The sequence below is a fragment of the Variovorax sp. Soil_C_39 genome, from assembly GCF_057656815.1.
This window is the reverse complement of the sequence record NZ_JBDGJQ010000013.1, coordinates 1-104080: the sequence shown is the minus strand read 5'-3', so window position 1 is coordinate 104080 and position 104080 is coordinate 1. Positions and strand designations below refer to the sequence as shown.

At 67.8% G+C, this 104080-nt stretch carries 108 protein-coding genes, 1 tRNA gene, 1 pseudogene and 1 riboswitch; of the genes and pseudogenes, 67 read left to right on the top strand and 43 right to left on the bottom strand.

Annotated elements, in window-relative coordinates; translation table 11 throughout:
• Positions 1–131: 131 nt before the first annotated feature.
• From AC3A6J_RS24785 to AC3A6J_RS24655, 27 genes are all read left to right on the top strand, one after another.
• Positions 132–443, top strand: a complete 312-nt coding sequence (locus AC3A6J_RS24785; RefSeq protein WP_487862660.1) for an NrdR family transcriptional regulator — start codon at positions 132–134, stop codon at positions 441–443.
• Positions 444–499: 56 nt separating this feature from the next.
• On the top strand, positions 500–736 hold the full coding sequence (locus AC3A6J_RS24780; RefSeq protein ID WP_487862659.1) for a hypothetical protein: 237 nt from the start codon (positions 500–502) through the stop codon (positions 734–736).
• Positions 736–996 (top strand): hypothetical protein, encoded by a 261-nt coding sequence (locus AC3A6J_RS24775; RefSeq protein WP_487862658.1) that lies wholly within the window; start codon positions 736–738, stop codon positions 994–996. The genes AC3A6J_RS24780 and AC3A6J_RS24775 overlap by 1 nt, the downstream gene beginning before the upstream one ends.
• Entirely contained in the window at positions 996–1313 is a 318-nt protein-coding gene (locus AC3A6J_RS24770; RefSeq protein WP_487862657.1) for a hypothetical protein, read from the top strand. The genes AC3A6J_RS24775 and AC3A6J_RS24770 overlap by 1 nt, the downstream gene beginning before the upstream one ends.
• A gap of 216 nt (positions 1314–1529) precedes the next feature.
• Positions 1530–1832 (top strand): hypothetical protein, encoded by a 303-nt coding sequence (locus AC3A6J_RS24765; protein WP_487862656.1) that lies wholly within the window; start codon positions 1530–1532, stop codon positions 1830–1832.
• Between the two features lie 4 nt (positions 1833–1836).
• A complete protein-coding gene (locus AC3A6J_RS24760; RefSeq protein WP_487862655.1) occupies positions 1837–3069 on the top strand; it encodes an ATP-dependent DNA ligase in 1233 nt (410 codons plus the stop codon).
• Positions 3070–3104: 35 nt separating this feature from the next.
• Positions 3105–3578, top strand: coding sequence for a hypothetical protein (locus AC3A6J_RS24755; RefSeq protein ID WP_487862654.1), 474 nt, complete (start codon positions 3105–3107; stop codon positions 3576–3578).
• Positions 3579–5210, top strand: a complete 1632-nt coding sequence (locus tag AC3A6J_RS24750; RefSeq protein ID WP_487862653.1) for an SNF2-related protein — start codon at positions 3579–3581, stop codon at positions 5208–5210. It abuts the gene before it with no gap.
• A gap of 173 nt (positions 5211–5383) precedes the next feature.
• Positions 5384–8257 (top strand): hypothetical protein, encoded by a 2874-nt coding sequence (locus AC3A6J_RS24745; RefSeq protein ID WP_487862652.1) that lies wholly within the window; start codon positions 5384–5386, stop codon positions 8255–8257.
• 38 nt (positions 8258–8295) lie between these two features.
• Positions 8296–9171: a hypothetical protein gene (locus AC3A6J_RS24740; protein ID WP_487862651.1), complete on the top strand. Its 876-nt coding sequence runs from the start codon at positions 8296–8298 to the stop codon at positions 9169–9171.
• A 45-nt stretch (positions 9172–9216) separates the two neighbouring features.
• Positions 9217–9960: a 3'-5' exonuclease gene (locus AC3A6J_RS24735; protein ID WP_487862650.1), complete on the top strand. Its 744-nt coding sequence runs from the start codon at positions 9217–9219 to the stop codon at positions 9958–9960.
• Complete coding sequence (locus AC3A6J_RS24730) at positions 9929–10528, top strand: nucleoside triphosphate pyrophosphohydrolase family protein (RefSeq protein WP_487862649.1); 600 nt, start codon at positions 9929–9931, stop codon at positions 10526–10528. Before AC3A6J_RS24735 ends, AC3A6J_RS24730 begins: the two co-directional genes overlap by 32 nt.
• Positions 10497–11480, top strand: a complete 984-nt coding sequence (locus AC3A6J_RS24725) for a hypothetical protein (protein ID WP_487862648.1) — start codon at positions 10497–10499, stop codon at positions 11478–11480. Before AC3A6J_RS24730 ends, AC3A6J_RS24725 begins: the two co-directional genes overlap by 32 nt.
• Positions 11481–11497: 17 nt before the next feature.
• Complete coding sequence (locus AC3A6J_RS24720) at positions 11498–11800, top strand: hypothetical protein (RefSeq protein WP_487862647.1); 303 nt, start codon at positions 11498–11500, stop codon at positions 11798–11800.
• The gene (locus AC3A6J_RS24715) at positions 11800–12051 is read left to right on the top strand and encodes a DUF7220 family protein (protein ID WP_487862646.1); all 252 of its coding nucleotides are present in this window, start codon (positions 11800–11802) and stop codon (positions 12049–12051) included. The genes AC3A6J_RS24720 and AC3A6J_RS24715 overlap by 1 nt, the downstream gene beginning before the upstream one ends.
• The gene (locus AC3A6J_RS24710; protein ID WP_487862645.1) at positions 12026–12580 is read left to right on the top strand and encodes a deoxynucleotide monophosphate kinase family protein; all 555 of its coding nucleotides are present in this window, start codon (positions 12026–12028) and stop codon (positions 12578–12580) included. The genes AC3A6J_RS24715 and AC3A6J_RS24710 overlap by 26 nt, the downstream gene beginning before the upstream one ends.
• Positions 12580–12825 carry a hypothetical protein gene (locus AC3A6J_RS24705; RefSeq protein ID WP_487862644.1) on the top strand — a complete coding sequence of 82 codons (246 nt, stop codon included), beginning with the start codon at positions 12580–12582 and terminating at the stop codon, positions 12823–12825. The genes AC3A6J_RS24710 and AC3A6J_RS24705 overlap by 1 nt, the downstream gene beginning before the upstream one ends.
• Entirely contained in the window at positions 12813–13193 is a 381-nt protein-coding gene (locus AC3A6J_RS24700) for a hypothetical protein (RefSeq protein WP_487862643.1), read from the top strand. The genes AC3A6J_RS24705 and AC3A6J_RS24700 overlap by 13 nt, the downstream gene beginning before the upstream one ends.
• The gene (locus tag AC3A6J_RS24695; protein WP_487862642.1) at positions 13169–16684 is read left to right on the top strand and encodes a DNA polymerase; all 3516 of its coding nucleotides are present in this window, start codon (positions 13169–13171) and stop codon (positions 16682–16684) included. Before AC3A6J_RS24700 ends, AC3A6J_RS24695 begins: the two co-directional genes overlap by 25 nt.
• Positions 16681–16905 (top strand): DUF7446 family protein, encoded by a 225-nt coding sequence (locus tag AC3A6J_RS24690; protein ID WP_487862641.1) that lies wholly within the window; start codon positions 16681–16683, stop codon positions 16903–16905. Before AC3A6J_RS24695 ends, AC3A6J_RS24690 begins: the two co-directional genes overlap by 4 nt.
• Positions 16902–17060 carry a hypothetical protein gene (locus AC3A6J_RS24685; RefSeq protein WP_487862640.1) on the top strand — a complete coding sequence of 53 codons (159 nt, stop codon included), beginning with the start codon at positions 16902–16904 and terminating at the stop codon, positions 17058–17060. The genes AC3A6J_RS24690 and AC3A6J_RS24685 overlap by 4 nt, the downstream gene beginning before the upstream one ends.
• A complete protein-coding gene (locus AC3A6J_RS24680) occupies positions 17053–17328 on the top strand; it encodes a hypothetical protein (protein WP_487862639.1) in 276 nt (91 codons plus the stop codon). The genes AC3A6J_RS24685 and AC3A6J_RS24680 overlap by 8 nt, the downstream gene beginning before the upstream one ends.
• Complete coding sequence (locus AC3A6J_RS24675; protein ID WP_487862638.1) at positions 17282–17776, top strand: hypothetical protein; 495 nt, start codon at positions 17282–17284, stop codon at positions 17774–17776. The genes AC3A6J_RS24680 and AC3A6J_RS24675 overlap by 47 nt, the downstream gene beginning before the upstream one ends.
• 495 nt (positions 17777–18271) lie before the next feature.
• Positions 18272–18517: a hypothetical protein gene (locus AC3A6J_RS24670; RefSeq protein ID WP_487862637.1), complete on the top strand. Its 246-nt coding sequence runs from the start codon at positions 18272–18274 to the stop codon at positions 18515–18517.
• A complete protein-coding gene (locus tag AC3A6J_RS24665) occupies positions 18495–19601 on the top strand; it encodes a metallophosphoesterase family protein (protein ID WP_487862636.1) in 1107 nt (368 codons plus the stop codon). Before AC3A6J_RS24670 ends, AC3A6J_RS24665 begins: the two co-directional genes overlap by 23 nt.
• Positions 19598–20446: an FAD-dependent thymidylate synthase gene (locus tag AC3A6J_RS24660; RefSeq protein ID WP_487862635.1), complete on the top strand. Its 849-nt coding sequence runs from the start codon at positions 19598–19600 to the stop codon at positions 20444–20446. Before AC3A6J_RS24665 ends, AC3A6J_RS24660 begins: the two co-directional genes overlap by 4 nt.
• Entirely contained in the window at positions 20439–22568 is a 2130-nt protein-coding gene (locus AC3A6J_RS24655) for an AAA family ATPase (protein ID WP_487862634.1), read from the top strand. Before AC3A6J_RS24660 ends, AC3A6J_RS24655 begins: the two co-directional genes overlap by 8 nt.
• On the opposite strand, the gene AC3A6J_RS24650 is transcribed toward AC3A6J_RS24655, so the two are convergent.
• Positions 22565–23065, bottom strand: coding sequence for a hypothetical protein (locus AC3A6J_RS24650; RefSeq protein WP_487862633.1), 501 nt, complete (start codon positions 23063–23065; stop codon positions 22565–22567). The two genes, AC3A6J_RS24655 and AC3A6J_RS24650, sit on opposite strands and share 4 nt — an antisense overlap.
• A gap of 101 nt (positions 23066–23166) precedes the next feature.
• On the opposite strand from AC3A6J_RS24650, the gene xisR reads away from it, so the two are divergent.
• Positions 23167–23370, top strand: coding sequence for an excisionase family protein (gene xisR / locus AC3A6J_RS24645; protein ID WP_487862632.1), 204 nt, complete (start codon positions 23167–23169; stop codon positions 23368–23370).
• A pseudogene (locus AC3A6J_RS24640) lies at positions 23346–24371 on the top strand (tyrosine-type recombinase/integrase); the annotation flags it as partial. The gene xisR and the pseudogene AC3A6J_RS24640, both read left to right, overlap by 25 nt.
• A gap of 185 nt (positions 24372–24556) precedes the next feature.
• On the opposite strand, the gene AC3A6J_RS24635 reads toward AC3A6J_RS24640, so the two are convergent.
• From AC3A6J_RS24635 to AC3A6J_RS24625, 3 genes are all read right to left on the bottom strand, one after another.
• Positions 24557–24633 (bottom strand) — tRNA-Val (locus tag AC3A6J_RS24635).
• A gap of 49 nt (positions 24634–24682) precedes the next feature.
• Entirely contained in the window at positions 24683–26827 is a 2145-nt protein-coding gene (locus tag AC3A6J_RS24630; protein WP_487862663.1) for a RelA/SpoT family protein, read from the bottom strand.
• A 106-nt stretch (positions 26828–26933) separates the two neighbouring features.
• The gene (locus tag AC3A6J_RS24625) at positions 26934–27890 is read right to left on the bottom strand and encodes an alpha/beta fold hydrolase (protein WP_487862631.1); all 957 of its coding nucleotides are present in this window, start codon (positions 27888–27890) and stop codon (positions 26934–26936) included.
• A 68-nt stretch (positions 27891–27958) separates the two neighbouring features.
• Here AC3A6J_RS24625 and AC3A6J_RS24620 point away from each other — a divergent pair, with 68 nt between their 5' ends.
• The gene (locus AC3A6J_RS24620; RefSeq protein WP_487862630.1) at positions 27959–28729 is read left to right on the top strand and encodes a 3-hydroxybutyrate dehydrogenase; all 771 of its coding nucleotides are present in this window, start codon (positions 27959–27961) and stop codon (positions 28727–28729) included.
• A gap of 29 nt (positions 28730–28758) precedes the next feature.
• Here AC3A6J_RS24620 and AC3A6J_RS24615 read toward each other — a convergent pair whose 3' ends face one another.
• Both AC3A6J_RS24615 and AC3A6J_RS24610 read right to left on the bottom strand, forming a co-directional pair.
• Entirely contained in the window at positions 28759–29463 is a 705-nt protein-coding gene (locus AC3A6J_RS24615) for an SIMPL domain-containing protein (protein WP_487862629.1), read from the bottom strand.
• Positions 29464–29520: 57 nt separating this feature from the next.
• On the bottom strand, positions 29521–29886 hold the full coding sequence (locus AC3A6J_RS24610) for a hypothetical protein (RefSeq protein ID WP_487862628.1): 366 nt from the start codon (positions 29884–29886) through the stop codon (positions 29521–29523).
• A 172-nt stretch (positions 29887–30058) separates the two neighbouring features.
• On the opposite strand from AC3A6J_RS24610, the gene ompR reads away from it, so the two are divergent.
• Complete coding sequence (gene ompR / locus AC3A6J_RS24605) at positions 30059–30790, top strand: osmolarity response regulator transcription factor OmpR (RefSeq protein WP_487862627.1); 732 nt, start codon at positions 30059–30061, stop codon at positions 30788–30790.
• A gap of 76 nt (positions 30791–30866) precedes the next feature.
• The gene (locus tag AC3A6J_RS24600) at positions 30867–32246 is read left to right on the top strand and encodes a sensor histidine kinase (protein ID WP_487862662.1); all 1380 of its coding nucleotides are present in this window, start codon (positions 30867–30869) and stop codon (positions 32244–32246) included.
• Positions 32247–32265: 19 nt separating this feature from the next.
• Here AC3A6J_RS24600 and ispF read toward each other — a convergent pair whose 3' ends face one another.
• Together ispF and ispD are read right to left on the bottom strand one after the other, a co-directional pair.
• A complete protein-coding gene (gene ispF, locus AC3A6J_RS24595; protein ID WP_487862626.1) occupies positions 32266–32760 on the bottom strand; it encodes a 2-C-methyl-D-erythritol 2,4-cyclodiphosphate synthase in 495 nt (164 codons plus the stop codon).
• Complete coding sequence (ispD, locus tag AC3A6J_RS24590) at positions 32757–33473, bottom strand: 2-C-methyl-D-erythritol 4-phosphate cytidylyltransferase (RefSeq protein ID WP_487862625.1); 717 nt, start codon at positions 33471–33473, stop codon at positions 32757–32759. Before ispD ends, ispF begins: the two co-directional genes overlap by 4 nt.
• A 118-nt stretch (positions 33474–33591) precedes the next feature.
• Here ispD and mfd point away from each other — a divergent pair, with 118 nt between their 5' ends.
• Genes mfd through AC3A6J_RS24575 form a run of 3 tightly spaced genes read left to right on the top strand, consistent with a single transcriptional unit; the run spans position 33592 to position 38872 of the window.
• Positions 33592–37074 (top strand): transcription-repair coupling factor, encoded by a 3483-nt coding sequence (gene mfd / locus AC3A6J_RS24585; RefSeq protein WP_487862624.1) that lies wholly within the window; start codon positions 33592–33594, stop codon positions 37072–37074.
• On the top strand, positions 37071–37781 hold the full coding sequence (gene serB, locus AC3A6J_RS24580) for a phosphoserine phosphatase SerB (RefSeq protein ID WP_487862623.1): 711 nt from the start codon (positions 37071–37073) through the stop codon (positions 37779–37781). The genes mfd and serB overlap by 4 nt, the downstream gene beginning before the upstream one ends.
• On the top strand, positions 37778–38872 hold the full coding sequence (locus AC3A6J_RS24575) for an Ldh family oxidoreductase (RefSeq protein WP_487862622.1): 1095 nt from the start codon (positions 37778–37780) through the stop codon (positions 38870–38872). The genes serB and AC3A6J_RS24575 overlap by 4 nt, the downstream gene beginning before the upstream one ends.
• Before the next feature lie 7 nt (positions 38873–38879).
• Here the strand turns inward: AC3A6J_RS24575 and AC3A6J_RS24570 are convergent, their stop codons facing one another.
• Entirely contained in the window at positions 38880–39206 is a 327-nt protein-coding gene (locus tag AC3A6J_RS24570; protein WP_487862621.1) for a DUF6172 family protein, read from the bottom strand.
• Positions 39207–39262: 56 nt separating this feature from the next.
• Here AC3A6J_RS24570 and AC3A6J_RS24565 point away from each other — a divergent pair, with 56 nt between their 5' ends.
• Positions 39263–39490: a hypothetical protein gene (locus AC3A6J_RS24565; RefSeq protein WP_487862620.1), complete on the top strand. Its 228-nt coding sequence runs from the start codon at positions 39263–39265 to the stop codon at positions 39488–39490.
• A gap of 15 nt (positions 39491–39505) precedes the next feature.
• Here the strand turns inward: AC3A6J_RS24565 and AC3A6J_RS24560 are convergent, their stop codons facing one another.
• Complete coding sequence (locus AC3A6J_RS24560) at positions 39506–40693, bottom strand: aminotransferase-like domain-containing protein (RefSeq protein ID WP_487862619.1); 1188 nt, start codon at positions 40691–40693, stop codon at positions 39506–39508.
• 138 nt (positions 40694–40831) lie between these two features.
• Between AC3A6J_RS24560 and AC3A6J_RS24555 the strand changes: the two genes are divergently transcribed.
• The 3 genes from AC3A6J_RS24555 to nth are packed head-to-tail and all read left to right on the top strand — an operon-like array spanning position 40832 to position 43084.
• Positions 40832–41086 carry a helix-turn-helix domain-containing protein gene (locus AC3A6J_RS24555; RefSeq protein WP_487862618.1) on the top strand — a complete coding sequence of 85 codons (255 nt, stop codon included), beginning with the start codon at positions 40832–40834 and terminating at the stop codon, positions 41084–41086.
• A gap of 16 nt (positions 41087–41102) precedes the next feature.
• Positions 41103–42449 (top strand): type II toxin-antitoxin system HipA family toxin, encoded by a 1347-nt coding sequence (locus AC3A6J_RS24550; RefSeq protein ID WP_487862617.1) that lies wholly within the window; start codon positions 41103–41105, stop codon positions 42447–42449.
• Entirely contained in the window at positions 42446–43084 is a 639-nt protein-coding gene (nth, locus tag AC3A6J_RS24545) for an endonuclease III (protein WP_487862616.1), read from the top strand. The genes AC3A6J_RS24550 and nth overlap by 4 nt, the downstream gene beginning before the upstream one ends.
• 22 nt (positions 43085–43106) lie before the next feature.
• On the opposite strand, the gene AC3A6J_RS24540 is transcribed toward nth, so the two are convergent.
• From AC3A6J_RS24540 to AC3A6J_RS24495, 10 genes are all read right to left on the bottom strand, one after another.
• Complete coding sequence (locus tag AC3A6J_RS24540) at positions 43107–44003, bottom strand: SDR family NAD(P)-dependent oxidoreductase (protein ID WP_487862615.1); 897 nt, start codon at positions 44001–44003, stop codon at positions 43107–43109.
• Between the two features lie 49 nt (positions 44004–44052).
• Positions 44053–44946, bottom strand: a complete 894-nt coding sequence (locus tag AC3A6J_RS24535; protein ID WP_487862614.1) for a helix-turn-helix domain-containing protein — start codon at positions 44944–44946, stop codon at positions 44053–44055.
• 38 nt (positions 44947–44984) lie between these two features.
• The gene (locus AC3A6J_RS24530; protein ID WP_487862613.1) at positions 44985–45542 is read right to left on the bottom strand and encodes a histidine phosphatase family protein; all 558 of its coding nucleotides are present in this window, start codon (positions 45540–45542) and stop codon (positions 44985–44987) included.
• Positions 45539–46327 (bottom strand): adenosylcobinamide-GDP ribazoletransferase, encoded by a 789-nt coding sequence (gene cobS, locus AC3A6J_RS24525; RefSeq protein ID WP_487862612.1) that lies wholly within the window; start codon positions 46325–46327, stop codon positions 45539–45541. Before cobS ends, AC3A6J_RS24530 begins: the two co-directional genes overlap by 4 nt.
• Before the next feature lie 6 nt (positions 46328–46333).
• The gene (gene cobT / locus AC3A6J_RS24520) at positions 46334–47380 is read right to left on the bottom strand and encodes a nicotinate-nucleotide--dimethylbenzimidazole phosphoribosyltransferase (protein WP_487862611.1); all 1047 of its coding nucleotides are present in this window, start codon (positions 47378–47380) and stop codon (positions 46334–46336) included.
• Positions 47381–47391: 11 nt separating this feature from the next.
• Positions 47392–48831 (bottom strand): cobyric acid synthase, encoded by a 1440-nt coding sequence (locus AC3A6J_RS24515; RefSeq protein ID WP_487862610.1) that lies wholly within the window; start codon positions 48829–48831, stop codon positions 47392–47394.
• A 91-nt stretch (positions 48832–48922) separates the two neighbouring features.
• A complete protein-coding gene (locus tag AC3A6J_RS24510) occupies positions 48923–50410 on the bottom strand; it encodes an efflux transporter outer membrane subunit (RefSeq protein WP_487862609.1) in 1488 nt (495 codons plus the stop codon).
• Positions 50411–50451: 41 nt separating this feature from the next.
• Positions 50452–53724, bottom strand: coding sequence for an efflux RND transporter permease subunit (locus AC3A6J_RS24505; RefSeq protein WP_487862608.1), 3273 nt, complete (start codon positions 53722–53724; stop codon positions 50452–50454).
• A gap of 40 nt (positions 53725–53764) precedes the next feature.
• Positions 53765–55015 (bottom strand): efflux RND transporter periplasmic adaptor subunit, encoded by a 1251-nt coding sequence (locus AC3A6J_RS24500; RefSeq protein WP_487862607.1) that lies wholly within the window; start codon positions 55013–55015, stop codon positions 53765–53767.
• A 151-nt stretch (positions 55016–55166) separates the two neighbouring features.
• A complete protein-coding gene (locus AC3A6J_RS24495) occupies positions 55167–56048 on the bottom strand; it encodes an alpha/beta hydrolase (protein ID WP_487862606.1) in 882 nt (293 codons plus the stop codon).
• A 182-nt stretch (positions 56049–56230) separates the two neighbouring features.
• Here AC3A6J_RS24495 and AC3A6J_RS24490 point away from each other — a divergent pair, with 182 nt between their 5' ends.
• Positions 56231–57145, top strand: a complete 915-nt coding sequence (locus AC3A6J_RS24490) for a LysR family transcriptional regulator (RefSeq protein ID WP_487862605.1) — start codon at positions 56231–56233, stop codon at positions 57143–57145.
• Positions 57146–57172: 27 nt separating this feature from the next.
• Here the strand turns inward: AC3A6J_RS24490 and AC3A6J_RS24485 are convergent, their stop codons facing one another.
• The 10 genes from AC3A6J_RS24485 to AC3A6J_RS24440 form a co-directional block, all read right to left on the bottom strand.
• Positions 57173–57907: an LrgB family protein gene (locus tag AC3A6J_RS24485; protein WP_487862604.1), complete on the bottom strand. Its 735-nt coding sequence runs from the start codon at positions 57905–57907 to the stop codon at positions 57173–57175.
• On the bottom strand, positions 57904–58257 hold the full coding sequence (locus AC3A6J_RS24480; RefSeq protein WP_487862603.1) for a CidA/LrgA family protein: 354 nt from the start codon (positions 58255–58257) through the stop codon (positions 57904–57906). The genes AC3A6J_RS24485 and AC3A6J_RS24480 overlap by 4 nt, the downstream gene beginning before the upstream one ends.
• Before the next feature lie 29 nt (positions 58258–58286).
• Positions 58287–59318: an aminotransferase class I/II-fold pyridoxal phosphate-dependent enzyme gene (locus tag AC3A6J_RS24475; protein ID WP_487862602.1), complete on the bottom strand. Its 1032-nt coding sequence runs from the start codon at positions 59316–59318 to the stop codon at positions 58287–58289.
• 3 nt (positions 59319–59321) lie between these two features.
• Positions 59322–60290: an adenosylcobinamide-phosphate synthase CbiB gene (gene cbiB / locus AC3A6J_RS24470; RefSeq protein ID WP_487862601.1), complete on the bottom strand. Its 969-nt coding sequence runs from the start codon at positions 60288–60290 to the stop codon at positions 59322–59324.
• A gap of 127 nt (positions 60291–60417) precedes the next feature.
• Positions 60418–60987, bottom strand: coding sequence for a cob(I)yrinic acid a,c-diamide adenosyltransferase (gene cobO / locus AC3A6J_RS24465; RefSeq protein WP_487862600.1), 570 nt, complete (start codon positions 60985–60987; stop codon positions 60418–60420).
• 25 nt (positions 60988–61012) lie between these two features.
• On the bottom strand, positions 61013–61789 hold the full coding sequence (locus AC3A6J_RS24460; RefSeq protein WP_487862599.1) for an ABC transporter ATP-binding protein: 777 nt from the start codon (positions 61787–61789) through the stop codon (positions 61013–61015).
• Positions 61786–62796, bottom strand: coding sequence for a FecCD family ABC transporter permease (locus AC3A6J_RS24455; RefSeq protein WP_487862661.1), 1011 nt, complete (start codon positions 62794–62796; stop codon positions 61786–61788). Before AC3A6J_RS24455 ends, AC3A6J_RS24460 begins: the two co-directional genes overlap by 4 nt.
• Before the next feature lie 15 nt (positions 62797–62811).
• A complete protein-coding gene (locus AC3A6J_RS24450) occupies positions 62812–63708 on the bottom strand; it encodes an ABC transporter substrate-binding protein (RefSeq protein WP_487862598.1) in 897 nt (298 codons plus the stop codon).
• The gene (locus AC3A6J_RS24445; RefSeq protein ID WP_487862597.1) at positions 63705–64280 is read right to left on the bottom strand and encodes a bifunctional adenosylcobinamide kinase/adenosylcobinamide-phosphate guanylyltransferase; all 576 of its coding nucleotides are present in this window, start codon (positions 64278–64280) and stop codon (positions 63705–63707) included. Before AC3A6J_RS24445 ends, AC3A6J_RS24450 begins: the two co-directional genes overlap by 4 nt.
• 47 nt (positions 64281–64327) lie before the next feature.
• Positions 64328–66274, bottom strand: a complete 1947-nt coding sequence (locus AC3A6J_RS24440) for a TonB-dependent receptor domain-containing protein (RefSeq protein WP_487862596.1) — start codon at positions 66272–66274, stop codon at positions 64328–64330.
• 100 nt (positions 66275–66374) lie between these two features.
• Positions 66375–66627: riboswitch (cobalamin riboswitch) on the bottom strand.
• A 37-nt stretch (positions 66628–66664) separates the two neighbouring features.
• Here AC3A6J_RS24440 and AC3A6J_RS24435 point away from each other — a divergent pair.
• The 5 genes from AC3A6J_RS24435 to AC3A6J_RS24415 all read left to right on the top strand — a co-directional run bounded on the left by AC3A6J_RS24435 (position 66665) and on the right by AC3A6J_RS24415 (position 69563).
• Positions 66665–66889, top strand: a complete 225-nt coding sequence (locus AC3A6J_RS24435; protein ID WP_487862595.1) for a DUF904 domain-containing protein — start codon at positions 66665–66667, stop codon at positions 66887–66889.
• Positions 66886–67224 carry a cell division protein ZapA gene (locus AC3A6J_RS24430; RefSeq protein WP_487862594.1) on the top strand — a complete coding sequence of 113 codons (339 nt, stop codon included), beginning with the start codon at positions 66886–66888 and terminating at the stop codon, positions 67222–67224. The genes AC3A6J_RS24435 and AC3A6J_RS24430 overlap by 4 nt, the downstream gene beginning before the upstream one ends.
• 285 nt (positions 67225–67509) lie before the next feature.
• Complete coding sequence (locus AC3A6J_RS24425) at positions 67510–68331, top strand: sulfite exporter TauE/SafE family protein (protein ID WP_487862593.1); 822 nt, start codon at positions 67510–67512, stop codon at positions 68329–68331.
• Positions 68332–68392: 61 nt separating this feature from the next.
• Entirely contained in the window at positions 68393–68818 is a 426-nt protein-coding gene (locus AC3A6J_RS24420; protein ID WP_487862592.1) for a universal stress protein, read from the top strand.
• A gap of 52 nt (positions 68819–68870) precedes the next feature.
• Positions 68871–69563 (top strand): P-loop NTPase family protein, encoded by a 693-nt coding sequence (locus tag AC3A6J_RS24415; protein ID WP_487862591.1) that lies wholly within the window; start codon positions 68871–68873, stop codon positions 69561–69563.
• 3 nt (positions 69564–69566) lie between these two features.
• On the opposite strand, the gene AC3A6J_RS24410 is transcribed toward AC3A6J_RS24415, so the two are convergent.
• The 6 genes from AC3A6J_RS24410 to AC3A6J_RS24385 form a co-directional block, all read right to left on the bottom strand.
• Positions 69567–70067, bottom strand: coding sequence for a disulfide bond formation protein B (locus AC3A6J_RS24410; protein ID WP_487862590.1), 501 nt, complete (start codon positions 70065–70067; stop codon positions 69567–69569).
• Positions 70064–71161, bottom strand: coding sequence for a sulfate/molybdate ABC transporter ATP-binding protein (locus AC3A6J_RS24405; protein ID WP_487862589.1), 1098 nt, complete (start codon positions 71159–71161; stop codon positions 70064–70066). Before AC3A6J_RS24405 ends, AC3A6J_RS24410 begins: the two co-directional genes overlap by 4 nt.
• Positions 71162–71181: 20 nt before the next feature.
• Positions 71182–72084, bottom strand: a complete 903-nt coding sequence (cysW, locus tag AC3A6J_RS24400) for a sulfate ABC transporter permease subunit CysW (protein ID WP_487862588.1) — start codon at positions 72082–72084, stop codon at positions 71182–71184.
• A 1-nt stretch (position 72085) separates the two neighbouring features.
• On the bottom strand, positions 72086–72973 hold the full coding sequence (gene cysT, locus AC3A6J_RS24395; RefSeq protein WP_487862587.1) for a sulfate ABC transporter permease subunit CysT: 888 nt from the start codon (positions 72971–72973) through the stop codon (positions 72086–72088).
• Positions 72974–73990, bottom strand: a complete 1017-nt coding sequence (locus AC3A6J_RS24390; RefSeq protein WP_487862586.1) for a sulfate ABC transporter substrate-binding protein — start codon at positions 73988–73990, stop codon at positions 72974–72976.
• Between the two features lie 195 nt (positions 73991–74185).
• Complete coding sequence (locus tag AC3A6J_RS24385) at positions 74186–75100, bottom strand: LysR family transcriptional regulator (RefSeq protein ID WP_487862585.1); 915 nt, start codon at positions 75098–75100, stop codon at positions 74186–74188.
• A gap of 134 nt (positions 75101–75234) precedes the next feature.
• Here AC3A6J_RS24385 and AC3A6J_RS24380 point away from each other — a divergent pair, with 134 nt between their 5' ends.
• Entirely contained in the window at positions 75235–75882 is a 648-nt protein-coding gene (locus AC3A6J_RS24380) for an FMN-dependent NADH-azoreductase (protein WP_487862584.1), read from the top strand.
• Between the two features lie 19 nt (positions 75883–75901).
• Here the strand turns inward: AC3A6J_RS24380 and AC3A6J_RS24375 are convergent, their stop codons facing one another.
• Complete coding sequence (locus AC3A6J_RS24375; protein WP_487862583.1) at positions 75902–76459, bottom strand: NADPH-dependent FMN reductase; 558 nt, start codon at positions 76457–76459, stop codon at positions 75902–75904.
• 181 nt (positions 76460–76640) lie between these two features.
• Between AC3A6J_RS24375 and panE the strand changes: the two genes are divergently transcribed.
• Entirely contained in the window at positions 76641–77576 is a 936-nt protein-coding gene (gene panE, locus AC3A6J_RS24370; protein WP_487862582.1) for a 2-dehydropantoate 2-reductase, read from the top strand.
• Positions 77577–77614: 38 nt separating this feature from the next.
• Complete coding sequence (locus AC3A6J_RS24365; RefSeq protein ID WP_487862581.1) at positions 77615–78325, top strand: Asp/Glu/hydantoin racemase; 711 nt, start codon at positions 77615–77617, stop codon at positions 78323–78325.
• Here AC3A6J_RS24365 and AC3A6J_RS24360 read toward each other — a convergent pair.
• Positions 78312–79670, bottom strand: coding sequence for an NAD(P)/FAD-dependent oxidoreductase (locus AC3A6J_RS24360; protein ID WP_487862580.1), 1359 nt, complete (start codon positions 79668–79670; stop codon positions 78312–78314). The two genes, AC3A6J_RS24365 and AC3A6J_RS24360, sit on opposite strands and share 14 nt — an antisense overlap.
• A 105-nt stretch (positions 79671–79775) precedes the next feature.
• On the opposite strand from AC3A6J_RS24360, the gene AC3A6J_RS24355 reads away from it, so the two are divergent.
• Both AC3A6J_RS24355 and AC3A6J_RS24350 read left to right on the top strand, forming a co-directional pair.
• A complete protein-coding gene (locus AC3A6J_RS24355; protein ID WP_487862579.1) occupies positions 79776–80624 on the top strand; it encodes an AraC family transcriptional regulator in 849 nt (282 codons plus the stop codon).
• A 91-nt stretch (positions 80625–80715) separates the two neighbouring features.
• On the top strand, positions 80716–81681 hold the full coding sequence (locus AC3A6J_RS24350) for an alpha/beta hydrolase family protein (protein WP_487862578.1): 966 nt from the start codon (positions 80716–80718) through the stop codon (positions 81679–81681).
• Positions 81682–81687: 6 nt separating this feature from the next.
• On the opposite strand, the gene epsC is transcribed toward AC3A6J_RS24350, so the two are convergent.
• Entirely contained in the window at positions 81688–82602 is a 915-nt protein-coding gene (gene epsC / locus AC3A6J_RS24345; protein ID WP_487862577.1) for a serine O-acetyltransferase EpsC, read from the bottom strand.
• Positions 82603–82802: 200 nt separating this feature from the next.
• On the opposite strand from epsC, the gene AC3A6J_RS24340 reads away from it, so the two are divergent.
• On the top strand, positions 82803–83759 hold the full coding sequence (locus AC3A6J_RS24340) for a 5'/3'-nucleotidase SurE (protein ID WP_487862576.1): 957 nt from the start codon (positions 82803–82805) through the stop codon (positions 83757–83759).
• Positions 83760–83769: 10 nt separating this feature from the next.
• Positions 83770–84477, top strand: coding sequence for a hypothetical protein (locus AC3A6J_RS24335; protein ID WP_487862575.1), 708 nt, complete (start codon positions 83770–83772; stop codon positions 84475–84477).
• Positions 84478–84537: 60 nt separating this feature from the next.
• Here the strand turns inward: AC3A6J_RS24335 and AC3A6J_RS24330 are convergent, their stop codons facing one another.
• Complete coding sequence (locus tag AC3A6J_RS24330) at positions 84538–85584, bottom strand: sulfate ABC transporter substrate-binding protein (protein WP_487862574.1); 1047 nt, start codon at positions 85582–85584, stop codon at positions 84538–84540.
• 157 nt (positions 85585–85741) lie between these two features.
• Here AC3A6J_RS24330 and AC3A6J_RS24325 point away from each other — a divergent pair, with 157 nt between their 5' ends.
• The 7 genes from AC3A6J_RS24325 to AC3A6J_RS24295 all read left to right on the top strand — a co-directional run bounded on the left by AC3A6J_RS24325 (position 85742) and on the right by AC3A6J_RS24295 (position 92781).
• Complete coding sequence (locus AC3A6J_RS24325) at positions 85742–86017, top strand: oxidative damage protection protein (RefSeq protein ID WP_487862573.1); 276 nt, start codon at positions 85742–85744, stop codon at positions 86015–86017.
• A gap of 7 nt (positions 86018–86024) precedes the next feature.
• Positions 86025–87893, top strand: a complete 1869-nt coding sequence (gene mnmC / locus AC3A6J_RS24320) for a bifunctional tRNA (5-methylaminomethyl-2-thiouridine)(34)-methyltransferase MnmC2/FAD-dependent 5-carboxymethylaminomethyl-2-thiouridine(34) oxidoreductase MnmC1 (protein WP_487862572.1) — start codon at positions 86025–86027, stop codon at positions 87891–87893.
• 49 nt (positions 87894–87942) lie between these two features.
• Positions 87943–88842 carry a transglutaminase family protein gene (locus AC3A6J_RS24315; RefSeq protein ID WP_487862571.1) on the top strand — a complete coding sequence of 300 codons (900 nt, stop codon included), beginning with the start codon at positions 87943–87945 and terminating at the stop codon, positions 88840–88842.
• A gap of 192 nt (positions 88843–89034) precedes the next feature.
• Entirely contained in the window at positions 89035–90537 is a 1503-nt protein-coding gene (locus AC3A6J_RS24310) for an alpha/beta hydrolase family protein (RefSeq protein ID WP_487862570.1), read from the top strand.
• A gap of 90 nt (positions 90538–90627) precedes the next feature.
• Positions 90628–91527 (top strand): LysR substrate-binding domain-containing protein, encoded by a 900-nt coding sequence (locus tag AC3A6J_RS24305; RefSeq protein WP_487862569.1) that lies wholly within the window; start codon positions 90628–90630, stop codon positions 91525–91527.
• Between the two features lie 16 nt (positions 91528–91543).
• The gene (locus tag AC3A6J_RS24300) at positions 91544–92305 is read left to right on the top strand and encodes an extensin-like domain-containing protein (protein ID WP_487862568.1); all 762 of its coding nucleotides are present in this window, start codon (positions 91544–91546) and stop codon (positions 92303–92305) included.
• Between the two features lie 104 nt (positions 92306–92409).
• The gene (locus AC3A6J_RS24295) at positions 92410–92781 is read left to right on the top strand and encodes a VOC family protein (RefSeq protein ID WP_487862567.1); all 372 of its coding nucleotides are present in this window, start codon (positions 92410–92412) and stop codon (positions 92779–92781) included.
• 21 nt (positions 92782–92802) lie between these two features.
• On the opposite strand, the gene AC3A6J_RS24290 is transcribed toward AC3A6J_RS24295, so the two are convergent.
• The 3 genes from AC3A6J_RS24290 to AC3A6J_RS24280 all read right to left on the bottom strand — a co-directional run bounded on the left by AC3A6J_RS24290 (position 92803) and on the right by AC3A6J_RS24280 (position 94436).
• Positions 92803–93195, bottom strand: a complete 393-nt coding sequence (locus AC3A6J_RS24290) for a nuclear transport factor 2 family protein (RefSeq protein ID WP_487862566.1) — start codon at positions 93193–93195, stop codon at positions 92803–92805.
• A 31-nt stretch (positions 93196–93226) separates the two neighbouring features.
• Entirely contained in the window at positions 93227–93550 is a 324-nt protein-coding gene (locus tag AC3A6J_RS24285; RefSeq protein ID WP_487862565.1) for a DUF2834 domain-containing protein, read from the bottom strand.
• A 67-nt stretch (positions 93551–93617) separates the two neighbouring features.
• Entirely contained in the window at positions 93618–94436 is an 819-nt protein-coding gene (locus AC3A6J_RS24280) for a helix-turn-helix domain-containing protein (protein WP_487862564.1), read from the bottom strand.
• 166 nt (positions 94437–94602) lie between these two features.
• Between AC3A6J_RS24280 and AC3A6J_RS24275 the strand changes: the two genes are divergently transcribed.
• The 8 genes from AC3A6J_RS24275 to AC3A6J_RS24240 all read left to right on the top strand — a co-directional run bounded on the left by AC3A6J_RS24275 (position 94603) and on the right by AC3A6J_RS24240 (position 103949).
• Complete coding sequence (locus tag AC3A6J_RS24275; protein ID WP_487862563.1) at positions 94603–95589, top strand: MurR/RpiR family transcriptional regulator; 987 nt, start codon at positions 94603–94605, stop codon at positions 95587–95589.
• Positions 95586–96548 carry an isoaspartyl peptidase/L-asparaginase family protein gene (locus tag AC3A6J_RS24270; RefSeq protein WP_487862562.1) on the top strand — a complete coding sequence of 321 codons (963 nt, stop codon included), beginning with the start codon at positions 95586–95588 and terminating at the stop codon, positions 96546–96548. Before AC3A6J_RS24275 ends, AC3A6J_RS24270 begins: the two co-directional genes overlap by 4 nt.
• A gap of 32 nt (positions 96549–96580) precedes the next feature.
• Entirely contained in the window at positions 96581–98464 is a 1884-nt protein-coding gene (locus AC3A6J_RS24265) for a dipeptide ABC transporter ATP-binding protein (RefSeq protein ID WP_487862561.1), read from the top strand.
• 70 nt (positions 98465–98534) lie between these two features.
• Positions 98535–100085, top strand: a complete 1551-nt coding sequence (gene gsiB / locus AC3A6J_RS24260) for a glutathione ABC transporter substrate-binding protein GsiB (protein ID WP_487862560.1) — start codon at positions 98535–98537, stop codon at positions 100083–100085.
• A 65-nt stretch (positions 100086–100150) separates the two neighbouring features.
• Positions 100151–101071, top strand: coding sequence for a glutathione ABC transporter permease GsiC (gsiC, locus tag AC3A6J_RS24255; protein ID WP_487862559.1), 921 nt, complete (start codon positions 100151–100153; stop codon positions 101069–101071).
• Between the two features lie 10 nt (positions 101072–101081).
• The gene (gene gsiD / locus AC3A6J_RS24250) at positions 101082–102011 is read left to right on the top strand and encodes a glutathione ABC transporter permease GsiD (RefSeq protein ID WP_487862558.1); all 930 of its coding nucleotides are present in this window, start codon (positions 101082–101084) and stop codon (positions 102009–102011) included.
• An 11-nt stretch (positions 102012–102022) separates the two neighbouring features.
• Positions 102023–103111, top strand: coding sequence for a DmpA family aminopeptidase (locus tag AC3A6J_RS24245; protein ID WP_487862557.1), 1089 nt, complete (start codon positions 102023–102025; stop codon positions 103109–103111).
• 10 nt (positions 103112–103121) lie between these two features.
• On the top strand, positions 103122–103949 hold the full coding sequence (locus AC3A6J_RS24240) for a M55 family metallopeptidase (protein WP_487862556.1): 828 nt from the start codon (positions 103122–103124) through the stop codon (positions 103947–103949).
• The last annotated feature ends 131 nt before the right edge of the window (positions 103950–104080 follow it).

Here is a 104080-nt window from a genome sequence, read left to right as displayed (position 1 = left end):
GTGAGCCGCCAGGCTCGCAAAGAGGGTGGGTCAATATTGGATGGAAATGCCGGGTCAGGATTGCATGGAACTCAACAGCGCGGCCGCACCTGGACCCTCACCTCACGCGGAGGCTTGAAGGAACTCGAGGCGTGATCTGCGAGGTTTGCGGCAGGCCAACCCGTGTGCTCGCCACCCGCGACGGGGAGCACGGGTCTGTGATGCGACGGCGCGAGTGCACGAACGAGCACCCACACCGATTCACGACGTTCGAGATCCCCGAAGCGCCTTTTCGAAACGTGGCGAAGCGGGTCGGCAGATACGCCTTAGGGCGAGAGCTGCGCCTTGCCTTGCGCCGCAGGGACGAATCGATCATCTCCGACCCTCGGCAATCGCGGGAGGTCGCCGCTGCCCACGGCATCCACCCCGCGCATGTCCGGCGGATTCGGCGGATGCAACTCTGACAGGAACCATGCCTCACCAACACGCAAGGGACGCCCTCCTCCGCGCACTCAGCGCAATGCGCTTACCCATCACCGCGCTGCAGCTCGCCGCGGTCGTAGAAACCGTTCTGGACCAGATCGAACAGGAGCTGCAGGACGCAGAGATGTTCCGTTGGATCTCCGAGAACGCGACGATCACCTGGGACACGAACTACGAGAACGCGCAGATCTGCTTCCCCCTCAAGGCCGACTTCTTTGACACGATCGAGGACGCGGTTCGTAAAGCGATGGGCGACGAGCCCGAGGATTCATGATGAACTTCAACGACACCACTTCGCACGAGCGCCAGGTGAACTGCACCGTGCCCCAGAAGGAGATGTTCCGCTTGGTGGCTGAACACGTCGCGAAGGAGGCGAACTTCGACCTCAACGCGCCGATCGGCGTTCGTGCTCGCGTTTACATCAGCGAGAGCAACCGCGGCAGCATCACGGGCTCCGTCGAGCGCAACGTGCGCGTGGAACTCACGCAGGACCTGCTGCCGACTGCTGGCCCTTCCCAGTACGAGTTCACCTGATGGGCAGCGTCGACCGTCGCCTCCGACGCGAGTTCGACTCGCACGTCGACACCATCATGGATCGCTCGTCCAAGGCTGCCGCCTATGCAGCCGACCCGCAGTGGAAGGTCCACGCCTACCACCGCTGGCTGGGTGAGCGCGACGATGTTTTCGTCGAACCCGACCCGGAGCCCGCCCTCTCTGGCTTCGAGCTCGAAGTCGAGTTGCGCGGGATCATCTCCTTCTGCGAAGACTTCCTTTGCGGCTTCGAGGACGACCGCGACCAGCAAGGCGTCGTCGAGACGCTCGAGCGAATCAGAAAACTGCCGCCGCTCTGACCGGCGCACCCCGACAACGTCAACGATACCGGCCACCTGCACAGGTCTGGCCAGCCTGACCCTGCTTGACTGAGAGACAAAGATCTCTACTGCGCGGACCTCTTGCGCAATCGGCGACCGCGGCCGAGACAAGAAGAGGTGGATGCCTTGAGCTGACATAGAGCAGCGCAGCGCGATATTGCGCTAGGGAGCACCCCCCTTACATGCGGACAAACATTGAACAACGCCAACGCACTCATCCGTGCTGAATTTCGTCAAGGCACCTGGGAGATCGTAGTCCCAGGCTCGAACCCTATCAGCGTCGACCAGATCCTCATGGACGTCGAAAGCTCGGGTGACGGATTCGCCGTCGGAACGGTACTCGCCGTCCACGGTCTTCCCCAAGACATCGTCGCCGACCTCCCGCCGCGCATGCTGCGCGCACTTGGTGTCGGCTTCCCCATCCGGATCTCCAACACGCCCCGAGGCTGCAGCCGCGTTCGCTGCGTCGCCGGCAAGAGCCGCACTGTGAGGGCCTGACACCATGTACGACTCTGACAACACCTACAGCTTCCTCGAGCGCCTCGGCGCAACCAAGAGCAAGAACGAGAAGTTGGCCATCCTGCGCGAGGCTGACGCAACGACACGCGACCTGATCCATCGCGCGATGAATCCATTCATCACCTACGGGGTCGCAAAGGTCGATGTCCCGAAACCCGGCGTGAACGCGCTTTGCGAAGGCCACATCGCGATGCTCGAGCGCCTTGCCTCGCGTGAACTGTCTGGCAACGCCGCGAAGCTCGCGATCAGCAACGCTATGGGATCACTCACTGCAGCGAGCCAGGAGGTCCTGAAGCGCATCATCACCAAGGATCTGAAGTGCGGCACCGGCACGACGCTGATCAACGAGGTCTGGCCCGGCCTCATCCCCAAGTTCGCCGTCCAGCTGAGCGAGGTCTACGAGCCCAAGCGGGTCACGCAATGGCCCGTCGGCTTCCAGCGCAAACTCGACGGCATGCGCGCCGTCGCCATCATCGACCCCGACAAAGGCGAGGTGAACATGGTGAGCCGCGAAGGTCGCCCGCTGCCCGCGCTCGAGCCCATCGCCGAGGTGCTGCGCTCCAAGCTGGAAATCTTCCGCCCCTGGCGCGAGAAGCCGATCTTCCTTGACGGCGAGGCCACGAGCGGCACGTTCAACGACACGGTGAGCCAGGTGCGGCGCAAGTCGAAGACCGCCGAGGACGCGGTGTTCAACATCTTCGACGTGTTCGGCCCGGGCGGTTCGACGATCGAGCTCTCGAGGCGACTCGAGCTGGTGGACTCCATCGTGACCGCCTACGACGATCCGCGCATCGGCCGTGTCCCGATGCAGCTCTGCTACTCCGACGAGGAGGTGCAAGCGGCCGTTAACGTGGAGTGGGATGCCGGCGAAGAAGGCGGCATGGTCAAGCGCCTCGACGCGCCCTACGAGCTCAAGCGCGGCTACAACTGGATGAAGATCAAGGGCTACGACTCGGCCGAGTTCGAGGTGCTCGGCGTGTTCGAAGGCACCGGCCAGTACGTCGGAACTGCCGGCGGGTTCATTGTGCGGCTCGAGAACGGCGGCGAGTGCCGCGTGGCGGGCATCACCGAAAAGCTGCGCGGCCTCATCTGGAACAACCCCGAGGTCATCGGCCGGCTCATCGAAGTCGGCTTCCACGAGCGCACCCCCGACGGTTCGCTCCGCCACCCCCGGTTCGTCAAGTTCCGGGATACCTTCACCGGAGAAAGGGAATAATCCTGCCCACAGCCACTGTCACGCCCCAACCCATCATGCGTTACTCGCCCCGCCCCATCGAAGACTACGGTCGCATCGCTGGCGGGAAGTTCATCGGGCCCCGAACGTCGCTCCTCCTCACGGAGGAGGTCGAGCGGTGGAACCTCGCGTTCCTCTCCTTCGACTACGACGCGCGCCCCGTGCCGCAGAACCCGCAGTTCACCTCCCTGGTGGTGAAGACTGTGGCCACGCGGCTGGACACTGGCGAGATCGACTACAACGCGAGCGGCCCCATGCTGGTCCGCAGCCTGCTCAAGCTGCCTGCACCGCAGTTCGTGAAGGTGATCGAGCTCCACTCGATCCTTGCACAGCTGCCGCTCTACAGGGCTCTTGGCGACGCATGGCTTGCGACCATCAAGGAGCGCAGCTGGCTGTGCTCAACCTCTGACGACGGCCCCGAACTCGAGGCTGACCCTCGCGCCGTCGCGGAAGCGCAGAAGCTCTTCGCCGCTCTCATGTCCCGACGATAGGTGACCGGCCCGGTCACCAACCCCTTCGAGCAGCTCACCAGGCTACTCGAAGCGGCCATCCACGGCCAGGATTTTCTTGGCCCGTCTCCACCTGCTCTCAAAGAAAACACCATGACGCCATACGAAGCGGTCAGGGAGCGATTCGTTTTTCCGTTCGAACTACGCCCCTATCAGGTCGAGGAGGTCAACCGACTCTCAGAAGGAAACATCGGAATCTTCCACTACTCCGGCGCGGCCGGAGACCAGGGCGACGGCCTGCACGCGGGTCACTACGACGAGCCTGGCACCGGCAAGACCGCGATCTCCACGCACCAGATGCTCTACCAGTTCGAGTTCCACGGCGTCGCACACTACATCGTGCTGATGCCGCCGATCTTGATCCCACAATGGGCGCGGTGGCTGCGGAGCATCACCCGCAAGGCGACTGGCAAACGCCTGACGGTGACCGAGTGGGTCGGCACGCCGGCGCAGCGCAAAAAGCTCGACACGACGAGCGAGTTCTTCCTCATGTCGTACCAGATGTTCAAGAACGACTGGGAGCGGCTGTGGGGTATCGCTGAAGGCAAGGTGGTCGGGCTCAACGCAGACGAGGGGCATGCGCTCAAGAACAACGAGTCGGCCAATCACAAGGCCTTCTACCAGTTCGTGGGCCATGAGCGACCACGCATGGTCCTGACCGGCACCCCGCTGACTAAGCCCGGCGACGCCTACGGGCTGTGCCGGTTGATCGCTCCAGGTCGGTATCGGAACCGTCGCCACTTCGAGCAGATCCACGCAGGCGATCGCGACGACTACGACAAGATCCTCACCTGGGAGAACCTCGATGTTCTCGCCGAGAGCATGCGGATCAACTCGAGCCGGATCCTTCGCCGCGAGGTTCAATCTCAGCTGCCGCCGGTCCAGTTCACGCCCATCGTCTACAAGCTCGACTCCGCCCATCAGAAGCTCTACGAGCGGCTGTCGGTGGAGAAGCTGCTGGAGTACGACGACGGGCGAGAGATCAATGCGATCAACGAGTCCGCGCTCTACGCGGCGCTGCAGCAGATCGTGGTGAACTGGGCCTACTTCGAGGACGACCCGGGCATGCGGCCGGCCATCCTCGATGTCATCGACGAGATCTTCGAAGAGATCGGCGAAGGCAAGAAGTTGGCGATCGCGGCGCACTTCGTGCGCTCGAACCAGACGCTCCTCGGTGCGCTGCAGAAGTACGGCGTCGTGGCCGTATACGGTGAGGTCTCAGCCAAGCAGAAGCAGGCGGCGATCTCACGATTCATCGACGACCCCTCGTGCCGCTGCGTCCTGCTGCAGCCCTCCTCCGCCGGATTCGGCGTGGACGGGCTGCAGCACGTGTGCAGCGACATGCTGATCGTCGAGGCGCCAACAACGGCGCCCCCGTTCTGGCAGGTGGTCGCTCGGCTTGACCGCGACGGCCAGAAGGATCCCGTCAACTGCCGGATTGCAATCGCCGACAAGACCGTCCAGGTGCGGATGTTCAAGAACCTGTTGGCCAACGATGCGCAGATCAATGCTGTGCAGCGTGGCTTCCAGGACCTGAAGGACGCCGTCCTCGGCAATGAAGAGGTGCCGCTCCAGATCGACGCGACCCAGCCGCAGGAGGCGGAGGTGGCCTAGCGGGCGGCTTTTTAGGGTACGCGGGGTGCGGGTTTGCGGAGTCAGAGATTGACCCCTAGAATCTGCAGCCTTCGGCGCGAAGACGCCGAGCAACCCCGCACAAAAATGAGCGCGGTGAGGCCTAGAGCCCTCCGCCGCTCAGCCCGATAAGAAGAAAAACAAAGTGGGCGCCAATGAGTTTTCTCTGGTATCAGAAGACAGGCGGTGAAGACGCCTGGGTGGAAGGCCTTGCCGAACACCGACAAAAGATCATCGCCGAGCTCCACCCCGCATTCGTGACGGTGCTCGACGCACACACCGCCCCCGACGCAACGTGGGGCCGTGAGGAATACTCGAAGATGAAGTACAGCGGCCCGCTGTACTTCGACTGGGATGCGGAAGACGTCAAGGAGACGATCCCCCAATTCCAGCTGTTCCTGGCCAAGTTCCAGGACGAACAGGGCGTGGACCTCAAGCAGTTGCGGCTGTACGCCACCGGCGGCCGCGGCTTCCACTGCGAGGTGCCCGAGGACGTCTTCATGCCGAAGGTGCCCCGCACCGGCGTGCAGAGCCTGCCCTACATCTACAAGGAAATGGCGCTCGAGCTGGTCGTGGACACGCTCGACCTACGCGTCTACACGGGGCGCAAGGGGCGCATGTGGCGCACCCCGAACATCGTTCGCAGCAACGGCAAATACAAGGTGCCGATCACGCTGGAAGAGGCGTTGCAGATGACGCCGGAACGCTACGACGAGATCTGCAGCGCGCCGCGCGCGGAACCCGAGCGTGCCGCCCCGACAACGGCAATGGGCCTGACGGCCCTCTACGTCAAGGCACAGCACAAGATCAACGAGGCGGTGAAGCGCCAGGCCAAGGCCGGCGTTGACACTGCGCTCCTGGCCAAGTTCAAGGGCGAGTTCCCCGCGACGATGCAGCGCATCATGGCCGGCGAAGGCATCATGCCCGGCACCGGCTTCCAGAAGCTATCGATGCAGCTGGCCATCGCCGCCAACGCGCTCGGCAAATCCGCGGACGAGCTGGTCGCGGCGGCCGAAGGCCTCTGCAAGACGCACTCGAGCGACTCGAGCCGCTACAACAGCCCGCGCAAGCGCAAGGAAGAGCTGCGGCGGATGTGGGACTACACGCACGACAACCCGTGCTACTCCTTCTCCGCCGGCGGCCTCCGCTCGCTGCTCGAGCCCGGCGCGCCCTCCGGCGATCTGGACGTCGTCGACCGTTCGCTCGAAGGCCACGTGCCGATGGACGACGAGGAGACGCTCACCGAGGAGCAGCAGGCCGAGATCGAGCTGGCCAACCGCGGCCAGATGGCCAACGTGATGATCCACCGCCAGGGCATCTTCCTTCGCGGGCCTGAGGGCCTCAAGCCGCTCAGCCACATCGCGCTGACCAAGCCAACCAGGCTGCTGTCCGCCGAGGACCGCATGCACATCGGATTCGAGTGCGACGTGCTCGCCGGCGGCGTGCGCCACTCCACCGCCTACGTCTCACTGGAGACGTTCAAGTCCCGCGCCAAGATGCACGAGACCTTCTCGAGCTACGGCGGGACCTTCATGGGAAACGACATTCAAGCAGGAGCAATCTTGACCGCACTCGACAGCGCCGCGAAGAAGGCCAATCGCGAGGTCTTCGTGGTGCACCGCGAGGGGCTGGACCTTGTCCAGAACCCGAACGTGACCGACCAGATCCAGCGTGACGTCATCTGGGCATCGCCCGACGGCGTCCTCTCTCACAACCCCGAGGTGAACTACCGCTTCCGCGCACGGCTCTCCAACGAGCCGGTGTACCGCAGCGACGTTCACGCCTGCCCGCCGATCGAGGGCACCCCCGATACGCGAGCATGGCTGCATCATCTCTTCCAGATCAACGAGCCGCTGGTCGTCGCCCAGATGGTCGGTTGGTTCGTTTCGACGCTGCACAAGCAGTTCTACCAGGAGGCAACCAACCAGTTTCCGCTCCTTCACCCCAACGGCAGCGCCGGCTCCGGCAAGACGCAGACCACCGCGCTGCTCGCCCGGCTCTGGCACCACACCACGAAACCCCTGCAGTACGGCTGCGGCGTCGCGATGACACCCTTCATGCTCAAGTCGGCATGCCAGGGCAGCGCTTCGATCCCGCTGATCCTGGACGAGTACAAGCCGGCCGAGCTCGGCCCGGTGCGCACCGACCTCCTGCTGCAGACGTTCCGGCTCTCCTACAACCAGGCGCGCGGCGCAACCGGTGGCATCTCCCGCGGCGGCGCCGCGAGCAGCTTCCGGGACGTGACCAACTTCGACTACAGCGCGCCGATCGTCTTCATGGCTGAGTCGCAGGAGACGCAGACCGCCATCGTGCAGCGCTCGCTGCCCGTCAGCTTCACCCAACGTGGAAAGGACACCCACTCCGAGCACTTCTACGCGGCTCAGGCCGGCGTCGACTACCTGCCCCGCCTTGGCGCGGCGCTGCTGCGCGCGGGAATGGTCGAGACAGTCGAGAGCCGCAAGCAGGCGCTGGCGCCACTCGTCAAGGACCTGCGCGCCTCGCTTGACCACTACGTGCACGACCGCCAGGTCTACAACTTGGCCGTCGTCCTAGCTGGTCTGAATTTCCTCGACGGCGTGCTGCAAATCATCTTCGGTGACGAGCTGCGCGCAGATCTGGATCGCCTAAAGGAGGCGGTCTACACCAACAAGCAGGAGATCGCAGCACAGGCAGTGAACGAAGCAGCAAAGGCGTTGAACGACATGTCGCTCATCAGCCGAACCGAGGCCCCCGACAGCGAGTTCGCCCTCCGCGAAGGTGTGGACTACCTGCACGGCGAAGGCTTCATCGAGATCTTGATGCGCGAGTCGTTCGTCAAGTACTTCGCATGGAACAAGAGAAAGGGGTTCAACGCCCTGTTCTCCAGTGCAGATGCATTCATCGTGGCGATGGCCAAGTTCGACGCCACGATCGACAAACTTTGCCTCAACTCTCCGCTTCGGAAGGGTGGGCAATCAAGGATCTACCGGTTCAGCCTTGAACGGCTGGCGGCAGAAGGCGTCGAGATGTTCCGCCAAGGGCGGGACTGATCGACAGACAAGTGTGTAAATCGACTAGGAAAAAAACCATGGCACTCAAGAAGCCCGCATTCGAAAACGAACCCACCAACAACGCCGCAGATGCCGCCGCTGACACCGGCGCAGACACGGCCGTGATGGAGCGCTCGACGCCTTCGAATGCGAACCCCGCAGCGGAAGCTGCCGAAACGCCGGTGGCCGCCGCCACCGAAGCGCCCGCCGCTGCCTCGACCGCTCCCGCGATCGTGAAGGCGGTCAACACCGCCGTCGGCGCGGTGAACGACGCGGCAGCCCGCGCAAAGGCCTTCCAGAAGGAGGTGGAAGCCATGAAGGACGCGAGCGACTTCTCGTTCGGCAACTACCGCGTCTTCAAGGGCAACAACGGCACGATCATCGAGTCGAACGGTGATAAGGCCGACCTCGGCCGCTGGGCTCAGGTCCGGATGATCTCCTGGGCCGAGCACTTCGAGATCTCGCCCGGCGAGCAGTCGGCCTCGACCAAGGACTTCGTCGCCTACTCCAAGGACGGCAAGGTCATCGACTCGGTCATCGGCGACGAGCTGAAGGGCTGGGCGGGCAAGCCCGTTGCCGACTACGTGAAGCACCTGCAGGACGAGGAGGACTTCTCGGGCGCGAAGTGCCGCCGCTTCGTGGACGTGGGCGGTGCGCTTCTCTCGTGCGAGAACGCCGACGAAGGCCCGATCGGCACCGTGATCCAGATCACGCTGAGCGAGTCGTCGATCCCGGCCTTCAGCCGCTACCAGCAGGAGCTGAACGACAAGGCGCGCTGCGTGGCCATGGGCATCCCGGGCTTCAAGCTGCCAGATGACCCGTTCACGCTGTTCTTCGTCCGCGAGCTTGCCTCGAAGGGCAACAACAACTGGACGAAGCTGAAGATCCTCGGCGCGCTGCCGGCGAAGATCTGATCTCGCAGTGAACTCAGGGGGCCTTCGGGCCCCCTTCACACGAGCATGAGCTTCCCCGACAACGTCCGCTTCTTCGTGGCGGACACGGAAACCACTGGCGCCGGGCCCGAGGACAAAGTCTGCGAGTTGGGATGGATCGAGATCGACGAGAACATGAACGTGCTCTCCGAGGTCCAGAGCCTGATCGACCCGCAGTACATGATCTCGCCCAGCGCGTCAGGCATTCACGGCCTGACCAACGCCGACGTCGAACAGGCGCCGACGATCGAGGAGTTCTTCAGCGTCGACGACCCGAGCTGCTACGGCCGCAAGGTCACCGACCCGATCGTCCTCATCGGTCACCGCATCTCGTTCGACTACCGCTTCCTGTCGCCCTACATCAACGTGACGCAGGAGCTGTGCACGCTGAGGTGGGCGCGCAAGCTGTACCCGCACGCCGACGACCACAAGCTGTCGACGCTGATGTTCGCCCTTGGCCTCCCGCGGCCCGAAGGCGCGCACCGGGTGATGTCCGACATCTACTCCGCCTTCCACCTCGCGAAACACCTTTGCGAGCGGACCGGCATGACCATCCGACAGCTTGCCGAAGCGAGCATCGCGCCCATGGAGGTGGCGATGATGCCGTTCGGGAAGCACAAGGGGCAGCCGATGTCCCAAGTGCCGAAATCGTATATCCGCTGGGCCATGGACAACTTCAAAGACCTGGACGCCGATTTCGTGCATACTTTTCAACTCGCTCTCAATAAAAAGAAAAATAATGAGCAATCAACTGCAGGCGCAGGAGCCTAGCTATCCCGCATTCGTCCGCAAGCTGTTCAACCGCAGCGGCGACCCCTCCAAAGACTTCGCCCACGCCGTGCTCGGCATCGCGACGGAGAACCACGAGCTTCTCAGCGCAACCGATCGCGTGAATGCGATCGAAGAAATCGGCGACGCCGAGTTCTACGCAGTGGCCCTTCAGCAGGTCATCGAGGACCGCTGGCAGCACCCGCTGGAGATGGCCGCGCTGGAGGACGTCATCCGGGAGGATGTCGAGGTCATCCTCGGCTCGACCGAGCCCTTCGCGCTGCTCCAGGACACCACGAACGAGCTTCTCGACCACGCGAAGCGCTGGGTCGGCTACGGGCGCGCACCCGAGCGGCTCGAGGCCTCCTACACGCTGGCGATGGTTGCGCAGCGCGTGGCCCGCGAGCTCAGCCTCGTGAAGCACGCCGACGCCACCCAGGCGCACATCCGATCCGTGAACATGGCCAAGCTGCTCAAGCGCTACCCCGGTGGCGACTTCGACCAGTTCCGAGCCTTGCAACGCGACCTGGGTGCCGAGCGTGCGACTCTGGAATCTGCCGTCCTGGGCTGATCCTAAGAAGGCCCTCCAGACGCTGAACCGCGCAGCCGTTGACGGCGGCGTCGCTTCAGCGGTGAAGGAGCGCGCGCGGGAGCTTGGCCGCAAGCCACTCTCTAGCGTGCTCCTGCCCGGCTTCCACCTCTTCGAGGGCCCCTGCCCCGTCGCCCCCTACAGCTGGCTGCTGCCGAAGCCCAAGGGCGACGTGCAGGATCTGCTCGGCCTATGGGAGGCGTATGTGGATCAGGACCTCGGCGCGCGCTATAGCCGGCGGTCACCGCTCGAGGCGATCCAGCGCGACCGCTTCGTCTTGGGGCCGGCAGCCTTCAAGCGCGTCTTCGGCGGACCGCGGCACCCCCGCGATTGGGCGCAGCCGGCGGCAATGATCATCGCCCTCGCGCAACACCTGGAAGGCCAGGAGAACCTGCAGTTCACCCTCTCGAACGCAGCGTTGATGCACGAGCGCACGCTGCAGCTGCGAATGCACCTGACCGGCTACATGCTCGAGGTGAGCCACCGCGGCATCTTCTCGAACATGCACCGAAAGGTGATCGCACCGCGCTACCAGGCCTCCGACGCGAAGCTGGAAGGCCTGTGCATCCGTCCGCTGCGATCGGCGCACCCGCTTGCCGTTGCGCTGATGGAGAACGAGGACACCCCGCACGCTTGTCTGCAGGCCGCCAACGTGGTGCTGCGGGCAGTCCGGCAGGGTCTGCTCGATGAGCAAGACGTGAGGCTCTCAGCTGGCGCGGCGCCGCGCGCGGCGAGAGAAGAGGCGGTCGTGGCAGCGCTACAGCTGCTGGACCGCGAAAAGAACCTGCGCCTGGTGTACGACAAAGTCGTGCCCCGCGTGGTTTCTGCAGCGGAGTTCCGAAGTCTCTTCGGGAACCCATTCAGAGGTGTCTCAGCGCCGCGGGCCGACACGGTCGACAAGTGGCGGGCCCACCTCTACTCGCTCGTTCCATAACAAGAAGAAGAACAAAAATGGACCAGACAAACGAACAAAAGGTAGCGGCCGCCAGGCAGAAGCAGGCGGCCGTTGCCGAGACCATCCGTGCCGTGCAGGGTGAGCAGTACCTCGAAATCACGTTCGCACTCGCCGGCATCCTGATGCTGGGCCGTGCGCTCGCCATCGTGGGCCACGCCGAGACCTCCAGGCTCCTTACACAGCAGGCCCTGGTCAACGCCTTCAAAGCGTTCGGGGTCGAGGAGGACGAACAGCTGACGGCGAGCCTCGGAAAGGACGCCCTCTCGCTGGCCGAAGTCAGCTACGTGCCGGCGACCTGATGCAGACCCGACGCGGCTCCCTCGTCGAGGTGGTGAGCGGGACTGCGGTCGCCTTCGCCATCTCCCTGATTCTCCAGCACTGCGTGGTCGACCCTCTGTGGGACCTGAACACGTCGTTCTTCGAGAACTTGAGCATCACGGTGCTCTTCACCGTCGTCAGCGTGGCTCGCAGCTACGTCTGGCGCCGCTTCTTCAACTGGCTCCAAAACAAAAACAACAACAGCCATGTCACTTCAAGGAATCACCGGTAAGGCCTACAGCGGCAAAGACACCTTCGGCGAGGCATTCATCCGCGCGGGTTACCGCCGGATCTCGTTCGCAGAGCCGCTCAAGGAAGCAGTCGCCATCATCGCCGGCGAGCCAACGCACCTCTATCACACAGCCGAGGGCAAGGAGGGCTTCTCCCCCGTCCTGAATTGCACGCGGCGCCACGCCCTTCAGGCGGTCGGCAAGGGTGTGCGCGATGTGCTCGACCAGGACATCTGGGTGCGACGCGCGCTGGACGCGTGGGATCGAATGGGCCGACCCAACGCCGTCATCACGGATGTTCGCTACGACAACGAAGCGGATCTGATCCGGCAGTACGGCGGCACGGTCGTGAAGATCGAACGCCCCAACAAGCAGCAGGGCCTCGAAGGCGCTGCCGCGCTGCACGAGTCCGAGCGCGGCATCAGCGAGCACCTGATCGACATCGTCATCGTGAATGACGGGACGATCGGCGAGCTCCACGCCGAGGCGCGCAAGCTCATCGATGCGGTACCAGCCGACGGAGGTCTCTGATGGCCGCCGAAGCCGACAACCTTGACAGGGCTGCGGACCTCACCCGCGCGCGGACGGACACGCAGATCGCCGCGGTGCGGAGCTTGGCCGCTCCCGAGCAGATCCAGAACTCCGACGGCACCTGGCCCGAGACCGAGTGCGTCGTGTGCGGCGTCGACCTCGGGAAGCGGGCGGAGCTCGGGAAGATCCGCTGCGTTCACTGCCAGGGCCAGATCGAAGCGAGGGGCGCGCGATGGCCAAGGTGAACCCCAACTCCAAGGCATCCAAGTTGCGGCGCGCCAAGGCCCTGCTAGAGGCCCTGCTGCGCGCCCCGAAGACCCAGGCTGGCCTGATCGCCGCCGCGCGGACCAAGGGCGTCACCCGCAACTTCGTCTACGGCTGGCTGACGAACGCCCTGCAGACGGCTGTCGTCGTGAAGCACAAGAGCACCGACCCACCGACCTTCCAGCTCGCCGCGACCGCGGCGACAGAACAACCCTCCGTCGGCGACTACCCCCCGTGGCTCGAGCCGCGGGGTCTGCCGGCATTCACCGGCAGGACCGCCTTCATCGGCGGTGCGCGCCGAACGCGAACCGCAAAGGAGACCACATGCGCTTCAACATCGACCATCTGATCATCGACGGCAACAGCTACCTGAACTCCGCCCTGCTGAAGGGCACCGACCACGACGACGGCTACAAAGTCAAGACCGAAGACGGCAAGGAGGTGCAGGTCAACGGCGCCGAGTACGGCGTCGAGAACTTCTTCGACAAGGTCACGGCCGACATCGAACACTTCGAGGTCGCACCGCGCAAGATCATTCTGGTCTGGGACGGCAAGAACGCCAAGATGCGCCGGCGCGCCGTGCTGGCTCGCTACAAGGAGGGCCGCGACAAGATCGAGGAGGTCAACGTCGAGCTGAACAAGGCCCGCGAGATCTGCACTCAGATGATGCTCGACCTGGGCGCCACCGTGATGCAGCAGAAGGGGATGGAGGCCGACGACGTCATCGGCTACCTCACCAAGACCCTCCCGGGGTGCAAGGTCGTCGCCACCAACGACGGCGACCTGAGCGTGCTGGTGGACGAGGTGACCGACACCCACGTCTGGCGCCTCGGCGAGCTCAACAAGCAGCCCTACGGGCCCTTCCCGCACCGCTACATCACGCTGTACAAGGCGCTGGTCGGGGATTCGGGCGACAAGATCCCCGGCGCGGCCGGGTTCGGCGATGCGAAGTTCGTCGACCTGGTGCGGATCTTCGGCATGGACGGCCTCGAGCTCATGCAGGACTTGATCCTGACCGGCAAGCTGGCGCGCCTGCGCGAGGACGTGGCCGACTTCGCTGCCCTGCAGAAGATGATCGACGGCGCCGACCAGGTCGCGATCTCGTGGCGCTGCGCGGAGCTGCACGTCGAGGACGTGAACACGCTCCACAGCCCCCTGGAAATCCAGGCCGGCATGGTGAAGACCTGGGCGTCGCTGCCCGACGACCGCCGAGCCACCAGCCTGCGCCGCTTCTACGGCACCAACACGCTGGTGCACGCCGCGAACTACGACGAGGTGAAGGCCAAGCTGGCCGCGCGCTTCGCCGAGTCGCCGTTCGTCGCGCTCGACATCGAGACCTCGTCGACCGAAGAGTCCGACGAGTGGGTGGCGGCAGTGGCCGACGCAATGGACAAAGACGAGAAGCTGGACGCGCTGGGCCACGAGCTCACCGGCGGATCGCTGACCTTCGGCGACAACACTCAGCACACCATCTACATGACGGTGGACCACCTGGAGACGCCTGACCACAAGAATCTCACCAAGGACCAGTTCCGCGAGGTGGTCGAGCTGATCCCGTCGGACAAGATGCACACGGTCATCCACAACCGTGCGTTCGAGTTCAACGTCCTGTACCGAACTTTCGGCGAGGCTTGGAAGGACAACGGCTGGGGCGGCTTCGTGCCCAACGCGATCGACACCCAACTCGGCAGCTCCTACGTCAACGAGAACCTGCCGCTGGGCCTGAAGGATCGCAGCGCGACCCACCTGGGCTACAAGCAGACCACGTACGAGGAAGTGACCACGATGCGCGGCAAGGTGGGCTCCCTTTCGGGTGGCGTCGTGAAGTCCGTCTACCCGGTCGAGCTTGTGCCCGCCGTCATGGCCCCGAACCCGAAGTCGACCGAGAAGAAGCCGCTGAAGGACATCATCGTCACGCCGGCGGTGACCGAGGACTGGGAGCTGCGCGAGTACAAGATGAACCAGCTGACCGCCCAGCACGTGCTGAGCTACGGCTGCGACGACACGATGTGCACGGCCGCGCTGCACACCTACTACCGGCTCGTGATGGACATCGAGGGAACCTGGGACGTGTACCTCGAGGTCGAGCAGCGCCCGCAGTACCTGACCAGCCTTGCCAACCTGCAAGGTGTCAAGATCTCGATGTCCAAGCTCAAGGAGCTCGAACGCAAGGACGATGAGCGCTACGCCGAAGGCTGGGCGACGCTTCGGAAGTTCCTGCTGGCGCGCGGCTGGGAAGGCACCATCTGCCCCGAATTCGAAGGCAGCCTCGAGCTCTCCGACGTGAAGCTGGCCGCCGGCATCATCCAGGCCGGCGAAGAGTTCACGACCAAGAAGCGCAAGCACAACGCGATGGCCGCGGACCTGCGCGAGCAGTTCCCCGACAACGACGTGGCTAGCGTGCTGGCCAACTTCGTCGAAGCGGACGATGTCCAGGGCGTGAACAAGCTGGTGCGCGAGCACTTCACCGGCGAGCCGCAGATCAACTTCGGCTCGCCGAAGCAGATGCAGAACCTGTTCTACAACGTCATGGGCATGACGCCGCGCTCGTTCAATTCGCTGACCGAAAAGCAGCGTGAGATTCCGGAGATGGCGGCAGCATTCCGCAAGCTGCGATCGATCCAGGACGGCAAGCTCACGATGGCCGAGCTCGACCCCGCCGAGCGTGCCATCCTCGTGTCGAAGGCTTCAACGGACGACGACCTGATCGAGTTCGCGCTCGCCAAGGACCCGCTGACCGACGAGGTGCGTGCTGCATTGAAGGCCTACCAGTCGGTGCGCTCGGTGATGACCCGCCGCAGCCTCTTCTACAAGACCTACAAGGCGCTCCCGCACTGGCGCACCGGCCGCATTCACAGCGCCATGAACCAGTGCCAGGCGGTGACGCGTCGCTACTCGAGCAGCGGACCCAACCTGCAGCAGCTGCCGAAGCTGGACGAGGACGGCTCGCAGTTCCGCGGGATCATCCAACCGCACAAGCCCACGGCCGTCATTGTGTCGTGCGACTTCTCCGGCCAGGAGCTTCGGCTGATGGCGCACTACTCGGGCGACGCCAACCTGACGGCCTGCTACGTCGGGGACGACCTGAAGGACGTGCACAGCTTGACGGCGGCGGCCGCTGCGATTTACCTGTGGGGCAAGCCTCTCACGTACGCCGAGTTCTTCCCGATGCTCGAGTCCTCGGACCCGCAGCAGAAGTCCGCTGCGAAGCTGCTGCGAGGCGACGCTAAGACGGTGAACTTCGGCACGCAGTACGACATGCAGGCCGCGGCACTCTCGATCAAGATGAAGGTCGAGGAGCCGGTGGCTCAACAGTTCATCGACGCGAAGGACCAGGCGTTCCCCGGCATCGAGATCTGGAAGGACTCGGTGCGCCAGGAGGTGGAGGAGCTCGGCTTCGCAACGACGCTGCTGGGTGCGCGCCGACATCTGCAGGAGGTGCTGCGCAGCGACAACCGCTGGGAGCGCGCGAAGGCTGGCCGGCAGGGCCCGAACTTCAAGATCCAGGGCTCGGGCGCCGAACAGTCGAAGCTGTCCATGGGTTCGATGTGGGACCTCGGCCTGTTCACCGGCAAGTACGACGCACAGTTCATCGCGCCGATCCACGACGAGTGCGTGGCCAGCGTGGACGCCGCCGACCCCGAGCACGCCCTTGCATTCATCAAGGAGTTCCACGGGTGCATGGCGCAGCCCTACGGCGGCATGACCATCCCGGTCGTGTCGTCGATCTCGATCGGGCCGGACTTCAAGCACCAGATCGAGTGCGGCGACTTCTTCGACGAGGCCGCGATCCGCGCAGCCTTGGCGAAGATCTTCAGCAAAGAGGAGGTGGCAGCTTGAAGCTCGAAGACATCAAGATCGGAGTGAGCCCGCTCACCGACCGGGTCTATCTCGGCACGGTGAGCAAGCGCGACCCGGGCGCGTGGTTGCAGAAGCGCGACGCTGTGAGCGACTTTTGCGCTGCCCTGTTCGCCTGGGTTCCGCCAGGTCAGGTGCGAGTCATCGACGCAAGCAGCGGGGAGCGCTACGAGATCGAGGTGAGGAAGGTGGCCGCCACATGACCGAAGTTCGCATGCCGCTTTGTGAAGACATCTGCCTCTGGGCAGACGGCACCTGGTGCTACTGGGAAGAGCTCGAACGCATGTCGCACATGAGCGACGACTACGAGATCATCGCCTGGGACTCTCATCGAGCCGAAGAGATCGTCAATGGCTGACCGCAATGTGCTGACCGCGCCGGTCAGCGTCTGCTTCGACCCAGAGACTCACCCCGCCCCGCGCGGCGTGACTCTCTGGGTCGTCGGGCCGGGTGGATCCGGCTACAAGGGGCATTGGTACGAGGGCGCCATCGCCTGGGCGTACCTACCCCAACCTCCTGAGAGCGTGAAGGCACGCCAGGACCAGCGCACAAAACAACAACAAGAAAACGAGCGCAACCGTGACCAACACCATCATTCCGAGCTTCCGGAAGAGCAAGTTCGCTGACCGGGGCAAAGAGGCCGAGAACGCGGCCAACAATTACCTCTCGCTGTGGGCAGGGGGGCATGCCAACCGCGAGTTCAACCGCCTTGTCGACTCCAAGGCCGCGGGACGGATCATCAAGGCCTCGAAGGCGGACTTCGAGTTCTTCTACAGCCCCACGAACGGGAGCTTCTCCTTCTTCGGTCTGCTCGAAGTGAAGGAGACCGAGCACGAGTACCGCCTCGCGCGATCCAAGGTCTCGCAGATGCCGAGCTTGATCAAGCGCATGAAGTGCGGCGGCACCTGCCACGTGCTCGTGCACCACAGCACCCTAAAAAAGTGGCGTTGCATCAACGCTGCCTGGTTGCGGGACAACGGCGACAAGGGCAGCTGGAACATCGGGCAGTTCCCTACCTTCGACACGGCGGGCGAGGCCCTGCGCCAGACCAACCTGCTGCTGTGGTCGCTGTGAATCGCAAGCACGCCCCCCTAAATGCAGGCGACGTGTTCTGCCGCCTCACGCTACGTGATCTCATACCGCCGTCGCAGGGCCGACATCATTCGCATTGGCTGTGTCAGTGTGAGTGCGGGACGACGACGTTAGTGACTGCGACCCGGCTCCGCACCGGCGAAACCAGATCGTGCGGCTGCCTACGGAAGGAGTTGGCGGCCAAGCGTCACACGACGCACGGGCAGTCGCTAGACCCGCTCTACAGCACTTGGCTGGGTATGCGCGGCCGGTGCAACAACCCTAAGTTTCGCTCATACAAGTGGTACGGAGCTCGCGGGATCAAGGTCGATCCTGCCTGGGATGACTTCGCAGCGTTCAAGCGTGACGTTGGCCCGCGGCCGAGCTCCCAGCACACGCTGGACCGGCGCGACAACAACGGCCCGTACGCGCCCTGGAATATCCGATGGGCAACCCCAGGGGAGCAGCGCCTGAACCAGAGACCCCGGGGAGTGCGCCATGGCTGAAAGGTACTGCCCCTATGGACAGCACTTCGTCGCCGACGAGGGCTTCCGCATCGTCGTCGACGTCCGCTCGAACACCAAGCGCGGCATGTGCCCAGCCTGCCAGGAGAAGCGTCGCCAGCCGCGCGCCGCGCTGCAGGCCCTCGCGGATCGCGATCGATCCGAGCGCGCCGCCAAGTCTCAACGCATCGCCGCGGAAGCGCGCGAAAGGAATTCCAATGCGAACCCTGATCATCAATGACCTGCACCTGGGCGTGAACCGCTCGGGCGGCACCACCCTCGCCTCTCTCACGGCGCTCCGCGAGTACGGGCACACGAAGCACCGAGACCTCCTGGGCCTGGCCAATGACGGTGACACCGTCGTCGTCAACGGAGACCTCTCGGACGTCTACGACATCCCGCTCGGACAGGCGATCGAGATCTACACCGTTGTCGGGGAGTTCCTGCGCGCGCAGCTGAACTCGCGCCTCGTCTGGGCCGTGGGCAACCACGACTTGAGCAAAGACTCGAGCAAGCTGGGCACGGTGGCCTTCCTGGGCGCCCTGCTCGAGGCGCAGTTCCCCGGCCGGTTCCAGCTCCTGGACAAGCCTGGCTTGCTCGGCAGCGACACCTACATCATCCCGCACGTGGCGAACCAGGAGATGTTCGACATGGAGCTGACGCGCATCCCGACGGGTGTCACCTCCGTGCTGCTCCACTGCAACTACGACAACGAGTTCGCTGGCGCGATGGACCACTCGCTGAACCTGTCGCGCAAGCAGGCGAAGGCGCTCAAGGACCGCGGCATCACCATGGTGTTCGGTCACGAGCACCAGCAGCGCGACCTCATGGGCGGCGCCGTGGCCATCGTGGGCAATCAGTTCCCTAGCTCGGTGAGCGACTGCCTGAACAACGAAACGAAGCGCTGCGCGGTGATCGAGGACGGCCGGCTCTCGTTCATCCAGACCTGGTCGCGCGACGACAAGGTCGGCTACTTCAAGGAGGTCGACTGGCGCGATGTCGCCAGCTTCATCCACGAGCCGAGCGGCTTCATCCGCGTGGTCGGCAACGCCAAGGGCGAAGAGGCAGCCGAGATGATCAAGGCGATCTCGACGCTGCGATCCAAGAGCGAGGCGTTCGTCATCACCAACGCAGTGCAGGTCGAGCAGGCCGAGGGCCTGGGCGAGATCGCCTCTAGCGTCGAGGACGTGCGCAGCGTGAACGTGATCGACCTGCTGCTCGAGCTGGTCACGCCCGAGCAGGCGCGCGTCATCAAGCAGCTCACCGGCCGCGAGGTTGAGCCCGAGATCGCCCAAGAAGAAGAACACGAGGACGCAACCGCATGACCGCAAAAATCATCGCTCATTCCATCTCGCCCGCCGGCAAGGAGATCGTCACCTTCCAACTCGCCTACTGGCGCGCCATCCACGGCGAACTGAAGACGCACCGCGCGTTCTCGACCAGTTCAATGTCCTCGCGCGCCGTGCCGGTTGCAAGGATGATCGCGCAGGTGCGCGACGACCCATTCATCCCGAAGCACATCGGGCGCAACACTGGCGGCATGCAGGCTCACACCCCGCTGTCCGCGGAGGAGCGAGAGAAGGCCATCAGCATCTGGCGAGGGGCCGCGCTAGAGGCAGCCGACGCCGCACAGATGCTCGATGAGATCGGCGTGGCCAAGCAGATCGCGAACCGGGTTCTTGAGCCTTTCCAGGTCATGCACACCGTGGTCACGGCAACGGAGCTGGACAACTTCTGGGCGCTGCGTCGGCACCCGGACGCCGAGCCGCACTTCCACGACCTTGCCGATGAGATGTTCGCCGCGCTGGCGAAGTCCGGCGCGGTGGAGCGCGGCGGCACCGCATGGGACGAGTCGTCGTGGCATCTGCCTTACGTCTCGGACGCTGAGCGCTCCGCCAACAGCCCTGCCACGCTGTTGCGGCTGAGCGCAGCGCGATGCGCTCGTGTCAGCTACCTCAACCACGACAGCAGCGCACCGAGCGTGGAAAAGGATCTGGCGCTTTTCGACCGACTGGCCGGCAGCGCGCCGATACATGCGTCGCCGCTGGAGCACCAGGCCCTGCGTCAGTTCCGCGCCGACTCCTCCAGTCGCAATCTCCGCGGCTGGCTCCAATTCCGCGAGGTCTTCGAAGAGGACATCGCCGTCATGAAGGCCCTCACTCATGCTTAACAAGATCATCCTCACCAACTTCCAGCGTCACCGCCACCTCGAGGTGGTGTTCAACGCCGGCATCAGCGCGCTGCGCGGCTCGAACGAGGCCGGCAAGTCGACCCTGATCCGCGCGATCTGCTATGCGCTTTTCGGCGCGAAAGCGCTCCCGATGTCGCTTTCCGAAGCCGTGACCTGGGCCGAGCCCGAAGCGTCGCTGAAGGTGCTGCTCGAGTTCGTCGTCGACTCGGTCGTCTACACGATCAAGCGCGGCAAGTCCGGCGCCGAGATCACCTACGACGGCGGCATCGTCACCGGCCAGAACGAATGCACGGCATTCGTGGCCAAGCTGCTGAAGGCGGACGCGGTCAGCGCCTCGCGACTCATGCTGGCCAACCAGAACGAGATCCGCGGCGCGCTCGAGAAGGGCGCGGCCGAGACCACGAAGCTGATCGAGCAGCTCGCGGAGTTCGACCAGCTCGACAACCTCATCGAGACGATGGAAGGCACGCTTACGCTGGGCAGCCCGAAGGTGGCGGAAGCCGCCATCGCCAACGCCGAGATCCAGCTCGACCAGGCGCGCGCCGAGGCCACCCCCGTCGACGTCGAGGCCTACGACCGGGAGATCACCGACCGGCAAGCGGAGCTTGCCGCTGCCGAGAAAGCTCTCGCAGACCTGGACAAGGAGATCCTCGACCTGCGGGCTCGTGCTAACGCGCTCCTTGACCAGGCTAAGGAGCGCGCCGCGGCGGAGGCCGCCGTCTCCGCCGCCCAGGGGCGGCTGGATCGTGCCCGCGCGAAACTGGATCAGGCCCGAGGCGTCGCAGAGCCGCCCGCCGTTGACCTGGCCGCCCTGCGCGCCCGGCTTGCAGAGCTGGCCCAGGTCGGAGTCGTGCGCGCGGCCCGCGCCGAGCTGGCCAATTTCCTGGGGGAGCCCGCTCGAGCGCAGGACGATCGCTACGAGGGGACGATGACTTCGCTGACCGAGGAGATCGCCCAGGCCCGCACGCAGGAGCAGCGCGCGAGCCGCGCCCGCGAAGACAGCCGACTGGCGGCAGAGCGCGCCGAAGGCAAGATCTCGACCGGTAGCTGCTCGACCTGCGGGCAGGACATCAGCCACCTGCCGGAAGTCGCCGCGCGCAATGCGGGGTTCACGGAGACGGCGCGCGCGGCGCGCGCCGCGGAGATCGACGCCACCCGGCAGCAAAACGAACTGCTCGTCTACCTGTACCAGCTTGAAGCGATCCTAAAGGAGTCCCGGCCGCGCGTCGACGCGATCAATCGGCTCGGCCAGTACGTCAAGTCTGCCGACGCCCTCCTGCCGCCGACTCTCGAGTGGATCGGCGGCGAGATCCCCGACGATGTCGGCGCCGAGGTGCAGCGCATCAACGCGGAGATCTCCGCGTACGAGAAAGCTCGGCGCGCTTTCGACATCGCCTCCGGCCAGGCGGATGCCGCCGTGCAGGAGGTGACCGCGCACGAGGAGGATCTCGACGCGGCCCGCACGCGGCTCGAGGCGCTGCCCGAGGTCGATCCCCTGCCGGCGCAGCGCGCTGCAACCGACGCGCAGAACCGCCGAGCTTCGGTCGCCGACGAGGTCCGCCGATCAGACCGGGCCCTGGACGGCGAGACCCGCGGAAAGCAAGCCGCGCTCGAGGCCTACCAGCGCGCCGTGAACGCCGCGGACATGGCCGAGCGCACGCTTGTGGCCCGCCGCAAGGAGTTGACCGAGCTGGCCTTCAACAACGGCCTGCTGAAGGCGGTGCGCGCGGCGCGCCCGGTCATTGCCGACAAGCTGTGGAACCTGGTGCTGGCCGCGGTCGGCAAGTACTTCTCGGAGATGCGCGGCGTGAAGTCGCGCGTCACCAAGGACTCGGACGGCTTCAAGGTGGACGGGCACACGGCCACGACGTTGTCGGGGTCGACGCTGGACATTCTGGGCCTGGCCATCCGCGTGGCACTGACGCGCACGTTCCTGCCCACGGCGCCGTTCCTCGTGCTCGACGAGCCGGCGGCGGCCATGGACGGCGAACGCACCGAGCTGATGCTCGGCTTCCTGGTGACCTGCGGCTTCCCGCAGACCTTGCTGGTGACCCACGAGGACATCAGCGAGTCAGTCGCCGACAACGTGATCACGATCTAATGACCGCTGGGCGCGCTCATTTTGGTGTGAAGCGCTTGCCAGCTGGCGAGCAGCGTGGAGCTCTTCACCCCGTAGCTGGTCGGGTGCGCCGTGACCTCAAGCGAGATCCCGGCATTCGCAACGACAGGAGCGGAGTAAGCACCCTGGCCGATGCCAAGTATCCAGACTCCGCGCGGCCGATGCGCGCGAAGGATCCCGGCAAGGCGACTTGCGGCTTGCTCGTAGTCGGCCGGCCGAGGTCGGAAATCACGGGTGGCCCCGACCCGCTGAACGAAGTTGGTGAACATCACGCCGCTCCAGAACACCTGCCTGGGTTGCTGACACGCGTTCGCAAGACGGGTGTACAGCGGGTCTTTCACCTTTCCCTCCAGATAGGCCCGAATGTATCCATCGTCCGTGACCAAGTCCTCGGGATAGTCGCCGTACCACGACTCTCCAAGAATAAAGACGCCCCTGACGTTGAATTGCGGTCCTATCCAGATCTTCTCGGAATTCATCGCAGTTCCATGCTTGGCCAGCTCGGCAGGGACTGGGATGCTAGCGCGAGATTTCACATTCACCCTACCCAAACAAGAACAAAAGTAAACGGGTTCTCACAATGGAAAACACAGTTCTATTGACACCAGCGAGATTCGTGACGGTGCGGCTGGCGGCGACCTTGACGGGTCTCACACCAAAAGCCATCGATCGCAAGCGCGAACGCGGCATCTGGCTAGAAGGCAAGCACTGGCGCAAAGTGGACGGCAACGTCCTCATCGACATGAAGGAATACGAACGATGGGTCGAGAAGGCAACGGCGTAGAGCCGCGTGGGAAATCTATCCGGGTGAATTTCACCCTGGACGGCGCCTGGGAACGCGTCACGTTGAAGATGCCGCCGACGACGGCAAACATGCGGTACGCAGAAAAGCTGGTGATTCGCGTGCGGCAGGCGATCGCCAAGGGCACCTTCACCTGGGCGGACTGGTTCCCCGACGCGCGGCAGGCGAAAAAGGCAGCCGAACCGGAGCGCAATTTCGGCCAGTGGTGCGACCTCTGGTTCGAGACCAAGGGGCAGCTGGCCACCAAGACCCTTGTCCAGTACCGCAATGCGCTGGGGGTCTGGAAGGGCCTGTTCGGCGCCGAGACGCCCATGAGGAAGCTGGACCACGCTGTGGTTGCCGCCAAGATCGGGAAGGAGCCGTGGGCGTCAGCGAAGCTCCTCAACAACTACCTCATCGTGCTGCGCGGGGTCTTCAAGCTGGCTGGCCGGACGCTGAAGACCGACAACCCCATGGACGGAATCGAAAACAGCAAGCACCAGGCGCCGAAGCCCGACCCGCTCAGCCCGGCCGAGATGGAACAGATCCTGACCTACATGAAGCGGAAGCTCGACGTGCGCGCCTGGGCCTACTTCGAGTTCGCCTTCATGACCGGCATGCGGCCCGAGGAGCTGATCGCGCTGCGCTGGGGCGACGTCGACTGGAACAGCGGCAGCATTCGGGTGGAGCGGGCCAAGACCACCGGTGAGGAGAAGCCGCTGAAGACTTACAACGCGCGCGATGTGGATCTCGTGGAGCGCGCGCTTGCGGCGCTCGAAGCGATGAAGCCGTGGACCTCCGTTGGCGCCGAGACCGAGCAGGACAAGGCGCAGGGCCGCTACATCTTCGAGAACCCGATCACCGGACGCCCCTGGCACGACGAACGCAGCCAGCGGGATACGTTCTGGCGCCCGACCCTGCGCGCCTGCGGCATCCGCTGGCGGCGGCCGTATCAGACGCGCCACACCTACGCGACGAACGCGCTGCGCGGCGAAGTGAACCCGACGTACGTGTCCCGGCAGATGGGGCACGCGAACGCCAAGATGCTGTTCACGGTCTATGCGAAGTGGATCGATGGTGCCGACCGAGGCCGCGAAAGGGCCAAGCTCGAGGCAATGTTGAAGGGAGAAGAAATCTCCCCTAAATCTCCCCGAGAGCCTGAAGACTGGTCTTCTTCAGAGGGGAAACTTGGTAGGCGCGATTGGACTCGAACCAACGACCCCCACCATGTCAAGGTGGTGCTCTAACCAGCTGAGCTACGCGCCTAAGGATGTGTCCGAGAAGCCGCTATTGTAGCAGGAGAAAACACTGTTTTTCAGCGGCGGCGTGCAGATCGCACGCCGGCCACTGCCGTCACTGCCCCGAGCACCTGTGCAAGCCGGGCCGCGTCGGTGATCTCGACGGTGAACGTCATCCATGCCGTGCCCTTGACCGATTGCGTCTGCACGCCGATCACATTCATCTTCTCGCGCGCGAACACATCGGAGATGTCGCGCAGCAGGCCCTGCCGGTCCGACGCTTCCACCGCCACGTCGACGGCATACATCGGGGACTCGCCGCCCTTCGTGGCGCCCCACTCGACGTCGATCACGCGCCCGATGTCGCGCGAGGCCATCATGCGAAAGTTGCTGCAGTCGCTGCGGTGCACGCTCACGCCGTGGCCACGCGTCACGAAGCCGCTGATGGCATCGGGGGGTGCCGGCTTGCAGCACTTTGCAAGCTGCGTCATCAGCGACGAAACACCGACCACCAGCACACCGCCCTTGCCCGACTTTTCGCTGGCGCGCGGCTTCTTGAAGTGCACGCCGTCGTCGGGGTTGGGCGCAGGCTCGGGCGGACGCAGCAGCATCTCGATGTTGCGCAGCGAGAACTCGTCCTTGCCCACCACTTCGAACAGCTGGTCCGCCGACTTGAATCCGAGCTGCGACGCGAGGTCTTCGAGCCGCGTCGCGGTCTTGCCTTCGCGCTGCAGCAGCTTCTCGACCGCCTCGCGTCCGCGCGCCACGGTCTCGTGCGTGATCTGCGCATTGAACCAGGCGCGCACCTTGGCGCGCGCTCGGTGGCTGGCGAGATAGCCCAATTCGGCATTCAGCCAGTCGCGCGAAGGGCCGCCTTCCTTGGCCGCGATGATCTCGACCGTCTGGCCGTTCGACAGCGGCGTGTTGAGCGGCACCATCGCGCCGTCCACGCGCGCACCGCGGCACCGGTGCCCGAGCGAGGTGTGCACGGTGTAGGCAAAGTCGACCGCCGTAGCGCCCTGCGGCAACTCGACGATGGCCGCATCGGGCGTGAGCACGTAGATCCGGTCGTCGAAAAGCCCCTGCCCCTGCAGCCCGCCCGAGAGATCGCGCTCCCAGGCCAGCAACTGCCGCAGCACGGCGATCTTCGCGTCGTACTCGCCGCTGGCCCACACGCCCGCATAGCCCTTGTGGCCCGCTTCCTTGTAGGCCCAGTGCGCGGCGACGCCGTGCTCGGCATGGTCGTGCATTTCCTCGGTGCGGATCTGGATCTCGATCGGCTTGCCGGGCTTGCCGTCGACGAGTTCGCGCACCACGGTGTGCAGCGACTGGTAGCCGTTGGGCTTGGGCCGCGCGATGTAGTCGTCGAACTCCTCGTCGATCGGCTCGAAATGCGAATGCACCCAGGCCAGCGCGGCGTAGCAGTCCTTGACGTCGGGCACCACCACGCGCAGCGCGAGGATGTCGAACACCTGCCCAAAGTCGAGCGACTTGCCGCGCATCTTCTTGACGATGCTGTAGATGTTCTTCGGCCGGCCCTGCACGGCGGCGCGCACACCTTCGGCCTGCAGTTCGTTTTCGAGCTGCGAGCGCAGCTGCTCGACGTGGCCCTCGCGCTCGACGCGCTTCTCGTCGAGCAGGCGCGCGATCAGCTTGTAGGTCTCGGGCTCGAGAAAGCGGAACGAGAGGTCTTCGAGCTCCCACTTGACCTGCCAGATGCCGAGGCGGTTGGCGAGCGGCGCGAACACCTGCAGCGACTCGCGCGCCACGCTCTCGGGCGCCGGCCGCTTGCTGGCCGCCGCATGCCGCAGCGTCTGCAGCCGCGACGCCAGGCGCAGCATCACCACCCGCAGGTCGCGCGAGAACGCCAGCAGCATCTTGCGCACGTTCTCGGTCTGCGCGGCACCGGCGCCTTCGCCCAGGTGCTGCCCCTGCGAAGCCGAGCGCGCCTGCTCCTGCACCCGCACCAGCTTGGTGGTCTCGACGGCCAGCGCCGCGAAGTTTTCGCCGAACACCTTGGCGATCACTTCCTGCGGGCGGTTGAGGTGCGGGCAGGCATACACCAGGTAGCTCGCTGCCTGCATGGCCTCGGAGCCGCCCATCTTCGCGACGATCGCCGCCACCGCGTCGGCATGGGAGAGCGTGTTCTCGCCGGTGTCGAGGGTTTCGTCGGCGATCAGCGGCTCGGCAAATGCGCGCGCGCGCGCCAGCATGTTCGCCATCACCGGCGTGCGGTCGGCCGTGGCGGCGGACAACGGATAGTCGACCACGGCCAGCTCGGGCGTGGTGGCCGTTTGGAGGCTCGAGGACTCTCGCTTCACCTGGGACTCACTCGAACAGAAAGGAAATAACGGCGGACACCTGCGCGGCATCGACAAAGGTGGGCGCATGGCCCACGCCCTCGAACTCGACCAGCGCCGCGCGCGGTCCGCGCTGCGTCATGGCCTGCGCCGTGGCGCGCGACAGCAGATCGGAGTCGGCGCCGCGCGTCACGAGCGTGCGTGCCTCGATGGCGTCGTAGAGGCTCCACATCACGGCGCCACCATGCGCCGCAGCCTCCGGCGTGATGGCACGCAGTGCGATGGCGATGGCCGGGTCGTAGTGAAGCACGCGGGGGCCGGCCTCGCCGTCGCCGCCCGCACCATCGAGCTTCGCCTTGCCATCGGCCGTACGCCGGGACGCCGGCACCACCATGTGCCGCGAGAGCGCCAGCCACTCTTCACGCGTGTGCGGACCGAAGCTGGTAGAGATTGCCCACATCGCATCGGCGGCGGCCTCGAGGCTGTCATAACGGCCGCCCTGCCCCACGTAGGCCGCGATGCGCTGGAGTGCGGCGGCTTCGATCGTCGGGCCGACGTCGTTCACCACGAAGCGGCGTATCGGCCGCACGAGCGGCAGCTCGCGATGGCCTGCGAGCACGAAGCCGATCAGCCCACCCATGCTGGTGCCGACGTAGTCGAGCGTCTCGACCGGCTGTTCGCGGTGCAGCTGCGCGACCAGCGCGAGCATGTCGGCCGCATACACCGGCACCTGGTAGAGCGCGGGATCGCGCAGCCAGTCGCTGCGGCCGCGGCCAGCAACGTCGGGGCAGACCACGCGCACATCGCCGCCGGCCTGCGCCACGATGGCCCGGGCCAGCACGTCGAAGTCGCGCCCCTGCCGCGTCAGGCCATGCACGCAGACCACCACGCGCGGACTGCGCGCGTCGCCCCACTGCCAATAAGCCATGCGATGGCCGCCCTGGGCGTCATCGCACGCCACGTCACGAAGCGTCGGGTCGGTCATGAAAACGAAATCGTTCTGGTGCGGATAATGGTCTCGTCGCATCCTAATTCATCCGGAGATCCATCTTTATGCTTAAAGGCAAAACCGCGCTTGTCACGGGGTCCACCAGCGGGATCGGCCTCGCCATCGCGAAGACGCTGGCCCAGCAAGGCGCCCAGATCGTGCTCAACGGCTTCGGCGATTTCCTGGCGCCGAAGGCCCAGGTCGAAGCGCTCGGCGTGCGCGCCGAATACCACGGCGCCGACATGAGCAAGCCCGCCGAGATCGAGGACATGATGAAGTTCGCCGCCTCGGCATTCGGGCGTATCGACATCCTCGTCAACAACGCCGGCATCCAGCATGTCGCGAAAGTGGAAGACTTCCCGCCCGAGCGCTGGGACGCGATCATCGCGATCAATCTCACCAGCGCGTTCCACACGACGCGGCTCGCGGTGCCTGCGATGCGTGAAGCCAATTGGGGACGCATCATCAATGTCGCGTCGGCCCATGGGCTCGTCGCCTCGGCCCAGAAGTCGGCCTACGTCGCGGCCAAGCACGGCATCGTGGGGCTCACCAAGTCGGTGGCGCTCGAGACCGCCACCACCGGCATCACCTGCAATGCCATCTGTCCCGGCTGGGTGCTGACCGCGTTGGTGCAAAAGCAGATCGACGATCGCGCGGAACGCGAAGGCATGACGGTGGAACAGGCCAAGAACGAACTGCTCGGCGAGAAGCAACCTTCGCTGCAGTTCACCACCGTCGAGCAGCTCGGCGGCCTCGCGGCGTTCCTGTGCTCGCCGGCGGCCGACCAGGTGCGCGGCGTCGCCTGGCAGATGGACGGCGGCTGGACCGCCCAATAGCGGGCGACCAACGGGCGACCGGTCGCAGGCTACTTGAGTTGCACCGAGCCCGAGACGTTCACGATCACGCTGGTCTTGCCCGCTTCGACCGGCACCGGCGCATCGGCGTAGGACTTGGCAGCGGCGGCGGCCATCATGCGCGGGCGAATCGGGCCGCTGTCGTTCGCGTTCACCGATACCTCGCGCAGCGTATAGCCACTGAAGCCAAAACCCTTGGCGAGCTCGGTCGCCTTCTGCTTGAAGTTGTCGATCGCGATCGTCTGGGCCTCGGTCTCGCTCTTGGCGCGCTGCTCCCGGCTCAGCGCGAAGCCCACATTGCCGACGTTGAGCGTCGTGATTCGGCCCGCCGTCTGCGTGATGCGCGGGAAATCGCGGCCCTCGAGCACCATTTCGGCCGTGCCCTGCCAGCCATTGATCTTGCCCTCGCGCGTGTAGCGCGGCGAGAGGCTGAAGTTGCCGGTGCGCACGTCGAGCTGGCCGGGCTGGACGTTCTTCTTCGCTTCCGCCAGCGCGGCATCGACGGCCGTCTTGAGCTGCGACTGGACCGTTGCGGCATCGGCGGCGTCTCGCGTGGTGGTGAGCGTCATGCTCAGCAGATCCTGCTGCACTTCGACGGTACCCGTGGCCGTGAGCTGCAGCACGTTCTGCGGCGGCGCGGCCAGGTTCTGTGCCGTGGCGCTTCCGGCGGCTGCGACCAGTGCAATGACGGCCACGACGGATGTGAGTTTGTTCAAGGCAAGATGCTCCCTGCGATAGGTTGTTGGATGAAGATCACCGGCGGCCGCGCCGCTTCAGCGGCGCTGGCTGCGGGGCAAGGTCAAGGCGCGGGCGGCGGACATCGGCGGTTCCGGTGCGAGCCGCTCGGCCGCCTGCGATTCGGCCGAATGCATGGGCGCCGGGGTGCCCGGCGGGATCCATTGTGCCCGCACCTGCTTGCGCAACTCCTGGAGCTCGGCCGCCGTCAGCCGCCTGCCGGCCGCGGCTTCCTCACGCCGGATCTCGTCGCGCTGCGCGGCGCGGTGGGCGGCCACTGCCTCGCGCACCTCGCTGCGACGCGAATCGCCCACCCGGAGAAACTCACCCCCGCCGGCAACGGCCCAGGCAGGACAGCAAGTACATGCAACGACGATCGGCAGCGCGGGAATAAAGGTTCTCATTGAGCAAAGATCAGCAGACAGACCGACTTTGCCACTGCTGAGCTAACGTCGGATGACTAGACAGCGAGCGTCCGCAAGTTTTGTAACTTAGTGTCAAACCATAAGTAAAACCGGCTCAACCGGTCCCCAACGCCTTCAGAATCGGCGCTGTTACAAATTCATCGTTGTAGAAATGACTCAAGTTCCCGCTCGCACCGACAAGATCGTGATCGTCGACGACGACGCCCGCATCCGTGATCTGCTCCGCCGCTACCTGACCCAGGAAGGCTTCGAAGTGATCGTGGCCGAGGACGGCAAGGCGCTCAACCGCATCCTGTTGCGCGACACGGTCGACCTGATCGTGCTTGACCTGATGATGCCCGGCGAGGACGGCCTGTCCGTCTGCCGCCGCCTGCGCGCCGCCAACGATCGCACGCCGATCATCATGCTCACCGCCAAGGGCGAAGACGTCGACCGCATCGTCGGCCTCGAGGTCGGCGCCGACGACTACCTGGGCAAGCCGTTCAACCCGCGCGAGCTGCTGGCGCGCGTGCATGCGGTGCTGCGCCGCCGTCCGCCGCTCGAGGCGCCCGGAGCCCCGTCGACCGAGAACGAGACCGTGACCTTCGGGCCCTTCACCTTCGACCTCGGCTCGCGCACGCTCAAGAAGGACGGCGAGGAACTCTCGCTGACCACCGGCGAGTTTGCGATGCTGAAGGCACTGGTGCGCCATCCGCGCCAGCCGCTGTCGCGCGAGAAGCTGGCCCAGCTCGCGCGCGGCCGCGAGTTCGAGCCCTTCGACCGCAGCCTCGACGTGCAGATCTCGCGCCTGCGCAAGCTGGTCGAGGCCGATGCCGCGGCACCGCGCTACATCCAGACCGTGTGGGGCGTGGGCTACGTGTTCGTGCCGGACGGCACCGCCTGACCAAAACGAGGTGGTGGCCATCGGCCTGCAATCGGAAAGACACGACCCAGCCCAGGAAGACGGCGCCCAGGTCACGATGCCGAGCCCGCTCGAGGGCAGCGGGCAGCGTGGGCGCCGCCGGGGGCTGAAGCTCGGCTTCAGCCTTTTCTGGCGCACCTTCTTCCTGCTCGCGCTGCTGCTGATCGGCTGCACCGTGGCCTGGCTGCAGACTTTCCGTTCCCTCGAATACGAACCGCGCGCCATCCAGACCGCGCACCAGATCGCTTCGCTCGTGAACCTCACGCGCGCGGCGCTGGTGTACTCGGACGCGATCACGCGCGTGTCGCTGATCAAGACGCTGGCCGACCAGGAAGGCGTGCGCATCCTGCCGCGCGAACCCAACGACCGCTTCCAGCCCTACACCAGCGGCGCGCTCGACCAGCGCGTGACCGAAGAGCTCATGGAGCGGCTCGGCGACGGCACCACCGTGGCGAGCCGCGTCAACGACGAGGCCGGCCTGTGGATCGGCTTCACGATCGAGAGCGATGCCTATTGGCTGCTGCTCGACCCGACGCGCTTCAGCCGCGTGGGCGGCCGCACCTGGCTGGTGTGGCTCAGCACGGCCATGGCGCTGTCGCTGGCCGGCGCGGCGCTGATCACGCGCCTGATCAACCTGCCGCTCAAGCAGCTGTCGCGCGCCACCCTGCAGGTGCGCGAGGGCGAATACGAAGCCCATCGCCTCGACGAGAGCGCGCGCACCAACGAGATCCGCGCGGTCAACATCGGCTTCAACCGCATGGCCGACCAGCTCGCCAAGATCGAGCAGGACCGCGCCATCATGCTGGCCGGCATCTCGCACGACCTGCGCACGCCGCTCGCGCGGCTGCGTCTCGAGACCGAGATGAGCGTGCAGGACGAGGACGCGCGCGACCACATGGCCGCCGACATCGCGCAGCTCGACGCGATCATCGACAAGTTCCTCGACTACGCGCGCCCCGACCACGTGGTGCCGCGACCGGTGCTGCTGCGCGACGTGGTCGACGCCTGCACCTACGCCGTGCAGGACTACGAGGAGATGAACATCCGCGTCGACGTGGCGCCCGATCTGCGCGTGCTCGGCGACGAGGTCGAGCTCACGCGGGTGATCTCCAACCTGGTGGAGAACGCGCGGCGCTACGGCAAGACGCCCTCCACCGGCGTGGCCGACGTGGTCATCCAGGCGCAGGCCAACAACGATGCGGTGCTGATCAAGGTGCGCGACCATGGGGCCGGCGTCGATCCGGTGCTGCTGACCCAACTGACCAAGCCCTTCTTCCGTGGCGATGTGGCACGCACATCGGCCGCGGGCGCCGGTCTCGGGCTGTCCATCGTGGCAAAGAACATCGAGCGCATGGGCGGCACCTTCGCGCTCACTAGCACGCCGGGCCGCGGCCTGGCGGCGCACATCCGCATGCCGCGCGCGATGCCGGACGCGTAGGCGTCGGCGGCCCCGATGCTCAGCGGGCGCGGTGCAACAGCACCACCGCGCGCGCCTCCATCGCGCGGCCCTCGCCGACGGGCCCCAGCTTCTCGGCCGTCTTGGCCTTCACGTTGACCTGGCCGGGCACGAGCCCCAGCACCTGGGCAATGCGCTGGCACATGGCGCCGATATGCGGCGCGAGCTTGGGGGCCTGCGCGATCACGGTACTGTCGACGTTGCCGATCTCCCAGCCCTCGGCCCGCACCCGGCGCGCCGCCTCGGCGAGCAGCACGGCCGAATCCGCGCCGCGGAACTGCGCGTCGGTGTCGGGAAAATGCCGCCCGATGTCGCCCAGGCCCGCCGCGCCGAGCAGCGCATCGGTGATCGCGTGCAGCAGCACGTCGGCGTCCGAATGGCCCAGGAGCCCGGTGGTGTGCGGCACCTCGATGCCGCCCAGGATCAGCTTGCGCCCGGACACGAGCTGGTGCACGTCCCAGCCCTCGCCCACGCGGATGTCGAACGGTGCCGTCATGCCACGCCCTTCTTGCGCCCGAGCAGCACCGCTTCGGCGAGCGCGAAGTCTTCCGGAAAGGTGACCTTGAAGTTCTGCGCGCTGCCCGGCACCAGCAGCGGCGCGAGCCCGAGCGCCTCGATCGCGCCGGCTTCGTCGGTCACCGCGTCGCCGGCACGCTCGAGCGCATCGAGCAGCATGCCGATGCGAAACATCTGCGGCGTCTGGGCCAGCCATTTGTCGGCCCGCGGCAGGGTCTGCGACACCCGGCTGTCGGGCGACGACACCTTCAGCGTGTCGGCCAGCCGCTGCGCCAGCAGCCCGCCCACCGCGTCGTGCTCGCAGGCGGCGATCAGCGCCTCGACCTGGCTCGACGTGACGAGGCAGCGCGCCGCGTCATGCACCAGCACCCAGTCGTGCGCGCCGGCGCCCTTCTGCCGCAACGCCACCAGGCCGTTGCGCACCGTGGCCGCGCGCGTCACGCCCCCGACCTGCAACAGGTATTCGCCTTCGGCCGGAAAGCGCGGCAGCGCTGCCTGCAGGTCGCGGTCGTCCGGCGACACGACCACCGCCAGTCCCGCGAAGCGGCCCGCGAGCGCGCGAAAGGCCGCCACGGTATGGGCCACCATCGATGCCCCCGCAATCCGCTGGTATTGCTTGGGCTCGGCGCCGCCCGCGCGGTGGCCGGTGCCGGCGCAGGGAATCAACACGAAAAATCGGGACGACGAAGACATGGGGGCGGAACGCCAGCGGGTGCCGGCAAGCGGACAAGGGGCCGCCATTCTAGAATTGGCGGCTTCACACACCCCTCGCCACCCGGCGCGGGGTGTTGTGCATTCCAGTAAGCCATCCATGGACCTCCCCCACCTCACGGCGGGCAAGCGTTTCACGCTGCCGCGTCCCCCGATGTCGGCCGATGCGCTGCTGCTCGCGCAGCTCGGCATGCGCGAGAAGGCCGCCGGTCGCGCCACCGCGATGTTCACCGCCGACGCCAACGACGCGCAGCGGCTCATCGACGAGATCGCCTTCTTCGCGCCCGATCTGCGCTGCGCGCTCTTTCCCGACTGGGAAACGCTGCCGTACGACAGCTTCTCGCCGCACCAGGACCTGATCAGCGAGCGGCTCGCCACGCTCTGGCGCATCAGCCAGAAGGAAGCCGACGTGGTGCTGGTGCCCGCCACCACCGCCCTATACCGGCTGGCGCCGCCCGCCTTTCTGGCCGGCTACACCTTCCATTTCAAGGCGCGGCAGAAGCTCGAGGAATCGAAGCTCAAGGCCCAGCTCACGCTGGCCGGCTACAGCCATGTGACACAGGTGGTGAGCCCGGGCGAGTACGCGGTGCGCGGCGGCCTGATCGACCTGTTCCCGATGGGCTCGCTGGTGCCGTTCCGCGTCGACCTGTTCGACGACGAGATCGACTCGATCCGCACCTTCGACCCCGACACCCAGCGCAGCCTCTACCCCGTGCCCGAGGTGCGCCTGCTGCCGGGCCGCGAGTTCCCGATGGACGACGATGCCCGCGCGCGCTTTCGCAGCCGCTGGCGCGAGCTGCTCGAAGGCGACCCGACCAAGAGCCGCATCTACAAGGACATGGGCAACGGCGTGGCGACCGCGGGCATCGAGTACTACCTGCCGCTCTTTTTCGACGAGACGGCCACGGTGTTCGACTACCTCGGGCCCGACGCCACCGTGGTGCTGCATGGCGAGCTCGAACCCGCGTTCCAGCATTTCTGGCAGGACACGAACGAGCGCTACCGGCTCGTGCAGGGCGACCCCGAACGCCCGGCCCTGCCGCCCGAGGCGCTGTTCCTGAGCGCCGAGCAGTTCTACCAGCGCGCCAAGCCGCATGCGCAACTCGCCATCCGCGGCGACGTGCCCACCGAGACGCCCTATGCCGAGTTCGACCGGCTCCCGCCTTTCGCGGTGGTCCGCGGCGCCGAGGATCCGCTGGTCGGGCTGAAGGCCCACATCGCGGCCACGGCGCACCGCGTGCTGGTGATCGCCGAGAGCGACGGGCGGCGCGAGAGCCTGCTCGACTTCCTGCGCGCGAGCGGCGTGAGCCCACCGGCCTTCGACACGCTGGCCGAGTTCGAGGCCTCGGGCGACGAGAAGATCGGCATCGCGACCGCCGCGGTGGCCGCCGGCTTTGCCTGGCGCGAACAGGGCATCGACTTCGTCACCGAGACCGAGCTCTTCGCCACCGCGCCGACCACGCGCCGGCGCAACAAGAAGCAGGAGCAGGTCAGCGACGTCGAGGCGCTGATCAAGGACCTGTCCGAACTCAACGTCGGCGACCCGGTGGTCCACTCGGCGCACGGCATCGGCCGCTACCGCGGGCTGATCCACATGGACCTCGGCCAGGGCGTCGATGCCCAGGGCAAGCCGCTGCTGCAGGAAATGCTGCACCTCGAATATGCCGACAAGGCCACGCTCTACGTGCCCGTGTCACAGCTGCACCTGGTGAGCCGCTATACCGGCGTCAGCGCCGACGAGGCGCCGCTGCACAAGCTGGGTTCCGGCCAGTGGGACAAGGCCAAGCGCAAGGCCGCCGAGCAGGTGCGCGACTCCGCCGCCGAGCTGCTCAACATCTACGCACGCCGTGCGGCGCGCGAGGGCCATGCGTTCCGCTTTTCGGCCGCCGACTACGAGGTGTTCTCCAACGACTTCGGCTTCCAGGAAACCGCCGACCAGAAGGCCGCCATCCACGCCGTGGTGCAGGACATGATTTCGCCCCAGCCGATGGACCGGCTGGTCTGCGGCGACGTCGGCTTCGGCAAGACCGAGGTGGCACTGCGTGCCGCCTTCATCGCGGTCACCGGCGGCAAGCAGGTTGCATTCCTGGCGCCCACCACGCTGCTGGCCGAGCAGCACTACCAGACCCTGGTCGACCGCTTCGCCAAGTGGCCGGTCAAGGTGGCCGAGATGAGCCGCTTCCGCTCGGCCAAGGAGATCACCACTGCCGCCAAGGGCCTGGCCGAAGGCACGGTCGACATCGTGGTCGGCACGCACAAGCTGCTCTCGCAGTCGGTCAAGTTCAAGAACCTGGGGCTGCTCATCATCGACGAGGAACACCGCTTCGGCGTGCGCCACAAGGAGGCCATGAAGGCGATGCGCGCCGAGGTCGACGTGCTCACGCTCACGGCCACGCCGATCCCGCGCACCCTGGGCATGGCGCTCGAAGGCCTGCGCGACCTCAGCGTGATCGCCACCGCGCCGCAGCGCCGGCTGGCCATCAAGACCTTCGTGCGCAACGAGGGCACGGGCGTGATCCGCGAGGCGGTGCTGCGCGAACTCAAGCGCGGCGGACAGGTCTATTTCCTGCACAACGAGGTCGAGACCATTCAGAACCGGCGCCAGAAGCTCGAAGAGATTCTTCCCGAAGCGCGCATCGCCGTGGCCCATGGCCAGATGCCCGAACGCGAGCTCGAGCGCGTGATGCGCGACTTCGTGGCGCAGCGCTACAACCTGCTGCTGTGCTCGACCATTATCGAAACCGGCATCGACGTGCCCACGGCCAACACCATCGTGATGAGCCGCGCCGACAAGTTCGGCCTGGCGCAGCTGCACCAGCTGCGCGGCCGCGTCGGGCGTTCGCACCATCAGGCCTATGCCTACCTGATGGTGCCCGACACCGAGGGCCTTACCAAGCAGGCGGCGCAGCGGCTCGATGCGATCCAGCAGATGGAGGAGCTGGGCTCGGGCTTCTACCTCGCGATGCACGACCTCGAGATCCGCGGCACCGGCGAGGTGCTGGGCGAGAACCAGAGCGGCAACATGATGGAGATCGGCTTCCAGCTCTACAACGAGATGCTCAGCGAAGCGGTTCGCTCGCTCAAGGCCGGCCAGGAGCCCGACCTGCTCTCGCCGCTGTCGGTCACGACCGAGATCAACCTGCACGCCCCCGCCCTGCTGCCCGACGACTACTGCGGCGACGTGCACCTGCGGCTGTCGTTCTACAAGAAGCTCGCCACCGCCAAGACGCCCGACCAGATCGACACGCTGCTCGAGGAGATCGTCGACCGCTTCGGCAAGCTGCCGCCGCAGGCGCAGACGCTGATCGACACGCACCGGCTGCGCGTGCTGGCCCGACCCTATGGCGTGGTCAAGGTCGATGCGGCGCCGGGCATCATCCACATCACGTTCAAGAAGGATCCGCCGGTCGACTCGATGGCGATCATCCAGCTGATCCAGAAGAACAAGCACATCAAGCTCGCCGGCAACGAGAAGCTGCGCATCGAGCGCGAACTGAAAGAGCCGAAGGACCGTGCGCAGATGGTGCGCGATGTGCTGCGCAGCCTCGGACAACCCCTCGTCAAGGAAACCGCCCCCGCATGAGCGCTACAGAAATTTCGCCCGGCCTCGTCCTCCAGCGCGTGAAGCCGCCGCTGGCTCTCGCCGATTTCAAGCTGATCGCCTTCGACATGGATTCGACGCTGATCAACATCGAGTGCATCGACGAGATCGCCGACGCCGTGGGCAAGAAGGCCGAGGTCGCGGCCATCACCGAGGCCACCATGCGCGGCGAGATCAAGGACTTCAAGGAGAGCTTGCGCCGGCGCGTGGCACTGCTCGAGGGCGTGCCGGTCGCGGCGCTGCAGCAGGTCTACGACGAGCGGCTCCAACTCAACCCCGGCGCGGCCGAGCTGGTCGCGGCCTGCAAGAAGGCCGGGCTCAAGGTGCTGCTGGTGTCGGGCGGTTTCACCTTTTTTGCCAACCGCGTGAAAGACCGTCTCGGCATCGACTTCGCGCGCTCGAACCTGCTCGACGAAGCCGATGGCAAGCTCACCGGCCGCGTGGTGCAGCAGAGCTGGGGCGACATCTGCGACGGCGCCGAGAAGCGCCGCACGCTGCTCGAAGTGGCATCGCTCCTGGGCATTTCGCCGCAAGAGACCATTGCCGTCGGCGACGGCGCGAACGACCTGCCGATGATGGGCGAAGCCGGGCTGTCGGTGGCGTACCGCGCAAAGCCCAAGGTCCGCGAACAGGCCATGGTGGCCATCAACGAGGGCGGCCTCGACCGCCTGCTGGAGATCCTGCAATGAGCGGCACCGCCAACCCAACCACCCCGCCCACCCCGCCCGCCCCGCTCTACCGCGCCGATGCGCTGCGCGACTACGCCAGCGCCCTGCTGCAAAAGGCCGGCCTCGCCGCGTCGATGGCCGACAGCATCGCGCGCACGCTGGTCGAAGGCGACCTGCTGGGCCACGACACACACGGCCTCGCGCTGCTGGCGGGCTATGTGAAGGAGGTCGAATCGGGCGGCATGACGCCCGACGGCGCCCCCGAGGTGTTGTCCGATCGACCCGCCGCTGTGCTCTGGGACGGCAAGCGCCTGCCCGGCCCCTGGCTCATGGACCAGGGCATGGACCTGTTGATTCCGCGCGCGCGCGAGCTCGGCACCGCCTCGCTCGTGATCCGCCGCAGCCATCACATCGCCTGCCTCGCGGTGTACATGCTGCGCGCGCTGCAGGAAGACATGCTGATGCTGCTCGCCTGCTCCGACCCCAACACCGCCAGCGTCGCGCCCTTCGGCGGCACGCAGGCGGTGTTCACGCCGAATCCGCTGGCGATGGGATTCCCGCTCTCGCAAGGTGGCGTGATGGTCGACATCTCGGCTTCGATCACCACCAACGGCATGAGCAACCGCAAGCGCGCGGCCGGCGAGACCTTCGCGGAAGACTGGCTGATCGACGCCACGGGCCGGCCGACGAACGATCCGCAGGTGCTGTTCGACCAGCCACCCGGCACGCTGCTGCCGGTCGGCGGCCTGAGCCACGGCCACAAGGGCTACGGCATGGCACTGCTGGTCGAGACGCTGACGGCCGGTCTCGCAGGCCATGGTCGCGCCGATCCGCCCGAGGGCTGGGGTGCGACAGTCCACATCACGCTGCACGATCTGCAGGCCTTCGGCGGCAAGGAAGCGTTCCTGCGCCAGATGGACCACGTGGCGGCGCAGTGCCGCGGCAATGTGCCGATTGATCCCGCGAAGCCCGTGCGGCTGCCGGGTGAAGGCGGGCTGAAGCGGCGCGAGGCGCAAGCCGAAAACGGTGTGCGGCTGCATCCGTCGATCGCGCGTTCGCTGCAGGAGGCCGAGCAGCGGCACGGGCTGCAGCTGGCACAGGCGCTGCTCTGAGCGGGTATCAGTCCTCTTCGGCCGGCGGCTCGGCCGCATCGTCCCCCGCCGCGCGCGGCTGCCGCTTCCCCGCCTTGGCCAGGATCTCGACGTAGAACTGCGTGCCGCCCTCCTTCACGATGCCGTCGATGAGCCCCGTGATGGCCGACAGATGGACGGGTTCCGCGGATTCCTGCGCCGCGCCGAACCGGCAGTCGAAGTCCCAGAAGTCCGAGCCTTCGGGCAAGTCGCGCCGGCGCTCGCGCTTGATGTACTTGCGGATCTCGTGTTTGATGGCTTCGAGGAGCCGGTCGGGGTGCTTGCCCTCGACCTGAAGCTGAAAGGTTTTTCTCATGGTCGATCCTAACCCGCTGTGTACAGTCGGCGATTCAACGGAAAGCAGGTGAAGACATGGCGCGCGCGAACGACTGGGCAAGCAAGGTGATGGCATTGGTGAACGGCGGCAACGCACCTGCGGCCATCGCGCAGATCAAGGTCGCGCCCTCGGTCAAGGACCTGAAGGCGCTGCAGACCATCATGACGCTATCGAAAATGAAAGGCCGCTATCCGAACGTGGATGCGGCCATTGCCGACAACCTCGCGCTGCTGGCCGCGCCCCGCCTCCACCGCTCGCCCTGACGGACGAGGGCCTTCCTACAGGGCCTGGCCCAGGCGCTTCACGCCCTCTTCGATCTTCGCCAAGTCGGCCGTCGCGAAGCTCAGCCGCAGCGTCGCCACGTCGGGCTTCTCGGCAAAGAACGGCGCGCCGGGCACGAAGGCCACCAGCTTCTCGATCGCGCGCTTGGCCAGTTCGTTCGCGTCGGCCAGCTTGCCGTTGGCGCCGGTAAGGCGGGCCCAGAAGAACAGGCCGCCGTTCGGCTGCGTGAAGCTCACCGCCTCGCCGAGCTCGCGTTTCAGCGCCTGGCCCATGGCCTGCGCGCGCTGGCCGTACACCTCGCGCACATGGGCCAGCGTGGCCGGCATGCGGCCGCTCTTCAGGTACTGCGCGGCCGTGGCCTGGGCGAAGGTGCTGGTGTGGGCGTCGCTGAACTGCTTGCACATCGTCGCCTTGGCCAGCAGTTCGGCCGGCGCGATCATCCAGCCCACGCGCAGGCCCGGGCTCAGCACCTTGCTGAGGCTGCCGCAGTGCGCCATCAGTTCGCGGCTGCCGGGCACGTCCTTGGCGAGCGCCATGATCGACGGCGGCGGCGCTTCGCCGAAGTAGAGGTCGCCATACGGATCGTCTTCGACCATCAGCGTCTGGTACTTCACGGCCAGTTCGAGCACCTTCTTGCGGCGTTCGAGGCTCAGCGTCGCGCCGCTCGGATTGCCGAAGGTCGGGATCAGGTAGACGAACTTCGGCTTGTGCTCGGCGATGAGTTTCTCGAGCGCATCGGTGTCCACGCCGTTGGCGTCGATCGGTGCGCTGACGAGCTGCGCGCCATAGAGGCGAAAGCACTGGATGGTGGCCAGGAAAGTCGGCCCCTCGACAATCACCTTGTCGCCGGGCGAGATCATGGTCTTGCCGAGCAGGTCGAGCGCCTGCTGGCTGCCGGTGGTGACGATCAGGCCGCTCGGATCGACCTCGACACCCTTGGTGCCCATGAACGCGGAGAGCTGCGTGCGCAGCGGTTCGTAGCCTTCGGTGGCGCCGTACTGCAGCGCGCCGCCGGGTTCCTCCGCCAGCGCCTTCTGGCTCGCCTCCTTCAGGCCCTCCACGTCGAACATCGCGCTGTCGGGAAAGCCCCCCGCAAAGCTGATGATGCCGGGCTTGCCGAGCAGCTTGAATAGTTCGCGGATGGCGGAGGTTTCGACGTTGTCGAGGCGGGAAGCGAATTGCATGGGAGGTCTCACTTTCTGGGCGCTATTGTCACCAATGCCTGGCGCAACAATCCTGCGAAGTTTTATCGCCCTTCAGCGATATATTGACAATATCGTCTGAAGCCGATAAATTGCATTTACCACCCCTAGGCGGTAAATATGCACTCCATCATCCATTCGCCCGCACAACTCTCGACGCATCTCAAGTCGCTACGGAAGTCCCGCGGATTGACGCAGGCCCAGTTGGGTGCGCTGATCGGCGTCAAGCAGACGCGGATGGCCGACATCGAAAAGAACCCTGGCGCCATCAACGTCGCGCAATTGATGCAGGTGCTGCATGCGCTCGACATGCGGCTGATCCTGGCCTCGGCCGAGGCCGCATTCCCGGGGCCCGAAGACGCCGCGGACTGGTAACCGGAGCAGCCAAGACATGGCCCGACGCGCGCTCGATATCTGGATGAACGGTGAATACGTCGGCGTCTGGTACTGGACGCGCACCGGCGTGCCGGCCCTGCAATACGACGAAGGATGGTTGCGCTCGCGGAATGTGCGCGCGCTCTCGCTGTCGCTTCCGATACCTCTCGGCGAGAAGGAAGTGCGCGGTCCCGCAGTCGAAAACTACTTCGACAACCTGCTGCCGGACAGCGATCGCATTCGCGAACGGCTGCGTCGGCGCTTCCGCGCCGCCGGCACCGGCGCGGCCGATCTTCTGGCGGCGATCGGCCGCGATTGTGTGGGCGCCGTCCAGCTGCTTCCCGAGGGGCAGGCGCCGCCCGCCTTCGACCGCATCGACAGCGAGGCGCTGTCGGAGGAAAAGATCGCCCAGGTGCTGCGCAACGTCACAAGCGATCCGTTGCCTGGCCAGGCGGAAGGCGCAGACGACGATCTGCGCATATCGATTGCCGGCGCGCAGGAAAAGACCGCGTTGCTGCGGATCGGCGCGCAATGGCACCGCCCCCATGGCGCGACACCCACGACCCATATCCTCAAGCTGCCGCTCGGCCTGGTCGGCAACATGCGGGCGAACATGAACGAGTCCGTCGAGAACGAATGGCTGTGCGCCCGGCTGATGGCGGCTTTCGGCTTCGAGGTAGCGCCCGCGACCATCGGGCGCTTCGGCGACCAAAAGGTGCTCGTCGTCGAGCGTTTCGACCGGCGCTGGATGGACGGCGGTGGATGGATCGCCCGCCTGCCCCAGGAGGACTTCTGCCAGGCCACCGGCACGCCTGCCGCCCTCAAGTACGAGAGCGATGGTGGACCTGGCGTTCGAGGCATCCTCTCCCTGCTCTCCGGCAGCAGCAACGCGCAGGTCGACAAGGCCGGTTTCGCACGCGCGCAGCTTGCCTTCTGGCTGCTGGCTGCGACCGACGGACATGCGAAGAACTATTCGATCTTTCTGCGCCGGGGCGGTGAATACCGGATGACACCGCTTTACGACATGCTGTCGATGTGGCCCATCATTGGCAACGGGCCCAATCTGGTGTCGCCTTTCAAAGCGCGCCTCGCCCTCGCCTTGCGCGGGAAGAACCCGCACTACCAGCTCTCCACCATCCAGACACGCCACTGGCGTGCGCTGGCGCTGCAGACGGGCGTCGCCGACGCGTTCGACGGCATGCTGGCACTCGTCGGCGGGGCGCCGGCCGCGTTGCAGCGTGTCGAGCGGGAACTGCCGGTGGATTTCCCCGAGCCGCTATGGCGCGCCGTCAGGACCGGCGTGCTCGCCCAATGCGAGCGTTTTGAAGCCGGCCTTGCTCAAGAGAACAACACAGCCCCATGAAAAAAGACCACATCGCCCCCTTCTTCGCCACGCTCCAGGCCGCCAACCCCACGCCGGAAACCGAGCTCGAATACGCCACGCCGTTCGAGCTGCTGGCCGCCGTGCTGCTGTCGGCCCAGGCGACCGACGTGGGCGTGAACAAGGCCACGCGCAAGCTCTTCCCGGTCGCGAACACGCCGCAGGCGATGCTGCGGCTCGGCGTCGAGGGCCTCGAGGAGTACATCAAGACCATCGGCCTCTACCGCAGCAAGGCGAAGCACCTGATCGAGACCTGCCGCATGCTGGTCGAGCACGGCGGCGAGGTGCCGCGCACGCGCGCCGAGCTAGAAGCTCTACCGGGCGTGGGCCGCAAGACCGCCAACGTGGTGCTCAACGTGGCCTTCGGCGAGGCGACGATCGCGGTCGACACGCACATCTTCCGCGTCAGCAACCGCACCGGTCTCGCGCCGGGCAAGACGCCGCTCGAAGTGGAGCTCAAGCTCGAGAAGCGCGTGCCCTTCGAGTTCCGGCTGCATGCACACCATTGGCTGATCCTGCACGGACGCTACATCTGCGTGGCGCGCAAGCCGCGCTGCTGGGAATGCGCGGTGACGCAGTATTGCGACTACAAGCCGAAGACGGCGGCCCCGCAGTAGTCCGCCTGAATCCGCGCCGGGCCTAGAGTTCAAACGCCTCGACCTGCCGCCCGTCGACATCGACAAAGCCGTATTCCCGCGCCAGGTCGGCCACGCGGTGCACGCCGCCGCTCTTTTCGATCACCTGCGCATCGCCCGCCAGCGCCGCGACCGCGCGCCCCAGGTAGCGCGGCGATTCGGTCCGCGCAAGCGCCGGGCGCTCCTGCCAGTGCGCCTCGTCGGTCTGGTGGCCGGCGAGCACGAACTCGGTGCGCATCCAGCCCGGCGACACCGCGAGCGAAGCGACGCCGTGCGGGCGCAGTTCCTCGGCCATGCCGAATGCGAGCCGGTTCATCGCGGACTTGGCAAGGTCGTAGAACAGGTTGCCGCGCAGGTACTTGCCTTGGTCCCAGAAGGTCGTGGTCACGATCAGGCCGCGCTTCTGCGCCACCATCACGGGCGCTGCGAAGCGGCTGGCGAGCAGGTGGTTGCGCACGCCGCGGTCGAACATCGAGTCCCAGTGCGAAAGCGGGTGCTCCCAGAACGGTGCCTCGAAAATGCCGTCGAAGCTCTCGTGCCCGCCCCAGGCGTTGTTAACCAGCACATCCATGCGGCCCTGCTCGCGATGCACCTGCGCGAAGAGCCTGGCCACCTCGGCTTCGTCGGCGTGGTCGCAGCGCACCGCGATGCCCTGCCCGCCCATGCGCGTGACCTCGTCGGCCGTGTCGTCGATGCTGCCCGGCAGCGCCTTGAGTTGAGACATCGCCAGAATGCCGCCATAGCTTTCGGCCGGCTGGGCCCGCGTGCTGCGGCCGGTCACGTACACGGTGGCGCCCGCGGCACCGAGTTCCACCGCAATGCCGCGCCCCGCGCCGCGGCTCGCGCCGGTCACCACCGCCACCCTGCCCGCCAGTGGCTTCTTTGTCTGTTCGTCTTGCATCGATGCTTTCCTTTGTTCGCTCGGTCAAAGCGACGAAGGTATCGCCGCCTCAAGCCGCCGTCTTGGAAGAACCCGAAACCGCGCGGCCGACGAATTCCGTCGGCGTGAGGCCGCAGAGCGCCTTGAACTCGTTGACGAGATGCGACTGGTCGTAGAAGCCGGCGTCGAGCGCCAGTTCCGCCCAGGCCGGCATGGGCAGCAGCGCAGGCTGCCGCAGCGCGCGCAGACACGCATGCAGCCGTGCCAGGCGAGCCCAGGCCCGCGGCGACAGGCCCACCTGCTGCCGGAACAGCTGTTGCAGGCGCCGTTCTCCGACACCGACCGCCGCCGCCACGTCGCGCAGCGAGCGCCGGCCGCCCGATGCCGCGATCAGCTGCGCGGCACGCATTGCGGCCGGATGCGCCGCATCCCGGCTTTCGCCCAGCCGCTCTCGCAGCACCTCGCAGAGCAGCGCGACGCGCGCAGCATCATCGGGCTGGCTGGCCATGCGCTCGCGCAATTCGGCACCTTGGCCGCGCCAGAGCAGGTCGAGGTCGACGGCCGTGCCCGCGATCTCGCTGGCCGGCACGCCGAGCAGCGCCGCGGCCGCACCGGGGCGCAGCGTGACTGACAGCCCTTCGACCCGGCCGCGCAGGCGCACCAGCGCCGGCGCGGCCGAGGCTCCCACCGCCTCGACGGGCAGGCCCGCGCCTTCGCCCGCCGAAGGCGCATCGCCGAGGTTGAAGACCAGCCGCACCGCGCCGTCGGGCAGAACGCGCTCGCGCAGTTCGCGGCCCTCGGGCACCGTCTCGCGGTAGCGCAGGATGTGCGCCACATGCAGGCCCAGCGGCGCCGGGACTGCAAAGGCCTGCAGCGAACCCGCGGGCATCGCGGCTTCGGGCCCGTGCAAGGGGTCCTCGTCGAGGCGGACATAGAGGCGCTCGGGCGCGGGCGATGGGGACATGGCGCGGTCGGTGATGTCGGCGCGGACGGGGCCGCGCCTCAACCGCATTCGATCAGCAGGCAGGCCCCGTAGTCAATCGGCGCCGACGGCCATTGCGCGGCATCGTCCACGCGCCGCACGCCCTGCTGCAGCAGCTGCACCGCGCGCATCACGCCGGCATGCGTGATCCACACCGTCTCCTCCTGCCCCGACGCGCGCCATTCGTCGAAAGCCGCGCCGACCCGCCGCATGAACCGATCGGTGCTTTCGCCATGCCCGCCAGGCAACCCTGCGGCAAAGTTGCCGGTCCAGGCCTCGAACTCGGCGCGTGCGATGGACGACCACGGCCGGCCTTCCCAGGCGCCGAAGTCCATCTCGGCCAAACGCGCATCGGCCCGCACCGCGAGCCCGGGGCGCAGCGCGGCGATCGCTTCTGCCAGTTCGGCGCAGCGCCGCAGCGGCGAGTGGTCCAGTAACACCACGCCGTCGGGCAGGCGCGCCGCCACCGCCTGCGCCACCGTCAGCGTGGCCTCGCGCGGCACGCACACATCGGTCGCGCCATAGCATTGGCCGGGGGAGGCCTCGGTCTGCGCATGCCGCACGAGCCAGAGCTTCATGCCTGCCACGCCAGCGCGAGGTAGATCGCGAGTTCGCACACCTGCTGGGTCGCGCCGAGCCCGTCGCCGGTGAAGCCCTGCAGCCGGCGCTTGAACAGCCGCGCCATCGCCAGCGCCGCGAGCGCGCAGGCCAGCGCCACGGCCAGCGTGCGCGCGGGGCCTTGCGCCCACAGCAGCAGCGCGATGGCGGGCAGCGACCAGAGCACGCCGACCAACAAGGCGCCGCCGCCGATCGCATCGGCGAGCGGCTTGGCCTTGCTCGCGCCGGCCTCACCCACGTAGGGCAGCCACCGGATCAGGAACAGCGGCGCGAGCCGCGACAGCACATGCGCTGCGGCCACGGCCACCGCGATGGCGACCAGCGAGGCGCCCGGTGCGGCCAGCGCGGCGAGCAGCGCGGCCTTGAGCCCGAGCGCGAGCACCAGCGCGATGGCACCGAAGGCACCGATGCGCGAGTCCTTCATGATCTCGAGCGCGCGCGCCCGGTCGGCCGAGCCGCCGAGCCCGTCGGCCACGTCGGCGAGGCCGTCTTCATGGAAGGCGCCGGTGAGCAGCACCGTCGCCACCATGCTCAGGAGTGCCGCCGCGAGCGCAGGCAGGCCCTGCAGCGCCAGCACGAACACGCCCGCAGCCGCGGCGCCAACGAGCCAGCCCACGCCCGGAAAATGCGCCGCGCTCGCCCGCAGCATCTGCGGGCTGAATCCGACCCACTGGGCCAGGCGCCCGGTCACGGGCACGCGCGTGAAGAACTGCAGGGCCAGTAGAAAGTGACGAACGCCGTTCACGGGTTCTCAGGCCTCTTTCTGCGACACACCGGCCGACGCGAAGCTCGCCATCTCGCGGAGGATGCGGCAAGCCGATTCGAGCAGTGGCCACGCCAGCGCCGCGCCCGAGCCTTCGCCCAGGCGCAGGCCCAGGTCGAGCAGCGGCTCGAGGCCCAGTTGCCGCAGCATCGCCGCGTGGCCCGGCTCGGCCGAGCTGTGCGCCGCCACGCAGCGCTGCGCGACATGCGGCGCGAGCGCCTGCGCCACGAGCACCGCAGCGCTCGCGATGAAACCGTCGACCACGATCACGCGCCGCTCGTGCGCGGCCTGCAGCACGGCACCCACCAGCGTCGCGATCTCGAAGCCGCCAAAAGCCGCCAATGCGTCGAGCGGCGCGACGGCCGAGGCATGCAGCGCCAGCACCTCGCGCAGCACCGAGCGCTTGCGCGCCAGGCCCGCGGCATCGAGGCCGGTGCCCGCACCGGTGCAGCCATCGATGTCGAGGTTGGCAAGCCGCGCGAGCAGCAGCGCCGCGGCCGAGCTGTTGCCGATGCCCATCTCGCCAAGCAGCAGCACGTTGCCCGGCAAGGCGTGCACCACCTCGCGTCCGTTGGCGATGGCCTCGCGGCATTGCGCGGGCGTCATCGCGGGCCCGGTCGAGGCGTCGGCCGTGCCCGCCGCAATGCGCCGCTGCACCAGGCCCGGCCGCGGCTGGAAGTCGCGCCGCACGCCGCAGTCGACGACGGTGAGCGTGAGCCCGTGCTGGCGTGCGAGCACGCTCACGGCCGCGCCGCCCGAGAGAAAGTTCTCGACCATCTGCCAGGTCACGTCACTCGGAAACGCCGAGACGCCGCGCGCAGCGAGACCGTGGTCGGCCGCGCACACGAGCATCTGCGGCGCTTCGAGCGCCGGCGCTTCGCTGCCGAGGATGAGCCCGAGCCGCAGCGCCAGGCTTTCGAGCCGGCCGAGCGCGCCGAGCGGCTTGGTCTTGTTGTCGAGCAGCGCCTGCAGCCGCGCCGCGAGCGCGGGGTCATGCAGGTCGGGAAGGGTCGGAATGATGTCGTCGGAAGTCATGCGATCGAGAGTCATGCGATGAGGCCCAGCAGCATGCCGGCCTCGAAGTGGTTGTCGATGAAGTCGGCCAGGCCGTCGAAGGTGGTGTCGAGCGTCGGCGCGGCGGCGCCGAACAGCGCCTGCAGCGCGGCGGGGTCCTCGAACAGGCCATGCAGGTACAGCCCCAGCACGTTGCCGCGCGTGTTCTGCCAGGCCAGGCCCCCGGCCATCGCCTCGCGGCCGTCGTGGGCCAGCTGCGGATGGATGGCGGTGCGGCCGTGGTGGATCTCGTAGCCCGCGATGCGCACGTTCGACAGTGCGGCCCATGGCCCAGCCAGCGCGCCGAAGGTGGCGCTGCGGTGGCGCACTGTCTTCTCGCGCTCGAACACAGTCGCGAGCGGCAGCAGGCCCAGGCCGGGCGCATTGCCGTCGATGCCGTGCGGATCGATCAGCGCCTCGCCGAGCATCTGCAGGCCGCCGCAGATGCCCAGCACCGCGCCACCGGCCGCGGCATGCGCCGCCACCGCGCGGTCGAGGCCCTGCGAACGCAGCCAGGCCAGGTCGCTGCTCGTGTGCTTGGAGCCGGGCAGCACGATCCAGTCGGCGCCGGCCACCTCCGCCGGCGTGCGCGCCCAGACCAGGCGAACGCCTGGCACGTTCTTGAGCGGCTGGAACTCGTCGAGGTTGCTGATGCGCGGACAGGCGATGACGGCGACGGTGCGGGTGACCACGCCGGTCGAGTGGCTGCTGCCGTCGAACACGCCGTCTTCCTCGGGCAGGCCGTGCTGCCACCACATCGGCAGCGTCGCGACGGTGGGAATGCCGGTCAACGCCCGCAACTGCTCGGGCGCGGGGGCGAGCAGCGCCGCATCGCCGCGGAACTTGTTGAGCACGAAGCCGCGGACCAGCGCGCGGTCGGCCTCGGGCAGCAGCGCCCAGGTGCCGTAGAGGTGCGCGAAGGCGCCGCCGCGGTCGATGTCGGTCACGAGCAGGCAGCGCGCATCGGCATGGCGCGCCACGCGCAGGTTGACGATGTCGTTGGCCATCAGGTTGATCTCGGCCGGCGAGCCGGCGCCCTCGATCACGACCACGTCGTTCTCGGCCCGCAGCGCGTCGAGCGCCTCGGCGATCTGCGGCCAGACGCGCTCGCTGCGCCCGCGCCAGGGCAAGGCCGTGAGCGCTTCGCTCACCTGGCCCAGCAGCACCACCTGGCTGTGCGTGTCGCGCTCGGGCTTGAGCAGCAGCGGGTTCATGCGCACCTCGGGCACGGCGCGCGCGGCCAGCGCCTGGAAGTACTGCGCGCTGCCGATCTCGCCGCCGTCGACCACGCGCGCGTTGTTACTCATGTTCTGCGCCTTGAACGGCGCGACCTTGAGCCCCTGGCGCGCATACCAGCGGCACAGCGCCGTCGCCAGCCAGCTCTTGCCGGCACCGCTGGTCGTGCCCAGAACCATCACGCATCGAGATCTCATGCGGCGATTGTCCGTTGCCCGCGTGCCCGCCCGGGCACCACCAAGGAAAAAGGGGCTTGCGCCCCCTTGCCTCCGTGTGTCTGCCTGCGAATCAGCGCGCCGCGGTCTGCACCGCCGCGGCAGGCGCCTTCGCCAGCGCGGGCGGCACCTCCCATCCGCCGCCGATCGCGCGGATCAGCCCGACCGCCGCCTGGTATTGCGCGGCCTTCACCTGCAGCGCCTGGCGCCGGTTGCGCAATTCGCTGCGGCGTGCGTCGAGCAGATCGAGCTGGCTCACGTAGCCATTGCGGTAGCGCGTGTCCGACAGGCTGGTCGCGCGCTGCGCCGACGTGACGGCCTGCGCCTGCACCACCGACTGCTCCTGCAGGATGCGGATCGCGGCGAGCTGGTCCTCGACCTCCTGGAAGGCCACGAGCACCTGGCTGCGGTAGTTGGCGAGTGCGCCGTCGAGTTGCGCGTTCGCGCCCTGGACGCCGGCCTCGCGGCGGCCGCCGTCGAAGATCGGCAGCGAGAGCAGCGCACCCACGCCCCACGACCGCGCCGACCACTTGAACAGGTCGCCGATCTCGGGCGATGCGTAGCCCGCCGCACCGGTCAGCGAGATGTCGGGGAACCACGCGGCCTGGGCCACGCCCACGCGCGCCTGGGCCGCAAGCACCGCCTGCTGCGCCGCCGAGACGTCCGGGCGGCGCGTCAGCACCGTGGCCGGCACGCCGGGCGGCACCGAGGGCAGCGCGGTGTTCCACTCGGCCATGCCGAGCCCGAAGCTTGAAGCCGAATCGCCGACCAGCACCGCGAGCGCATGCTCGACCTGGGCGCGCTGGCGGTCGAGCGCGAGCGCCTCCGACTCGGTCGACGACACCTCGGTCTGCACGCGCGCCACGTCGAGCTCGGCGATGTCGCCGGCCGCCTGGCGGCGCTGCGACAGGCGCAGCGTGTCGCGGTAGGCCTCGACCTGCTCGCGCACCAGCGCACGTTCGGCGTCGAGCGCGCGAAGCTGCAGGTAGGCCTGCGCCACCTCGGCCTGCACCGCGAGCCGCGTGCTCTGCAGCAGCGCCTCGCGGCTCTGCGCATCGAGCCGCGCCGCGTCGCGCGCGCCCGAGAGCCGGCCGAACAGGTCGAGCTCGTACGAGAAGGTGGCGCCGATGTTGGTCATCGTGGCCGGCCGCGTGCTGGCCATGGCCCTGTCGAGCCCTGCGCCGCGGCTGGCGCCGGCACCGAGTCCGATCTGCGGCAGCCGGTCGGCCTGGGCGCTGCGCGCGAGCGCACGGGCTTCGGCGAGCCGCGCCGCGGCGGCCTGGATGTTGTTGTTGTTCACGTCGGCCTTCTCGACCAGCGCATTGAGCACCGGATCGTTGAAGGCCAGCCACCAGGCGCCGCGCGCCGCGGCCTCGGACGGCAGGGCGTGCGTCCAGCCCGCGGGTGGCGTGGCGCCCTGCTCCTTGAACTGGGCGGTGGTCGGGACTTCGGGCACGCCCGAAGGCACGCTCGCGCAGCCGGCCAAGGCCAGCGCAGCCACCAGCGGCAGCACGGCCGCACGCAGCGGCGTGGCGAGACGGGATGAGAGCTTGAAGTTCATGATGAGCTTCCTTCTTTGTTCGTTTGTTCTGTTCTTCTTGTTCAGTCGTGCGAGGGCCGTGGCGAAGCGGGCACCGGGTGCAGCCCGCCGCCACCGCCCGCGCCGCCATGCGGCGCCGGTCCGGCAGGATGCGTCGCCGAGACGAAGTCCTCGCCATGCGGCACTTCGCCATGCAGCTTGAGCGCGCGGTTGCCCGCCAGGCGGCGCAGCAGCACATAGAACACCGGCGTCAGGAACAGGCCGAAGGCCGTCACGCCGATCATCCCGGCGAACACCGCCACGCCCATGGCCTTGCGCATCTCCGAGCCCGCGCCGGTCGACAGCACGAGGGGCAGCACACCCATCACGAAGGCCAGCGAGGTCATCAGGATCGGGCGCAGGCGCAGGCGGCTGGCTTCGATCGCAGCTTGTATGGGCGTTCTGCCGGCAAACTCGAGCTCGCGCGCGAACTCCACGATCAGGATCGCGTTCTTCGCACTCAGCCCCACCAGCACGATCAGCCCGATCTGCGTGAAGACGTTGTTGTCACCTCCCGATATCCACACGCCCGCCATCGCGGCCATGATGCCCATCGGCACGATCAAGATGATCGCGATCGGCAACGTCAGGCTCTCGTACTGCGCGGCCAGCACCAGGAACACCAGCAGGATGGCCAGCGGGAACACCAGGAAGGCGGAGTTGCCGGCCAGGATTTCCTGGTAGGTCAGCTCGGTCCACTCGAAGCTCACGCCCTTGGGCAGCGTCTCGGCCGCGATCTTGGTGATCGCGTCCTGCGCCTGGCCCGACGAATAGCCCGGGGCCGGGCCGCCGTTGATGTCCGCTGCCAGGTAGCCGTTGTAGCGCATGGCGCGTTCCGGCCCGAAGGTCGAGTTGACCTTCATCAGCGCGGACAGCGGCACCATCTCGCCCGTGGTCGAGCGCACCTTCAGCATGCCCACGTCTTCGGCGCGGGCGCGGTACGGCGCATCGGCCTGCACGCGCACGCTGTAGGTGCGGCCGAACTTGTTGAAGTCGTTCGCATACAGGCTGCCGAGGTAGATCTGCATCGTGTCGAAGATGTCCGTCACCGGCACGCCGAGTTGGCGCGCCTTGGTGCGGTCGATGTCGGCATACAGCTGCGGCACGTTGACCTGCCAGCTCGTGAACATGCCCGTGAGCTCCGGCGTGGCATAGGCCTTGGCCATGAAGGCCTTCACCGCCGCGTCCATCTGGTCGTAGCCGAGCGAGGCGCGGTCTTCGATCTGCAGCTTGAAGCCGCCCGTGGTTCCCAGGCCCGCCACCGGCGGCGGCGGGAACATCACGATGAACGCGTCCTGGATGCTGGAGAAGGCGCCGTTGAGCTGCCCGGCCACCGCACCGCCGCTCTGGTCGGCACGCTTGCGCTGGTCGAAGGGCTTCAGCGTGGCGAACACGATGCCCGAGTTCGAGCTGTTGGTGAAGCCGTTGATCGACAGGCCCGGGAAGGCGATGGCGTCTTCGACGTTCGGGTTCTTCTTCATGATCTCGCCCATGCGCTGGATCACTTCGTCGGTGCGGTCCAGCGTGGCGCCGTCGGGCAACTGGGCAAAGCCGATCAGGTACTGCTTGTCCTGCGCCGGCACGAAGCCGCTCGGCACGGCCTTGAACAGGCCGAAGGTCACCGCCACGAGCGCGAGGTAGATCACCAGCATCAGCGTCTTGCGCGAGATCACGCTCTTGACGCCGCCGCTGTAGGCTTCCGCGCCGCGGCTGAAGAGCTTGTTGAAGCCGCGGAACAGCCAGCCGAAGGCCCGGTCCATGCCGCGCGTCAGTGCGTCCTTCGGCTGGTCATGGCCGCGCAGCAGCAAGGCGGCGAGCGCGGGCGACAGCGTGAGCGAGTTGATCGCGGAAATCACCGTCGAGATCGCGATGGTCACCGCGAACTGCTTGTAGAACTGGCCCGTGAGGCCGCTGATGAAGGCCAGCGGCACGAACACGGCCACCAGCACGAGCGCGATCGCGATGATCGGGCCCGACACCTCGCGCATGGCACGGTAGGTCGCGTCGCGCGGCGAGAGTCCGGCCTCGATGTTGCGCTCGACGTTCTCCACCACCACGATGGCGTCGTCCACCACGATGCCGATCGCCAGCACCAGCCCGAACAGGCTCAGCGCATTGATCGAGAAGCCAAGGACGTGCAGCACCGCGAAGGTGCCGATCACCGACACCGGTACGGCCAGCAGCGGAATGATGGAAGCGCGCCAGGTCTGCAGGAACAGGATCACGACCAGCACCACCAGCAGGATGGCTTCGAGCAGCGTGTGGATCACCGATTCGATCGATGCGCGCACGAACTGCGTCGGGTCGTAGGCGATGCGGTATTCCAGCCCTTCGGGCATGTTCTTGTTGAGCTCGGCCATCGTCTTGCGCACGTTGGACGAGATGTCGAGCGCGTTGGAGCCCGGCGCCTGGAACACGCCCATGCCGACGGCCGGGTCGTTGTTGAGCAGCGAACGCAGCGAGTAGTCGGCGGCGCCCATCTCGAGGCGGCCGATGTCGCGCAGGCGGGTCACGGCGCCGTCGGTGCCGCTCTTGACGATGATGTCGCCGAACTCTTCCTCGCTCTGCAGGCGCCCTTGCGCATTGATCGAGAGCTGCATGTCCACGCCCGACAGGCCCGGCGATGCGCCGACCACACCGGCTGCGGCCTGCACGTTCTGGCCGCGGATCGCAGCCACCACGTCGCTCGCCGACAGGCCGCGCTGCGCGACCTTCTGCGGGTCGAGCCAGACGCGCATCGAGTAGTCGCCGCCGCCGAAGATCTGCACCTGGCCCACGCCTTCGATGCGCGCGAGCGGGTCCTTCACATTCAGCACCGCGTAGTTGCGCAGGTAGTTGATGTCGTAGCGGTCGTTCGGCGAGACGAGGTGGACCACCATCGTCAGGTCGGGCGCGCTCTTGACGGTCGTGATGCCGAGGCGGCGCACTTCTTCCGGCAGGCGCGGCTCGGCTTGCGAGACGCGGTTCTGCACCAGCTGCTGGGCCTTGTCGGGATCGGTGCCGAGGCGGAAGGTAACCGTGAGCGTCATCACGCCGTCGGTGGTGGCCTGGCTGCCCATGTAGAGCATGCCTTCGACGCCGTTGATCTGCTCTTCGAGCGGCGTGGCCACGGTTTCGGCGATCACCTTCGGGTTGGCGCCCGGGTACTGGGCACGCACCACCACCGAGGGCGGCGCGACTTCGGGGTACTCCGAGATCGGCAGCCCGCGCAGCGCGATAAGGCCGGCTATCAGTATCAATAGCGACAGCACGCCGGCAAAGATCGGCCGGTCGATGAAGAATTTAGAGAGATTCATGTTGTTTCTCCGGCGAGCGCAAAAGCGCTCCCCTCCGAGTTCAGGACTTCGCGGCTTCCGCGACGCGTTCCGCTTGCTGTTGCTTGGTGTCGGCCTTGGCGTCCATGGTCACGCTCTGCGGCACCACCAGCGCACCGGGGCGGATGTGCTGCAGGCCATTGACCACCACGCGGTCGCCGGCTTTCAGGCCGTTGCTCACGACACGCAGCCCGTTGATCGAGGCGCCGAGCGTCACTTCGCGGTAGGCCGCCTTGTTGTCGTCGCCCACGACCATCACGAACTTCTTGTTCTGGTCGGTACCGATCGCACGCTCACTCACGAGCAGCGCGGTGTCGTTGCGCGCCTGGCCCATGCGGATGCGGGCGAACTGGCCGGGGATGAGCGTGCCGTCCTTGTTGTCGAAGGCGGCGCGCACGCGCACCGTGCCGCTGCGGGCATCGACCTGGTTGTCGATCAGCTGCAGCTTGCCGGTGAAGGGCGTGCCCTCGAGGCCGGCGGTGCCCATCTGCACCGGGATCGAATCGATCTGGCCGCGTGCGCCGGCGCCGCTCGGCAGGTCCTTCAGCGCCCGCGTGATCACCTGCTCGTCGGCATCGAAGCTCGCGTAGATCGGGCTCACCGACACCAGCGTGGTCAGCACCGGGGCGCCGGGGCCCGCGGCCACCAGGTTGCCGACGGTGACTTCGAGCCGGCCGATGCGACCCGCCACCGGCGCGCGCACCTGGGTGTAGCCCAGGTTCAGCCGCGCCGACTGCAGCGAGGCCTGCGCCGCGCGCAGGTTGGCGTCGGCCTCTCGGCTGGCGTTCACGCGCTCGTCATATTCGCGCTGGGCAATGGCCTGCTCGTCCCACAGGCGCTTGGCGCGTTCCTGCTCGCTGCGGGCAAAGGCCTGGCGGGCCTGTGCCGATGCGACCTGCGCTGCGGCGCGCTCCACTTCGGAGGCATAGGGTGCGGGGTCGATGGTGATCAGCAGGTCGCCCTTCTTCACCAGCGCACCTTCGCGAAAGTGCACCGCCTGCACGGCGCCGGCCACGCGGGAACGCACGTCCACGCGCTCCACCGCTTCGAGCCGACCCGAGAACTCGTCCCAGGCATTGACCTCGCTCGACTTCACGGTCGCCACCGACACCGGCGTGCCCTGCGGCGCGGCCGCCGGCGCGGTGGCCTCGGCCTTGAAGCTGTGCATGCCCAGCACTGCGGCGGCGACTGCGAGCACAGCGGTCAGCCCTGTCACGGCGGGCCAGAGCCCCTTGCGGGCGGCGGAAGACAGACTTGGCTTGTTGTTCGACATGATGTTTCGTCCTTCTCGATGACTTTTTGGGATGCGACAGGCCATCCCGGCGCTTTTGGCACCAAGAGGCGGATTTCAGGAAAAAAGAGGCCCACGTCGCGCGCCTCGGACGAGGCGGCGGCTTCTCTGGCGGTGGGCGGCGCTCGCGCGCCTAGCTGGGCTCAGGCGCCGCGGGCGGCGGCGTGGTGGCGCTGAAGAACTCGCGGAAGTGCTGCTGCACGCTGGCCTCGCAGGCCTTGCAGCCCGAGGGCTCGGGGTCGTACAGCGCCTTGGGCCAGTCCGCGGCGCTGGGCAGCACGCTGCTCGTCACCTCGATGCCCGCTGCGCGCAGGCGGCCCGCGAAGGTCATCGCCTCGTCGCGCATCGCGTCGTCCTCGCCCACCAGCACCAGCGCAGGTGCCAGTGCCGACAGGCGCAGCGACCCGCTCGGCACGGCATACGGGTGCATCGCGTTCGAGGGGCAGCTCAGGTATTTCTCCCAGCCCTTGGCCCAGCGGCATTCGGCCGCGTCGTTCGTGGCCTGGCGCAGCGAGGCCGTGCCAGCGCAGGGGTCGAGCATCGGCGACAGCAGGATCTGCCCCGCGATCGGCGGATGCGCGCGGTCGCGGGCGATCAGCGCCACCGCGGCCGCGAGGTTGCCGCCCGCCTCTTCGCCCGCCAGGTACACCTGGGCGCCCTTGCCGCCGAGCTTGGTACGCTGCTTGTAGAGCCATTCGAGGGCGGCGTAGCCCACCTCGATGGGCTCCGGGAACGGCGATTCGGGCGCCAGCGGATAGGCCAGAGACACCACCACCGCGCCGGCACCAGCCAGCAGGCGCGCCACGTTGCGGCCGTTGTCCAGCGTGCCGCACACGAAGGTGCCGCCATGGAAATGCAGCACCAGCGGCACGGTTTCACCGCGGAGGCGCTGGCCGTAGACCCGCGCGCCCACGGGGTCGCGGCCGGGCAGCTCGATCGAGAGATCGGCTTCCACGCCATCGGCTGCTGCAAGCGCAGCGGCGTCGGCGGAGCGGGACGATGGACGGGGTGACATGGGCAGCCTCAGGGGGATTGGCGATAGGTGAAATATAAGGCGGCCGGCGTGGCGTTAAACAGGCAAGCCGCCCCTACTCTGTTTCCAAACGGCGAACAATCCGTATTGCACTGGGGATTTGCTTGCTTGTGTGAGAATCCGCCTCCCTCGGCAGGGGCCGAGTCCCAGGAACAAGTTCATCCATGGATCAAATCCAGGCAATGCGGATATTCGTCCGCGTGGTGGAAGCCGGCACCTTCACGCGCGCAGCGGATTCGCTCGCCCTGCCCAAGGGAACGGTCACCAAGCAGATTCAGGCGCTCGAATCGCGCCTGCGCGTGAAACTGCTCAACCGCACCACGCGGCGCGTGACCGTCACCCCCGACGGCGCCGCCTACTACGAGCGTGCGGCCCGGCTTTTGAACGACTTCGACGACATCGAGGCCAGCATGACCAATGCGCAGGCCAACCCCACCGGGCGATTGCGGATCGACGTCGGCACCTCTGTGGCCCGCCTGATCATCCTGCCCGAGCTCGCGAGCTTCTGCGACCGCTACCCCGAGATCCAGGTCGACCTCGGCGTGAGCGACCGCGCCGTCGACCTCATCAGCGACAACGTCGATTGCGTGATCCGCGCCGGAGAGCTCAGCGACCAGTCGCTGGTGGCGCGGCGCATCGGCACGCTGCACTTCGTGACCGTGGCCTCGCCCGCCTACGTCAAGCGCTACGGCCAGCCGCAGCATCCGAACGACATCGAAAAGCGCCACCACGTGGTGAGCTATTTCTCGGGCAGCACGCGGCGCATCTACCCGCACGAGTTCAAGAAGGGCGACGAGTACGTCGAACTCAACGGGCCGTACCGCGTGTCGGTCAACGAGAGCAACGCCCATCTCGCCGCCGTGCTCGGCGGCTTCGGCATCTCGCAGGTGATCAGCTTCCAGGCCGAACCGCTGCTGGAGAGCGGCGAGCTGGTCGAGCTCCTGCCCGACTGGCACCGCGACCCGCTGCCGATCCACGTGGTCTACCCGCCCAACCGCCACCTGAGCGCGAAAGTGCGCGCGTTCGTGGACTGGGCGGCGGAGTTGTTTGCGAAGAATCCGCGGTTGCAGCGACGCTGAGGGGACAGGGGCTGCAAGCGCCTCAGCTCAAAAGAACCCGCCCGACAGCTTGATCAACAACGGCACCAGCAATGCCGTCGCAATCCCGTTCAGCCCCAGCGCCAGCGCCGAAAACGCCCCCGCCGTCTCGTTCACCTGGATCGCACGCGCGGTGCCGATGCCGTGCGCCGCCATGCCGACCGCGAAGCCGCGCACCGCGGGCTCCTCGATGCGCAACAGGTTCAAAAGGCCGGTCGCCATGATGGCGCCCGAGATGCCCGCCACGGCCGCCGCCACGGCGGCCAGCGATGCGAGGCCGCCGATCTTTTCGGCCACGCCCATGGCGATCGGCATGGTGGCCGACTTGGGGGCGAGCGACATCAGCAGTTCGTGCGAACCGCCGAGCGCCCAGGCGATGCCGACGGCCGAGACGATCGCGGCGACCGAACCCACGATGAGCGCCACGCCGATCGGCAGCCAGAGCCGCCGCAACCGCGCAATCTGTCCGTAGAGCGGCACGGCCAGCGCGACGGTGGCGGGGCCGATGAGGAAGTGCACGAACTGAGCGCCCTCGAAATACGTGTCGTACGGCGTGCGCGTGGCGAGCAGCACCGCGACGATGACGACCACCGACACCAGCACCGGGTTGACCACTGGGTTGCGCCCGCTCTTGGCATGCAGCCACAGCGCACCGAGGTAGGCCAGGAGCGTCAGCGACAGCCACAGCAGCGGCGACTGGGCCAGGAAGGTCCAGACCTCGAACAGCTTGGCGGGCGGGTTCATTCCGCGTCCTTTCCGGTGATGCGGATCATCCAGCGCAGCGTGAGCGCGGTCACGGTCATGGTGAATGCGGCGCCGACTATGCCCGCTGCAAGGAACGGCAGCCACTCGCGTCCCACGCGCTCGAAGTGCAGCATGACGCCCGCCACCGCCGGAATGAACAACAGCATCAGGTTGCGCAGCAGATGGCCCGACGTGGCCTCGAGCGCTTCGGGCACGTGGCCGCGCACGAGCAGCCCGACGAACAGCAGCAGCATGCCGATCAGCGGACCGGGGATCGGCAGGGCCAGCCACTGCACGAGCAGTTCGCCCGCGAGCTGGCAGAGAAAGAGCGTGGTGATGGCGATCAGCATGGCATCGGTCTTCGGTTCGGTCGGTTCGGTCAGTGCGGAATGCGGATGGTCGCACGGGTCCAGGCTTCCTTCAGCGCCTGCTGGCTCGCGGGCGGCAGCACGCCGAGCCGCACCAGGCCCGGCAGCCCGAAAGACGCGCAGTCGCGCAGTTTGATGCCTTTGGCGCGCAACGCGACGGCGAACGGCGGGTAAGGCACATCGGGGCGCGCGCAGAAGAAATTGGCGTCGCTCGGCCAACACTGCCAGCCCAGCGATTCGCACACCGCGCGCTGCTGCGCCTTCCAGCTGCGCAAGGTGTGCAGGCTGCCGGCGAGCCAGGCCTGTGCGTCTTCGCCGGTCCAGCAGGCGAGCAGCGCCACGCCGTGGGCGCCGACCGGCCACGAAGGCGCGAGCCGCGCCAGGTGCCGCACCATCGCGCGCGCGGCATCACCTTCGGGCGCAATGGCGTAGGCGGCGCGCACGCCCGTCAGGCCCATGGCCTTGTTCGGCGTCCACATTTCCCAGGCGCCGTGCCGCGCCGGCGCGTCGAGCGACGGCGCGCCTTCGAGGCGCAACGGCGCATAGGCCATGTCGACCACGCAGAGGCCCGCTGCCGCGGCATGCCGTCCGAGGGTGGGCTCCGACTGGCCAAGCGGGCTCGAAGGCTCGCAGCACCAGCGCAGCGCCATGCCGTCGGGCGCCTCGGCGGCGGCGGCCGGCCGCACCTGCAGGCCCCAGGCCGATGCCGCGCGCGCGTAGTCGCCATAGCCGTGCGCGGGCAGCAGCACCTGCCGGCCGCCGATCTGCGCGAAGGCCGCGCTGATTCGGTGGATGAACTCGCTCGCGCTCGCCGCGATCACGATGCGCTCGGCCGGCACGCCATGAAAGCGCGCCAGGTCGCTGCGCAGCGCGGTGTAGGCCGGATCGGGATAGTGGCGCGCGTCGGCATCGCGCAGCGCGGACACGGCCGCGGGACACGGGCCGGCGGCATTGCCGTTGGTCGAGAAATCGTGCGCGGCCGCACCGCCTGCGTCGGGGCCGCCGTGTTGCGGAGTTTGAAAAGCAGCGGGTTCGCCTGCCATCGCCTAGACCATTGTCGGAAAAAGAAAGAGCCCCAGCGATGCGCAAGCCGCCATCGCCAGCACGGCCCGGCCACCCCACTGCGCAGCCCGGTGCGTGTCTGCCGTGTCGGCAGGCAGCCCTTCGGCATTCAGCGCATAGACGCCCGGCTTCGCAAGCCGAACGCCCAGCAGCAAGGCCATCGCCGCCATCGGCCAGCCGCTGTTGGGCGACGGCGTGCGGCGCGCCTCGCGGGCCACGCCCCGCGGCCACCGCCTCGCCACCAGCGCGAGCAACAGCATGGTGAGCCGCGCGGGCACCCATGACAGCACATCGTCGGCGCGTGCCGCCCACTTGCCGAACCAGGTCCAGTCGCGTCCCTGGCGCTCGCCGCGGTAGCCCCACATCGCATCGGCCGTGTTGGCGAAGCGATAGACCGCCGCGCCCGGCAGCCCCAGCAGCACGAACCAGAACAGCGGCGCCACGAGCGAATCGTTGAGGTTCTCGGCCAGCGATTCGATCGCGCTCTCGCGCACTTCGTGCTCGTCGAGCGTGTTGACGTCGCGGCTCACGAGCTGCGCGAGCTGCGCGCGCCCCGCCGCGAGCGACAGGCCGAGCGCCGCCTCGACCGCCAGCACTTCGCCGCGCAGCATGCACCACGCGAAAAGCGGCTTGAGCGCCACGGCGAGCACCAGCGCGGTGGCCCAGGCGGGCAGCCATCGAAAGCTGGCTTGCTGCAAAGCCATCGCCACCGTACAGACGCCGATCGCGCCCGCGAGCCAGGCGAGTGCGCCCCACGCAAAGAGCGTGGCACGAGCCGAGGTGCACGCTGCTTCAGCGCGCGGCGCGAGGCGCGCACCGATCCAACCCAGGTACCGCCCCATCCACACCACCGGATGCCAGCGCGCGGCCGGCTCGCCGAGCCAGCGGTCGATGGCGAGCGCGAGCCACAGCGCGACGACAAGGACCAACTCGGGCACAAGCGGCTCCGACATTCGTCAGCCGCTCAGAATTGTGGCGCGGCAGAACCGCGAGCACCCGCGGAACCGGCTTTGCCGGGCCGCTGGGTGCGCCCCCCAGTGGGGGGAGGCGCCGCAGGCGCTTCGGGGGGCGTCGTCATGACTAGTCTTCGATGCCGCGCTGCGCCGGAATGCCGGCCTTGAACGCATGCTTCACCATCGTCATGTCGGTCACGGTGTCGGCCAGCTCGACGATCTCCGGCGGGCAGCGCCGGCCGGTGAGCACCACGTGCACATGCGTGGGCCGTGTGCGCAGCGTGTCGAGCACGCCCTCGAGCGGCAGCCAGCCGTAGATCAGCGGATAGGTGATCTCGTCGAGCACGACCATGAAGTGCTCGCCCGAGAGGATCGCCGCCCTCGCCTTCTCCCAGCCGTCGCGCGCGAGCTGCGCCGAGCGCTCGAGGTCCTGGCTCTTCCAGCTGAAGCCGTCGCCGAGGCCTTCGATCGGGATGCCGATCTGCTCGAACATGCGGTGCTCGCCGAAGCGCGCCGAGGGCACCTTCATGAACTGGTAGATCTTCACCGCCTTGCCACGGCCGTGGGCACGCAGCGCCAGCCCGAAGGCCGCGGTGCTCTTGCCCTTGCCGTCGCCGGTGTTGACGATGACGATGCCGCGGCGCTCGCCTTCGGGCTTGTCGTAGGGCTTGTCGGTGGGAGGCGTTTCGATTTGCATGGTGCGGCTTGTGTTGGTTGGGGGGTCAGTTGGGCAGCGCGATCCACTGGTCCGCCACGCGGTGGACGCGGATGCGGTGGTCGAACACCTGTTCGAGCGCGGCGCGCGTCGCCGGGTCGCCGCTGGCGCCGTGGTGCACCACGCGGCCCTGGTCCATGACGACGAGCGCGTCAGCCGCCAGCGCCATGGGCAGTTCGTGCAGCACGCTGACGACCGTTCGGCCCTCGGCGACCAGCGCGCGCACGGCCTGCATCCAGTCGGCCTGGTGCGGCGGATCGAGGTTGGCGAGCGGCTCGTCCATCAGCAGCAGCTCGGCCTCGACAGCGAGCGCGCGCGCGAGCAGCACGCGCTGGCGCTCGCCGCCCGACAGCTGGCCGAGCGGGCGGTCGCGCCAGTCCCAGGCCTGGGTGCTGCGCAGCGCGCGCTCCACGGCCTGGCGGTCGGCGTCGCTCGGTGCGGCCAGCCAGCGTTGGTGCGGCAGGCGGCCGAGCATCGCGATGTCGTAGACCATCAGGTCGTCGGCGCTGCCCTCGCCCGCGGCACCGCTCTGGCCGAGCCAGGAGACCCGCTGCGCACGCAGGCGGTGCGGCAGCTTGGCCGCCAGTTCGCCGAAGAGCAGCACCTCGCCGCCATGCGCGAGCAGGCCCGCAAGCACCCGCAGCAGCGTCGACTTGCCGGCGCCGTTCGGGCCGACCACGCTGGTCCAGCGTGCGCGGCCGATCGCCAGGTCGATGCCATGCAGCACTTCGGCGTTGCCGAGCCGGGCGCGCACGCCGCGTGCCTCGAGCACCGGCGCGTTCACGCCATGCCTCCGCGCAGGCCGCGCCGGTGCATGAGCCACAGCAGGTAGCTGCCGCCGAGCACCGCGGTGAGCACGCCCACGGGAAGCTCCTGCGGTGCGATCAGCCAGCGCGCCAGCAGGTCGGCCGCCATCAGCAGCAGCCCGCCCATCAGCGCGGAGAGCACGATCAGCCGCGCATGCGTGGTCTTGACGACCGAGCGCACGAGGTGCGGCGAGGCCAGCCCCACGAACGCGATCAGGCCGGTCTGCGCCACGGCCGCGCCGGTGGCCAGCGCGAGCACCACCACCAGCGCGGCGCGCATGCCGCCGAGCGGAAGGCCCAGGCTGCGTGCCGTGGCTTCGCCGAGCGCGAGCCCGTCGAGCACCGGCGCGAGCGCCCAGGCCAGCAGCAGGCATGCGGCGCCGACGACCGCCATCACCGCGCACGCGCTCCAGCCGACCAGGCCGGTACTGCCGAGCACGAAGCCCTGCAGCGCCTGCAGCACGTCGGCCGAGGCAATGGTGATCAGGTCTTTGGCCGCGCCGAGCACCACGCCGACGATCACGCCGGCCAGCAGCAACCTGAGCGTCTGCTGCACGCCGCGCGCCAGCGTGAGCGTGAGCATCACGGCGCAGACCGCGCCGAGGAAGGCCGCGCCGGTGAGCCCGAGGCGCAGCGCCCATTGCGCGCTCGCGGCCGAGCCGCCGAAGAGCATCAGCGCCACCGCCACGCCGAACGACGCGCCCGACGCACTGCCGAGCAGGTAGGGATCGGCCAGCGGGTTGCGAAACAGCCCCTGCGCCACCGCGCCCGCCAGCCCGAGCAGCGCGCCAGCGAGCCAGGCGCCGAGCGTGCGCGGCAGCCGGATGTCCCAGATGATCTGCAGCGCCACCGGATCGCGCCCGGCCGCCAGCAGGCTCTCGAACCCGGTGCTGCCGATGCCGAGGCCCAGCACCGCGAACAGGCCACCGAGGCCGACCAGCACGATGCCGATCCACCGGACGCGGCGCTGGTGCCGCAGGTGCATGGCGCCCTCGCCCATTCAGCTGCCCTTCTCGGCGAGGCAACGCGCCATCAGCCGCGCGGCCTCGTCCATGCGCGGCCCCGGGCGCACGAGGATGTCGGACTGCGCGGGGTCGAAGCGGCAGATGCGGCCTTCGCGCACCGCGCGGATGCCGCTCCAGCCCGGGCGTTGCTCGAGGCCCTGGGCGCTGCGCATGCTGACCATGATCAGGTCGGGATCGGCGCGCACCACGTATTCGGGGTTGAGCTTGGGAAAGGGCCCGAGCGCGGCGGGCACGATGTTGCGCGCGCCGAGCCGCGACAGGGTTTCGCCGATGAACGAGGATTCGCCGGCCGCATAGGGCGCGTTGTTGACTTCGAAATACACGCGCAGGCCTCGCGCCGCCGCCGGCACCGATTGCGCCGCGGCCGACACGCTGGCGTCGATCGCGCGCCAGACCGCCGGCGCTTCGCGCGTGCCGAGCACCTGGTCGAGCGTGCCGAGCACGCGCTGCACGTCGGCATGGCGCTGGGGTTCGAGCACCAGCACCTTGAGGCCCAGGGCCTCGAGCCGTTGCGTCACGCGCGACGATTTCGCGAGCAGCACGGCATCGGGGCGCAGGGCGACGATCGCCTCGACGTTCGGGTCGAGCCCGCCGCCGAGTTGCGGCAGGCCACGCACCGCGGCCGGCGAGTTGGAGTAGTTGTCGACGCCAACCAGGCGCGAACATGCGCCCAGTGCGCAGACGCCTTCGGTCAACGAGGGCAGCAGCGAGACGATGCGCTGCGGCGGCTGCGGCAGGTTCACCTTCACGCCGCGCTCGTCGGTCACTTCGAGCGCCTGCGCGCACAGCGCGGCCAGGCCGAGCACGGCCGCGAGCGGGAATGCGCGCCACCGCCGCGGCCTCGGTTTCGTGTTCATCTTCTTTGTCTTCATGCAGGGGCCTTCAGTGTCAGCGGCAGGCCCGCGGCCATCAGCGTGACGCGCCCGCAGGCGGCGGCCACGTCCTGGTTGAGTCGGCCGAGCGCATCGACGAAGGCCCGGGTCTCGCCGCCGAGCGGGATCACGCCCAGGCCGATCTCGTTGCCGACCAGCACCACCGGCCCGCGCGCGTCGCGCAGCGCCGCGAGCAGCATGCCGGCATGCAGTGCGGGCGTGCGCGTGACGGGCCGCGCCTGTGCCGAGCGCAGCGGCATCAGCAGGTTGGTGAGCCAGAGCGTAAGGCAGTCGACCACCACCAGCGTGTCGGCCGTACTGTGGCTGACGATCGCACGGGCCAGCTCGACCGGCTCCTCCACCGCGGCCATGGCCGGCACGCGTGCGGCGCGGTCGGCCTGGTGGCGCGCGATGCGCACGCGCATCTCGTCGTCGTGGGCCTGCGCGGTCGCGATCAGCACGGCGTGCCGCACCGCGGGGGCCTCGGCCAGCCAGTCGATGGCGCGCTGCTCGGCGCGCCGCGACTTGCCGCTCTTCTGGCCGCCCAGGATGAATTCGTGCCGAAAGGTCATGGGCATGTCGCGGTGTGGCGTGCTTGGCGTGCTTGGCTTTGGCGCGCCTACCGCGGCGTCCACTTGAGGCCGAGGTAGGCGTTGCGCCCGCCCGTGGCATAGCCGCGCGCGAGCATGTAGTCCTTGTCGCCCGCATTGTCGATGCGTGCGACCAGACCGATGTCGCGCGTGAGCTGCGTGCTGGCCACGAGGTTCAGCACGGCGTAGCCGCGGAGCTCGCGGGTGTTGGCCGCGTCGTCGAAGCGCTTGCTCGACGCCTGTACCTCGGCGCCCAGTGTCCAGCCGCCGACGCGCCAGTCGGCGCCCAGGGTGGCGTGGCGGCGCGCGCGGCGTGCGAGCAGGTTGTCGGTGTCGAGGTCGCGCGGGTCCTGGAAGTCGGCCGAGGCGCGCAGCGTGACGTCGCCGATGCGGTGGCCGCCCGAGAGCGTCACGCCGCGGTAGCGCGCGCGCGCAGTGCTCGCATAGCAGCCGAAGTCCGAACTGCAGCCGGTTGCCGTGCCGTCGAAGACGATCAGGTTGCTGACCCGGTTCTGGTAGACCACGATGCCCGCGTGCGTGTCGCCGTCGGTGTACTGCAGGCCCAGTTCGACGTTGCGGGCCGACTCGGGCTTGAGCGCCGCGTTGCCGTACTCGCTGAAGCGCTGGTACAGCGTCGGCGCGCGGAACGCCGTGCCGGCCGACACCGTGGCGCGCAGCTTCGGCGTGATGGCATAGCCGTAGGCCGCGCTGCCGGTGGTCTTGCCGCCGAACTCGCTGTCGTTGTCGTGCCGCACGTGCAGCTGCAGCGAATGCGGGCCCTGCACGAAACCGTAGCCGAGCGACACCGCATCCTGCGAGCGGTCGCGCGAGAACAGGCCGCTGCTGGTGGTGGGCGCGTTCTCGAGCACATCCTCGCGGCGTTCGAGCGTCGCGGTCACGAGGTGCGCGCCGAAGCGGAACTCGTTCTGGAACAGGTAGCCGCGCAGCCGGGTGTCGGTGCCGTAGAACGATGGCTGCGTGCGGTAGACCGACTGCGAATCGGTCACCTGCACGCGCGTGCTGTAGATGTCGTTCCAGCGGGCCGACCACGAAAGGCCCGCGGTCTGCAGCGTGCTGCTCGACACGTCGTCTTTGAAGCGGATCGGTGGCCGGGTCCTGAAGCTGACGGGCGCGTCGTAGCCGGCGTCGCTGTCGCTGTAGAGCAGCGTGGCCTCGAGCCGCTGGCCGGGCGCCAATTCATAGCCCAGGCGCAGGTTGCCGGCACTGGTGCGGTAGCCGTCGCGGTCGGGGCTGGTGAAGCCGTCGCGCGAGGGTGTGCGCTTGTCCATCGGGAGCACGTTGAAGCCCTTGCTTTCTTCGTGCGACACGCCGAGCGAGTAGTCGAAGGCTCCCGACTTGCCGCTCACGCCTGCCTCGGCCCGGCGCAGGCCGTGGCTGCCGAAGCCGATGCCCGCGTAGGGCGCCACGCCCTCTTCGCCGCGCCGCGTGAAGAGCTGGATCACGCCGCCCACTGCGTCCGAACCGTACACCGCAGCGGCAGGCCCGCGCAGCACCTCGATGCGATCGATCTGCGCCAGCGGAATGCTTTCCCAGGCGGCGCCACCGGTCGATTGCGAATCGACGCGCACGCCGTCGATGTACACCGCCGTGAAGCGCGTCTCGGCGCCGCGGATGAACAGACTCGTGGTGTTGGCCACGCCGCCGCTGCGCGAAATCTCGATGCCGGGCAGGCGTGCGAGCACGTCGGCCACACCGGTGGCGCCGCTGCGTTCGATGGTCTCGCGGTCGACGACCGACACGTCGCCCACAAGATCGGAAAGCCGCTGCGGCGTGCGGTTGGCCGTGACCACCGTCTCGCCGAGCGAGGCGACAAGCTCCGGCTGGGCATGCGCGGCAAGAGGCAGCTGCAGCAGCGCGGTGCCGCCGAAAGTGGATACGAGTGCGAGCGGAAGGCAGGCAAGGCGAAGGCGGCGCGCAGGCGCACGGCCAATGGATACTGGAAGGCAGGAAGTCATGGATGAAACGAACGAACGTCTGATGCCCGTCGCCGGCTTCCCCGCCGGCGGTTGGGCGCAATGGCTGCTGCACGCACCCTTCGAAGATCGTCGGGTCCATGCGGCAGCCGCCTCGTTGGCCGGTATCCGGGCTGGCAGTGCGACCCCACCGCCTTCCCAGGCACCTGTTTCAGGGCGCCCAGTGGCTGGATGGATGGGGTTGACGCGCGAGGCGTCGACTGCTTGACCGTTGCGGGGGCAGCGCAGGCGGCTTCGGCCCGGTCTTCGTTTCCGAAAAAGGGCCTCCACTCCTGCTTCCCGTTGAACCGCGGCGCGTGAACCAAGCCGCAGGCACCAACAAGCGGGATTCTAGGGCAGGCTCCAGCTTGGTTAACGCTATCATCGCCAACCATGCCCGCCTCCAGCCCCATCGACCAGATCGCCGAGCGTGTGGACCGCCTGCTCGTGCGTCATGAAGAGGTGCAGCGCACCAATGCGCTGCTGCAGGAGCAGCTCGAGGCACTCACGCGCGAGCGTGACGCCCTGAAGTCGCGGCTCGCCGCGGCCCGCACGCGGCTCGACGCCCTGCTCGAGCGGCTGCCCGTCGAACCACCCCCCGAAGATTCCTCCGCATGAAGCAGATCGAAGTTCAGATCATGGGCCAGAGCTATCTGCTCGGCTGTCCCGAAGACGGCGAGGCGCAGCTGCGCGACGCCGTCGAGCGCGTCGATGCGGCCATGTGCAAGATCCGCGATGCAGGCAAGGTCAAGGCGCGCGACCGCATCGCGGTGCTGGCCTCGCTGAACCTGGCTTTCGACCTGGCCTCGCAGCAGGTCGCTGCGGCGGCCGCGCCTGCCGCCATGGACGAACCGTCCGCAGCTGTTTCGAGCGACGTCGAAACCGATGCCAAGGCCGCCCAGATCATTCAGAAACTCGATCAAGCCCTCGCGGGCGATGACCATTTACTCTGAGTGCAGGCACCCGGCGCCAGCCGGGCGTAAAATCGGCACTGTCTGCGGTGCGCGTCGGGCTTAATATTTCCTTGTTCCAATGCTCTCCGGAGCCGGGCTTGGTACATCGCTCGACGGGTGTGATCATCTCGCGTCAGATGAACCCGAAGTCTTGCTGCCCTCGCCCACCTGAACCCTGGTTCAGGATGCGGGTTCGGCGCCCACTCGCAGACACCTTTTTTTCGTTCTTGCGGCCCCTGCATTCACTGCACGGGGCCGTTGCTTTTTCTCGAGGCTCTGCTGCGCGTGAATTCCCTGCTCGACCCCATCCTGATCGCCGAACTGGCCGCACTCGGCCTTGGCACCGGTTTCCTTGCAGGCCTGCTCGGCATCGGCGGCGGGATGCTCATGGTGCCGTTCATCACGATCATCGTGGGGCACCGCGGCGTACCGGGTGATCTGGCCGTGAAGATGGCGATCGCCACCTCGATGGCCACGATCATCTTCACCTCGATCTCGAGCGTGCGCGCGCACCACAAGCGCGGCGCGGTGCGCTGGGACATCGTGCGGCGCCTCGCGCCCGGCATCATCATCGGCAGCCTGATCGGCAGCATGGGCGTGTTCGCGCTGCTCAAGGGCACGGTGCTCGCGATCGTGTTCGCGCTGTTCGTGGGCTTCTCGGCCACGCAGATGTTCCTCGACCGCAAGCCCAAGCCCACGCGCCAGATGCCCGGCACCGCAGGGCAGCTGTCGGCGGGCGGCGCGATCGGCTTCATCTCGGGCCTGGTCGGCGCGGGCGGCGGCTTCGTCAGCGTGCCGTTCATGACCTGGTGCAACATCTCGATCCACAACGCCGTGGCCACCAGCGCCGCGCTCGGCTTTCCGATCGCGGTGGCCAACGTGGCGGGCTACGTCATCAGTGGGCAATCGGTCCAGGGGCTGCCGGCCGGCTCGTTCGGCTACATCTGGCTGCCGGCGCTCGCGGTGATCGCACTGGCCAGCGTGCTCACGGCGCCGCTCGGCGCCAAGGCGGCGCACAGCCTACCGGTCAAGAAGCTCAAACGCGTGTTCGCGAGCATCCTGTACGTGCTCGCTGCCTACATGCTCTGGAAGGGGCTGACGGGCTAAAGCCCTTCCGATGCCGGGTTGATCGGTTGCGGTGCGCGGGGCCGGGCCGTATAACGGCCGGATGAAAATCCTTATCGCAGTCGACGGCAGCCCGTACACCCAGAAGGCCCTCAACTACCTGCTGGCCAACCGGTCGATGTTCGTGGACGGCCACGAGCTCGTCGTGGTCCACGTGGTCACCGGCATCTCGGGCCATGTCACGCGCCACCTCAGCAAGGAAGTGCTCGACGAGTACTACACCGAGGAGAGCACCAAGGTGCTCGATCCGGTCGTCGCCCTGCTCGCCAAGGAAGGCGTGAGCAGCTATACGGTCGACAAGCGCCACGGCCATGCTGCCGAGGAGATCCTCAAGGCCGCCACCGCGTCGAAGGCACAGCTCATCGTGCTCGGCACCCATGGCCACGGCATCCTCGGCCGCGCGCTGATGGGCTCGGTCGCCACCAAGGTGATCTCGGAAACCGACACCTCGGTGCTGCTGGTGCAGTAGCAGCAGGCTGCCCGGTTACAGTGGGGAGGCTTCCCCAACGACCGGATCAACCATGGCTTCCATCAACTTCATTGGCGGCGAGAAAGGCGGGGTCGGCAAGTCGGTCACCGCGCGCGTGCTGGCGCAGTACTTCATCGACCACAGCCGGCCCTTCACCGGCTTCGACACCGACCGCTCGCACAGCTCGTTCACGCGCTTCTACGAAGGCTTTGCCTCGCCCGTCGTGGTCGACAGCTTCGAAGGGCTCGACACCGTGGTCAACGGCTTCGAGACCAACCCGCAGCAAAGCGTGATCGTCGACCTCGCGGCGCAGACGCTTGCGCCGCTCGCGCGGTGGATCAAGGAGTCGGACCTGTTCGACGTGTTCGACGAGCTCGGCGTGGCCGTCAACTTCTGGCACGTGCTCGACGATGGCAAGGATTCGAGCGACCTGCTCGGCACGCTGATCGACACCTTCGGCAAGCGGCCCAACTACATCGTGGTGCAGAACTACGGCCGCGGCAGCGACTTCGGCATGCTGCTCGCGTCGCAGTCGCTCTCGAAAGCCACGGCCGCCGGCGCGCGCGTGATCGCACTGCCGCGCCTGCACGAGGCCAGCATGCGCAAGATCGATGCGCAGAGCACCAGCTTCTGGAAGGCGGTGAACGACCGCGAAAGCCCGCAGGCACTCGGCCTGCTGGAGCGCCAGCGCGTCAAGTCGTGGCTCGCGACCGCTTACGCAGCCTTCGACACGCTGCCTCTCTAGCAATCAGCCCCTCGGGCGGCGAAACAGCAGCACCAGCAGCAGCACCGAGAGCACCGCGAAGGCCACGAACGACCAGTTCGCGAGCGTCAGGCCGAACAGCGACCAGTCGATCTTCGAGCAGTCGCCGCCACCGCGGAAGATCATCGGCAGCGCGCGCTTGAGCGGGAAGGTCTCGATCATTCCGTACAGGTCGCGACCGCAGGAAACGACCTCGGGCGGATACCACTGCAGCCAGCTCTGCGCGGCCGCGGTGTAGGCCCCGCCGATGGCCGAGACCAGCGCCAGCGCCGTACCCGCGCGCTGCAGGCCGCGCTGGCGGAACAGCGCCGCCAGACCCGAGAAGATCGCCACCAGCATCAGCGCATAGCGCTGCACGATGCACATGGGACAGGGCTCGAGCCCCACGACATGCTGCAGGTAGAGCCCGAATGCGAGCATCAGCACGCAGGCGAGGCAGATCAGGGCAAGCGCGCGGCGCGGCGCGCCGAAATACCAAGCGATCAAGGGGAAACCCAATCTTCTTCGACGAACACCCTGGCCTTGCGCGGCGTGGCGACCACGGTGTCGCCCTCGTTCAAGCCCAGGTCGCGGAACTGTTGCGCAGGGATTTGCGCCTCGATGATGGTTCCGGAGCCCGGATTATCTGGATTCGTTTCGGTGGGCTCAAGTTCCAGCCGTGCGATCGGCCCGACCACGATGGCGCGCGACAGCGTGGCCACGATGCCGGTCGCGCCGGCGGTGTAGCGCTCCACGCTCAGGTCGTGCGGCCGCACATAGGCCATGGCTTTGGCGCCGCGCGCGCCGCTGTGTTCGGGCGAATCGAGGCGCATGCCGTCGAGCTGCACCGTGCCGGCATCGGCCCGGCCATGGAACAGGTTCACGTCGCCGAGGAAGCCGTAGACGAACGGGCTCGCGGGCTGGTCCCACACCTCCTGCGGCGAGCCGACCTGCTCGATGCGGCCCTTGTTGATGACGACCACGCGGTCGGCCACCTCGAGCGCCTCTTCCTGGTCGTGCGTGACGAAGATCGAGGTCACGTGCAGCTCGTCGTGCAGCCGACGCAGCCAGCGGCGCAGTTCCTTGCGCACCTTGGCGTCGAGCGCGCCGAAGGGCTCGTCGAGCAGCAGCACCTTGGGCTCGACCGCCAGCGCGCGCGCCAGGGCGATGCGCTGGCGCTGCCCGCCCGAGAGTTGCGACGGGTAGCGGTCGGCCAGCCAGTCGAGCTGCACCAGCTTGAGCAGGTCGGTCACCTTGGCCTTGATCTGCGCCTCGCTCGGGCGCTCGCGGCGCGGCTTCACGCGCAGGCCGAAGGCCACGTTCTCGAACACTGTCATGTGGCGGAACAGCGCGTAGTGCTGGAACACGAAGCCCACCTGCCGCTCGCGCACGTGCACGTCGGTGGTGTCCTCGCCCGCGAACAGGATGCTGCCGGTGTCGGCCGTCTCCAGCCCCGCGATGATGCGCAGCAGCGTGGTCTTGCCGCAGCCCGAGGGGCCGAGCAGTGCGACCAGTTCGCCCGAGCCCACGTCGAGGTTGACGTCGGCCAGCGCGCGGAAGTCGCCGAACTGCTTGCTGATGTTGCGGATTTCGATGCTCATGTCTTGTTGTTCCTTCTCACTCAGGCCGCCGTGGCGCCGGCAGGCCGCTCGGGCGGCAGCTCGGCGATGGCCTTCATCTCGCGCTCGTGGCGCCACTCGATCACGGTCTTGATCACGAGCGTGACCAGCGCGAGGATCGCCAGCAGCGAAGCGACGGCAAAGGCCGCGACCGACTGGTATTCGTTGTAGAGCACTTCGACGTGCAGCGGCATGGTGTTGGTCTGGCCGCGAATGTGACCCGACACCACCGACACCGCGCCGAACTCGCCCATGGCGCGCGCGTTGCACAGGATCACGCCGTACAGCAGGCCCCACTTGATGTTGGGCAGCGTCACACGCCAGAAGGTCTGCCAGCCGGTCGCGCCGAGCACGATGGCCGCCTGCTCCTCGTCGGTGCCCTGCGCCTGCATCAACGGGATGAGTTCGCGCGCGATGAAAGGAAAGGTCACGAACACGGTCGCCAGCACGATGCCGGGCACCGCGAAGATGATCTTGATGTCGTGCTCGGCCAGCCAGGGCCCGAACCAGCCCTGCGCGCCGAACACCAGCACGTAGATCAGGCCCGCGACCACCGGCGACACCGCGAAAGGCAGGTCGACCAGCGTGGTCAGGAAGGCCTTGCCGCGGAACTCGAACTTGGCGATGGCCCAGGCGGCGGCCACGCCGAACACGAGGTTCATCGGCACCGAGATGGCGGCGACGATCAGCGTCAGGCGGATCGCGCTCCAGGCGTCGGGCTCCTTCAGCGCCTCGACGTAGGCGTCGACGCCCTTGCGCAGCGCCTCGGTCGCCACCGCGGCGAGCGGCAGCACCAGGAACAGGAACATGAACGCCAGCGCGATGCCGATCAAGAGCCAGCGCACCCATGCGGATTCGGTGGTGCCGGCCTGCGTGCGGCGGATGACTTTGGAGGGTGCTCCCATGTCAGGCTCCCGCCCTGTGGCGCTGCCACGCTTGCAGGCCGTTGATGACGAGCAGCAGCAGGAACGAAATGACCAGCATCACCAGCGCGACCGCCGTGGCGCCCGCGAAGTCGTACTGCTCGAGCTTGCCGATGATGATCAGCGGCGTGATCTCCGAGATCATCGGCATGTTGCCCGCGATGAAGATCACCGAGCCGTATTCGCCGATCGCACGCGCGAAGGCCATGGCAAAGCCGGTGAGCAGCGCCGGCGCGATCGAGGGGAAGATCACCTTGGTGAAGGTCTGCAGGCGTGTGGCGCCGAGCGAGGTGGCGGCCTCTTCGAGCTCTTTCTCGGCGTCTTCGAGCACCGGCTGCACCGTGCGCACCACGAACGGCAGCCCGATGAAGATCAGTGCCACCACCACGCCGGCCGGCGTGAAGGCGAGCTTGATGCCGTGCGGCTCGAGCCATTGCCCGATCCAGCCGTTACCCGCGAGCAGCGCGGTGAGCGAAATGCCCGCCACCGCCGTCGGCAGCGCGAAAGGCAGGTCGACCAGCGCATCGACGATGCGCTTGCCCGGAAACTTGTAGCGCACCAGCACCCAGGCCACGAGCAGCCCGAACACGGCATTCACCATGGCCGCGAGCAGCGAGGCGCCGAAGGTCAGCCGGTACGAGGCCATCACGCGCGGGGCGGTCACGGCCTCCCAGAACTGCTCCCAGGTCAGCGCGAAGGTCTTGAACACCAGCGCCGACAGCGGGATCAGCACGATCAGGCAGAGATAGAAGATCGAGAAGCCGAGCGTGATGTGGAAGCCCGGCAGCACGCGCTTGCTGGCCCCTGCCCTGTTCCCACGCGAAAGCGGCGCTCCCGCGGACGGGAGCGCCGAAGAGACAGCGCCGCTCATTTACTTTCCGCCGGGGGTGTAGAGCTTGTCGAACTGGCCGCCGTCGTTGAAGTGCACCTTCTGCGCCTCGCCGAGGCTGCCGAAGAGTTCCTGCACCGTGAAGAGCTGCAGCGGCTTGAAAGTGGCGGCGTGCTTCTTGAGTACCGCCTGCGAGCGCGGGCGCAGCGCATGCTTGGCCGCGATTTCCTGCGCCTCTTCGGAATAGAGCCAGTCGAGGTAGGCCTTGGCCAGTTCGCCGGTGCCCTTCTTCTTGACCGTGCGCTCGACGATGGCAACCGGGTTCTCGGCCACGATGCTGATCGACGGATAGACGGAGTCGACCTTGCCCGTGCCGAAGTCGCGGTCGATGGAGACCACTTCCGACTCGAAGGTGATCAGCGCGTCGCCGATGTTGCGCTGCAGGAAGGCGGTGGTCGCGTCGCGCCCGCCGCGTGCCAGCACCGGCACGTTCTTGAACAGCTTGCCGACGAACTCCGCCGCCTGCGCGTCGGTGCCGCCCTTCTTCTTGATGTAGCCCCAGGCCGCAAGGTACGCATAGCGGCCGTTGCCGCCGGTCTTCGGGTTGACGACCACCACCTGGACGCCCGGCTTGACCAGGTCGTCCCAGTCCTTGATGCCCTTGGGATTGCCCTTGCGCACGAGCAGCAGCATGGTCGAGGTGGTCGGTGCGGCGTTCTCGGGGAACTTCTTGTTCCAGTCTTTCGCAACCACGCCCGTGCTGGCGAGGAAGTCGATGTCGGTGGTGGTGTTCATGGTGACCACGTCGGCATCGAGGCCGTCGGCCACGGAGCGGGCCTGTGCGCTCGAGCCGCCATGCGACTGGTCGATCTTCACGTCCTTGCCGGTGGTCTTCTTGTAATGGGCCACGAAGGCGGCGTTGTAGTCCTTGTAGAACTCGCGCGCCACGTCGTACGACGCGTTGAGCAGCGTACTGGACTGCGCCAGGGCGCTGCCCCCCCCGAGAGCGGAAGATGCCAGCACGAGCACGGCGGTGAAGGTCTTGAATCTGGATTTCATGGTGTTGCGAAGGTCTTCTGGAAATGTCGCGGTCCGCATTCTGCCTGCAGTCCCGCCGCGACCCGGCTTGCACGGGTGCGGCAATCAATCTGGTCTGTGTGTCCTTGTGCCTGGTGGCGCCTGCGATTGTGCGAACGGCGGCGTCGATCCCAAACGAATATCTGCTTGTTTGGTTATGGCGTTTTCAACATAAGGCTAGTACATCGTGGTCGCCCCGCCGCTCAGGTGCTCGACCAGAAAGTCGATCAGCCGGCGCACCGCCGGCACCATCGCCCGCCGCGCCGGGAACACGATGTGCGCAATGACGGGCGCCGGCCCCCAGTCGGGCAGCACCCGCGCGAGGCGGCCGGCCTCGAGGTCGGCGCGGCACATGTAGTCGGGCAGCAGCGCCGCACCCACGCCCTCGAGCGCCGCGGCCTGGAGCGTGGCGAGGTCGTCCGCCACGTAGCGCGGCGTGTGCAGGTGCACGTGGCTCTCGCCGTTCGGGCCCTCGAGCCGCCATTCGCTGCGGCCTTCGCCGTTGGCGGACATGGCGGCGGTCGGCAGTCGCGCAAGGTCGGCCGGCGAGGCGACCGGCCCCAGCCGCTGCAGCAGGTCGGGGCGGGCCACCAGCACGCCTCGGCTGGTGCCCAGCACCTTGGCGACCAACGTGGTGCTGTCTTCGATCTCGGGGCGCACGCGAAGCGCGATGTCGATGCCCTCCTCGATCAGGTCGACTGGCCGGTTCATCACGCGCATGTCGACGCGCACCGCTGGGTAAAGCGCCATGAAGCGCGGCAGCAATTGCGCGAGCCCGCTGTGGGCGATGGTGATCGGGCACGCCAGGCGGACCGTGCCGCACGGTTCGGTGTGCACCTGCGCCACCGCTTCGGTCGCGGCCTGCGCCGCGTCACGCACCGCGGCTGCATGGCGCAGAAAGATTTCGCCGGCCGGCGTGAGCGACAGCCGGCGCGTACTGCGCTGCATCAACTGCACGCCGAGCCGCGCTTCGAGCTCGGCCACGCGGCGCGACAGGCGCGATTTGGGAATGCCGAGCGCCCGGCTGGCCGCGGCAAAGCCGCCGCGCTCGGCCACCTCGGCGAAGAAAACCATGTCGTTGAGATCCTGCATGGGTCGAATTGTCCTGCAATTGGAACGATGTAGTCAAAAAATGGCTACTTATCACCCACTCGCACCAAAAATAGAATTACTCATCGCCGGTCACGTTTCGAGCACCGGCCCCTCACACACAAGAAAGATTGATCATGAAGTTGCTCCACGTCGACGCCAGCGTTCTGGCCGCCGGTTCGGTTTCGCGCTTGCTCACGGCCGAGACCGTGGCCGCCTGGAAGGCCGCGCATCCTGATACCACGGTCGAGTACCTCGATCTCGCCGCCGACGCACCGCCGCACTTCGGCGCCGATGCGCTGGGCGCGAAGATCGGCATGCAGGCCCAGCCCACCGAAGCCCAGCTGCGCGAGAACGCCCTGTCCGAAAAGCTGGTGAGCCAGTTTCTCGCCGCCGATGTGGTGGTGATCGGTGCGCCGCTCTACAACTTCTCGATCCCGACCCAGCTCAAGGCCTGGATCGATCGCCTGGCCCAGCCCGGCCGCACCTTCAAGTACACCGAGACCGGCCCCGTAGGCCTGGCCGGCGGCAAGACGGTCATCGTGGCCTCGAGCCGCGGCGGCGTCTACTCGACCACCGAGGGCGGCCAGGCCACGGAGCACCAGGAAAGCTACCTCAAGGTGATCTTCGGCTTCTTCGGCATCACCGACGTGCGCTTCGTGCGCGCCGAAGGCGTGGCGATGGGCGATGCGCCCAAGGCTGCGGCGCTGGCCGCGGCGCGCAGCGACATCCTCGCGGCCACGGCCGAGGCCGCGAACCAGAAGAACGTCGCCCAGGCGGCCTGAACCACGACACCCGGCGGCTTCAGGCCGCCGAGTGGGCCTTGACCCAGGCCACGTACTTGTCCATCCAGCCCTGCAGGAATTTCTTTGTTCCTTCGTTGCCGATGTGTCCGCGGTCGTCGAACAGGTCGTCCTTGGCCTGCAGAAACACCTCGGGCGCACCGAGCGTGGGCGCGTCGAGGTAGGCCAACACGTTGCGCAGGTGCTGCTGCGCCAGCGCGGTGCCGGTGGCGCCCACCGACACGCCGAGCACGCCGGCCGGCTTGCCGCCCCACGCGCTCTGTCCGTAGGGCCGCGAGGCGTGGTCGATCGCGTTCTTCAGCACCCCCGGGAACGAGCGGTTGTACTCGGGCGTCACGAACAGCAGGCCCTGCGCCGCCGCGATCTCGCTCTTGAGCCGCCTCACCGAAGGCGCCTGGTTGCCGTCGTCGTCCTGGTTGTACAGCGGCAGGTCGTCGATGCGCACATGCTCGAAGGTGAAGTCCGAGGGCGCCAGGTGTGCCAGCGCGAGCGCCAGCTTCTGGTTGAACGAATCCTTGCGCAGGCTGCCGACGACGACAGCGATCCGGGTCTGGCTCATGGATGAGTCTCCTAGAAAGGGGGGATAAAAAGAAAAGGGCCGGTCCGCAAGATTATGCGAAGCCCCAAGACCTTTTCGATGAAAGCGCTTCGCCCGGGCTGGCTTTGTGCCACGCCCAGCAGGCACGCGCGATCGAAGGCATCATGGCCCGGGTCTATTCCTTGATGCTGGAGCGAATCGCATGAGATTTCTGATGGTGGGCGCCGGCGCGCTCGGCGGCTATTTCGGTGGACGGCTGCTCGAGGCCGGCCGCGACGTCACCTTCCTGCTGCGGCCCCGCCGCGCTGCGCAGATCGCCCGCACCGGGCTGGTGGTGCAGAGCCCGTTCGGCAACCTGAACCTCCCCTCGCCGCGGCATGTACTCGCCGAGGACATCGAGGCGCCCTACGACGTGATCGTGGTCGGCAGCAAGGCCTACGACCTCGACGCGACGATGGATTCCTTCGCGCCCGCGGTCGGGACCGAGACCGTGATCCTTCCGCTGCTGAACGGGATGGGCCATGTCGATCGGCTGGCCGAGCGCTTCGGCGGCGAGCGCGTGCTTGGCGGCCTCTGCATGATCTCGGCCACGCTCGACGACGAAGGCCGCGTGCTGCACCTGAACGACCTGCACGGCCTGCGCTTCGGCGAGCGCGCGGGCGGGCGCTCGGCGCGGGTCGACGCGATCGCCGCCCAGTTCGCCGGCGCCGGCTTCGACGCCAGCCTGAGCGAGGACATTTCGCAGGACATGTGGGAGAAGTGGGTCTTCATCGCCTCGGCCGCGGGCCTCACGAGTCTGATGCGCGCCAGCATCGGCGACGTCGTGGCCGCGGGCGGCCGCGACGTGGCGCTCGCGATCTTCGATGAATGCTGCGCCATCGCGGCGCACAACGGCTTTGCGCCGCGCCCCGCCGCCATCGAGCGCGGCCGCGCCATGCTGACCACCGCCGGTTCGCCGATGACCGCCTCGATGTACAAGGACATCGTGCGCGGGGCGCCGGTGGAAGCCGACCACATCGTCGGCGACCTGCTCGGCCGGGCGGCGCCTGCCGGCGCCTCGTCTGCGCCCTCGGTGCTGCGCACCGCCTACGTCCACCTCAAGGCCTACGAAGCGCGCCGCGCGAACGCGTCCGCCTGAAGCCTGAAACGCCCACGCGAACGCAACCGCAAGCGCCGATGACCGGCCGCATCGCATTCCTTCACACCGCGCAGGTGCATGTGCCGAGCTTCGAGCGCCTGGTGCGCGAACTCGCGCCCGAGGTGGAGGCCGGGCACCTGGTGCGCGAAGACCTGCTGCACGAGGCCCGTACCGCCGGCACCGACCACCCCGCCCTGCCCGCCAAGGTGCAGGACGCCATGCGCGAGGCCGCCGCTGCCGATGGTGCGGCGGTGGTCGTGTGCACCTGTTCCACCCTCGGCGACATCGCCGAAAGAACCGCCACCGGCGGCGCCTTTGCGGCCCAGCGCATCGACCGCGCGATGGCCGACCGCGCGGTGCGCGCGGGCCCGCGCGTGTTGGTCGCCGCCGCGCTCGAGAGCACGCTCGAACCGACCCGCGCGCTGGTGCTGTCGGCAGCCGCACAGGCCGGCGTGGGCGTGCGGCCGAGCCCGTTGCTGGTCGCGGGTGCATGGGCCCATTTCGAGGCCGGCGACACCGCGCGCTACATCGAGGTGCTGGTCGACGCGATCCGCGACGCCGCCACGGCAGCCGACGTCGTGGTGCTGGCCCAGGCCTCGATGGCGCCCGTCGCCGACGAACTTGCCGACCTCGGCATCGAGGTGCTCAGCAGCCCGCGGCTCGGCGTGGCGCATGCGCTGGCCACGCTGCGCGCCGCGCACCGGGCGTGGGATGCCGACCCGGTCGGCGGCGCCCTCAATCTGCCTTGAGGATCGTCTCGCCCCTGAGCGCGCCCATGTCGCGGATGTTGAGGCGGTGCCGCTTCCAGCCGTCCCAGGTGCGGCGCATGTGCGTGATCGAGATGAAGTAGTAGAGGACCTTGAACATGCCGAGCGCGCGCCAGATCGGCGTGCCGCGGTAGATGTCGCCGGCCAGCAGCGACATCAGCGCCTCCTTCACGCGGAACGGGTTGCCCGGATGCATGAACATGTCGCGGATCGTGGGGTTCGTCACGCGGTAGATGAACCACGAGTATTCGCGCGGGCCCTTGCGCATCATGGTCTCGAAGTCGCGTCGCGCGGCGGCCAGCGCGGCGGGACGGTCGAGCGCCGTCGCCACCAGTTCGGCGCCGTCGAAGGCGCTGTGCATCGCCAGGTACACGCCCGACGAGAACATCGGGTCGATGAAGGTGAAGGCATCGCCGAGCAGCAGATAGCGATCGCCCGTGGCGTGCGTGCTCGAATACGAAAAGTTCCCCGTGGCGTGCACCGCGTCGTCCACCAGCCTCGCGTTCTTGAGCCGGTCCGCGAGCACCGGGCACAGCGCGATGGTGTCGTAGAAGAAATCCTTCAGCGGCTTGTCGCGCGTCTTCAGGTAGTACGGCCAGCAGACCGCGCCCACACTCGTGGTGCCGTCGGCGAGCGGAATGAACCAGAACCATCCGTGCGCGAACCAGCAGATGCTGATGTTGCCTTCCTTCTTGCCTTCGAGCCGCTCGGCGTTGGTGAAATGGCCGAACAGCGCGGTGCTGTTGTGGTCGGGGTTCTTTTCCTTGCAGCGGAATTTGTTGGCCAGCAGCGTGTCGCGGCCCGTCGCGTCGACCACGAAGCGCGCACGCCAGCTGCGCTTGGCGCCGTCGTCCATCACGGCCTGGACCGTGGCGCCCTCGGCGTCGAAAGCCACGTCGCGCACTTTGCAGCCTTCGATGGTTTCAGCGCCACGCGTCGCGGCATGGCGGAACAGCAGTTCGTCCAGCTCCGAGCGCCGCACCTGCCAGGCCGAGTCGAGCGACCTGTCCCAGCCCTCGGCAAAGTCCACATAGCTGCGGTGCTCGTGGTCGGGCGACACGAACTCGATCCCGAACTTCGGCATGCCGATCTTCTCGACCTGGTCGCGCACGCCGAGCTTGTCGAACAGCTCGACGTTCGCGGGCAACAGCGATTCGCCGATGTGGAAGCGCGGGTGATGCTCCTTTTCGATCAGCACCACCTGGCGGCCCTGCTGGGCAAGCAGCGCCGCAATCGTGGACCCGGCGGGGCCGCCGCCGACGACGAGAACGTCGCAGGAATCAGCAGGGTCGGAGGGCAGCTGGGCGGAAGCTGGAGGTTGGGACATGCGAGGACAGGCTAGGTGGTCAAGGACCGCAAAGCATAGCCTGCACCGCCGGCACTCCGCAAAGTCGGCTAAGCGGCCGGCGCACCGAGGCGGCACACTCCGCCAATGACAGCGCCCCGAGCCGAACATGAATACCGCGAACGCGTGGCACGCGTCGTCGCCGCCATCGTCGCCGATCCGATGGCCGAGCACCATCTCGAGGATCTAGCGCGCCTCGCGCACTTCTCGCCTTTTCACTTTCACCGCGTCTACCGGTCGGTGGCAGGCGAAACCGTGGCGGCGACCGTGCGGCGGGTCCGCCTGGCGCTCGCCACCCAGCTGCTGACGCGCGGCGGCCATAGCATCACGGACGTGGCGCTGAGCGTGGGCTATGAAAGCCCGCAGGCCTTCACGCGCGCCTTCGGCCAGTTCGCCGGGCAATCGCCGCGCGCATTCCAGCAGCAGATGCACGCCGTGGTCCTCAGCCCCGCCCTAACCGCCTCCGAGGTCGGGCCGGTGCCGGAGGTGCGAATCGTCGAGCGCCGCGCGCAGCCGGTGCGTGCGCTGCGCCATCAGGGCCCGTTCTCCACCATTCCCCACACGCACCGCCAGCTGCATGCACATGTCGGAACGCGCAGGGTGTCGGACTGGTTCGGCATCTCGAGCGGCGATCCGGAAGCGCAGCCCGAGTTTCTCTACTACGTGGCAGCGGCCTCGGCAGATCCGTGGCCACTCGGCGACACCGCGCTCGAATCGCTCGACGTTCCCGGCGGCCTCTACGCGGTGCATACCCTTGCGGGCCCCTACACCCGCATCAATTCCGCTGTCTACGCGCTCTACGCGCGCTGGCTGCCGGGCAGCGGCTACGAGCCGGACGACCGCCCGACGCTGGAACGCTACCTGAACTCACCGCACGAGGTCGCACCGGCCGCGCTGCGCACCGAACTGCTGATTCCCATACGGCCCGCTCGCTGACACGTAATCAAGCCTTATCCAGAACACGGAACATTTCATGCCGCTCTTTTTTCTGCGCTCCTTGCTGACATTCGTCTGCCTCGCCGCGCCCATGGCACAGGCCGCGGGCTTCGACACGTTCGAGATACCGGCCAGCGCGGAAGGCCCGGCACTTCGCTCGGCGGTCTGGACGCCGTGCGCCAAACCGGCTGCTGAGTTCCAGCTTGGCCCCTACGCCCTTCGAGGCGTGCGCAACTGCCCGGTTGCGACCGAGTCACGGGCGTTGCCGCTGGTCGTGCTGTCGCACGGCTACGGCGGCTCTTTCCTCGGCCACCACGACACGGCCGAAGCGCTGGCGAATGCAGGATTCGTCGTCGCTGCCATCAACCACTCCGGCGACAACTACCAGGTGCGCGGCGGACCGGCCGACAGCATTGCAGCGCTCGCGACCCGCACGACAGACATCCGGCGCCTCATCGACCACATGCTCCGGCAGTGGCCCGGGCATGCCGTGCTCGACGAGCAACGAGTCGGCTTCTTCGGCTTTTCCAGGGGCGGCTACACAGGCCTCGTGCTGATCGGCGCACAACCGGATTTCTCTCGGCTGTTGTCGCTTGCTCCATCCCTCTGCGCGTCGGCCTCGAAGGCTCCAGCTTGCACGTCGATGCAGCAACGCTACAACGAACTGCTTGCCACACCGCTGGTGCGCGACGCCCGCATCAAGGCCGCCGTCATCGCCGATCCGCTCAGCATGGTGTTCGATGCCGCGGGCTTGAAGAACGTCAAGACCCCCGTGCAGCTCTGGGCCTCCGAGTACGGCGGCGACGGCGTAACGCCCGAAAGCGCGATGGCTGTCCGACACAACCTGCCCGTTATGCCCGATTGGCACCGAGCGGACAAGGCCGGGCATTTCGGCTTTCTCGCACCGTGCACGCCAGCGCTGCTCGCCTCGGCGCCCGAGATCTGCCGTGACGGACCAGGTTTCGACCGCGCGGCTTTCCACGCCGGCTTCAACGCCGAAGTCGCCGCCTTCTTTCGGCGCCACCTCGCCGCGGAGCGCACGAGTTCGCCCCCGTAGCGCTCATCAGGCGGCGGCACCTCTGGGCGCGTTCTGCAGCGTCGCCTGCGTCACGCTCGCCCCCGCCGGCACGTCCTCGGTAACCCAGACGTTGCCGCCGATCACCGCGCCCTTGCCGAGCGTCACGCGTCCGAGGATCGTGGCGCCCGCATAGACCACCACATCGTCCTCCACCACCGGGTGCCGCGGCAAGCCCTTCTGCAGGTTGCCTTGGGCATCTGTCGGAAAGCGCTTGGCGCCGAGCGTCACCGCCTGGTAGAGCCGCACGCCCTTACCGATGACGGCGGTCTCGCCGATGACGATACCCGTGCCATGGTCCATGAAGAAGCCGGCATCGATCTGCGCGCCGGGGTGGATGTCGATTCCGGTCTGCGCATGCGCGAGTTCGGCCACGATGCGCGCGAGCAGCGGCAGGCCGAGCTTGTAGAGCTCGTGCGCGAGCCGGTGGTGGATCATCGCGAGCACGCCCGGATAGCACAGCAGGACCTCGTCCACGCTGCGCGCGGCCGGGTCGCCGTTGTAGGCCGCGAGCACGTCGCTGTCGAGCAGGCGGCGCAGCCTCGGCAGTTCGCGCGCGAACTGCAGCACGGCCGCAGCAGCAACCTCGTCGATCTCGACCGCCGAGCGCGGTTCGTGGCGCGCGTTGAAGTTGAGTTCGAGCCGCGCCTGTACCAAAAGTGTCTGCAGCGCAGTGTTCAGCGTGTGGCCGACGTAGAAGTCCTCGCTCTCGTGGCGTAGCTCGGGCGGTCCGAGCCGCATCGGGAACAGCGCGCCCTTGAGCGATTCGACGACCTGCGCCAGCGCATCGCGCGACGGAAACTCGCGCGCGCCGGGCTCGCGCGAGCGACGCTGCGAATCGCGCCATTCGTTGCGTGCGTCATGCAGCGCGTGGACGATGCCGCTCAGTTCGAATTGAGCCATGTGTTCCTTGCTCCCGTGTGTTTCGAGTTGCGTCCGGTCCGGTCCCGCGCAGGCGACTGGATGGACCTGGCCACCACCACTATAGGAGGGTCGCGGCGACCGTGCATCGTCGCCAAGGCGTCTACGGCCGGCAGTGTGTCATTCGGGTTTCACTGCCGCACCGGACGATGGGGCGACGATCCACTTTCCCCCATGCATTCATGAAGCTTCGAATCGCCGCCCTCGGTGCAGTGGCGGGCCTGCTGGCCAGCCCGGCCTTCGCACTCAACATCTTGGTCGTCAACGACGACGGCCTGACCAGCAACCTCAAGGCGCTCTACGAAGCGCTGAAGGCCGACGGCCACGATGTCATCGTCTCGGTCCCCTGCACCGGCCAGAGCGGCCGCGGCGCCGGCATCGTCATGTACAGCACCGTCACCATCGTGCCGGACGATGATGCAACCCAGGTCAACAAGGAAGGCGGCTGCCACAACGGCGCGGCCAAGACGGGCGAGCCGGCGGTCGGCCCCTTTACCAAGGCCGGCTACACGAACGGCGACTACTTCTACGCGCACGGGACGCCGGTGATGGCCACCATGTACGGCCTCGACGTGCCTGCCAAGGCGCGCTGGTCGAAGGCACCCGACCTCGTGCTGTCGGGCCCCAACGAAGGCCAGAACGTCGGGGGCATCATCAACAGCTCGGGCACGGTCAGCAATGTGCAGTTCGCGCTCGGCCGCGGCATTCCGGCCATCGCCCTGAGCGCCGGCGCCGACACCACCGACAACGCCGGGCTGGCCAACGCCTACTCCCAGGTGGTTGCCGCGCACACGGTCAAGCTGGTGAAGACGCTGCAGGCCAAGGCCGGCAATGGCCCGCTGCTGGCCGGCGGTGTGGCGCTCAACGTGAACTTCCCGAACGCCCCCACCCCCGCGATGACCTGGGCGTTCTCGCGCATCGGCACCTACAACCTGTACAACCTGGCCTTCCGCAACAGCCCGCCGTACGGCCTGGGCGGGCTGGCCGGCAGCGGCACGCCGACGCCCGAGCAGGCAGAGGACGAGTCGCTTGTCATCCAGTCGAAGATCGCGGTCTCGGCGATGCAGTTCGGCTTTGAGCACCGGCCGGCCGGACAGCAGTGGCTGCGCCTGCGCCTGCGCGACCTGTTTGCCGAATGAGGTCCGCCGCATGAAGCGACTCTCACTCTGTGGCGCGGCCACGGCGGCCCTCCTCGTCCTCTGCGCATGTGGAGGCGGCGGCGGCGGTGCATCCGCGGTGTTCCCGCCGGTCGCGCTGCCCACGCAGCCGGAAGCACCCGGTGCTGCCGAAGGGCCTCGGGTGTCGGTAGACGAACTGGGCAGCGGCACGTATGCCGTGAGCATCGGCGACGCCGATGCGCCGACCGTCGGCAAGTACTACGCTGCGGCCGACGGGACGCGGCTGCTGGTGCTCGGTGGCCATGACGACATCGCCAACCAGTCCTACCGCCGCGCGGCCGAACCCGCGGCACGCTGGATCGCCGTGCCGGCGCCGGACCAGGACGTGGCCGTCACGCTGCTCCAGCACCACACGCTGAACACGGCCGAACTTGCCGCGGCGACACTGGCCGGGCGCTATGTGTCGCAGGTCGCAGCCGGGGAAGCCACGGCCTTCAGCATCGCGGCCGACGGCCGGCTGTCGGCGGAACCGGGTTCCGACTGCAAGCTCAGCGGGAGCCTCGCGGCAGGCGTGCTGCCGGGCACGCTCCTGCTCGACCTGCACACGCACGGCTGCGCCGCGCTGCCGGCCTCGGCCAAGGGCGTGCTGGTGGCCGACGCCGACTACGCGCCGGCGCGCTTCCGACTCCTGGCGGACAACGGCGAGCGGCTGATCGACATCTGGGCCTACGCCGAGTAGGAGAACGGCGCCTCGTGCACACCACACCGGGCTCGTCGAGGCGCCTCCTGTCCTGCTTGCCTACTTCTGCTTCGCGGTATAGATCTGGTCGAACGAGCCACCGTCGGCGAAGTGCGCCTTGTCGGCCTTGGCCCAGCCGCCGAACGCCTGGTCGATGCTGACCAGCGTGAGCGTCGGAAACTGCTTGTCGTATTTGGCCCTGGCCTTCTCCGACGTGGGCCGGTAGAAGTTGCGGCCCGCGATGTCCTGGCCTTCGTCCGAATAGAGATAGTTGAGGTATTCCTCGGCCACCGCGCGGGTGCCCTTCTTGTCGACCACCTTGTCGACCACCGCCACCGTGGGCTCGGCCAGGATCGAGAGCGGAGGCACCACGATCTCGAACTTCTCGGTGCCGAACTCCTTCAGCGCCAGGAAGGCCTCGTTCTCCCAGGCCAGCAGCACGTCGCCCACGCCGCGCTGCACGAAGGTGATGGTCGAGCCGCGCGCGCCGGCGTCGAGCACGGGCACGTTGCGGAACAGGTTGCCGACGTATTCCCTGGCCTTGTCGTCGCTGCCGTACTTGCGCCGCGCGAACTCCCAGGCGGCCAGGTAGTTCCAGCGCGCGCCGCCTGAGGTCTTGGGGTTCGGCGTGATCACCTGCACGCCGGGCTTGGCCAGGTCGTCCCAGTCCTTCAGGCCCTTGGGGTTGCCCTTCTTCACGAGGAACACGATGGTCGAGGTGTAGGGCGCCGAGTTGTGCGGCAGGCGCTTCTGCCAGTCGGACTTGACCACGCCGCCATGGGTGACGAGCGCATCGATGTCGCCGCCGAGCGCGAGCGTCGCCACGTCGGCGTCGATGCCGTCGATGATCGAGCGCGCCTGCTTGCCCGAGCCGCCGTGCGACTGCTTGACCGTCACGTCCTGGCCGGTCTTGGCCTTCCAGTATTTGGCGAACGCACGGTTGTAGTCGACATAGAGCTCGCGCGTCGGGTCGTACGACACGTTGAGCAGCGTCACCGGGCCGGCGCCCTGCTGCTTCTGCGCGAACGACGGCAACGCCGTCAGGGCCATGGCGCCGGCCAGGCCGGCACCGAGGGAAAGCTTGATAAAGTCGCGGCGGAGGCGCATGGTGTCTTGCTCAAAAAGGCATATCGATGAAGCCACGTATTCTCAATAAGGCATATGGAAACGGGAACGACCGAGTTCTCAGTTCTAAATAGCCAAATCAACTAAGGCCTGTCAGCAGGCCTTGGCAACCACTTTCCCCACCAAAGGCAATTCAAAAATGGCACGCATGGTTCAGTGCATCAAGCTCGGCAAGGAAGCCGAAGGGCTCGACTTCCCGCCCTATCCCGGAGAACTGGGCAAGCGCCTGTGGGAAAACGTCAGCAAGGAAGCCTGGGCTGCCTGGCTCAAGCAGCAGACGATGCTCGTCAACGAGAACCGGCTGAACCTTGCCGACCTCCGCGCACGCCAATACCTGGCCCGGCAGATGGAGAAGCATTTCTTCGGCGAAGGCGCCGACGTGGCACAGGGCTACGTGCCGCCGCCGTCGAACTGAGCCTGCCTTGGCCGCCGAGCCCGTCGCCTGGCGCGCCGACGGCCTGCCGTTCAGCGAACGCTTCGGCAACCTCTATCACACCGAAACCGGGGCACTGGCGCACGCGCGCCATGTGTTCCTCGACGGCTGCCGCCTGCCACAGGCGTGGACGGGGCGACCGCAATGGCGGGTTCTCGAAACCGGCTTCGGGCTGGGCCTCAATTTCCTGACAACCTGGCAGGCCTGGCGTGCGGACGCCGGCAGGCCCGGGATGCTGCACTTCGTCTCGGTCGAGGCCCATCCCGTCGCTGCCGACGACCTGCGTCGCGCCGCCCGGGCCTACCCCGAACTCGCGCCCCTGGCCGCCACATTGGCCGGCCAGTGGCATGGCCTGCTGCCGGGCTTTCATCGGCTGGCATTCGACGACGGCCGCGTGCTGCTCACGCTCTGCATCGGCGACGTGCAGCCGATGCTGCGCGTCCAGCGCTTCGAGGCCGACAGCATCTTCCTCGACGGCTTCAGCCCGCAGAAGAACCCGGCGATGTGGTCGCCCGAGACGCTGAAGGCCGTGTCGCGCTTTGCCCGCCAGGGCACCGGCCTCGCCACCTCGACCTCTTCGCGCGCAGTGCGCGATGCGCTCGCGCAGAACGGCTTCCAGATCGAAACACGCCCGGGCCTTTGCTCCGAACGCGACGGCCTTGCCGCCGAGTTCGCACCCGCCTGGACCGTGCGGCGCCGCGACCCGCCGCCGGCGCAGGCCGAACCGGGCCGCTGCGCCGTGGTGGGCGCTGGCCTGGCGGGGGCCGCCGTGGCCGCGAGCCTGGCGCGGCGCGGCTGGCAGGTCACGGTGCTCGATGCGGCCGACCGGCCCGCGGCGGGCGCTTCCGCTCTTCCAGTGGGTTTGATGGCGCCACATGTGTCGCCCGACGACGCGCTGCTCTCGCGGCTCACGCGCGCGGGCATTCGCGCCACCTGGGCCGAACTCGAACGCCTGCTGCCCGAGGGAAGTGACTGGCGCGCCAGCGGCGTGCTCGAGCGCCGGCCCGACGGCGACCTTCGCCTGCCGCCCGGCTGGCGCGAGGACGGCCTGAACGAGTCGTGGCGCGCGAGCGCCGCGCGATGCGCCGAAGCGGCGCTGCCGGCCGACGCGCCCGCGCTACGGCATGCGCGCGCGGGCTGGGTGCGCCCGGGCCGATTGGTCGAGGCCTGGCTGCGCACACCGGGCGTTGCTTTTTGCGGCCGGTCGGCCGTGGCGCAGTTGGTCCGCGGTGGCACCGGCTGGCAATTGCTGGACGCGGCGGGCACGCTGCTGGCCGAAGCCGATCGCGTGGTGATTGCGGCCGGGCATGGATCGCATCTGTTCGCCCCGGCGCTGCCGCTGCAGCCGGTGCGTGGCCAAGTCGCCTGGGGCCTTGTTTCCGGTGCGCCCGTGGCAGGCGCCCTGCCCGCCGTGCCGCTCAATGGCGACGGCCACCTGATCGCCAGCGTGCCCGAGCCCGACGGTGCCCAGCTCTGGCTCGCGGGCGCCACCTACGACCGCGACCGCACCGACCTGGCGCCCGACCCGGCCGATGCTGCGGCCAACCGGGCGCGGCTCGAACGCCTTGCGCCCGCCGCCGCGGCCGCGCTGGCGCCGGCCTTCGAAGGCAATGAGGCCAGGGCCTGGGTCGGCATTCGTTGCGCCTCGGGCGACCGCCGGCCGCTGGCCGGTCCGCTCGGCGAGCCCGGTCTCTGGACCTGCACCGCCCTGGGCTCGCGCGGCCTGAGCTTTGCGGCGCTGTGCGCCGAATTGATCGCGGCGCGCTGGCACGGCGAGCCGCTGCCGCTGCCCGCCAGGATGGCCGAGGCGCTGTGCACTTCGCGCACGCAGGGGCCCGCCATCGATTCCGCAACATAAGTCCGGCCACACGGGTCCCGCGCACCGACAAGGCCGCAGAATGCGTCGCATGGCCATCCACTACGACATCATCCACACCACCGTCTACCGCTACAAGAAGCCCGTGAGCTTCGGGTTGCACCGCGTGATGTTCCGCCCGCGCGACAGCCACGACCTGCGCGTGCTGGCCACCGACCTGCAAGTGAGCCCCGATGCGATCACACGGCTCATCCAGGACCCGCATTCCAATTCGGTGGCCATGGTGCAGCCGCTCGGCGATGCGACCGAGCTGCGCATCGTCTGCGCCTTCACGATCGAGCATGTGCCCGCGCAGCAGGACCATCTCGCGCTCGATCCGTCGGCCGAATACCTGCCGTTCGCGTACTCGGTGCAGGAGCGGCTCGACCTCGAGCATTACCTGCGCCCGCACCACGACGACGACGATGCCGGCACGCTGATCCGGTGGGCCCACCAGTTCCTGCATACCGACCAGCCCAACAGCACGCGCGAAGTGCTCACGCGCATGAATGCGCACATCGGCGGCAGCTTCAAGTACATGGCGCGCGACGCCGAAGGCACCCAGACGCCGCTGCAGACGCTGGCGCTCGGCAGCGGCAGCTGCCGCGACTACGCGCTGCTGATGATGGAAGCCGCGCGCCGGCTGGGCATTGCGACACGCTTCGTCTCGGGCTACATCTACGACGCCGCGCTCGACACCGCCGCACGCGCGCACGGCGAATCGATGACCGGCGCCGGCACCACGCATGCCTGGCTGCATGCCTACCTGCCGGGCGCCGGCTGGCTCGCCTTCGATCCCACCAACAACCTGATGGGCAGCGGCCAGCTGATCCGCGTCGCGGTCTCGCGCGACCCGGCGCAGGCCGCGCCGATCTCGGGCAGCTGGTATGGCGAGCCCGATGCGTTCGAGAGCCTCGAGGCCACGGTGGTCGTGACCAAGCGCGACGCCTGAGCGCGCGCCGGTTTGCGCCGGCTGTCGCACAGGAGATAGCAGGTACGGGAAAGCCCGGGCCGGGCAGCGGGCCGACGCCTCTACGCTGCCCCGCCGGTCCAGCGAAATAGCACGGTCGTTCTCGACGGAACGCCAGGCTGCGCTGCGCCGGGCATCTTCTTCTCAGCACCCAAGAACGGAGACAGACACCCCATGCATTCCGCGCGCCTGACACTTCTTGCCCTTGCAGCCAGCCTTGCCGTCGCATCTTGCGGCGGGGGCGGCGGAGGCGGCAACGGCTTTGCCTTCCTGCCCGTGCCACCGCCCGCGCCGGCGCCCGAACCGCCGGCACCGCCTCCGCCGCTGCCCGAAGAGACGCGCCTGCAGGACAGCCGCAACGCCTTCGCCCCTGCCGACCCGTCGGCCACGACTTTCGCGGCGCTCGCCGCCGATGCGAGCGATACGGTGGACAACAGCACCACCAGCCGCTGGGCCGGGATGATCGGCGGCGCGCAGTACCGCGTCGAGGTGCCCGCCAACTGGAACGGCAAGCTCGTGATGTACGCGCACGGCTACGCCGGCGAAGTCAATGTGCTGTCGGTGAGCAATCCCTCGATCCGCCGCCACCTGATCCAGAACGGCTATGCCTGGGCGGCATCGAGCTACAGCAAGAACTTCTACGACGTGCGCGTCGGCGTCGAAGACACCAACGCGCTGGCGCTGGCCTTCAACGACATCGCCAAGACCAACGGCCGCGAGCTGGCAGCCCCTTCGAAGGTCTTCATCACCGGCCACTCGATGGGCGGCCACATCACGGCCGCCGCCATCGAGGACGAGACCTACGCCACCGCCAACCACAAGATGAAGTACCACGGCGCGGTGCCTATGTGCGGCGTGATGGGCGACACGGAGCTGTTCGACTATTTCGCGGGTGCGCAGGTTGCAGCGCAGGCACTGGCCGGGCTGCCCAGGTACCCCACCGTCAACTGGTCGGACATCGCGCCGCAGGTCACGCAAGCGCTCTACACCACCTTTCCGAGCGCGCCCACGCCCACGGGGTTCAAGTTCGGTTCCGTGGTGAAGAACCTGACCGGCGGTGAACGCCCGATGTTCGACCTGGGCTTCACCGCGGGCGGCTCGTTCGGTGCGGTGTGGGGCACGTTCGGCAGCGACGGCACGGTCAACGGCATCCTCAACAAGAGCACGCTCGACACGAATCGCTTCACGTACGCCATCGACGGCGACGAGCCCGGTACCCTCGCGCTGAACAATGCGGTGCTCAAGCTCACCGCGGCGCCCGACGCCAACCGCCTGCGCACGGATGGCCTGCGCTGGATTCCGAAGGCGAACGGTGAGTTCAGCGTGCCGGTGGTCTCGTTGCACACGCTCGGCGACCTCTACGTGCCCTTCAGCATGCAGCAGATCTACCACCAGCGCGCGGCCGCCAAGGGCAATAGCGGCTGGCTGGTGCAGCGCGCCATCCGCGGCATCTCCCACTGCGACTTCACCATCGCCGAACAGGTCGAGGCTTTCGACGCGATGGTGAACTGGGAAGCCGACCCGGCCCAGAAGCCGGCCGGCGACGACGTGATGACCGCCGCCACGGTGGCCGCGCCGACCTACGGCTGCACCTTCACCCGGCCGCTTGGCGCGGTGGACGAAAGCGGCACCAGCAAGGCCACGCGCCCGAACGCGGCCGCGGCGCGCCCCTGCTGATCGGCGCGTGACCCGGCGCGGGCGGCATCGCCGCCGTCCGCGCCCCATCGATCGCTGCTCAGCTTGCGCCGCGCACGCAAAATGGCGGCAATGAGAAAAGACATTCCGAACCTGGGCGCGCTGCAGGCCTTCGAAGCCTCGGCGCGGCTCGGGAGCTTCACGCGCGCGGCGGCCGAGCTGGCGCTCACGCAAAGCGCCGTCGGCCGGCAGGTGGCCATGCTCGAGCAGCGGCTGGGCGTTGCGCTGTTCTCGCGCGTGCGGCAGCGCCTCACGCTGACCGACACCGGGCGCGAATACGCGGCGCGCATCCGCCGCCACCTCGACCAGATCCGGCGCGACACGCTCGAGATCAGTGCCGGCCACGACATGGGCTACGTGCTCGAGATCGCGGTAGTGCCCACCTTCGCGACCCAGTGGCTGATCCCGCGGCTGCCCGACTTCGGCCACGAGCACCCGAACATCACCGTGAACCTGTCGGTGCGCACGCAGCCCTTCTCGTTCGAGGACAACGCCTACGACGCCGCCATCTACTTCGGCGAGCAGTCCTGGCCCGGCACGCAGGGCGGGCTGATCTTTACGGAGGGCGAGATGGTGCCGGTGTGCAGCCCCGCCTTCCGCGACGCCAACGCCCCTTGGGACGAAGCCACCTTCGCGCGCTGCCGCCACGTGCACCTGGGCACGCGCGCGCAGGCCTGGCGCGACTGGTATGCGCAGCAAGGGTGGGACTACACCGTGCAGGCCTCGCGCGGGCCGCGCTACGAGCTCTTCACCATGGTCACCGCCGCGGCCGCAGCGGGCATGGGCATCGGCCTCGCGCCGCGCATCCTGGTCGAGCGCGAGCTGCGCACCGGCGAACTCGTGGTTCCGATCGACCGGCACCTCGACGTGCGCCAGGGCTACTACTTCGCGCATCCCGAAGACGGCCCACCATCGGAGGCGCTCGCGCACTTCAAGCACTGGGTGCTCGCGCGGCGCGACAGCGCCAGCTGATCCGGACAGGCATTTCATGGAGCCGCCTCGCGCGCCCTCGTCTCCTTCTCGCCGTGGCCGGTGGCTCGGACTGGCCCTGTGCGCCGCGCTCGCCGCAGGCGTGTGGGCCGTCGCGAGCGGCAAGGTCGAAATTCCCGAGCGCTTCAACCCCTGGGCGCCGCTCGATGTCGCGGCCGCGCCCGACTGGCTCACCGACTTCAAGCTCGCCCGCGCCCGGCGCGACCCCGCGCGCTGCCTCGCGGCTCTGGCCCAGACCGGCATGCAATACGACCAACTGCCCGACCGCGTCACCGGCCCCGGCTGCGGCTTCGAGAACGCTGTGCGGCTGCGCGGCGCGGGCGTGCGCCTGGGCACCGCGCCCTCGTTGAGCTGCCCGATGGCGCTCTCCTTCTTCATGTGGGAGAAGCATGCGCTGCAGCCGGCCGCCCGCCAGCACTTCGGGCAATCGGTGGTGGCCATCGACCACCTCGGCAGCTATGCCTGCCGCAACATCAACCGCGGCGAAGGCGCCGTGCCGGGCGCTTCGCGCAGCCGCCATGCGACGGCCGATGCGCTCGACGTTGCCGGGCTCACGCTTGCGAACGGCCGACGCATCAGCGTTCAGCGCGACTGGACGACGGCCGGTTCGAGCAATGCGGGCACGCCTGCCGCGCTGCTGCTGCGCGATGCGCACCAGGGCGGCTGCCGCTTCTTCGATGGCGTGCTCGGGCCTGAGTACAACGCGGCGCACCGCGACCATCTTCACTTTGAAACGGGTGGGTTCTCGATGTGCCGCTAGTGGCGTGCGGCACTGGTGGCGACCGAGTGGGTTGCCGCAGCCGCCGCTTGTGCCTAGCATGCAAGCGTGCATCCCCAACCCGTGCCTGCCAGGAGAAAGCCGTCATGCAGCTACGCACCGCGCGCATTTTTGTTCGAGACCTGCCGGGCGCATCGCGCTTCTACGAAGAGGTGCTCGGCCTGCCGCTCAGGGCCGGGCAAGCGCAGCAAGGCTATTGCGTGTTCGACGCCGGCCCCTTGAGCCTGGTCGTCGAGCACGTGGACGCGGATGCCCCCGCGGAGGACCAGGTTCTCGTCGGGCGTTTCACCGGCTTGTCTTTCGACGTGGCTGACGTGCAGTCGACCTACCAGTCGCTGTCCTCGCGCGGCGTCGCGTTCTCGGGACTCCCGGAGCGCCAGGACTGGGGCGGCATCCTTGCGACGCTGCGCGATCCTGCCGGAAACGAACTGCAGCTGGTGCAGCAGCCCGCGCGATAGCGAGCACGGCACGCGGGCGCCTCAGTCAATCGCGTCGCGCCACAAGCCCGTATCGGTGATCTGCTGCAGCCCTGAAAACCGCGTCCCGTCGTATTCCCAGAAATGCGCAAACGGAGCGTTCAGTACTTTGCCGGTTTCCCTGGCAGTGCCGCTGTAGGTGCCTCGGACGATCAGCATTTCGCCTGCATCGAAGAACTGGTCGACCTTCACATCGAGCTGGAACAGCTGGTCGACCAGCGCCCATGCCTCGCCCATCATTGCGTGCAGACCGCTGTAGCTCTTCCCCAGGCCTCGTGGCAGGCCGGGAGATAAACGGCCCCTGAAGTCGTCGCTAAGCAATCGTTGCAGCGCATCGGCATCTCCGCTGTTCAGCGCCGCGTACAGATCGTTGCCATTGGTCAAGATGTTGATCATGAACAGACTTTTCCGGTCAGCATTTCACCCTTCATCGCACCACCCGCCGCAGCGCGATGTACAGCGGCAATGTGAAGGCGAGGCCGATTCCGAATGTCAGCACGACATAGACCCACGGCCGACGAACACCCGCGGCGGGTGCATCTTGCAGCACCCATACCGAGAACGCCGCAGCCGCCAGGTAGACGTCCCAGGTGATGCCTGCGACCAGCTTGTTGGCCGACACGGCGGCGATGAAAGACGCCGGCGCGAAGCTGCCGCCGCTCAGGAGGAACCCGATATTGAAATACCAGGGAACCACCAAGCCGAAGAGTGCAAGGATGAAGAAGGCAAGGTTTCGGTTCGTCGGCGACATCCAGGCATCCTATGAACCCTGCGCTGCGGCCGATAGGAAAAATCCGACATCGGCCTGTACGCTACTGTCACTGCGCCGTACCTACCGCAAGCGCCCAATTTTCCGAGTCACGCTGGCGAGCGCTTTCAACCAGTGAGCGCAGCGAAGCGCCGGCCAACATGCGCAGGTCGCGTGCCATGTGCGATTGGTCATAGTAGCCATGCTGCAATGCGAGCCCTGCGCCTGTCGCGCCTTTGGCAAGGGCGTCGCGCAGCAATCCTTCCGCGCGGGCTACGCGCTGGAACAGCTTCGGCGTCAGGCCGAAGGTCCCGGCGAACACTCGCTCGAACTGCCTCGCGGAGAGGCCCACGGCATCGTGAGGAGACCCTCCCCGCAGGGCCGCCTGCTGCAGTCGCGCCGCTCGACGCGCCCGCTGGCAATGCACTTCCTCGCGGAGGCGCTGGCGTGCGAACGCCAACAACGATGCCAAGCGCCTCTGTGGGATTGTTTCTGCCCTGATGCATTCGACCAGCCGCGGCCAGGCGTAGCCGAAAACGTCAGCCGCATCGGCAAACTGGTGCGGAAGGGACAGCGGGCTCGCTTGCAGCAGCCCCAGCGTCCCCGGCGGCTGCAACCGCAGCCCGGCATAGCACAGCCGAGGCGTGCGATAGAGCGTGAGCGGCACTGCGCGAGCGGTGCCCACGAACCCGGCAGGAAGCGGAACAAACGCACCCGACGGCGCCTGGACGAAGAACTGGCCCTCGAGAACCAGAACCAGCCCCCCCTCGACCAGCGCGGGAAAGTGGCAGGGTACCGGTTGCGTGCCCGGGGTGTTGAAGCAAAGGTGCACCGCCATCGAAACCCAGGCGCTCACCTCGGGATACGGCCGCGCGACATGGAGTTCCATCGGCGAATTATCGGACTCGCGCGCCCTCGGGGAAGTGCATCGGTTGAACCCTCTGCCGTCCATCCGTTTGCACTCTTTCGACCCAAAATGACAAAAAGTTTTCTTTTTTGTCTTATATTTGAAAAGAAGTTTTCACGAACACCCGGTACGGGTTCACCATCCACGCATGAACGGCACCAACGTCGACTCCAACGGCACCACCGTGGCCCAGCGCATCGCGCAAGCGCTGCCGCGCCTGACGCGCTCGCACCGGCAGGTGGCCGACTACGTGCTCGAGCATCCGCTGCAGGTGGCCACGTTGCCTATCGACGAGCTGGCTGCGGCCGTGGGCGTGTCGATTGCCACGGCCAACCGCTTTGCGCGCGCGCTGGATTTCGACGGCTACGCCAGCTTTCGTGCCGAGCTGGTGCGGGGGTTCGAATCGCTGGTGGCGCCGGTGGAGCGCTTGCGCGGCAACCTCGAGCGGCCCACCACGGTGGCCGAAGTGTTCGCCACGGCGCTCGACGAGAGCCGCCGCAACATCGAGGCCACGCGGCAGTCGCTGGACCACGCGGCGTGCGAGGCCGCGGTGGCGCGCATCGGCCAGGCCCGCTCGATCTACATCGCGGGCTTCGGCGCCAGTGCGTGGCTCGCCGGGCTGCTGCAGCACGGGCTCGACGGCAGTTGCAACGACGTGCGGCTGCTCTCGAGCGTGAGCGGCGTCACGCACGCCGCGCGCACGCTGATGCATGCGGGCCCGCAGGACCTGTTCATCGCCCTGACCTTTCCGCGCTACCTGACCGACACGGTGGCGCTGGCGCAGATCGCGCAGCGCCAGGGCTGCGCGGTGCTGGCGCTGACCGACCGCCCCAGCTCGCCGCTCGCGCCGCTGGCCGACGTGGTGCTCTATTGCCAGACCGAAACCAGCTACCGCCCGAACTGCGAGACCAGCGTGCTGGCGCTGATCGAGGCGCTGACCAGCGCGGTGGCACTGCGCGCGCCCGGCGCGGTGCAGTCGGCGAGCCGAATCTTGCAGGCGGTGCGGCCGTGGCTGCACGGCGGGCAGGGGCTGGCCCGGGGCGCGGTGGCGCCCCGGCAACCCGCCGAAGCTGCCGCGCCCTCCGCACCGAAGCGCCGCAGCAGCACGAAGCAGAAAAAGAAAGCCAAACCATGACGAATCGAACGCCCGTCATCGCCATCCACGGCGGTGCGGGCACCATCAGCGCAGCCACGACCGGCCCGGGCCAGGCACAGGCGTATCTCGACGCGCTGGACGGCATCGTGCGTGCCGCGCAAGCCTTGCTGTTGAAGGGTGCCCCGGCACTCGATGCGGCCTGCCTCGCGGTGGAGCTGCTCGAGGAATGCCCGCTCTTCAACGCGGGCCACGGCGCGGTGTTCACGCACGACGAAACGCACGAGCTCGACGCGGCCGTGATGGACGGCGCGACGCTCGCCGCGGGCGCGGTGGCCGGTGTGTGCCACATCCGTCGGCCGGTGCGCGCCGCGCGCGCGGTGCTCAACGACGGCGCGCACGTGCTGCTGGCCGGCGCGGGCGCCGAAGCCTTTGCGCGGCAGCACGGGCTCGAGATGGTGGAACCCTCGTTCTTCTCGACCGAGGCGCGCCGCCAGCAGCTGCATCGCGTGCGCGACACGGGCCGCGTGGTGGTCGACCACGAAGGTGCCGCGATGGCCGCGGCCACGCCGCTCGACGAAGACCGCAAGTTCGGCACCGTGGGCGCAGTGGCGCTCGACGTGCACGGCCACCTCGCCGCGGCCACCTCGACCGGCGGCATGACCAACAAGCGCGTGGGCCGCATCGGCGATTCGCCGCTGATCGGCGCGGGCACCTATGCCGACGACCGCACCGCGGCCGTGTCGTGCACCGGCAGCGGCGAAATGTTCATCCGCGTGGCGGCCGCCTACGACGTGTGCGCGCGCATGGCCTACGGCGGTGCAACCCTGGCGGCGGCAACGCACGCGGTGGTGCAGCAATCGCTGCCGGCCATCGGCGGCACGGGCGGGCTGATCGCGCTCGACCGCCACGGCAACCTGAGCCTCGCCTTCAACACCGAGGGCATGTACCGCGGCCATGCGCGCGGCGGCGAAACGCCGGTCACCGCCATCTTCGCCTGACCCCCACGCCCCACTTTCATTCCGCTTCGCCCATGTCTTCACCTGCCCTCAATCTGCCGGACGGCCGCGTTCTCGCCGTCGACGACCTCACCGTGCGCTTCTCCACGTCGGAACGCACGGTCGATGCGGTCAAGAAGCTCTCGTTCCACGTCGACCACGGCGAAACGCTCGCGGTAGTGGGCGAATCGGGCTCGGGCAAGTCGGTCACCTCGCTGGCGCTGATGCGCCTGGTGGAGCATGGCGGCGGCCGCATCCTCGACGGGCGCATGGCGTTCCGGCGCCGCAACGGCGAAGTGCTCGACCTGGCCCAGGCGCGCGACACCGAGATGCGCAACATCCGCGGTGCCGACATCGCGATGATCTTCCAGGAGCCGATGACCTCGCTGAACCCGGTGTTCACCGCGGGCGACCAGATCGCCGAGGCCATCCGCATTCACCAGGGCAAGTCGAATGCGGCGGCGCGCGCCGAGGCGCTGCGCATGCTGGAGCTGGTGCGCATTCCCGAGGCGCGCAACGTGCTCGACCGCTTTCCGCACCAGCTCTCGGGCGGCATGCGCCAGCGCGTGATGATCGCGATGGCGCTGTCGTGCAAGCCGCAGTTGCTGATCGCCGACGAGCCCACCACGGCGCTCGACGTGACGATCCAGGCGCAGATCCTGCAGCTGATCCGCGAACTGCAGAAGGAGATGCGCATGGGCGTGCTCTTCATCACGCACGACATGGGCGTGGTGGCCGAGATCGCCGATCGCGTGCTGGTGATGTACCGCGGCGACAAGGTCGAGGCCGGCACTGCCGACGCGGTGTTCGCAGCACCGCAGCATCCCTACACGCGCGCCCTGCTCTCGGCCGTTCCGAAGCTCGGCGCCATGCAGGGCACCGACCTGCCGGCCAAGTTCGAGCTGCTGCGCAACACCGAGACCGGCGCGCAGGCGGTGCCGCCGGCTGACGCGGCAGTACCGCACGACACCGTGCGCCAGAACACCGGCCCGATCCTGCGCGTGCGCGACCTGGTCACGCGCTTCGACGTGCGCAGCGGCATCTTCGGCCGCGTGAAGCGCCGCGTGCATGCGGTCGAGAAGATCAGCTTCGACCTCTATCCCGGCGAGACGCTCGCGCTGGTGGGCGAATCGGGCTGCGGCAAGTCGACCACGGGCCGCTCGCTGCTGCGCCTAGTCGAAAGCCAGAGCGGCGCGATCGAGTTCGGCGGTCAGAACATCCGCGAGCTGCCCACGCGCGAGCTGCAGGCGCTGCGCCGCAACATCCAATTCATCTTCCAGGACCCGTTCGCCTCGCTCGATCCGCGCGTGACGGTGGGCTTCTCGATCATGGAGCCGCTGCTGATCCACGGCATCGCCAAGGGTGCCGAGGCGCAGCAGCGCGTCGACTGGCTGCTGCAGAAGGTGGGCCTGCCGCCCGAAGTGGCGCAGCGCTATCCGCACGAGTTCTCGGGCGGCCAGCGCCAGCGCATCGCCATTGCGCGCGCACTGGCACTGAACCCGAAGGTGGTGGTGGCCGACGAGTCGGTCTCGGCGCTCGACGTGTCGATCCAGGCGCAGATCGTGAACCTCATGCTCGACCTGCAGCGCGAGCTGGGCGTGGCGTTTCTCTTCATCTCGCACGACATGGCCGTGGTCGAGCGCGTCAGCCACCGCGTGGCCGTGATGTACCTCGGCCAGATCGTCGAGATCGGTCCGCGCCGCGCGGTCTTCGAGGCACCGCAGCACGCCTACACCCGCAAGCTGATGGCGGCGGTGCCGGTGGCCGACCCGGCGCGCCGGCACAAGCCGCACGCGCTGCTCGAAGGCGAGATCCCGAGCCCGATCCGCGCCGTGGGCGACGAGCCCGAGGTGCCGCCGCTGGTGCAGGTGGCGCCGGGGCACTTCGTCGCACGCCACGCCATCGGCGGCGCGTTCTGAGTACGCGCCTTTCCTTTTCTCAACCCGCGGGAGACATCCTGCTTTTTTCCACCCCGACTGGAGTTCTTCCATGACGCAATCTTCCTCCTCCCTGCGATGGGCTTCCGCACTGCTGGGCCTGGCCGCGCTGGCCGCCTCGGGCTCCGCACTGGCCGCGAAAGACGTGGTGCTGTCGATCGGCTACCAGCCGGAAACGCTCGACCCCTACAACACCAACACCACCATCACCACCGCGGTGACCAAGACCTTCTACGAAGGCCTGTTCCAGTTCGACAAGGACCTGAAGGTGCAGAACGTGCTCGCCGAGGGCTACGAGGTGTCGAAGGACGGCCTGGTCTACACGATCAAGCTGCGCTCGGGCGTCAAGTTCCACGACGGCACCGACTTCAACGCCGAAGCCGTGAAGTTCACGCTAGACCGCGTGCTGAACCAGGACAACAAGCTGCTGCGCTACAACCAGTTCAACCGCGTGGGCAAGGTCGAGGCGGTCAACCCGACCACGGTGCGCATCACGCTGAAGGAGCCCTTCGGCCCCTTCATCAACTCGCTGGCTCACGCATCGGCCGCGATGATCTCGCCCACCGCGCTCAAGAAGTGGGGCAACAAGGACATCGCCTTCCACCCCGTGGGCACCGGCCCGTTCGAGTTCGTCGAGTGGAAGCAGACCGACGCGGTCAAGGCCAAGAAGTTCGATGGCTACTGGAAGAAGGGCTACCCGAAGGTCGACACGGTGCAGTGGAAGCCGGTGCTCGAGAACAACACGCGCGCTGCCATGCTGCAGACCGGCGAAGCCGACTTCGCCTTTCCCATTCCCTACGAGCAGGCCGAGCTGCTGAAGAAGAGCGACAAGCTCGAAGTGGTGGCGACGCCGTCGATCATCGTGCGCTTCCTGGCCTTCAACATGCAGCACAAGCCGTATGACAACCCGAAGGTGCGCGAAGCCATCGGCTACGCGATCAACAAGGAAGCACTGGCCAAGGTCGCGTTCGGCGGCTATGCCTTCCCGGCGCAGGGCGTGGTGCCGCAAGGCGTGAAGTACGCCGTGAAGATGGACCCGATTCCCTACGACCTGAAGAAGGCCAAGGAACTGATGAAGGAAGCCGGCTACCCGAACGGCTTCGAGTCGGTGCTGTGGAGCGCCTACAACAACACGACGAGCCAGAAGACGATCCAGTTCGTGCAGCAGCAACTCGCGCAGATCGGCATCAAGCTGCAGGTGCAGGCCCTCGAAGTGGGCCAGCGCGCGGAAATGGTCGACTCGTGGCCTGATCCCAAGACGGCCAAGGTCCGCATGTACTACACGGGCTGGTCGTCGTCGACCGGCGAAGCCGACTGGGCGCTGCGTCCGCTGTTCGCCTCGGAAGCCTGGGCCCCGAAGCTCAACAACATGTCGTTCTACAAGAACGAGGTGGTCGACAACGCCATCGCCAAGGCGCTGGTGACGGTGGACGACGCCGAGAAGGCCGCGCTCTACAAGACAGCGCAGGAACAGATCCGCAAGGACCTGCCGCGCGTGCCGCTGGTCACCGAGCAGAACCTGTCGGCGCATGCCAAGCGCCTCTCGGGCGTGCATGTGATGCCTGACGGCAACATCAACATCGACGCCATCGAAGTCCGTTGACCATCCCCGAGGCGGCTCAACTCGTGTAGCCGCCTCCCCCGCAAGGGGCTCTTTGCCTGTATGCCATGCTGAACTACTTTCTCAAACGACTGCTGGGCCTGATCCCCACACTGCTCATCGTGGCGGTGCTGGTGTTCCTGTTCGTGCACATGCTGCCCGGCGACCCGGCGCGTCTCGCCGCCGGACAGGACGCCGACGACCAGACGGTGGCCATGGTCCGCGCCGAGCTCGGGCTCGACAAGCCATTGCCGCAGCAGTTCGCGAGCTTCTTCACCCAGATGTTGCAGGGCGACTTCGGCACCTCGATCCGCACGCGGCGGCCGGTGTCCACCGAGATCGCCGAGCGCTTCTTCCCGACGGTGATGCTCACGATCACCAGCATGGTGTGGGCGGTGATCTTCGGCATGGGCATCGGCATCGTCTCTGCGGTGTTCCGCAACCAATGGCCCGACCGCCTCGGCATGACGCTGGCGGTGTCGGGCATCTCCTTTCCTGCATTTGCACTCGGCATGCTGCTGATGCAGATCTTCTCGGTCCAGCTCGGCTGGCTGCCCACGGTGGGCGCCAGCACTTGGCAGCACTACATCCTGCCCTCGATCACGCTCGGCGCCGCGGTGGCCGCGGTGATGGCACGCTTCACGCGCGCATCGTTCGTCGAGGTCATCCAGGAAGACTTCGTGCGCACGGCGCGCGCCAAGGGCGTGCGCGAGCGCACGGTCATCATCAAGCACTGCCTGCGCAATGCGCTGATCCCGGTCGTGACGATGATGGGCCTGCAGTTCGGCTTTCTGCTGGGCGGCTCGATCCTCGTCGAGGCGGTGTTCAACTGGCCCGGCCTCGGCCGCCTGCTGGTCGACGCGGTGCAGATGCGCGACTATCCCGTCATCCAGACGCTGGTGTTGCTGTTCTCGCTCGAATTCATCCTGATCAACCTCGTGGTCGATGTGCTGTACGGCTTCATCAACCCGACCATCCGCTACAAGTGAGCCCCGAGCCATGACGCAAGCGACCGGCGCTCCTGCCGAAACCATCGTCCCCGCCACCGAACCCGTGGCGCCCCTCCAGGCCGCGGGCAAGGTCCGCACGCCCTGGGGCGAATGCTGGCGGCGCTTCAAGAACCAGCCGGTCGGCCTGGTGGCAGCGGCCTTCGTGCTGCTGCTGGTGCTCGTCGCGGTGTTCGCGCCGTGGATCTCGCCCTACGACGCCGAGAATTTCTTCGACTACGACATGCTGAACACCGGCCCCTCGGCCGCGCACTGGTTCGGCGTCGACCCGCTCGGGCGCGACATCTTCAGCCGCATCCTCGCGGGCACGCGCATCTCGCTGATGGCGGGCTTCCTGTCGGTGCTGGTCGGCGGGTTCATCGGCACCGCCTTCGGCCTGCTTGCGGGCTACTACGAAGGCTGGTGGGACCGCATCGTGATGCGCATCTCCGACGTGCTGTTCGCGTTTCCGGGCATCCTGCTCGCGCTCGGCGTGGTCGCGATCCTCGGCAGCAGCATGACCAACGTGGTGGTGGCCGTGTCGGTGTTCAGCGTGCCGGCGTTCGCGCGGCTGGTGCGCGGCAACACGCTGGTGCTCAAGCAGCAGACCTACATCGAGGCCGAGCGCAGCATCGGCGCGTCCGACTGGACCATCATCGTGCGGCACATCCTGCCGGGCACGATCTCGTCGATCGTGGTGTATTTCTCGATGCGCGTGGGCACCTCGATCATCACGGCCGCGAGCCTGTCGTTCCTCGGCATGGGCGCGCAGCCGCCCACGCCCGAATGGGGCGCGATGCTCAACGAGGCGCGCGCCGACATGGTCACCTCGCCCCACGTGGCGCTCTTCCCGAGCCTGGCGATCTTCTTCACGGTGCTGGCGTTCAACCTGCTGGGCGATGCGCTGCGCGACGCGCTCGACCCGAAAATCGACCGCCAGTAACCACCACCGGGATGGCTTCGAACACAACACCAGGCGCCCTGCCCTTCATCGGCCGCTTGCCAGCCGGCCCGCGCGACGCGATCAGCGACGTGCCGGGCGTCACGGTCGGCCACCGCACGCTGGACGACGGCCCGGTGCAGACCGGCGTGACGGTCATCCGGCCGCACGCGGGCGATCCGTTCCGCGACAAGGTACCGGCCGCGGCCGTGGTGCTCAACGGCTTCGGCAAGAGCGTCGGCCTGGTGCAGGTCGAGGAGCTCGGCCTGCTCGAGACACCGATCGCGCTGACCAACACTTTTTCGGTCGGCACCGTCGCCACCGCGCAGATCCGCCACTGCATCGCGAACAACCCCGAGACCGGCCGCGCGCTGCCGACGGTGAATCCGCTGGTGTTCGAATGCAACGACGGTTTCCTCAACGACGTGCAGCGCATGGCCGTGACCGAGGCCGACTACCTGCAGGCGCTGCAAGGCGCCACTGCCGACTTTGAACAGGGCTCGGTGGGCGCGGGGCGCGGCATGTCGAGCTTCGGGCTCAAGGGCGGCATCGGCAGTGCCTCGCGCTGCGTGCCCGCGCAGGATGGTGTTTCTTCCCACACGGTGGGCACGCTGGTGCTTGCGAACTACGGCCGCCAGCCGCAACTTCTGCTTGCGGGCCAGGCGGTGGGCGACCGGCTCGCCGCGCTGCAGGCCGCACGCGATGCGGCGGCATCGCCTTCCGACGAGCCCGAGAAGGGCTCGATCATCATCGTCATCGCCACCGATGCGCCGCTCGACGCGCGCCAGCTGCGCCGCCTCGCGCTGCGCGCGGGCGCGGGCCTCGCACGCACCGGCTCGGTCTTCGGCCATGGCAGCGGCGACATCGTGCTGGCGTTTTCCACCGCCTACACCGTGCCAGGCCAGCCCGACCGTCCGATGCCGGCCGTGGCGATGCTGCACGACGCATGCCTCGATCCACTGTTCCAGGCCGCGGCCGACAGCACCGAGCAGGCGATCGTGCATGCGCTGTGGCGCGCCACCGCCGTGACCGGCCGCGACGGCCACCGCCGCGATGCGCTGGCCGACCTGCTGCCCGCCGCCGCCCTTCTTTCAAATAGATAGGTCGATTGACATGAAAGTCCTGATCTCCACCGACATCGAAGGCGTCGCCGGCGTCTACCACCCGGAGCAGGTTCGGCCGGGCAACCCCGAGTTCGAGCGCGCACGCCTGCTGATGGCGCAGGAGGCCAACGCCGCCATCTCCGGCGCCTTCGATGCGGGCGCGACCGAGGTGCTGGTGAACGATTCGCACGGCGGCTTCCGCAACATGCCGCCCGACTTGCTCGACGCCCGCGCCCAGGTGGTGCAGGGCAAGCCGCGCTACCTGAGCATGGTGGCGGGCGTGGAGCACGGCGGCGTGGACGCGCTCTGCATGGTGGGCTATCACTCGCGGGCGCAGGGGCGCGGCATCCTCGCGCACACGATCAACAGCTTCGCCTTCGCCAGCGTGTCGCTCGGCGAGCAGGAACTCGGCGAGGCCGGGCTCTATGGCGCGCTGGCCGGCGAATACGGCGTGCCGGTGGTGATGGCGAGCGGCGACGACGTGTTCATCGACGAGAACCGCACGCTGTTCCCGCAGGCGGTGTTCGTCGAGACCAAGAAGGCGACGGGCAACACCAGCGGCGTGTCGCTCTCGCCCGAGCGCGCGCGGCTCGCGATCCGCGCGGGGGTGAAGCAGGCGCTCGAAGCGGCTTCGCGCGAAGCGGTGCGGCCGCTGGTGTTCGCGGGTCCGCAGGTCGTCACGCTGCGGGCCCAGTCGCCGGCGCTTGCGGATCTGTTCTGCCAGTGGCCGGCGTTCGAGCGCCTTGACGGGGTGACGCTGCGCTTCACGGCAGCCTCGGTCGAAGCGGCGGTGCGGATGCTGAACTGCTGTTCGGCGATGTCGTCGATGCTGCGCTGAGCTCTGGCTTCTTTTCAAGGGCGGAGGCCGGGTCTCGCCCCGGCGGGCGAGCTACTGTCTGCGACCCCTTCGCTGCGCTACGGGGCAACCTGCGGTGCTCGCGTTTCGCGGGGTCTCGCAGAACTCGCTTC

Excerpts from the sequence above, each read along its gene's own strand:
- AC3A6J_RS24730 (WP_487862649.1), top strand. The coding sequence starts at position 9,929 with ATGAGCAATCAACTGCAGGCGCAGGAGCCTAGCTATCCCGCATTCGTC.
- AC3A6J_RS24330 (WP_487862574.1), bottom strand. The coding sequence starts at position 85,584 with ATGCGCCTCCGCCGCGACTTTATCAAGCTTTCCCTCGGTGCCGGCCTG.
- AC3A6J_RS24600 (WP_487862662.1), top strand. The coding sequence starts at position 30,867 with ATGCCGAGCCCGCTCGAGGGCAGCGGGCAGCGTGGGCGCCGCCGGGGG.
- AC3A6J_RS24340 (WP_487862576.1), top strand. The coding sequence starts at position 82,803 with ATGAAGCTTCGAATCGCCGCCCTCGGTGCAGTGGCGGGCCTGCTGGCC.
- AC3A6J_RS24710 (WP_487862645.1), top strand. The coding sequence starts at position 12,026 with ATGTCACTTCAAGGAATCACCGGTAAGGCCTACAGCGGCAAAGACACC.
- AC3A6J_RS24275 (WP_487862563.1), top strand. The coding sequence starts at position 94,603 with ATGAACGGCACCAACGTCGACTCCAACGGCACCACCGTGGCCCAGCGC.
- AC3A6J_RS24360 (WP_487862580.1), bottom strand. The coding sequence starts at position 79,670 with ATGTCCCAACCTCCAGCTTCCGCCCAGCTGCCCTCCGACCCTGCTGAT.
- AC3A6J_RS24405 (WP_487862589.1), bottom strand. The coding sequence starts at position 71,161 with ATGAGCATCGAAATCCGCAACATCAGCAAGCAGTTCGGCGACTTCCGC.
- cobO (WP_487862600.1), bottom strand. The coding sequence starts at position 60,987 with ATGCAAATCGAAACGCCTCCCACCGACAAGCCCTACGACAAGCCCGAA.
- AC3A6J_RS24505 (WP_487862608.1), bottom strand. The coding sequence starts at position 53,724 with ATGAATCTCTCTAAATTCTTCATCGACCGGCCGATCTTTGCCGGCGTG.
- AC3A6J_RS24415 (WP_487862591.1), top strand. The coding sequence starts at position 68,871 with ATGGCTTCCATCAACTTCATTGGCGGCGAGAAAGGCGGGGTCGGCAAG.
- AC3A6J_RS24745 (WP_487862652.1), top strand. The coding sequence starts at position 5,384 with ATGAGTTTTCTCTGGTATCAGAAGACAGGCGGTGAAGACGCCTGGGTG.
- AC3A6J_RS24310 (WP_487862570.1), top strand. The coding sequence starts at position 89,035 with ATGCATTCCGCGCGCCTGACACTTCTTGCCCTTGCAGCCAGCCTTGCC.
- AC3A6J_RS24685 (WP_487862640.1), top strand. The coding sequence starts at position 16,902 with ATGACCGAAGTTCGCATGCCGCTTTGTGAAGACATCTGCCTCTGGGCA.
- AC3A6J_RS24575 (WP_487862622.1), top strand. The coding sequence starts at position 37,778 with ATGAGCGGCACCGCCAACCCAACCACCCCGCCCACCCCGCCCGCCCCG.
- AC3A6J_RS24720 (WP_487862647.1), top strand. The coding sequence starts at position 11,498 with ATGGACCAGACAAACGAACAAAAGGTAGCGGCCGCCAGGCAGAAGCAG.
- AC3A6J_RS24500 (WP_487862607.1), bottom strand. The coding sequence starts at position 55,015 with ATGTCGAACAACAAGCCAAGTCTGTCTTCCGCCGCCCGCAAGGGGCTC.
- AC3A6J_RS24455 (WP_487862661.1), bottom strand. The coding sequence starts at position 62,796 with ATGCACCTGCGGCACCAGCGCCGCGTCCGGTGGATCGGCATCGTGCTG.
- gsiC (WP_487862559.1), top strand. The coding sequence starts at position 100,151 with ATGCTGAACTACTTTCTCAAACGACTGCTGGGCCTGATCCCCACACTG.
- nth (WP_487862616.1), top strand. The coding sequence starts at position 42,446 with ATGAAAAAAGACCACATCGCCCCCTTCTTCGCCACGCTCCAGGCCGCC.
- gsiD (WP_487862558.1), top strand. The coding sequence starts at position 101,082 with ATGACGCAAGCGACCGGCGCTCCTGCCGAAACCATCGTCCCCGCCACC.
- AC3A6J_RS24565 (WP_487862620.1), top strand. The coding sequence starts at position 39,263 with ATGGCGCGCGCGAACGACTGGGCAAGCAAGGTGATGGCATTGGTGAAC.
- AC3A6J_RS24335 (WP_487862575.1), top strand. The coding sequence starts at position 83,770 with ATGAAGCGACTCTCACTCTGTGGCGCGGCCACGGCGGCCCTCCTCGTC.
- AC3A6J_RS24305 (WP_487862569.1), top strand. The coding sequence starts at position 90,628 with ATGAGAAAAGACATTCCGAACCTGGGCGCGCTGCAGGCCTTCGAAGCC.
- AC3A6J_RS24740 (WP_487862651.1), top strand. The coding sequence starts at position 8,296 with ATGGCACTCAAGAAGCCCGCATTCGAAAACGAACCCACCAACAACGCC.
- AC3A6J_RS24325 (WP_487862573.1), top strand. The coding sequence starts at position 85,742 with ATGGCACGCATGGTTCAGTGCATCAAGCTCGGCAAGGAAGCCGAAGGG.
- serB (WP_487862623.1), top strand. The coding sequence starts at position 37,071 with ATGAGCGCTACAGAAATTTCGCCCGGCCTCGTCCTCCAGCGCGTGAAG.
- AC3A6J_RS24430 (WP_487862594.1), top strand. The coding sequence starts at position 66,886 with ATGAAGCAGATCGAAGTTCAGATCATGGGCCAGAGCTATCTGCTCGGC.
- AC3A6J_RS24475 (WP_487862602.1), bottom strand. The coding sequence starts at position 59,318 with ATGGCAGGCGAACCCGCTGCTTTTCAAACTCCGCAACACGGCGGCCCC.
- AC3A6J_RS24620 (WP_487862630.1), top strand. The coding sequence starts at position 27,959 with ATGCTTAAAGGCAAAACCGCGCTTGTCACGGGGTCCACCAGCGGGATC.
- cbiB (WP_487862601.1), bottom strand. The coding sequence starts at position 60,290 with ATGTCGGAGCCGCTTGTGCCCGAGTTGGTCCTTGTCGTCGCGCTGTGG.
- AC3A6J_RS24680 (WP_487862639.1), top strand. The coding sequence starts at position 17,053 with ATGGCTGACCGCAATGTGCTGACCGCGCCGGTCAGCGTCTGCTTCGAC.
- AC3A6J_RS24390 (WP_487862586.1), bottom strand. The coding sequence starts at position 73,990 with ATGAAATCCAGATTCAAGACCTTCACCGCCGTGCTCGTGCTGGCATCT.
- AC3A6J_RS24240 (WP_487862556.1), top strand. The coding sequence starts at position 103,122 with ATGAAAGTCCTGATCTCCACCGACATCGAAGGCGTCGCCGGCGTCTAC.
- panE (WP_487862582.1), top strand. The coding sequence starts at position 76,641 with ATGAGATTTCTGATGGTGGGCGCCGGCGCGCTCGGCGGCTATTTCGGT.
- AC3A6J_RS24295 (WP_487862567.1), top strand. The coding sequence starts at position 92,410 with ATGCAGCTACGCACCGCGCGCATTTTTGTTCGAGACCTGCCGGGCGCA.
- AC3A6J_RS24285 (WP_487862565.1), bottom strand. The coding sequence starts at position 93,550 with ATGTCGCCGACGAACCGAAACCTTGCCTTCTTCATCCTTGCACTCTTC.
- AC3A6J_RS24355 (WP_487862579.1), top strand. The coding sequence starts at position 79,776 with ATGACAGCGCCCCGAGCCGAACATGAATACCGCGAACGCGTGGCACGC.
- AC3A6J_RS24490 (WP_487862605.1), top strand. The coding sequence starts at position 56,231 with ATGGATCAAATCCAGGCAATGCGGATATTCGTCCGCGTGGTGGAAGCC.
- AC3A6J_RS24265 (WP_487862561.1), top strand. The coding sequence starts at position 96,581 with ATGTCTTCACCTGCCCTCAATCTGCCGGACGGCCGCGTTCTCGCCGTC.
- cysT (WP_487862587.1), bottom strand. The coding sequence starts at position 72,973 with ATGAGCGGCGCTGTCTCTTCGGCGCTCCCGTCCGCGGGAGCGCCGCTT.
- AC3A6J_RS24245 (WP_487862557.1), top strand. The coding sequence starts at position 102,023 with ATGGCTTCGAACACAACACCAGGCGCCCTGCCCTTCATCGGCCGCTTG.
- AC3A6J_RS24665 (WP_487862636.1), top strand. The coding sequence starts at position 18,495 with ATGCGAACCCTGATCATCAATGACCTGCACCTGGGCGTGAACCGCTCG.
- AC3A6J_RS24420 (WP_487862592.1), top strand. The coding sequence starts at position 68,393 with ATGAAAATCCTTATCGCAGTCGACGGCAGCCCGTACACCCAGAAGGCC.
- AC3A6J_RS24705 (WP_487862644.1), top strand. The coding sequence starts at position 12,580 with ATGGCCGCCGAAGCCGACAACCTTGACAGGGCTGCGGACCTCACCCGC.
- AC3A6J_RS24450 (WP_487862598.1), bottom strand. The coding sequence starts at position 63,708 with ATGAAGACAAAGAAGATGAACACGAAACCGAGGCCGCGGCGGTGGCGC.
- AC3A6J_RS24700 (WP_487862643.1), top strand. The coding sequence starts at position 12,813 with ATGGCCAAGGTGAACCCCAACTCCAAGGCATCCAAGTTGCGGCGCGCC.
- AC3A6J_RS24755 (WP_487862654.1), top strand. The coding sequence starts at position 3,105 with ATGCGTTACTCGCCCCGCCCCATCGAAGACTACGGTCGCATCGCTGGC.
- AC3A6J_RS24555 (WP_487862618.1), top strand. The coding sequence starts at position 40,832 with ATGCACTCCATCATCCATTCGCCCGCACAACTCTCGACGCATCTCAAG.
- AC3A6J_RS24380 (WP_487862584.1), top strand. The coding sequence starts at position 75,235 with ATGAAGTTGCTCCACGTCGACGCCAGCGTTCTGGCCGCCGGTTCGGTT.
- AC3A6J_RS24560 (WP_487862619.1), bottom strand. The coding sequence starts at position 40,693 with ATGCAATTCGCTTCCCGCCTCGACAACGTCGAAACCTCCGCCATCCGC.
- AC3A6J_RS24735 (WP_487862650.1), top strand. The coding sequence starts at position 9,217 with ATGAGCTTCCCCGACAACGTCCGCTTCTTCGTGGCGGACACGGAAACC.
- AC3A6J_RS24570 (WP_487862621.1), bottom strand. The coding sequence starts at position 39,206 with ATGAGAAAAACCTTTCAGCTTCAGGTCGAGGGCAAGCACCCCGACCGG.
- AC3A6J_RS24535 (WP_487862614.1), bottom strand. The coding sequence starts at position 44,946 with ATGTCCCCATCGCCCGCGCCCGAGCGCCTCTATGTCCGCCTCGACGAG.
- AC3A6J_RS24695 (WP_487862642.1), top strand. The coding sequence starts at position 13,169 with ATGCGCTTCAACATCGACCATCTGATCATCGACGGCAACAGCTACCTG.
- AC3A6J_RS24630 (WP_487862663.1), bottom strand. The coding sequence starts at position 26,827 with ATGGCGAACATGCTGGCGCGCGCGCGCGCATTTGCCGAGCCGCTGATC.
- AC3A6J_RS24660 (WP_487862635.1), top strand. The coding sequence starts at position 19,598 with ATGACCGCAAAAATCATCGCTCATTCCATCTCGCCCGCCGGCAAGGAG.
- AC3A6J_RS24540 (WP_487862615.1), bottom strand. The coding sequence starts at position 44,003 with ATGCAAGACGAACAGACAAAGAAGCCACTGGCGGGCAGGGTGGCGGTG.
- AC3A6J_RS24625 (WP_487862631.1), bottom strand. The coding sequence starts at position 27,890 with ATGACCGACCCGACGCTTCGTGACGTGGCGTGCGATGACGCCCAGGGC.
- AC3A6J_RS24375 (WP_487862583.1), bottom strand. The coding sequence starts at position 76,459 with ATGAGCCAGACCCGGATCGCTGTCGTCGTCGGCAGCCTGCGCAAGGAT.
- AC3A6J_RS24300 (WP_487862568.1), top strand. The coding sequence starts at position 91,544 with ATGGAGCCGCCTCGCGCGCCCTCGTCTCCTTCTCGCCGTGGCCGGTGG.
- AC3A6J_RS24485 (WP_487862604.1), bottom strand. The coding sequence starts at position 57,907 with ATGAACCCGCCCGCCAAGCTGTTCGAGGTCTGGACCTTCCTGGCCCAG.
- AC3A6J_RS24440 (WP_487862596.1), bottom strand. The coding sequence starts at position 66,274 with ATGACTTCCTGCCTTCCAGTATCCATTGGCCGTGCGCCTGCGCGCCGC.
- AC3A6J_RS24610 (WP_487862628.1), bottom strand. The coding sequence starts at position 29,886 with ATGAGAACCTTTATTCCCGCGCTGCCGATCGTCGTTGCATGTACTTGC.
- AC3A6J_RS24715 (WP_487862646.1), top strand. The coding sequence starts at position 11,800 with ATGCAGACCCGACGCGGCTCCCTCGTCGAGGTGGTGAGCGGGACTGCG.
- AC3A6J_RS24775 (WP_487862658.1), top strand. The coding sequence starts at position 736 with ATGAACTTCAACGACACCACTTCGCACGAGCGCCAGGTGAACTGCACC.
- AC3A6J_RS24435 (WP_487862595.1), top strand. The coding sequence starts at position 66,665 with ATGCCCGCCTCCAGCCCCATCGACCAGATCGCCGAGCGTGTGGACCGC.
- AC3A6J_RS24350 (WP_487862578.1), top strand. The coding sequence starts at position 80,716 with ATGGCACAGGCCGCGGGCTTCGACACGTTCGAGATACCGGCCAGCGCG.
- AC3A6J_RS24270 (WP_487862562.1), top strand. The coding sequence starts at position 95,586 with ATGACGAATCGAACGCCCGTCATCGCCATCCACGGCGGTGCGGGCACC.
- AC3A6J_RS24280 (WP_487862564.1), bottom strand. The coding sequence starts at position 94,436 with ATGGAACTCCATGTCGCGCGGCCGTATCCCGAGGTGAGCGCCTGGGTT.
- AC3A6J_RS24780 (WP_487862659.1), top strand. The coding sequence starts at position 500 with ATGCGCTTACCCATCACCGCGCTGCAGCTCGCCGCGGTCGTAGAAACC.
- AC3A6J_RS24515 (WP_487862610.1), bottom strand. The coding sequence starts at position 48,831 with ATGAGATCTCGATGCGTGATGGTTCTGGGCACGACCAGCGGTGCCGGC.
- AC3A6J_RS24495 (WP_487862606.1), bottom strand. The coding sequence starts at position 56,048 with ATGTCACCCCGTCCATCGTCCCGCTCCGCCGACGCCGCTGCGCTTGCA.
- AC3A6J_RS24670 (WP_487862637.1), top strand. The coding sequence starts at position 18,272 with ATGGCTGAAAGGTACTGCCCCTATGGACAGCACTTCGTCGCCGACGAG.
- AC3A6J_RS24655 (WP_487862634.1), top strand. The coding sequence starts at position 20,439 with ATGCTTAACAAGATCATCCTCACCAACTTCCAGCGTCACCGCCACCTC.
- AC3A6J_RS24365 (WP_487862581.1), top strand. The coding sequence starts at position 77,615 with ATGACCGGCCGCATCGCATTCCTTCACACCGCGCAGGTGCATGTGCCG.
- AC3A6J_RS24530 (WP_487862613.1), bottom strand. The coding sequence starts at position 45,542 with ATGAAGCTCTGGCTCGTGCGGCATGCGCAGACCGAGGCCTCCCCCGGC.
- gsiB (WP_487862560.1), top strand. The coding sequence starts at position 98,535 with ATGACGCAATCTTCCTCCTCCCTGCGATGGGCTTCCGCACTGCTGGGC.
- cysW (WP_487862588.1), bottom strand. The coding sequence starts at position 72,084 with ATGGGAGCACCCTCCAAAGTCATCCGCCGCACGCAGGCCGGCACCACC.
- AC3A6J_RS24445 (WP_487862597.1), bottom strand. The coding sequence starts at position 64,280 with ATGACCTTTCGGCACGAATTCATCCTGGGCGGCCAGAAGAGCGGCAAG.
- ispD (WP_487862625.1), bottom strand. The coding sequence starts at position 33,473 with ATGTCTTCGTCGTCCCGATTTTTCGTGTTGATTCCCTGCGCCGGCACC.
- AC3A6J_RS24290 (WP_487862566.1), bottom strand. The coding sequence starts at position 93,195 with ATGATCAACATCTTGACCAATGGCAACGATCTGTACGCGGCGCTGAAC.
- AC3A6J_RS24650 (WP_487862633.1), bottom strand. The coding sequence starts at position 23,065 with ATGAATTCCGAGAAGATCTGGATAGGACCGCAATTCAACGTCAGGGGC.
- AC3A6J_RS24770 (WP_487862657.1), top strand. The coding sequence starts at position 996 with ATGGGCAGCGTCGACCGTCGCCTCCGACGCGAGTTCGACTCGCACGTC.
- AC3A6J_RS24510 (WP_487862609.1), bottom strand. The coding sequence starts at position 50,410 with ATGAACTTCAAGCTCTCATCCCGTCTCGCCACGCCGCTGCGTGCGGCC.
- ispF (WP_487862626.1), bottom strand. The coding sequence starts at position 32,760 with ATGACGGCACCGTTCGACATCCGCGTGGGCGAGGGCTGGGACGTGCAC.
- AC3A6J_RS24315 (WP_487862571.1), top strand. The coding sequence starts at position 87,943 with ATGGCCATCCACTACGACATCATCCACACCACCGTCTACCGCTACAAG.
- mfd (WP_487862624.1), top strand. The coding sequence starts at position 33,592 with ATGGACCTCCCCCACCTCACGGCGGGCAAGCGTTTCACGCTGCCGCGT.
- xisR (WP_487862632.1), top strand. The coding sequence starts at position 23,167 with ATGGAAAACACAGTTCTATTGACACCAGCGAGATTCGTGACGGTGCGG.
- AC3A6J_RS24760 (WP_487862655.1), top strand. The coding sequence starts at position 1,837 with ATGTACGACTCTGACAACACCTACAGCTTCCTCGAGCGCCTCGGCGCA.
- epsC (WP_487862577.1), bottom strand. The coding sequence starts at position 82,602 with ATGGCTCAATTCGAACTGAGCGGCATCGTCCACGCGCTGCATGACGCA.
- AC3A6J_RS24385 (WP_487862585.1), bottom strand. The coding sequence starts at position 75,100 with ATGCAGGATCTCAACGACATGGTTTTCTTCGCCGAGGTGGCCGAGCGC.
- AC3A6J_RS24480 (WP_487862603.1), bottom strand. The coding sequence starts at position 58,257 with ATGCTGATCGCCATCACCACGCTCTTTCTCTGCCAGCTCGCGGGCGAA.
- AC3A6J_RS24550 (WP_487862617.1), top strand. The coding sequence starts at position 41,103 with ATGGCCCGACGCGCGCTCGATATCTGGATGAACGGTGAATACGTCGGC.
- ompR (WP_487862627.1), top strand. The coding sequence starts at position 30,059 with ATGACTCAAGTTCCCGCTCGCACCGACAAGATCGTGATCGTCGACGAC.
- cobT (WP_487862611.1), bottom strand. The coding sequence starts at position 47,380 with ATGACTTCCGACGACATCATTCCGACCCTTCCCGACCTGCATGACCCC.